The sequence below is a fragment of the Pseudomonas ekonensis genome (assembly GCF_019145435.1).
GTDB classification, from domain to species: domain Bacteria; phylum Pseudomonadota; class Gammaproteobacteria; order Pseudomonadales; family Pseudomonadaceae; genus Aquipseudomonas; species Aquipseudomonas ekonensis.
In genome coordinates, this window is record NZ_JAHSTS010000002.1 from 221,396 (window position 1) to 336,738 (window position 115,343).

A 115,343-nucleotide genomic window follows, 5' to 3' on the forward strand; every position below is an offset into this window, starting at 1 on the left:
GCCGAAGCCCTCGGCGGGAAGATCCTGGAACTGTGCGTGCAGGTCGGCGGCAGCATCACCGGCGAGCACGGGGTCGGTCGCGAGAAAATCAACCAGATGTGCTCGCAGTTCAACAGCGACGAGCTGAGCGCGTTCCATGCCGTCAAAGCGGCGTTCGACCCCCGCGGCCTGCTCAACCCCGGCAAGAACATCCCCACCCTGCACCGCTGCGCGGAATTCGGTGCGATGCACATCCATGCCGGGCAACTGCCGTTTCCCGACCTGGAGCGCTTCTAATGACTGATCTGGATGCGGCCGACGCGCTGCTGGATCAGGTCAACCGGGCCAGGGCCGACGCCACGCCGCTGAAGATCCAGGGCGGCAACAGCAAGGCGTTTCTCGGCCGCGAAGTGGCCGGCGAGGTGCTCGACACCCGCGCCCACCGGGGCATCGTGCGCTACGAACCGTCGGAGCTGGTGGTCAGCGTGCGGGCCGGAACGCCGCTGAATGAACTGCTGGCGACGCTCGACGCCGCCGGGCAGATGCTGCCCTGCGAACCGCCGTCCTTCAGCGAATCCGCCACGGTCGGCGGCATGATCGCCACCGGACTGTCGGGGCCGCGGCGCCCTTGGGCCGGCTCGGTGCGCGACTTCGTCCTCGGCACCCGGGTCATCACCGGCCTCGGCCAGCACCTGCGCTTCGGCGGCGAAGTGATGAAGAACGTCGCCGGTTACGACCTTTCCCGTTTGCTGGCGGGCAGCCACGGCTGCCTTGGCGTGCTGACCGAAGTTTCGCTCAAAGTGCTGCCCAAACCCCGGCAGTGCCTGAGCCTGCGCCTGGAGATCGACTGCACGCGAGCCCTGGCGAACCTCATCGAGTGGGGCCGGCAAGCGCTGCCGATCAGCGGCGCCTGCCATGACGGCGCGGCGCTGTACCTACGCCTTGAAGGCGGTGAAGGTTCGGTGTCCGCCGCCCATCAACGGCTCGGCGGCGAGCCGTTGGACTCAGCGTTCTGGTCGGACCTTAACGAACAGCGCCTGAGCTTTTTCGACGAAGGCCCGCCGCTGTGGCGCCTGTCGCTGCCCCATCACCCCAAACCGCTGGCGTTGCCCGGAACCCAGCTGGTCGATTGGGCCGGCGCCCAGCGCTGGCTGAAATCCGATGCACCCGACGTTCAGCGCATCGCCCATGAGCTCGGCGGCCACGCCACCTGCTTCAGCCACGGCGCCAGCGACACGCCCTTTCAGCCGCTGCCCCCGGCGCTGATGCGCTACCACCGCCAGCTCAAGGCGCAACTCGACCCGCAAGGGCTGTTCAACCCCGGCCGGATGTACGCGGAGCTTTAGCCATGCAGACCAGCCTCAGCGAACAGGCCCGACAACTGCCCAGGGCGGCCGAAGCGGAAAAGATCCTGCGCACCTGTGTGCACTGCGGCTTCTGCAACGCCACCTGCCCGACCTACCAACTGCTGGGCGACGAGCTGGACGGCCCGCGCGGTCGCATCTACCTGATCAAGCAGGTGCTCGAAGGCGCACCGGCCACCGCCCAGACCCAACTGCACCTGGACCGCTGCCTGTCGTGCCGCAATTGCGAGACCACCTGCCCTTCCGGCGTCGATTACCACAACCTGCTGGACATCGGCCGGGCCGTGGTCGACCGCGCCGTGCCGCGCCCGCCGGGCCAGCGCCTGCTGCGCGAAAGCCTGCGGGCCCTGGCGCCCAATAAGGGCCTGTTCAAAGGTTTGCTGAGGATCGGCGCGACGTTTCGCCCGCTGCTGCCGCGCCCTCTGGAGGCCAAACTGCCGGCGCCTTCCTCGGCGAACGGTGCGCGCCCCGTCCCGCGTCACCCGCGGCGGGTGCTGCTGTTGGAAGGTTGCGTGCAGCCTGGGCTGTCGCCCAACACCAACGACGCGACGGCCCGGGTGCTCGACCGGCTCGGCATCAGCGTCACTCCGGTCAGCGAAGCCGGCTGCTGCGGCGCCCTCGACTACCACCTCGATGCCCAGGCCAAGGGGCTGGAGCGTGCCCGCCGCAACATCGACGCCTGGTGGCCGCACCTGGAAAACGGTGCCGAGGCCATCGTCCAGACCGCCAGCGGCTGCGGCGCGTTCATCAAGGATTACGGGCATCTGCTGGCGCACGACCCGGCCTACGCGGACAAGGCCCGACAGGTCAGCGAACGGTCGCTGGATCTGGTGCAGGTCCTGGCGCAGGAGCCCCTCGAACGGGTGTGCAGCGCCGGCCAACGCCGCATCGCCGTGCATTGCCCCTGCACCCTGCAACACGCGCTGAAACTGGGCGGCGCCGTGGAAGCGCTGCTGACCCGCCTGGGCTTCAGCCTCACGGCGGTGCCGGACGGCCATCTGTGCTGCGGCTCGGCCGGCACCTATTCGCTGACCCAGCCGACGCTCGCCCGGCAACTGCGCGACAACCGCCTCAACGCCCTGGAAAGCGGCCGTCCGGATCTGATCGTCACCGCCAATGTCGGCTGCCAAAGCCATCTGGGCAGCGCCGGACGCACACCGGTGCGGCACTGGATCGAGCTGGTGGATCAGTCGTTGGCAGAATGAAGTCCGTAGGATTCTTCGTTTGCCCGCGCAGGAGAAGGCTGCGATCTTTTCCTCCATCCTCTACGTGACCGTGCCAGGAATTTTTTTCATGACCGTGCAGCCTTTCGTCAGCCCCGACCTGATCCGTCAACGCTTCTCCAAGGCGATGTCCGACATGTACCGCGAAGAGGTGCCGCTGTACGGCGCGTTGATGGAACTGGTGGAGCAGACCAACCGCGACGTGCTCGCCCGGGATCCGCACATCGCCCGGCAACTGGCCGACACCGGCGAGATGCAGCGGCTGGACATGGAACGCCACGGCGCGATCCGCGTCGGCACCGCCACGGAACTGGCCACCCTCGCCCGCCTGTTCCAGGTGATGGGCATGCAACCGGTGGGCTACTACGACCTGACCCCGGCGGGAGTGCCGGTGCATTCCACGGCGTTTCGCGCGGTGCACGAAGCGGCGCTGCAGGTCAGTCCGTTCCGGGTGTTCACCTCGCTGTTGCGCCTGGAACTGATCGAGGATCCTGAACTGCGGGCCTTTGCCCAGTCCGTGCTGGATCGGCGCTCGATCTTCACCCCGGCCGCGCTGCGCCTGATCGAACAGGCGGAAACCGCCGGCGGCCTCACCGAAGCCGAAGCCGAGGAATTTGTCCTGCAAGCGCTGGAGACCTTTCGCTGGCACCACAGTGCCACCGTCACCGCCGCGCAGTACCAGACCCTCAGTGCCCAGCACCGCCTGATCGCCGACGTCGTCGCCTTCAAAGGCCCGCACATCAACCACCTCACTCCGCGCACCCTGGACATCGACATCGTGCAGGCGCAGATGCCGCTGCACGGCATCACCCCCAAAGCCGTGGTCGAAGGCCCGCCGCGCCGGCAGTGCCCGATCCTGCTGCGCCAGACCAGCTTCAAGGCCCTCGACGAACCGGTCGCCTTCACTGACCAAGCGCAAACCCATGGCAGCCACAGCGCCCGCTTCGGCGAGATCGAGCAGCGCGGCGCCGCGCTGACGCCCAAGGGCCGCGCCCTCTACGACCGCTTGCTGAACGCCGCCCGGGACGCGCTCGGCGACTTCCCCAACGAAGGCAATGCCGCACGCTACAACGCGCTGATGACCCAGCACTTTGGCGAATTTCCTGACAACCTCGACGGCATGCGGGAGCAGGAACTGGCCTACTTCCGCTATTTCGCCACCGAACAGGGGTTGGCGGCGCGTCCCGGCGAGGCTTCGCTGGCCCAACTGCTGCGCGACGGCCATGTGAAAGCGGAGCCGCTGGTGTACGAAGATTTCCTGCCGGTGAGCGCGGCGGGGATCTTTCAGTCGAACCTGGGGGACGCCGCCCAGGCGCATTACGGCGAACACTCAAACCGACAAGCCTTCGAGCAGGCGCTGGGCCGCACGACCATCGATGAGCTGGCGTTGTACGCCGACACCCAACGGCGCTCGCTGGAGGCCTGCGCCGAAGCATTGGGTCTGAAACGTCTTTGAGGTCGGCTGGCCATGCTGCGCAAGAAGTTGCGCAGTCTTTCCGTGAAATGCCTGGCACAGCACGCTGGAAGCCTTGAACGACGGGGCTTCCAGCCAAGTGCGCAAGAAGTTGCGCAGCACTGCGCAACTTCTTGCGCACTTTCCGAAGGATTTCGCTGGCCTGATCGGCCACTACCCAGATAAACCCATATAAACCACTGATTTATATCGATTTTTTATATCTGGCACGCTCCTTGATAACAGTCAGGCACCCACCGGGCGATTCCGCCTCCCGGGCACCCTAACTCAATCCGCAAGGAGCACCTCCCATGGCAACACCAGCGTACATGTCGGTTACCGGCGAAAAACAAGGCCTGATCACTGCCGGCGCCTTCACCGCCGACTCCGTTGGCAACACCTACCAGGAAGGTCACGAAGACCAGGTCATGGTTCAGGCGTTCAGCCACGACGTGATCATCCCGCGTGACCCGCAATCCGGCCAGCCAACCGGCCAGCGCGTTCACAAGCCAGTGATCATCACCAAGGTCTACGACAAGGCTTCGCCTCTGCTGCAAGCTGCCCTGACCTCCGGCGAGCGCATGAGCGAAATCGTCATCCAGTGGTACCGCACTTCGGCTCAAGGCACCCAAGAGCACTACTACACCACCAAACTGGAAGACGCGATCATCGTCGCCATCAACAACAAAATGCACAACTGCCAGGATCCAGGCAACTCGCACTTCACCCACCTGGAAGAAGTGCAGTTCACCTACCGCAAAATCACCTGGACCCACGAAGTATCCGGTACTTCGGGTTCCGATGACTGGCGTGCTCCAGTCGTTTAATTACGGCTGATCGCTACACGCATCGACCAGCCCTGCTGGTCGATGTTGTTTACGCACCTCCAGAATTTCGCGTGCGCAGGACCGCTTGGCGGCACCGGCGGACGCCGCTGCAGCACGAGGAACAAGGGATGTTCGCGCCGGCCAACGAAACACATTTTGCCCTGACCATCGAAGGCCTTTCCGCCGACTTCCAGGTATTCACCCTGCAAGGCCGCGAAGCCGTCAGCGAGCCGTACGCCTTCCAGGTGGAACTGGTCAGTGAGCAGCCGTCGCTGGGCCTCGAGACCCTGCTGCACAAACCGGCCTTCCTGCAGCTGTCGCCCGACGGCAGCGGCATCCACGGCCTGATCTACCGCGCCGCGCAAGGCGACTCCGGCAAGCGCCTGACCCGCTACTCCGTGACCCTGCGCCCGCAACTGGCCTACCTCGCGCACCGGGTCAACCAGCGCATCTTCCAGAACCTCAGCGTGCCGAAGATCATCGGCAAGGTGCTGGAGGAACACGGCATCCAGGCCAACGCCTACGCCTTCAAGACCGGCTCGGTCTATCCCGAGCGGATCTACTGCGTGCAGTACGACGAGTCGGACCTGCACTTCATCCAGCGCCTGTGCGAAGAGGAAGGCATCCACTTCCACTTCCAGCACAGCGCCACGGCCCACAAGCTGGTGTTCGGCGATGACCAGACGGTGTTCCCGAAACTGGCGCCCGTGGCCTACCAGCAAGACTCCGGCATGGTCGCCAGCGACCCGGTGATCAAGCGCTTCGACCTGCGCCTGGAAACCCGCACCAGCCGCACCACCCGCCGCGACTACGACTTCGAGAAGCCGCGCCTGACCCTCGAGAGCGAGAACCGCGGCGACGCCCTGCCCGACCTCGAGGACTACGACTACCCGGGCCGCTTCATCGACCGCGAGCGCGGCAAGCACCTGGCCAAGCGTGCCCTCGAGCGCCACCGCAGCGACTTCCGCCTCGCCGAAGGCCGCAGCGACCAGCCACGCCTGGTCAGCGGCCACTTCCTGGCCCTGACGGCGCACCCCAAGGCGCAGTGGAACGACCTCTGGCTGCTCACCGAAATCCTCCACGAAGGCAAGCAGCCGCAGGTGCTGGAAGAGTCGGTGACCAGCGACACCACGGCGCTCAAGGACGACTTCCACCAGGGCTACCGCAACCGCTTCCAGGCCACCCCGTGGGACGTGCCCAACCGCCCGCCCCTGCGCCACCCGAAACCGCGCATCCTCGGCAGCCAGAGCGCCGTGGTCACCGGCCCCAAGGGCGAAGAGATCCACTGCGACCAGTACGGCCGCGTCAAGGTGCAGTTCCACTGGGACCGCGAAGGCCAGGCCGACGACAAGACCACCTGCTGGCTGCGCGTCTCCTCGGCCTGGGCCGGCGCCCAGTACGGCGGCATCGCCATCCCGCGCATCGGCATGGAGGTGCTGGTCACCTTCCTTGAAGGCGACCCCGACCAGCCCTTGGTCAGCGGCTGCCTGTACCACAAGGAAAACACCGTCCCCTACGCCCTGCCGGCCAACAAGACCCGCAGCACCTTCAAGACCCTCAGTTCCCTGGGCGGAGGCGGCTTCAACGAGCTGCGCATCGAGGACAAGAAAGGCCAGGAGCAGATCTTCCTGCACGCCCAGCGCGACTGGGACGAGAACGTCGAGCACGACCAGAAGATCCGCGTCGGCAACGAGCGCCACGACACCGTCGAAAAGAACAGCTACAGCGAGTTCAAGGCCGAGGAGCACCACACCGTCTACCAGGACCGCAAGGTCGAGGCCCGGGCCAACGATCACCTGACCGTGGGCGTCAACCAGCACATCAAGATCGGCACCGGCCAGTTCATCGACGCCGGCCAGGAGATCCACCTGAGCAGCGGCCTGAAGGTCGTGCTCGAGGCCGGCAGCGAACTGACCCTGGTCGGCGGCGGCAGCTTCGTCAAGATCGACGGCGGCGGCGTGACCCTGAGCGGCCCGGCGATCAACGTCAACTCCGGCGGCGGCCCGGGCAGCGGCACCGGCGCCGCCCCGCTGATGCCCGGCGCGCTGAAACAGGCCGACGCCGACAAGGCCGGCGCCGTGCTCACCCCGGCGCAGGTCAACACCCTCAAACGCAACGCGCCGTTCTGCGAAGAATGCGAAAAATGCAAGGCAGGTGCCTGTGCCATCTGATCGACTGACACCCCGCGACTGGCTGACCCGCCAGCCCCTGCAGACCGGCGAACGCCTGTACCTGGTCATCAGCGCCGCCAGCAACGCCGACGGCCTGAAAACCCTGTACATGAGCGAACCCGCCACCCAGCTCGTGCCGATCTGGAACGACACCCCCTACGCCAGCTGGAAACCGGTGATGCCCTACGTCACCGAACTCAAGCCCGACTCCGCGTTCCTGCCCTGGATCGCCGACACCGACGCCCTCGACTGGGGCTGGCTGGCCGTCTCCCGCAGCGAACCCGACGAAGTCTTCGAACACCTGCGCAGCCTCACCCAAGTGAAGATGCCGGACGGGACCGAGGTGTTCTTCCGCTTTTGGGACGGCCGGCACATCCACCCGATCCTCAAAGGGCTGGGCGAAGCGGCCGGGGAACTGCTGCCGGTGTTCGAACGCTACCTGATCAACGGGCAAAGCCTGGAGGTCGGGCCGCGGGTGGTGAGGAAGGCGAAGGACTGGCCGTGGTGGGAGGTGCCGAAGGGGTTGTTGGATGGGCTGATGGCCGAGAACCCGTCGACCGTCATCGGCAACATGATGCAGTGGCTGCTGGATGAGCATGCCGACCTGTACTTCTCGTTCCCCGAGTCGAACCTGCAAAAGAAAGTGGCGCGCTTCGTAAAGCGAACGCCGCTCACGGAAGAAAATTTTACTGGGTTGTTGAAGGCCCATTTGGAAAGTGAGGTGGCGGTATGAGCGTGTTGATGGGTGGAATTGTTGGCGGCCTCAACGCAAAACAACCTGATGCTCAAGCCATCATCAATGACTTCAAGAAGTGCCTGAAGGATTACCGCGAGCATGCCGAAGCCTGGTACGGCGGCATTCTGGATGCGGAGCAGCAATTCAAGGTCGGGGACGAAGTCAGCACGGCGGACAAGGACAGCAAAAAGGAAAACACCCTTTATGCCAACTGCCCCGCGAATGGCAAGCTCGTGCTTGTGCACAGTTTCGAATCCGCTCGTTTTGTACCGATCGGCAATACGCCAGTGCGCTTGACCCCTGTGGTCGATGGTCGCTTCATCGGCAAGAATGAAGTCGGGCCGGCGATCAACAAGACCATCGACGCAACCGGAATCCTCGAAGTCTCCGGACTCACGCCCAACCAGCAATACAAAATCACCTTTTTCCCTAATCCTACGCCTGCCCAGATCGACAGCCTGTTCAACTCCTATCAGGGCGTGATCGGCGAACTCGGAGGCTGGCTGCAGACGGAGTGGAGCACCAGTTTCCTGCCGCTCTGGCAGGCGCATACCAATGCATCGATGGGTGGACGTGTCCTGCAAGAGCTGGAGGCTGCGTGGGAGGGTTTCCTGAAAGCGATCATGGGCTTGTGGGGCGATATCACGAGCCTTTACGACCTGGTCGCGCACCCTCGCGAGAACTACGAAAAACTGAAAAACTTCTTCACCGAAGAACAGATCAAGAAAATTTATGATGCCTCTGCCGAGGCTATTCAAACTGCCCTGCTGATCGCCAGCGATGAGCCACTGATGTGGATTTACGTCGCAGCCATCGTGGCCTGGGTGAGAATGCTGCCGCCACAGACCTGCACTGAAGTTCTGGCCCAGATGAGCACAGAGTTCCTGCTGAACATTCTGGTCGGTATCGTCCTGACCGGCGGTCTCGGTCTGGCAGTACGTGTGGGCACAAAAGTCATCAAGGGCGTCCAAAGCAGCGGCAAAGTCGTGAAGTTGATTGAAGACTTCACTGGCATGCTGATGAAGGTGAGCAAGTCCAAAGCGGCACCACATGCCGAGACATCGAAGCCTTTGCTGCTCAATGGCGATTCAAAGTTCAACCCGGCGCGTAAAGCCGACATCAAGATTGCGGATCCCAAACCTGCTGAAACCGCGACACCGCCGAAGCAGTGGCATCCTGTCGAAGGGAAAGTTAAGTCCGATGCGCAGGTGCAGACCCGCAGAAAAAATGAACCAACTTCCCAGATCGAACAAGTAGAACACGTCGACAATGCTCCCCAGCAGTCGAAAAACCCGGCTGATCAACCGTCCAAATGCGTCAATGAGACGTGCGCCAAAGACGACCCTATTTCAATGGTGACGGGTGAGGAATTGCTCACGCTCACCGACGGCGAGCTGGGTGGTCTGCTGCCTCTGGAATGGACGCGCCTGTACCGCAGCAGTGCCGTCGAGATTGACAGTCGACTCGGACATGGCTGGAGCCACTCGCTGTCTCATCGTTTGCAAATCGACGACGAAGGTGTCCTTTGGACAGATAACGAAAACCGTCAGACCCGGTTTCCGATGCCGACCGAACAACGGCCGGCCATCACCAACAGCTTGGCTCAAGCGGCAATTTACCTCGGCGATGCACCTGGCGAATTGATCCTGACACAGGCAGGCCCCAAAGCACGCTTCTACCATTTCCGTGCCGGGCGATTGTCAACTGTAAGTGATGCCTATGAAAACCGCCTGCACCTCAGCTATGACTTTGTCGATCGCATCCAACGCATCGATAACGGTGCTGGGCGATCTTTGCTGCTTCGCTATGACGATCGTCACATTGTGGCCGTGGATCACCAACAGCAGCGCGCCGAATACAACGAGCGCGGTGAACGCCAGGATCCTTGGCTAACCATTCAGACGTTAGTCACCTACCGCTACAACGCTCGCAATCAACTCGTATCGGCGATCAACGCCGTGGGCGAAGCCGAGCATTACCGCTACAACGACCAACACGTCATTGTGGAGCGGCAATTAGCCGGTGGCGCCAGTTTTTATTGGGAATGGGAACGTGAAGGTAAGCTTTCGCGATGCGTCCGTCATTGGGCCAACTATTCACAATTGGAAGCACGCTACGAATGGGACGATAAGGGCTCAGTCACCGCCTACAACTCAGACGGCAGCGAGCAGGTCTATGTGCATGATGAGAATGCACGGCTGCTCAGCGAGACAGCTCCCGATGGCGGTGAAACGCGAAATGCGTACGACGATCATGGACGTCTGATCGCCGTTAAAGATCCGATGGGCGCGATCACTGAATACCAGTACAACGACTCGGGGCGTTTGAAGGCGGTCATCCCGCCGGAAGGTGTTCCTACCCGTTACAACTATTTCAACGGCCAACTCGTTGATGTTCGGCGAGGCAAGGCCCGCTGGAAATACGAACGCAACCGTCAGGGTGATATCACCCAGCAAACCGATCCCGACGGCAATGAAACCCACTACAGCTACAACCACAAGGGTCAACTGACAGAAATTCGCCACCCGGACGGCAGCCGCCATCAGTTGGGCTGGAACAACCTCGGCCAACTGCTGGAAGAGCGCCTGCCCGACGGCGGGCAATGCAAGTACCGCTACGACGCGCTAGGCCGGCAGATCACCCGCCAAGATGAATTTGGCGCTATCACTCAGTATCAGTGGGATGCCGTTGATCGCCTGACCCAAGTCACCTTGCCTGGCGGTGCTACCCGCGCGTTCAGCTATAACCCTTACGGCCGCGTCACCGCAGAACGTGACGAACTCGGTCGCATCACCCGCTACGAGTACGCCGACAACCTTCACCTGGTCAGCCGCCGTATCAACCCGGACGGCAGCCAACTGCGCTACCGCTACGACAATGCCGGTCTGTTGCTCACCGACATCGAAAACGAACGCGGCGAGCACTACCACCTCGACTACTACAGCAACGGCCTGATCCAGCAGGAAACCGGCTTCGACGGCCGCCGCACCGCCTACGAATACGACCTCAACGGCCAACTGCTGAAGAAGACCGAGTTCGGCGACGACGCCAGCGAACTGGTGACCGAGTACCAGCGCGACGCCGCCGGCCGCCTGCTGGTGAAGACCCTGCCCGACGGCGCGGAAGTCCACTACAGCTACGACGCCCTCGGCCGCCTGGTCAACGTCGACGACGGCCACTGGCCCCTCGCGTATGAGTACGACCTGCAGGATCGGCTGACTACCGAGCACCAGGGCTGGGGCACCACGCGCTACGAGTACGACAGCGTCGGCCAACTCAAGCATTGCCGCCTCCCCGACGGCAGCACGCTCGACTACCGCCACCTGCCCGGCGGCCAGCTCAGCGGCATCGACCTCAACGGCTCGCGCCTCACCAGTCACCAGTTCAGCGCCGGCCGCGAACAGCAACGCCAGCAAGGCCTGCTGCTCAGCCAATACCAATACGATGAACAAGGGCGGCTGCAGGCCCACAGCGTCAGCCAGCGCGACAAGAACCTGTTCCAGCGCCGCTACGCCTACGACGCCAACGGCAACCTCGCCGGCATCGACGACAGCCGCAAGGGCAACCGCAGCTTCCACTACGACCCACTCGACCGCCTCATCAGCGTGCGCGGCGCCACCCCGGAAAGCTTCGCCCACGACCCCGCCGGCAACCTCCTCGGCCAGAACGACCTGCCCGTCGCCAACCTGGCCAACGTCAAGGGCAACCGCCTGCTGATGCAGGGCGACCGCCACTACGACTACGACGCCCACGGCAACCTGATCCGCGAACGCCGCGGCGCCGGCCAGAAGCTCGTCACCGAGTACCGCTACGACGCCCAGCACCGCCTGGTCGGCGTCATCCTGCCCGGCGGCGGCACCGCCAGCTACAAATACGACGCCTTCGGCCGCCGCATCGAGAAGACCGTCGACGGCCACACCACCGAGTTCCTCTGGCAAGGCGAACGCCTGATCGCCGAAAGCGCCGACAACCGCTACCGCAGCTACATCTACGAACCGGGCACCTTCCGCCCGCTCGCGATGCTCGACGGCGAAGGCCCGCGCCGGGCCACGCCGTTCTACTACCAGCTCGACCACCTCGGCACCCCGCAGGAACTCACCGACTACAGCGGCGAGATCATGTGGTCGGCCAAGTACCGCGCCTACGGCAACCTCGCCGCCCTCGACGTGGCGGAAATCGACAACCCGCTGCGCTTCCAGGGCCAGTACTTCGACGCGGAGACAGGCCTACACTACAACCGCCATCGCTACTACAATCCGGGGACTGGACGGTTTTTGACACCGGACCCGATCAAGCTGGCGGGTGGGTTGAACAACTACCAGTACGTGCCTAACCCTACGGGGTGGGTGGATCCGTTGGGGTTGAATGGGTGTCCCGGTGCTGGTGATGGAAAACCAACAAAACCTTCGGAACCCCCATCAGCTAAAGCAACTGTAAATGAAGGATCTCCACCACCACCTACTCCCCCCCAAAAGGATAAGTGGAGCCGAGAGCCTAAGAGCATTCAGGATCAGATGACACTCAATGCGGCAAAGGAAGGACATGGCGTAATGATTATTGAGGGGCTCAACGACCCAAATTTCAAAGGAATGGACAAGTGGGAGTTGAAGGTAAAGTCCAAGAACGGAAATGACTCCGTGGTTCACTATGTCCGCGACCCAGAGACCGGCAACCTAATGGACTTCAAATTTAAAAAACACAGCACTGACGATATAAAACCTTGGGGTAACGACCCATCAGTACCACCTGGAGTTTTTGAATAATGAAAGTACTTTGCAAATTCAACAACATAAACCAGACAACATCAGAAACAGCTTTGAGGCTCAAAAAATACGTCTCAATGCCTGATGGAGAGCTAGATCTCGAAACAGGGAAGGAATACATTGTTTACGGTATAGAATTCCGAGACAACTACCCCTGGCTTTACATATGCTCGGAAGAAAGCGACGAGTATCCGAGACTTTTTTCGGCTGAACTTTTCGACATAGTCGATCCGACTTTATCAAGCTACTGGAGCCTTAGTCTCCCAGACACTGATAACAGGCAAAAAAGCAAGTTAGTCTTTAACGAATGGGCCACAAACCCAATCTTCTACGAACACCTTGTTGACGGCGACGAGTGGGCAGCATCAACATTCTCAAAATATAAAGCGCTAATTAACGAAGAGCAGCAGAAAGCACCAAGCAAGCACTAAAACTCGCCAACCAACCAAAAGAATAGTTACTTAGCTATTTCTCTGTCCACCTTTCACTGGCGTCCCCACGAAACAACTCAACGATCTTTCTCCACTTCCCCCGTCATCCAAACAAGCTTCTCTCTGAATCCGGAATCCCTCAAAGGACTGTCTCTTGCCCAACCTGACACGCCCCCTAACCCTCACCCTCGCACTGTTCCTCTCTCTCAACGCCTCCGCACTCTCACTGCACTCCGAACAACGCTCTGACGGCACCACGGCATTGTTGCTCACGAATGCCCCTGCCCCGGCCGGCACACCAAACCTCAACGAGGATCCGGCCATTCGATCGGTGTTGGTCGACTTCCTTGGTTATGCAACCGGCAGCTATACCAATCACAAGACCATGATCGTGCAACAGGTGCTCGAAGCCCTGGATTCGGAGTATTCAGCCATTGAAGAGGGGCTGCCGCCGGGCCGTTCGATGATCACGGCCATGAACGACGGCAACAATGGTCGTGATCGCGCTGCGTTGCTGCTGAATGAAAAGGGGCAACTTATGGCCCTCGGCCTGGTGAACGGCCATTGCACCGTCAAATCCAGTGAGGAACCGGTGACCTGCAACGACCTGCCTGACACCGTGCTGACGGTTTTCCAGCCTAAAGGCGCCAACAAGTCGGACGCTGCACCGCTGATCGCTTGGAGCAAGCAGTTGCCGCGTCTGCTGGCAATCCGGGCCGAAAGCGACGATCCCGAGACGCGTGCCGCTGCGCAGAAGATCGCAACGGTCGAGTATGTTTCCACCGACCCGGAAAAAGGCGCCTGGAGCGCCGCGCAACTGCCCTCCGACTTTCCCAAGGCAATGCTTCCGATGCTTCCGAAGCGCGCTCACTTGATCGGCGCCGGCGCACACGGTGAGTTCACCACACCGGGCATGGAAGGCACGCCGATGGACGGTGACTGGGATAAGATGGCTGGCCGGCCTCGGCATGAGTTTGAGGTGATTCTGCGCACCTATTCCGACTATGCCGATGTCCTGGACTTCTATAAGCAACAGGCCAAAGACGCGCAGATCAGCGGCAACGAGAGGAAAGCCTTGGTCGAAGGCTACATCGGCGGCGGCACTTACAAAGTCGAGATCCGCAATCGAGAAGCGGAAGGAACTGTCATCACCTTGTCTGCCTGGAAACAAGAAGTCTGAATTGAGTACCGATGCAGGGGCGAGAACTGCCTCGCCCCTGCATGCAGGCTTGGCCTCAAAGGTTATTTAACGCCTCTTCAGCCCCCGGTGCCGAGCGCTCATACGCCTTCAGCATCCAGAACTTGGCCTTGGACTTACTCTTGGGTAATCCACCCCGCCCTTGCGCGTACATGCTCCCCAATGCCAATTGCGCTTTGCCGAAGTTGGCATCGGCCGACTTGCGATAGAGCTTGGCTGCTTCACGCTCATTGCGCTTCGTTCCGGTTCCTTGCTCAAGCATTCGCGCCATTTCGTACTGGGCGTACTCGTTTCCTTGTGCGGCAGACTTGCCGTACCACTCAAAGGCACCGGCTTCATCCTTTTCAACACCCCGTCCCGCGGCCAGCACCTCGGCAAAGTCGAACTGCCCAGAGTCATTCCCTGTCTCGGCGTACTTGCGAAGCCACTTGGCAGCGACGACATCATCCTGAGGAACCTCCGTTCCGCTTTGGTAAATCGCCCCCAACAACATGTATGCCGAGGGGTATCCGCTCTCCGCCGCCTGGTGGTAATACGCCAGAGCCTTGTCCATATCCTTGAGGTTCTTTATCGATCGGCCGCCCCGATGGTAAATCTGCGCCAGATTGAATTGGGCTTTCGCATTGCCTTGCTCCGCAGCCTTGAGATACCAGACAACTGCTGCGTCCTCACCTTCCACGCTCCAGTCCGAGCTCAGTTCGCGGCCCAGTTCAACCTGTGCTTGCGCAATGCCTTGTTCGGCGGGTTTACGGAACCACTGCTCGGGCATTCCCGGCGACCACCGTTCAACGACTTCGCATAAGTCTTCCTGAATGGCTTTGCCGAACTCCAGTTGCGCATTCAGATCGCCCTTGACGGCTTGTTCATGCAAACGCTCCGAGTGAGGCAGGCATTCGCCCTTTTTCATTGCATCGTAAAGTTCACGCGGCTCCTGCGCCCACAGACTGGAAGAGACGAACAATGTGAAAAGCGTAGTGCCAACCACACTGAAAGCTTTGAAACTACGGTTCATTGATACTCCCTGTACATCGGTCAAATTCCATCAAACAAAACAACAAATACGGCTAGCTCACCTCAAACACCTCCCCCTCCACCGAATACTTCACCACCACCCGATTCCGATAAAGCCGCTCCCTCTCCACCAACGCCCCCACCTGCCCCTTCTCCCTCACTTCCCGCCAGATCTCGTTCTCACGAAACACCCGCCCCCCCTCGCGCACAAACCGGTGCCCACGCTCAAACACGTGATACCGGTACGCCCGTTCCCGGTCGCACAGCAACTCCCCTTCCAATTGCTGTTCCCCCACGTTCAGCTTCAGCTGAAAGTGCTGGTCCGTGGGGTTGTGCAGCACCAGGTCGATGTAGTTGTAGAAAATGGCGGCGCCGGAGCCGAAGGGCAGGATGCGGCCGTCGTCCGGGAAGGGGTCGAAGCTGTGGTTGGCGCGTTCGGTGACCACCAGGGGTGAATGGATGGCCATCCAGTGGATCAGGTTGCTGAGTTGGCAGATGCCGCCCCCGACGCCTTGGCGGGCTTCGCCGAAGGACAGTTCCATGCCTTCGACGTAGCCACGCCGGCGGGTCGGGCGGCCGACCAGGCGGCAGAAGGAGAAGTGTTCGCCGGGGGCGATGACGGTGCCGTCGATGGACGCGACCGCCAGTTTCAGGTTGATGACTTTGTTGTGCTGCAGGGCAAGGTCCGAGTCGCCGAGTTTGCGGATCAGTTTCGAGGTGTGCTTGAGGTAGCGGAACGGCAGGCGTTCGGCGGTGCGCCGCTGCGCGTAGCGGCGGCTGGAGCAGTGCCAGGCGATGTGGCGGAACAGCCGTTTTTGCCACACCCGCAGCCAGTACAGGACGGGATGGTAGAGGGACAGTGGTTTCATCCGTGACTCAACGGCGCGGGCCGTTTTCTTCCTTGAGTTGAAATGGGGCGGCGCATCTTAACGCACCGCCCTGCCCGGCCGCCAAACGCCGTGACATCTCCGGCACCCGCCCGCGCCGCAAAATTAAGTTTGAACTAAGGTTGCCCCGCTACCTTGCGCTCCAGATAGCGGCGCCCAAGCACGAATCGGCCGTCGCCCACCCTGCCATTGCCTTTCAAATGGGTCGTCATGATGAGCGCGTTGGATTTGCCCGCCGGTCAGCAACCGGACTTCAGCCTTGTACTGGTGAACTACAAGACCCCGGACATCACCCGGATGTGCCTGGAGCTTTTGCGCCAGCACGTCGTTGAACATCGGATTCCGGTGTGGGTGGTCGATAACGATTCGGCGGACGAAAGCCTCGATTACTTGCGCTCGCTCGACTGGATCAACTTGATCGAACGCCCCGCCGTGCCGTCGGAGCCGGGCCATATCGCCCATGGCAAAGCGCTTGATCTCGCCTTGGCGCAAGTGCAGACCGACTATCTGTTCCTGTTGCACACCGACACTTTCGTCTACGACCCCGCCATCTTCCCGTTGATGATGCGCGAGTGCACCAAGTTGCCGGACATGGCGGCGGTGGGTTGCGTCGAGCAGATCGACCGCGGTGCGCTCAGGGATGCGTGGCGCCTATCGTCGCGTTACTTCAAGCATTACTTGCGCCGGGCCAAACAACGCATCGGTTTGCCTTCCAGAGAACCCAAGCCATACCGGGAAACTCACTTGAAGAGTTTCTGCACCTTGTGGAATGCGCGTTTGATCAAAGCCAACGCCTTGCACTTCTCGATGGATGACCGGGTGCCCGGATATACCCTGCAAGACCGCATGGTCGGCTTGGGATACGGCGTGAAGTTTCTGTCGCCGCGCACGGTCTTCCGCTATCTGGATCATATCCAGGCCGGCACGGTGGCGGCTTCGGGCCGCTACGGCAACGGCCACCGGCGCACCAGGATGTATCACAGCGCACTCAGTCGATTTGAGTTGCGGCAAGGCCTGGGAACAGCCAAAAGTTGAGGCCAACAAAAAAGGGCGACTGTTCAGTCGCCCTTTTTTGTATGCAAAATTCCTGACGGTCAATCCCGGTCGAGGTGTTCGCCCAGTGTAATGGCCTGGCAATCCATGCACCGGTAAAGAGCCCTGACACTGGGCGAACGGGAAGGATTTTAATTGAATTTGGCGGATATGTCGTGCTGATTGAACATGAATTTTATGTACGAAAAAGTTAATAGAGTTCAATCGTCGATATTTCCCGGCAAACTTGCCTGACTCACCGGTTGGAACATTTTCATATGACTGTTCTCATACCATTACTTGTACAAGAACAGTCATCTTGTAGAGTCAATACTCAACTTTCATGTTCAGTGGTCACTTTTAATACATCGGTGTAAGTGACCACGACGCTTTGCCCGACTTTGAGGTTCTTAAGTTTGGCCCGGATCTCAGGCTTTTCGACGCTGAGGGTTTTCGACTGGCCGGACGGGTTCTCCAGGGTGACCTGATTTTTCGCCAAATCAATTTTGGTGATTTTCAGCTCCACCTGCACCTGCCGGAACGCCTCGCCGCCGGGGTTGGGGGTGCCCGGTGCGTTGCGCAGTTCGCCGGTGCGCTCGGTGGCGCCAGGCAGACCTTTATCCACGTCGGTGTCCAGATAAGCGGCGACGGAATGGGTGACTTCGAGGTTCACCTGATCGCCGACCTTGAGGTTGCCGAGGTTTTTCGCGTTGTCGCTGAGCTGGATGTGGACCTCGCGGCCTTCGGCGCCTTCCAGGACCACCTGATGCTTGGCCGCATCGACCGCCAGCACTTTGGTGGTGACCTGATCGGCCTCGACCGCAGCGGACAGCGGGATGTCGGCGGCGTGCGCCGTCAGGCCGGCGGTGGACAGGACGGCAGCGAGGGTGATGGCTTGGGTGAGTGCGTGGAGCTTCATAGGCGGTACGTTCCCTGTGATGGATGGCAGCGCCCGGCATCGGGCGTGCGGTTGAGCATAGACGCTGCCCCTGCCGGCGCCATCGCCAGCAGGCTGGCGTCCACAGGTTCCGGGTCGTTCGCCAATGTGGCGTTCTCTCTTGCGCGGCCTCAATACCCGGTCATTTCGAGATAGCCCTGCCCGCCATGGCTGCCGCTCAGGCGCACCGGGCCTTCCCAGTACGGAATGCGCAGATTCATCCAGGCGTTGGGATTGAGGGCGTCGAGTGTGAGGTCGAGGCGCTTGTCGGGAATGGCCACCGACCAACGCACCGGCATCGACCGGCCGGCGACCGTCGCCGTGCCTTTGGGGATCAGGACGATCTGCGCGGCGGACAGCGTCTGCGGCTGGCCGTCGGCGCCGATCCACGTTCCGGTGAGGTACGGCGCGCCGTCCTTCTGGCGCATGCGGTACAGCATCACCTGCTCGCCGCTGTCCAGGTGCAGGGAGAACCAGTCCCAGCCGGTCTGGTCGGCGGTCAGGGGTTGGCTGCTCCATTCGCGGTCGAGCCAGGCCGGGCCGCTGACGGTGTAACGCTGGCCGTCGATCTGCACTGTGCCGTCGGCGTGGAAGAACGGCTGGCTGTAGTAGTACGACGCCTGGCCTTGCTCGGACTTGCGGCTGTAGCCGTGATCGCCCTGCAGCACCAATGGACGATCCGTGGTGAGGTGCAACCGGTAGCTGAAGGATTTGTCCTGGGCGCTGAGCTGCAGGTCGTTGAACGCATTCCCCGCTTGCCCGGCGAAACGCCACTCGTCGATCCACGCCTCGAACGGCGCCAGCCGCACCCCGGCCTGCCCGGTGCCGCCGCGGGCGTAGCGCTCGGCGGCGTGGTGGACGCCGGCGGACGTCACCGCCGCATGGCCCAGCCAGAGGGTCTGATTGGCCCAACCCGGCTGCGGCGCAGCGGCGCTCAGGGCGCTGCGGAACAAGGTCCATTGCACGCCGAATTCGTTGCCCTGCCCATCCTTGAGGTTGGCGGTGACGTACCACCATTCGATGCGGAACCCCTCGTGGGGGCCATGATCCGCCGGGAAACTGAACACTCGCCCCGGCACCACCGGCGTAAAGGCCTGCGCCTGGTTGCCCAGGCCGGCGAAACCCTTTTGCTCCGGCGCAGGCTCGCCGCAGCCGGCGAGCAGCGACAGCACAAGCACCACGGCCGCCAGATCAATTCTCATGGGCGAACGTCCTCAGCAGATCCGCCGGCTGCGTGCGGTACAACGCGTACAGCGGCCACGCCGACGCCAACAGCGTCGCCAGCAGCGCCAGCCCCGTCAATTGCAGCAACTGCAACGGAAACACCCGCAGCGGCAGACGCCAGCCGAACGCCTGCACGTTGATCACCGCATCCAGGCACCACGCCAGCCCGATGCCCAGCGGCAATGCCACCAGCAGCGTCAACACCGCCAGCAGCCAGGTCTGGCCGAGGTTGAGCAGCATCAGCCCGCGCCGTGTCACGCCCAGCGCCCACAGCGGTGCGAGCTGGCCGAGCCGGCTCTGGCTCTGGGTCAGCAGGCTGATGAACAGCGCCACCCCGGCCACCGCCAGCGTCAGGCTGTTGAGCGCCGCCGTCGCGGCGAAGGTGCGCTCGAAGACCTGCACCGACCAGCCCTTGAGCCGCGCCTGATCGACGATGCGGGAATCGTCGAGCCGGAACCGCGCCTGCAAGGCATCGAGCAACGCCGGGATCTTCGCCGGATCGATCCGCAGGTTGAAGCGGTTCGGCGTCAACTGCGGCCAGTTGCGCAGCAAGTGGGCGCTGTTGACCAGCACATGGCCCTTGGGATTGCCGTAATCGGCATAGATGCCCACCACCCTCGGCGACCACGGCCCGCCCGGCGTCGGGATCGTCAGGCGATCCCCCGGGCGCACCTTCAGCCGGCGGGCCAGTTGCTCGCTGAGCATCACCGCATCGTCCGCCGCCAGCGACGCCCAGGGATCGTCGCCCCTGGCCTCCAGCAACGGCCAATGCCGGCGGTAGTGCGGATGGTCGATCACGCCGAACACCTCTGTCGGCCAGCCTTGCAGCGTCACCGCCACCTGCCAGTTGGGCAGCACCGCCGTCACCTCCGCTCGCTGGCGCAGCCAACTGGAGAGCTCCCGGGACTGGGCCGGGTTCGCGGGGTTCAGGTACAGCTCGGCGGTCAGGCGCTGTTCAAGCCAATCGTTGAACGTTTGGCGGAACCCGGCCGTCATGCTGCCGGCGCCGATGTTCGCGGCCATGGCCAACAGCAAGGCCATGAGGGCCAGGCTCAATGCCGGCAACTGCTGCCGGCAATCGGCGACGAACCATTGGCCCAGCACCGAACGGCTGCGCGCGGATAAACCGTTGAGCAGCGCACTGAGCAACACCGGCAATGCCAACGCGGCACCGAGCAACAGACCGGCCAGCACCGCAAAGCCGCTGGCCAGGCTGTCGCCCCACAGCAACGCGCCGAGCGCCACCGCTCCGAGCACGAACGCCACCCGACCCTGACGCCGCAGCCAGCGCGCATGCTGCTGATGCCAGGCCTGGGGATCGGCCACCGCCAGCAACGGCAGACGCGCCGCCCGCAGCAGGCTGCTGGCCCCGGCCAACAGTGCGCCGAGCAGGCTCAAGCCGATCCCGCTGAGCCACCACCCGGGGCTCAGCCGCAACTGCCCGGCCACTTCCGCCCCGTACAATCCGCGCAGGCTGGCCGCTACATCCGGCAGCAACACGCTCGCCAGCCAATAGCCGCTGACCACACCCAATACCCCGCCCGCCAGCGCCAGCGCGCCCAGTTCGATGACCAGGCCGGCGATCAGCAGCCGCGCGCTGACCCCGCAGGCGCGCAGGGTACGCAGCAGCCCGCGGCGCTGCTCCAGCGCCAGGCCGATGGCGGCATGCACGATGAACAGGCCGACGACGAAAGACAGAAACCCCAACGCATCGAGGTTCAGGTGAAAGCTGTCGGTGAGCCGCGCCAGGTTGTTTTCTTCGCCGCTGCCCTTGAGCTGCAGCAGCCCCTTGAAGCCTGCCGGCAGATCGCCCTGGAAACCGGCGGGCAGCCACAGGCGGGACAATTGCTCGGGCTGATCGAGGACGGTTTGCGCGACGCCGATGTCCACCAGCAGCACGCCGGGGGCCATGTCCGTTTGAACCCGCAGCGGCGGCAAGACGCGACCGTTTTGCGCCTGTGGCGTGTCGCCTTCGCGCAGGTTCAGCGCGTGCAGGGTTTCAGGCGCGATCCAGGTACTCCCCGGCGGGCTGAAGAATTCGACGATGCGCCCGATCGGCATCGCCTGCCCCGCCACGGCGCTGTCCGCCGGCAGCGACACCGGCTCGATGCCCATCAATTGCAGGCGCTGGCTGTCGTGGCCCTTGAGGATCAGTCGGCCCTGCAGCACCGGCGACACCGGCCAACCCTGGCGGCGCAGGTCGACGAACCATTGCTGCGCAAAAGGCGCGCCGTTCGGCGAGACGAGGCTGGCCTGGGGCTCGCCGCCGATCAGCCGGCTGGCGCGGGCATAGCTGTCGCGGGCCTGGCTGTTGAGCGCCTCGACGCCGGTCAGCAACCCGGTGGCCAGCCACAGGCCGGTCAGCACGCTGAAGAACTGCACCGGGTGGCGCCGCCAATGGCTGAGCAGCGCGGCCAGCGCGTACCGCAGCACCGTCACGTCAAGCGACCGTTGGACAGCACCGCCCGCTCGGCCAGCCGGGCCGCCACGCGTGTGCTGTGGGTGACCATCAGCAAGGTGGTGGACGTGTCGTCGAGCAGCTCCAGCAGCAGGCGCAGCACTTCGTCGCTGGTGGATTCGTCGAGGCTGCCGGTGGGTTCGTCGGCCAGCAGCAGCTTCGGCTGCGCCGCCAGCGCCCGGCCCAGCGCCACCCGTTGCTGCTGGCCGCCGGACAGTTGCTCGGGATAGCGCTGGAGCAGCCCGCCCAGGCCCAGGCGCTGCACCAGATGGTTCTGCCAGCGCGGATCATGCCGCCCGGCCAGCCGCGCCTGAAACGCCAGGTTGTCTTCGATGCGCAGGCTGCCGATCAGGTTGTATTGCTGAAACACCAGGCCGATTTCCGTGCGCCGCCAGCGGGCCAGTTGCGCCTCGTTCATCTCATCGAGGCGGTGACCGCCGCTGCGGATGCGGCCGCGATCGACCTTGTCGAGGCCAGCGATCAGGTGCAGCAACGTGCTCTTGCCGCTGCCGGACTCCCCCATCAGCGCCAGGCTGGTGCCGGGCCTGAGCGACAGGTCGACGCCTTGCAGCACGGGCAACAGGCCCTGGGGCGTGGGGTAGCTTTTGAAGACGTCTTGAACTTCGAGCATGCCGGCATCCGGGCGATCCGTGTGGGGCAAGGATAGCGGATCAGGGGCTCACCAGTGCTGAAGGGGTCAACTGTGGAGAGGGAGCTTGCTCCCTCTCCACAACAGGGTCGCTGAAAAACCTATTGCCCCGCCGCCACGCTCGCGCCCGCCTCTCCCGGCGTCACGATGCTGCCCAGGTCGATGTGCTTCCACTCGGGCTTGGCCCCCAGCCTCGCGTTGAAGCGGTAATTGAAGGTGAAGTCGTCCTCCGTCGGCACGCTCAACGGTTTGCCGTACACCGCCTCGATGCCCGCCAGGTCGTAGCCCATCAACTGCAGCAGCGTCGGAAAAATGTTGTAGTGGCTGGAGCGATCCTTGTTCGCCGCCAGTTGCGCCGGCCAGTCCAGCGTCTGCAAACGGTCGCCCTGAATCACCACCAGCGGCACCAGCCCTTCTTCCTCCACCGGGTCGCCACCGCAATGGGTGTTGAGACCGGGGTTGCCGCGCTCGTGCAGGTCCTGGCCGTGGTCGGAGGTGTAGATCAGCACCGCGTTGTTCAGGTCGGCCTGGGCGAACACCCGCGAAAAGAACTCGCCGACGTTCCACAGCACGGTGTTCTTGTACGCGTTGCGGTACAGCGCCCAGTCGTCCGGCTGGCCGTTGAAGCCGTCGCGTTTGCCGGTGTCGGCGATTTCGGTGAACTGCCCCCGCGGCAACGCCGGACGGTAGGCCATGAACGCATCGGGGTATTTGTCGTGCACCGGGAAGTGCGCGCCGACCTTGTTGATCACCACCAGCTGCGGCGTGCCGTCGTTGAGCAGCTCGACCAGTTTGGCGGCCGCCGCCATGTCGCGGTCGCGCACGCTGGTCTGGTCGAACTGGACGAACTCGTCGATGTCCTTTTTCTCGGCGCCGTCCATCAGGTTCTGCAGGTTGCCGCCGGTGCGCTGGGCGTCGATGTACACCGTGCGCAGCCCGGCGCCTTTGGCGTACTGCCAGATCGACGGCAGGGTGCTGTTGATCCGCCGGTAGTCGGCGCGGGTGCCGCCGTAGCGCAGGGTGACGTTGGTGTCGGCGCTACAGTTGGCGATGGATGCGGCGTAGCCGTAGTTGAAGACCGCGACGCCGGGATGCGCCTCCTTGAGGTTGCTGTGCACGCCGAACGGCGCGTTGATGTCCAGGTAATTGCCGGAAATGCTCTCGTCGATGATCAGCACGATGTCGTGGCCGACCGACGCCGCGTTGCGCGCCAATGTCACCGGCTCCCGCGGCCCGACCGTGTTGTGCAGCGCCTCGTAGGCAAACAGGTTGAGGTAGGCCAACGGCGTGTACATCACCGGCAACCCCCGCGCACCCTCCCCGGCGCGCACGAACAGCACGGCGCTGAGCAACATCACCCCGCACAGCGGCGCCGCCACCCGCAGCGCATTCGGCAGCGCGAACGCACGCCGTGGCTTGAGGCCGATGCCGAGCAACAACGGCAAGCCGTTCAGCAGGCCGTGCACGATCGCATCCCGGTACTGGTACGCCGCTTCCTGGATGAAGCCGCCGGAGTACACCAGCGACACGAAACCGCTGTAGGTCAGGTAGTCGGCGGTCACCCGCATGTACACGTCGAAGAACACCGCCGAGATGAACATTGCCAATGCGAACAAATGGCGAATGAAAGTCTGACGTATATAGGCCGTAAGTAGTAATGCGAAAGTAAGCGCCAAAAACATCACGCCAAAAAGAACGACTGCAAAACTACCCCCGATAGCATTTAACCGCTCCAGGTAGTAATCGGAATAAAGCAGCAGATAGATAATTAAAAGCAGTTCTTTCAAGTATCTGAACATGGCAGTTCCGAGGGGATATCGGCGGGCACCGGTCAATAGTTTGTCGGTCAATTTCTGACACTAGCAGCAGGCCATCAAAGCGCAAGAAGTGCCGGACTTTTGCGCAAAGCGTCAAAAAAACATTGACTCAAAACTGACACACCCAAGTCGTTACAGGCCTTGAATTTTGTGGCCTACGACCGTTTATCGTTTTCTTTGAAATGTGAAAAACATGTCAAGGACGGGACAAACCCAGATACAGCAAGTACTTGATGGCCATTAGCCCCCAAAACTGGGGGTGTTATACACGTGCAACATGTCATTTTGCTGACATGCTTTTCCAACGCTGCGCTATACCCCTTTTGACAGTTCCAATTCGATCTTCCCCCCAGCGTCTTGCGAGGCACGCCAATATGGACGTGAGCGTATTCGGTACGGGTTATGTCGGCCTGATTCAAGCCGCGGCATTGGCCGATGTCGGACATCGTGTCCTGTGCATCGATATTGACCCGAACAAGATTAAACAACTTCAACAGGCTGTACCGCCCATTAGCGAGCCCGGCCTGTCGGCGACCCTTGAAGAAAACATCAAGGGCGGTCGCCTGCTGTTCAGCACCCAGGCCAGCGATGCGGTGGAACATGCCGAACTGATCTTCATCGCCGTGGGCACCCCGGCCGACGAAGACGGCTCCGCCGACCTCAGCCATGTGCTCAATGTGGCGCGGCAGATCGCCGGCGTGATGGAGGCCGACCGCACGCTGATCATCAAGTCCACGGTGCCGGTCGGCACGGCGGACCAAGTGGCCGCCACCGCCGCCGAAGAGCTGCAGCGGCGCGGCAAGGGCAGCCTCAAGGTGCGGATGGTGTCCAACCCCGAGTTCCTCAAGGAAGGCAGCGCCCTGGCCGACTGCATGCGCCCGGACCGGATCATCATCGGCACCCGCGACGCCCAGGCCCGCGAGCAGATGAGCGAACTGTACGCACCGTTCTGCCGCAACCACGAAAAGCTGATGTTCATGGACAACCGCAGCGCCGAGCTGACCAAGTACGCGGCCAACGCGATGCTCGCCACCCGCATCAGCTTCATGAACGAGCTGGCCAACCTCACCGAACGGTTGGGCGCCGACATCGAAGCGGTGCGCAAGGGCATCGGCTCCGACCCGCGCATCGGCTACCACTTCATCTACCCCGGCTGCGGCTTCGGCGGCTCGTGCTTTCCCAAGGACCTGCGCGCCCTGCTGCACACCGCCGAACACAACGGCATGCCGCTCAAACTGCTGCGCAGCGTCACCGACGTCAACGACCGCCAGCGGCACATCCTGTTCAGCAAGCTCAAGGCGCAGTTCCCCGAAGGCCTGGCCGGCAAGTCCATCGCCGTCTGGGGCCTGGCGTTCAAGCCCAACACCGACGACATGCGCGAAGCGCCCAGCCGCTACCTGATGGAAGCGCTGTGGGCCGAAGGCGCCAGCGTGCAAGCCTACGACCCGGAAGCCATGGCCGAGTGCCGGCGCCTCTACGGTTTCCGCGACGACCTGCACCTGTGCGCCACCCGCGACGACACCCTGGAGGACGCCGATGCCTTGGTGATCTGCACCGAGTGGAAAAACTTCCGCGTGGTGGACTTCGACCTGCTGGCCGAGAAGCTGCGGGCGAAAGTCATCATCGACGGTCGCAACCTCTACAACCCCGAACACGTGGCGGCGGCCGGCCTGCACTACAGCGGCATCGGCCTGCGCCACATCGCCCCCGAAGGGCTGCAGCCATGAAGGTCCTGGTCACCGGCGCGGCCGGTTTCATCGGGGCCCACTGCGTGCTGCGGCTGATCCGCGACGGGCACGACGTGCTCGGCCTGGACAACTTCAACGGCTACTACGACCCGCAGCTCAAGCACGACCGCGTGCGCTGGGTGAGTCACGAGGCCGGGGACTTTCCGCTGGTGACGACTGATCTTGCCGACGCCCCGGCCATCGAGGCGCTGTTCGCCCGCGAACGGCCGCAGGTGGTGGTGCACCTTGCCGCGCAGGCCGGAGTGCGCTACTCGCTGGAGAACCCGCGGGCGTATCTGGACAGCAACCTGGAAGGCTTCCTGAACATTCTGGAAAGTTGCCGGCGCCACCCGGTCGAGCATCTGATCTACGCCTCGTCCAGCTCGGTGTACGGCGCCAACCAGCACACGCCTTACTCGGTGCAGGACGGGGTCAACCACCCGCTTTCGCTGTACGCCGCCACCAAGAAGGCCAACGAACTGATGGCCCACAGCTACAGCCACCTGTTCGGCATCGCCTGCACCGGCCTGCGCTTTTTCACCGTCTACGGGCCTTGGGGCCGGCCGGACATGTCGCCGATCCAGTTCGCCCGGGCGATCAGCGAAGGCCTGCCGCTGAAGCTGTTCAACTACGGCCGGCACCAGCGCGACTTCACCTACATCGACGACATCGTCGAGAGCATCGCACGCCTGATCGACCGCGCGCCCCACGCCAACGGCGCCTGGGACCGCGACCGGCCCGACCCCGCCAGCAGCATGGCGCCCTGGCGCCTGTTCAACATCGGCGGCCAGCACCCGGTGGAACTCAAGACCTACCTGGCGCTGCTGGAAAAACACCTCGGCCAAAAGGCCGTGGTCGAGCTGTTGCCCCTGCAACCGGGCGACGTGCTCAACACCTGCGCCGAGGCCAGCGACCTGGCCCGGGCCACCGGGTTCCAGCCCCGGATAGAGCTGGATGAGGGACTGGGGCGCTTCATCGCCTGGTTCCGCGAGTACTACCCCACAGCCTATCGCCCACGCGCCGCGCGCGGCTGATCATCCGCGGAGGAATCCATGACTGGACATGAGAAAGGTGTACCGATCCAACAGCTCTACCGCGACAAACGCATGGATCCGGAACAGCGAATGCGCCTGGACAGCGCGATCCACCGCCAGGGGCGCGGCTGGGTCACCGGCCGCGAGGGCGGACGGCCCTGGACGCTGTCGCGCACCAACCGGGTGGTCGCCTGCCTCGGCGCCCTGGTCATCCTGCTGCTGATTTCCCCGCTGCTGCTGGGCCTGGCCCTGACCATCAAGCTCACCAGCCCGGGGCCTGTGATGTTCGTGCAAAAGCGCACCGGCTACCGCGGCCGCAAGTTCGGCATGTACAAGTTCCGCACCATGGTGGCCAACGCCGAAGAACTCAAGGAGTCGCTGCGCCACCTGAACAAGCACGGCGCCGACGCCATCGACTTCAAGATCGACAAGGATCCGCGCATCACCGGCATCGGCGGCTTCCTGCGCCGCAGCAGCCTCGACGAGCTGCCCAACCTGTTCAACGTGGTGACCGGCGACATGCGCCTGGTCGGCCCCCGCCCGACCTCCTTCAACGCCTACCGCTACAAGGACAGCCACCTGGCGCGCCTGAGCATCTACCCCGGCATGACCGGCCTGTGGCAGATCTCCGGGCGCAGCGACGTCGACTTCGACCAACGGGTGGAGATGGATCTGAGCTACATCGCCGAGCAGAGCCTTTTGCTTGACCTGAAGATCCTGGTGAAAACCCCCTTCAAAGTATTCAGCGGCCACGGAGCAAGCTAATGGACGGTTCAACCAACAAAAGCCTGAGCATTGCCAGCCCCAGCGAGTCGAACCTGACCTCGACCGTGCTGGACCTGGATCTGCGGATCCTGTTCCTGACCGCCGCCAACCCCGGTGCGGGCACCACCACCAGCGCCCTGGCGCTGGCCAGCCAACTGGCGCAGATGAGCAGCGGCCTGGTGCTGCTGGTGGACGCCAGCCAGTCGGCGACCAACCTCACCCAGCAACTGAACCTGGGCAAGGAGCGCGGCCTGCGCGAACTGCTGTTCAACGAAGAGAACCCGCCGCTGCTGCAGGACTGCGTGGTGCAGGTGTCGAGCCTTCCGTTTCACGTGCTGCCCAACGGCCGGCCGATCCGCACCATGGAGCGCCTGACCCCAGAGCGCCTCGGCCCGCTGCTCGATCAGTTGGGCAGCCAGTACCGCTTCGTGGTGATCGACGGCGACGCGGTGTACTCGGCCGCCGACACCCTGGTGCTCGGCACCCAGGCCGACGGCGTGGTGTTTGTGGTGCGGGCCGAAGACACCCGCTGGGAAGTGGCCCAGGCCGCCGTGCAGCGGCTGACCCAGGCCGGGGCGAAAGTGGTCGGCAGCGTGTTCAACCGCCGCAAGTACTACATGCCCAAATGGCTGTACAAAAACCTGTGAGCCACCGCGAGGGATGACGCCATGAACGCGAAAATGCTTGTGCTGCTGTTGCTCCCGCTCGCCGGCTGCTCCAGCACCTCCGACACCCTGACCATGCCGGTGAACATTCTCACCGCGCCGCCGGCCAACGCCCAGGCCACCGACATGCCCAAGGTCGAGCAGACCCTGCGACCGCAAGATGTGCTGGACGTGATCTTCCACATCAGCACCAGCGGCTCGGACGCCTACCGCATCCAGTCCGGCGACCAGATCGGCCTGAACTTCACCGCCGCCAGCCAGCTCAACGGCAACCAACTGGTGCTGCCCGACGGCACCATCGAACTGCCCGGCGCCAACACTCAGGTGAAAATCGCCGGGCTGACCAGCGACGAGGCCCGCCAGGAAATCCAGCGCGCCTACAACCGCAAGGCGCTGTTCCAGCCCAACCGCAACCAGTTGACGGTGCAGGTCATCAGCCCGCTGACCAACGAGCAGAACCTCAAGAGCGCCCTTAACCATCCGGCCACCGGCATGAGCCGCGAGATCACCGTGGGCACCGACGGTTACGCCAGCTTCCCGGAAATCGGCGCCGTGCCGCTGCAAGGCATGACCGTCAACCAGCTGGAAACCTTCCTCAACCAGAAGTACGCGCAACTGCCGGGCCGGATGACCGTGGACGTGCTGCTCAAGTCCACCGCCGGCAACGAGATCTACGTGCTGGGCGAAGTCGGCCAGCCGGGTTCCTACCCGATCCGCCGGCCGGTCTCGGTGCTTGAGGCCCTGACCCTGGCCCGCGGCACCAACGTCAAGGCGCGCCTGGACTCGGTGATGATCATGCGCCGCAACGGCAACCAGGTGCAGGCGGTGCGCTACGACGTCGAGAAGGCGCTGGCCGGCGACGCGTCGCAGATCGCCTACCTGCAGCCGGACGACATGCTCTACGTGCCGAAGACCAAACTGGCCAGCGCCGGCGAACTCGCCCGGCAACTGGCCGACGTGGTGCTGTTCCAGGGCGTGGGGTTCAGCTTCGGCTACCGCGTCGACAACAAAAACAGCAACAACTGAACCTCGGGTGACCGGCCATGAATCCAAAGGAAAACTACCTGCATGAGTTCTTCAGGATCTTCTTCGCCAACAAGCGGCTGGTGAAGCGTGTCTTCCTGATTTTCGCGGTGATCGCCCTGGCGCTGCCCCTGGTGCTCAAACAGAGCTTCGACATCACGGCCCAGGTGATCGTGCAGTCCAAGAAACTCTCCCAGGGCGATGCCTCCACGTCGCTGACCGTGGACAACGCCACGTTCATCCCGCCGTCGCTGGCGGACATGGAGACCGAAAGCAACATCCTGCGCTCGCCGGCGCTGATCCGTCAGACCATCGGCGAACTGCGGGACAAGGGCGAGTACACCCCGTCGCCGGGGATGTTCAACCGCCTGGTGAGCGAGCCGTTCAAGCGCTACGTCAGCTCGCCGCTGCGCGAACATGTGATCAACCCGCTGCGCGGCCTGCTCGGGCTTGAGACCGATCCGGTGCGCGACACCGCGCTCGACGCGCTCACCCAACAAGCCATCGACAGCCTGAAGATCGAGACCCTGCCCGGCTCCAACGTGATCTCGGTCATCTACAGCTTCCCGGATCCGCACCAAGGCACGACCTTCGTCGCCGCCCTGCTGCAGAACTATCTGGTCAGTCGTCAGGCCTTGCAGTCGATCGACCTGCCGCAATCGTTCTACGAGTCCAAGAAGCACCTGTACCAGGTGCGCCTGGACGGCCTCGAAGGCACCCGCCAGGCGTTGCTGGAAAGCGTCGGCTCGTCGGATCCGAAGGAGGAGATCACCTTCCGCCTCAACGCGATCAACACCGAAGAGCAAGCGCTGAACCTGTACCAGGACCGCCTGCTGCAAAGCCAGCGCTGGCTCGAGTACCTCAAGACCGCCCTGGCCGCCGCCAGCAGCAACAAGCTGGATGACTACTCGTTCCCCTACACCTTCACCACCACCGTGGACAACGTGGCGTTCGAAGACCGCGAGATCAAACAGCTGGGCGAGCAACTGACCACCCAGGTCAGCCGCTACATGAACGACCTGGCGGTGTTCCGCCCCGGCAGCGAACCGATGCTGCTGACCCGCGAGCAGATCGCCCGCACCCGCGCGCAGTTCCTCAAGATCGTCAGCAACCGCATCCAGGAGCGCACCAACGACCTGGCGGTGGTCACTCAGGTGATCAATCAGAAGACCGAGCGCATCGCCCAGTTCAAGGAACGCATCCGCCAGTTGCAGCAAACCCAGAGCAAGCTGCGCCAGATGGACACCGAGATCGACGCCCTGCACGCCGCGTTCTCGACCTACGCCCAGCGCTTCGCCGAAAGCAGCACCACCCGCTCGCTCAACGACGACCTGTCCAACGCCCGGGTGCTCAGCCCGCCGTTCGAACCGACCGAGCCGGCGTTCCCCAAACCGCTGCTGATCATTCCGTTCGGCCTGTTCACCGGGCTGCTGCTGGCGATCGCCCTGGTCTATGTGCGTGAGTTCTTCGACCACCGCTTCAAGCACCCTGCGCAGATCAGCCACGAACTGGGCGTGCCGGTGCTGCTGGTGATCAACGACCAGAACGCGCTGCCGGGCAACCCGCACAAGAACTGGACCGTGCCGAGCTTCCTGCATTGGGTGCGCAATTGAACGGGCCGTCTTCAGCCAACACCGCCCTGCCGATCATTCATTTGCTCAGCAGCGGCGGCTTCTACGGCGCCGAACGGATGCTGCTCGACCACTGCGTGGCCACGCCGGGCCGGCATCAGGTGATGTTCCTCGACGCGCCGCCGGAGCTGATCATGCGCTTTCGCCAGGCCGGGGTCGACGCCCAGGGCTGCACGGGCTTCACCGCCCTGCTGCGGCACCTGCGCCAGCGGCGCGGCGAACACCCGCTGATCAACACCCACAACTTCAAGGGGCTGCTGTTCGGCTGGCTCGCCGCGACCCTGCTGCGCCTGCCGCTGGTGATCACCCAGCACGGCTTCACCCCGCGCAGCCGCAAACAGAAGTTCTACACCTGGCTGAGCCTGCAGCTGTGCCGCACCGCGTCGGTGAACCGGGTGGTGTGCGTGGCCGAAAGCATCGCCGCCCTGCACCGCCAGGCCAGCGTGCGCGCCGAAAAGCTGCAGGTGATCCCCAACGGCCTGCCGGCGGCGGAGGCTGCCCGCAAGGCGCGGGCCGGCCGTCAGCGCCAGCTCGCCGGCTACGTCGGGCGGCTGAGCAGCGAGAAAGGCCCGGACCTGTTTCTCGACGCGCTGATCCCGTTGTGCCTGCACCACCCGCAGCTCGACGCGGTGATGCTCGGCGAAGGCCCGGAACGTGAGTCCCTGCAAGCGCGGATCGACGCCGCCGGCCTGCACCAGCGCATCCGCCTGCCGGGCTATCAGACCGACATGCGCCGCTGGTGGCGGCTGCTCGACGCGCTGGTGATCAGCTCGCGCACCGAAGGCACGCCGATGATCCTGCTGGAGGCGATGCAGACCGGCGTGCCAGTGGTGGCGTTCGGCGTCGGCGGGATCCCCGATGTGCTGGAGCACCGGCACAACGGCCTGATGGCGGCCCCCACCGACACCGCCGCCCTCGCCCGCCAGCTCGACAGCCTGCTGACCGACCCGGTGCTGGCCCGGCACCTGCGCGACAACGCACGGCGCACGCAACAGGACCGCTACGACCTCAAGGCCCTGGCCGAACGCTGGTCGCAGCTGTACATCCGCACGGCACGGGAGGCACGCGCATGATTGTCCCGCTCTCGATCGTCAGCCTGCTCGGCCTGGTCTGCATCGCCCTGCTGGCCAGCCCTTATCCGTACCTGGCGCCGGGGGCGGTGCTCGGCCTGGTGGGGGTGGCGGTGCTGTACCGCAAGCCGGCCTGGGGCCTGCTCGGCATCGCCGCGCTGGTGCCGTTCGAGGGCTTCTTCAAGGACAGTTCGCTGTCGGGCAGCAAGCTGCTCGGCGCGTCCCTGGCCTTGATCCTGATGCTGCAACTGGCGCTGCACCAGCTGCCGTCCGAGCGCCTGCGCAGCAATGTCTGGCGGTTCCTGATCGGTTTCATGGCCCTGTACCTGCTGAGCCTGCTCGACACCGACGACATGGGCATGTCCCTGGGGCACCTGCGCGAGTTGAGCGTCGGCCTGATCCTGTTCGTCATCACCCTGCTGATCGGCCGTGAGCTGAACCTGGACCTGTTCGCCCGGCTGGTCACCCTGAGCGTCAGCGCGACCTGCGCCCTGGCCATGTTCTCCGCGAAGTTCCAGGATCAGGGCCGCGCCGCCGGCCTGCTCGAAGACCCCAACGCCTTCGCCCTGCTGATCGCGTTCGCCGTGCCCCTGGGCCTGCTGCTGGTGATCCGCAGCCCGAACCTGTTGCACCGGCTGTTCTGGGGCGGTTGCTGCCTGCTGTTGCTGGGCGGCATGACCAAGACCGAATCCCGTTCCGGGCTGGTGGTGCTGGCCCTGAGCCTGGTGATCGGCTGCTGGCACTACCGTGCGCAGCTGTCGCGCATCCGGCCGCGTCACCTGGGCTTCGCCATGCTCGGCGCAGCCATCGTGATTCCGCTGGCGATCTACGCGATGCCCGCCGGCTACCTGGCGCGCATCCAGTCCCTGAGCGTGCTCAGCGCCGGGGCCCGCGGCCACGATGACGAATCCCTGGGCCGGCGCGCCTCGTACATCGTGGTCGGCGGCCAGATGATCCGCGAGAACCCCTTGCTCGGCTCCGGCCCCGGCACCTTCCCGCTGCACTACGCCACCACCGGCTACGCCAAGGCGTTTTCCGCCAACCGCAAGATCGGCGACCTCTACCGCCGCGCGCACAACACCTACCTTGAGATATTCAGCGAGCTGGGGATCCCGGCGGGCCTGCTGTTCGTCGGCATGCTCGCCCAGGGCCTGTACAACCTGGTCCGCGCGCGGCGGGCGTGGATGCAGCGGCGCGACTGGGAGCAGGCCGACCTGATGACCCACCTGGGGGTGAGTTTCCTGTCGCTGACCCTGTTCCTCATGTTTCTCAGCGCGCCGAACCAGAAGTACGTGTGGATCATGCTGGCGCTCGCCAGCGTCCTTCGCCTGAAGGCCGAACAGGCGCCGCCAAGGGAGGCCCGCCCATGACCCGGATCAGTATCGTCATCCCGATGTTCAACGAGGCGCGGCACATCGGCCGCACCCTGCTCGCGGCACAGAAGGCCGCACTGGCGGCCGGCGTCGAGTGCGAGCTGATCGTGGTCGACAACGGCTCCACCGACGACGGCCCGCAGATCGCCCGCCGGTTCGGCGCCCAGCTGCTGGTGCTGCCGGGGCTGATGATCGGCGCCCTGCGCAACCGCGGCACCGCCCGCGCCACCGGCGAATGGCTGGCGTTCATCGACGCCGACATCGAGATGCCCGAAGACTGGCTCGGCCCGCTGTTCGCCACCGAAGCCGTGGGCACCGCCGACGTGTTCGGGCTGGACCTGCACACCCCCGCCGCCGCCCCGTGGTACGCCGTGGCCTGGCAGCGCCGCACCCTGCGTCCGCAGACCCACGTCGCCCACGCGGTGGACTGGCTGCCCAGCGCCAACCTGCTGATGCGCCGGCGCTGGTTCGACCAGGTCGGCGGGTTCGACGAAAACCTGCGCACCGGCGAAGACAAGGAGTTCACCCTGCGCCTGCACGAACAGGGTGCGCGGCTGCTGTCGGTCAACGAAAGCGTGGCCCTGCACTGGGGCTACGAAATGAACTGGCGCGAATGGATGGGCAAGGAAATGTGGCGCCAGGGCAGCCACCTGCAGTTGCTGCGCACCCACGGCGTGAGCCTGCGCCTGCTGCGCTTCCCGTTGCTGTCGCTGGCCGCGTGGCTGCTGGACCTGTTGGCGGTGTCGGCCCTGCTCAATGGCTTTCCCCATCACGCGGCGATCATGGTGCTGCTGACCACCCTGCCGGCGCTGGCGCTCAGCGTGCGCCAGAGCAGCCGCCACCGCCACCTCGGCCTGACCCTGCAACTGTGGGGGCTGCACTGGGTGCGCCTGCACCTGGCCGGGGCCGCGTTCATTCTCAGTCTGTGTCATTGGACCGCCAGGAGGCCTGCCCGTGGCTGAATTCATTTTCTGGATGTGCCTGCTGCTGCCGGTGTACGCCTATGTCGGCTATCCGCTGCTGCTGACCCTGCTCGCGCCGCTGTTCCCGGCCTGGCGCCACACCCCGGCGCCGCCGCTGAACGTCAGCGTGGTGATCGCCGCCCACAACGAGGCGCGGCACATCGAGCACAAGCTGCGCACCCTGCTGGCCCAGGACTACCGGCCGGCCACGCTGCAGATCATCCTGGCCAGCGACGGCTCCACCGACGACACCGTGGCCCGCGCCCGCACGGTCGACGACCCGCGCATCACCGTGCTCGACCTGCCGCGCCAGGGCAAGGCCGCCACCCTCAACGCCGGCGTGGCGCAGAGCAGCGGCGACATCCTGGTGTTCACCGACGCCGACAACCAATGGTCGCTCGACACCCTCGGCCACCTGCTGGCCCCCCTGAACGATCCGCAGGTCGGCGCCTGCGCAGGGCACATGGTGATCCCGGTCACCGGCGGCGGCCTGAGCGTCGGCGACAGCCTCTACCGGCATTACGAAGGCTGGCTGCGCCGGGTCGAGAACCGCACCGGCTGCATGGTCTCGGCCGACGGCGCGCTGCTGGCCCTGCGCCGCGAACTGTTTGAGAACGTGCCGGCGGAAGTCAACGACGACTTCTTCCTCAGCACCTGCGCACCGGCGAAGTTCAAGCGCATCGTCTACGTGCCCGAAGCCCAGGTGATCGACCACGGCGTGGACGATGCGGACAAACAGTTCCGCCGCCGCCAGCGCGTCACCGTCGGCGGCCTGCAAAGCCTGGCCCAGCGCCGTGAGCTGCTCAACCCGCTCAAGCACGGCCTGTACGCCCTGGCCCTGATCAGCCACAAGCTGATCCGCCGCCTGGCGCCGGTCCTGCTGCTGCCGTTGCTGCTGAGCAACTTCTGGCTGTGGGACGACCACGGTTTCTATCGCCTGAGCCTGCTGGCGCAGCTGCTCGGCTATGCCGCCGCCGTCGCCGGCCTGCTGGATTCGCAACACCGCCTCCCCAAACCGTTCCGCCTCGCGGCGTTCCTGCTGGTGACCCTGGCAGGCATGAGCATCGGCCTGTGGCAGTTCTTGCGCGGCCAACGCTACGCCCAGTGGAACCCTGAACAAAACCGATAAGAGAGAGGGCACAGCCATGGCGATCAAACAACTGATAAAACGCACCAGTGGCTGGCTGTACCTCAATTCGTCCGTGGGGCGAAACCAACTGCACGGCGCCGGGGTGATCCTGATGCTCCACCGGGTGCTGGCCAACGACCGCGCCGCCGACCTGCCGCACCGCAACGAACTGTGCGTGGGATCCAAGGCGTTCGAGCACCTGCTGGTGTGGCTTCGGCGCCATTTCGATTGCGTGCCGCTGATGGAGATCCTGCAGCCCAACGCGCTGCGCACCGAGCGCCCGCAGGTGGCGCTGACCTTCGACGACGGCTGGCGCGACAACGCGGTCAACGCCTTCGCGCTGCTGCAAAAGCATCAGGTGCCGGCAAGCGTGTTCCTGTCCACCGACTTCATCGGCAGCCGCCAGCGCTTCTGGTGGGAAAGCGTCGGCGAGACCCTGTGGGGCAGTCACGGCGAGAAGCCGCGCCAGCACCTGATCGAATGCCTGCATGCCATCGGCCATCCGCTGCCGGTGCTGGTGGACGACATCGACGTCAACCGGCGCAGCCTGTCGTTGCTGCATTACCTGCAAGGCCTCAAGACCCTCGACCCGGCCATGCTCGAACGCCTGACCGACGAGTGCCCGCAAGAGGCGCTGCCCCAGGCGCTGGACTGGCACCAGGTGCGCGCGATGGAGGCGTCCGGGCTGGTGCGCTTCGGCCCCCACGGCGCCAGCCACGCGATCCTCACCGGCCTGGACGACGTGCGCCTGAACGAAGAGATCAGCCGCAGCCGCACCGCCCTGCACAACGGCTGCAACCGGCCGCTGCCGGTGTACTGCTACCCCAACGGCGACAACGATGCGCGAGTGCGCGAACACGTCGCCAACCATGACTTCCCGTTCGCCCTGGGCACCGGCACCGGCATCTACCGCGGCGCGGGCGATCCGCTGAACCTGCCGCGCTTGGGCGTCAGCCAGCGCACCGCGCGCAACCCGGAGCTGCTGTCGTGGCGGATCTTCCGCGGGGCGCGGCCATGAGCCGAGGCAACTACCTGCGCCACCTGGCCCTGAGCATGGGCACCAAACTGGCGATGATCGGCCTGCGCCTTTTGCGCAACGTGCTGCTGGCGCGGATCCTGGGCCCCAGCGAGCGCGGGCTGTTCGCCCTGCTCAGCACCCTGCCGGACCTGATCAGCGCGGCCACCAGCGGCGGGCTCAATTCGGCGGTGGGCTATCAGGCGGCCAAACAGCGGCCGATGGGCCTTTTGCTCAGCCAGGTGCTGGTGTTCGGCTGTCTGCTGGCGGGGCTGATGACCTTGCTGGTGGTGGCGCTGGTGCGTGAATTCGGCGCTGAGCTGGATGTGACGGTGCAACTGGGCCTGCTGGCCTGGCTGTTGCTGCTGGCGGTGCCGCTGACGGTGCTCAAGAGCGGCCTGCTGACCCTGCACAACGCCTCCGGCGGCGTGGTGGCGTTCAACGCCTTGCGGCTGGTGGAGTCTTTGGCGCCGCTGCTGCTGTTCCTGGCGCTGTTCTGGATGTGGAAGGAGTCGGCGCTGGAGGCGGCGCTGATCAGTTGGCTGACCGGCATAAGCCTGGTGGTGCTGGCCGGCTGGGTGTGGCTGCGGCGCGCGCAGCCCGTGCGCCTGCAATGGGACCGCGCCAGCCAGAACGAACTGCTGCGCTACAGCGCCCGCAGCCATCCGGACCTGTTGTTCCAGCAGGTGATCCTGCGCTCGGATTACCTGTTCATCGGCGCCCTGCTCGGCAGCGCCGCGCTGGGCCATTACGCCATGGCCAGCGCCGCCGCCGAACTGTTGCTGATCGTCCCGGAAGCGGTGACCACGCCGCTGATGAAACGCCTGCTACAGCAGGACGAAGGCATGGACCGGCTCACCCCGCTGGCCCTGCGCCTGACCGCCACGGTGATGCTCGGCGCTTGCCTGACGATGGCGCTGATCGGCCAATGGCTGATCGTCACCTTGTTCGGCGCCGCCTACCAGCCGGCCTACCCGGCCCTCCTGGCGTTGCTGCCGGGCCTGCTGGGGCTGTGCTACGCGAGCATCCTGCGCCTGGACCTGCTGGGCAAGAACCGCCCCGGCACGGTGTCGCTGCTGATGGGCCTGGGCGCGCTGCTCAACCTGGCGCTGAACCTGCTGCTGATCCCCGCCTACGGCATCGTCGGCGCGGCGGCGGCCTCGTCCATCGCCTACCTGGCGGTGACGGTGGCGATGCTGGTGCTGTATTGCCGGCTGAGCGGCGTGCCGTTCTGGAAGACCCTGATCATCCTGCCCGGCGACGTCGCGCCGATGTGGCTGATGCTGCACAGGAAAACCGCATGAGAAGCCTGGCCCTGCTGCTCGGCCTCGGCCTGTCGCTGGACGCCTTCGCGGCAGCGATGCGCTGGGGCGACATCCGCGACGGCAGCCTGTACCTGCAGGCGGACCGCCCGGACACGCTGACCGTGCGCTGGGCGCCGGCCTGGCAGGCCGACGCCAACGAAGAGCACCTGTACCTGCTCGACGGCCAGGGCAAGCTGCAAGGCGAGCGGCTGATCGCCGCCAGCGAGACCCGCGGCAGCCAGAGCTGGCCCCTGGCGCCGGGCGCGGCCAGTTACCGGCTGGAGATCCCCGGCTACAGTTTCCGCAATTACCGGGTCGAGCACGACGAACGCACCGTCGCCCTGTTCGCCCCGGCCAAGGTGCATTTCTGCGCCGAGACCCGGGACGGCGACACCCTTTACTTCAAAGTCGCGCCGGGGGAACGTGCGATCCTCGCGGGCAAGTTCCACGGCGGCGTCGACGCCCTGCAAGCGCAGCGGGTCGGCGACGGGCAGGTCCTGACGCTGAAACTGTTGCCGTACCCGGCCTATTGGCAGTTCGATCAGGTGAGCTTGCCGGTCAGCGACCGCGAACAGCTCTGGCGCCTGCGCCTGCAAGGCAGCGGCAAGGCGGCGTTCTGGCTCGACGGCACGGCCAACCTGTTCGCGCAGGCTCCCGGGCAGCTCAAACCGCTGCGCGAAGACGACGGCCAGACCCGCCTCACCCTGCACGACAAAGTCCTGGGCCGCACGCCGGACCTGGGCGTCGCCCTGCCCTACGTGCTGCCGCCGCCCGCCAGCCATGCCGTGCTCGATGCGCTGAAGCCGGCGGCGGCCAGTTACTACAGCTTCGTCGACGTGACGGCGAAGAACCCGCATTTCGAAGACGTCTTCCGCCAGGCCTATCAGGAACGCTTCGGCATCCGCCAGGACATCACCCTGCTCGCCGGCAGCCAGCGCCAGGCCGACCTGCGCGCCGACACGCAAAGCAACGGCGGCCTCGACGCCTGGCTCGCCGGCACCCGTGCGCTGGGCGGCAAGGGCACCCACTACATCGGCTTCGCCGACGAACCGAACCTCAACTACGCCAGCTACGAGCAGTACCGGGCGATCTTCGCCAGCATGGCCCGCCAGGTGCGCAGCGATCCGGCCAACGCCGCAGCCGGCGTGCGCATCGCGATGCCGGCCAGCTCACGGCTGGTCAACGGACCGTTCGCCGACCACGCGGCGGACAAGCGCGGCCTCGACTGGGCGCGCCGGCTGCTGGACGAATCCGCCGCCCAGGTCGATGCCCTGGCCTGGCACGAATGGATGATCCGCGACCTGCTCGCCACCCGCACCTACCGCGACAGCGTGCAGCGCGCCGCGCAACTGGTCGGGCTGGATGCCCACGGCGCGCCGCGCAAGGCGCTGCTGCTGGACCAGACCAACCTGTCCAGCGGCTCCAGCCTGAGCCCCTACGATCAGGACACCCACTACGCTTCGCTGTGGTGGGCGTCGGTGGTGATCAACGCCTCCCAGGACGGCCTGCTGACGATGCTCAACTGGTTTCAGGCCGCCGATGAGCCGCAGTACCCCAAAGGCATGATCCGGGTGCCGGGCGACGACCGCTTCGAACTCAAGCCGGTGGGCCTGGCTCAGCAGTTCATCCGCCAGCACTGGCTGCACCAGGTGCTGTGGCTGGACAACGACGCCTTCGAGGTCGATGCGCTGGCGATGGCCGGCGACGACCAACGCTCGCTGCTGGGCGTGAACAAAGGCACACGCCTGCAACGGGTGGACCTGAGCGGCGCCAAGTGCCCGCTGAACAACGGTGCCCTGCGCTACTTCGGCGCCGACAACCGCAGCCGCGACGCACCCTTTCGCTGCCAGGACGGCCGCGTGCGCTTCGACCTGCCGGGACAGACCCTGTTCGCCCTGCGCTGGAGCGCTTCATGACCGCCCTTGTGATGTTCTGCCGCGCAGGCCTTCGGCCGCGCCCTGCACCGTCATCAGGAGTGAACACCATGAATGCCCTGAAAAAACTCAGCGAGCGGATCCACCAGAAAGGCCTCAAGGCCACCTTCAAGACCCTGTGGAAACGCTACGTGTTCTTCCACTGGGAACTGCTGTGGATGGAGCGCGACCTGGTCAGCCCGGTGCCGCCCCACAGCCTCAAGCCCTACCCGGCGCTGCGGGTGGTGAAGATCACCCCGACCAACACCGGCGCCTTCGCCCGCTACTTCGGCGACCGTGTCGGCACCATGGCGGAACTGGCCGCCGAGGGCCACACCGGGCACATGCACCTGGACGACCAGGGCGATGCCGTGGCGTTCATCTGGGGCTGCGCGCACAACTACTACGACCGGCATTACTACGGCTGCGAATTCCCGGTCAAACCCGGCGAGTTCTTCGAGTTCGGCGGCGAACTGACCCGCGCCTACTGGGGCACCGAGCTGTCGGTGGACCTGCAGCTGGAGCTGTGGAAAGCCATGGCCGCCCAGGGCTGCGACAAGGTGGTGGACGTCTGCGAGTTCCACAACATCCCGGCGCTCAAGCTGCACCTGCGCATGGGCTACACCGAGCAGGGCCGGATCATGAACGTCTACGGCCTGTTCGGCCGCTGGCGCTTCTACCGCGAAACCCGCTACAGCGGCTCGCGCCTGGATGCGCTGCGCAAGCCTTCCCGTCCACCTGTCACCGCACCGGCGACCTGACCCTATGGCGCAATTCGAATGGCGCACCTCGCTGTGCGCACCCGACTTCCCGGCCGCGCAATACGAAGCGCTGCGCCTGCGGGTGACGGACCACACGCCGTTCAACAGCCTGGCTTGGCTGTGCGCGGCCGAACAGGCGCTGGGCGAGGACGAATGCCTGCACATTCTGCTGGGCTGGGAAGCGGACGAGTTGCGCCTGTGCCTGCCCCTGGTGGCCGGGCGCGAACGCTTCGGCGGCTGGCCCTTTCGGGTCGTGCATCACCTGGGCCATCCGCTGGCCGACCGCCTCGCGCTGCTTACGCAACTGGACGGCGCCGGCATGCGCCGGGCGCTGGCGCTGATCCGCCGGCGGATGCCCCACGCGCTGCTGCAACTCAACGAACTCACGGAGCCGGTGGGCGAACCGAGCGCCCTCACCCACTGGATGGTCGTCAGCTCCACGGGCGAACGGCGGCTGAGCTGCCGGGTGCCGGTGCACCTGATCAGCGACGCCGACCGCCAGGAGGTCTCCGGCGATCCGCGCTACAAGCTGCGCCGGGCGCGCAAACGGATCGCCGCCTGCGGCGCGGTGGTGCGGCGCATCGTGCCGGACGCCGACAGCATGGGCCCGCTGCTGCAAGCCATCGGCGAAGTCGAAGCGGTGAGCTGGAAAGGCGACGAAGGCGTCGGCATCTTCGCCACCGAGCGCAGCCGCCGCTGGATGCACAACGCCTTCACCGCCCTCGCCGCCCAGGGCCGGGTGCGGGTGGTGACGCTGGAGCTGGACGGGCGCTGCCTCAGCTACCGCCTGGGCCTGCTCGAACAGGGCCGGCTCTACGACTACAACCTCGCGTTCCTGCCGCAGCATGCGGACCTGGGCAGCGGCCGGGTGCTGCTGGAGGAGTGGATCCGCTGGGGGCTGGACGAGCATTGGCACTGGATCGACGCTTCACGGGTGAGCCTGGAGAACTCCAGCCACCAACTGCACGAACGCATGACCGGGCAACTGGAGCACTGGCGCTGGAGCTTCTACTCCTGGCGCCCCAGCGGCCTGCTGCTGGGCCTGGCGCTGCGGCTCTGGCAGCGGCTCAAGCCGGCGCTGCAGCGATGGCGGGCGCAGCGGGCGACGCCTGACGCCAAGCCAGCGCCCCACACCACCCCAACGACCACGGAGGGCGAACATGCCACGCCAAGTCATAGTCAACGCTGACGATTTCGGCCTCAGCCCGAACGAAAACACGGTGATCTTCGGCGCCTTCAAGGCCGGGGTCATCAGCTCCGCCACCGCCATGGCCAACATGCCGGCCTTCGAAGCGGCCTGTGCCCTGGCCCGGCATCCGTTGCTCGAAGGACGGGTCGGCCTGCACTTCAACCTGACCTACGGACGGCCCCTGAGCCAGGCGATCCTGGCCCGCCGCACCTTCTGCGACAGCCACGGCGTGTTCGACCTCAACCTGCCGCGCCACAGCCTGTGGCTCGGCCGTGAGGACCGCGAAGCGGTGCAGCAGGAATTGCAGGCGCAATGGCAGCGCTGCGTCGATCACGGCCTGCGCCCCAGCCATCTGGATTCCCACCAGCACGTGCACAACATCTGGCCGATCGGCGAGATCGTCGCCCGCTTCGCCGCCCGCCAAGGCGTGCCGGTGCGCCTGGCGCGCAACCTGGGGCAGAACCTCAACCTGCCCAAGCGCCTGTTCAAGGGCCTGCTCAACCGCCGTCTGCAAAACCTGGCCGGCGCCACAGCGGATTACGTCTGCACCCCGGTGGACCTGCGCGAGGCGCCCGCGCCGACCGACGGTGTGCTGGAGATCGTCGCCCACCCGACGCAACTGACCGGTGATTTCGGCGATGCCTACCTGCAACCGGGCGAGTCCCTGAGCCGCGTGCTAGAGCGCCGGCTGACGGGGGTCGCACGGATCTCCTACGCCGACCTGAACAAGGAACTGCTGCGCGGCACCGCTGTGCCCGAATGACTTACATACCTTGCAATACATTCGAAGATGGCACTTCGCAATGACCTTGCAAGCGTGATCTATACCCACAAAAAGCGTCATCCACCGCACCGGGCCCAGGCCACGGAGGGCAACATGAGCGTCATCGAAAAGCTGCGCGAGCGCATCAAGCAAAAAGGCCTGGGCCGCACCTTCGCCACCCTGTGGAAGCGCTACGTGTTCTTCCACTGGGAACTGCTGTGGATGGAGCGCGACCTGGTCAGCCCGGTGCCGCCGCACACGCTGCGCCCCTACGAAGGACTGCGCCGGGCGGACATCACGCCAGAGAACGCCACGGCGTTCGCCAAGCATTTCGGCGACCGCGTGCAGACCATGGCCGAACTGGCCGCCGAGGGCCACACCGGGCACATGTACCTCGATGCCGACGGCCACGCGGTGGCGTTCATCTGGGGCAGCGTGCGCGACTACCATGACCGCCACTACTACGGCTGCGAATTTCCGGTCAAACCCGGCGAGTTCTTCGAGTTCGGCGGCGAAATGACCCGGGCGTACTTCGGCAGCAGCCTGTCGGTGGATGTCCAGGTCGCACTCTGGGAAGCCATGGCCGCCCAGGGCTGCGACAAGGTGGTGGACGTCTGCGAGACCCACAACATCCCGGCGCTCAAGCTGCACATCCGCATGGGCTACCACGAACAGGGCCGCGTGACCCACGTCTACGGCCTGTTCGGCCGCTGGCGCCTGTTCCGCGAGACCCGCTACCAAGGCTCACGGCTGGAGCCCCTGCGCAAGCCGGGCCGGCCGGTGGTGACGGCGGCGGCGCGGGCTTGACCGAGGCCTCCTGCGGATCAAAGAAGCGTTGCCTACATGAATACCGCATTGTGGCGAGTGGACTGACAGGGTGCGCTGAATGTCACTCAGCGCTTGTCCGCCACCAGGGTGAAGCACATCGGCACCTGCGCCGTCTGCCCTTCGTAGCGGTCGTACAGTTCTTCGCGGTTGGAGTGCGGGTATTCCTTGAAGTGCGCGATGGTCAGCCCCGCGCCGATGGCGCCGCTGAAGATCGCGCCCAGGGTGTGCACGAACCAGTAGGACGGCGCGGTCTTCTGTTCGACCTTGCCGGCGTAGACGATGGGTTCTTCCTGCACGAACGGCTCCTGGCGGAAATACGACGTGGCCACGCGAAACGGATCCTCGGCCTCAGGGTCGAGCATTTCCAGGAACGGGTGGGTTTCGTAGATCACCAGATGTCCGCCGGGCCTCAACACCCGGGCGACATGACGCAAGAACACGCCGATGTCGGGCATCCAGTTGAGGACGCCGATGGTGATCAGTGCCACGTCGAAGCGGCCGTCCAGTTCGGCCGGCAAGCGGTGGATATCGGCTTCGATGAATTGCGCATCAAAGGGCGAACGCGCGTTCAGCACCCGGGCCTGCTCCAGGAACGCCGCCGACTGATCGACCCCGGTCACCCGTCTCGCCCCCAGCGCGAACAGCGACAGGCTCTCCCGGCCGTTGTTGCAGCCCAGTTGCACCACGTCCTTGCCCTCGACCCCGACCTGCTCCAGCAGGGCGCGCAGGGTGTCGTCCAGGCAGGAGAAATCCGTTTGGGCGACGCTGGCCAGCAAGGCTTGCCATTCGGGCGTGTCGCGGTGATGGCGGGCGGAATCGTTCCAGGCCTGACGGTTGCTGTCGACGGCGTCTTGAGGGTTCGGCACTTCCATGGCGCTCTCCGGGTGGGGCTCGTGATTGAGCGGCCCGAGTCTAGATCAGCCTGGCGCCGCCAGTTGTTGGGAACATGTAACCGGCGGCGCGGCTATAGTTAACAGCCTTGGGGAAAACCGTTTCCGCAGGTGCCGCCATGCGAACGCTCACTTGGTCGCTGTTGCCGGGCTGTCTGCTCGCCGCCGCTCAGGCCCAGGCGCTGGACAGCAACTTCAATTACTACGGGGCGGACCAGCCCTTCGCCCACCCCGCGCCGCCGTCGCTGTCAGCTCCGCCGCCGCGCAGCTTCGATGACACGTCGCCGCAGGACTTCATCGTCATCCCGGACCGTCACGTGTTCCACGACTCGCAATTGCCGACGGTGGCCGACGCCACGGTGCGGGTCTTCGTGCGCACCTACGATGCCGAGCGCGGCATCTACGTCAACGACGAGGTGCTGGATCCCACCTGCCTGCTGGAGTGCCTGAGCCCTCAGACACAGTGATGGCCTCTGTGGGTGGCGGAGGGTCAGGCAACAGAGATGTCGGCAGTGCCGGCCCCATCGCTGGCAAGCCAGCTCCCACAGGTTTTGGCGGTGCACATGAATCTTGCGCACACCCGGGACACCTGTAGGAGCCAGCCTGCTGGCGATGGCGTCAGGTCAGGCAACAGAGATGTCGGCTGTGCCGGCCTCATCGCTTGCAGGCAAGCTCCTACAGGTTTTGGCGGTGCACATGAATCTTGCGAACACCCGGGACACCTGTAGGAGCCAGCCTGCTGGCGATGGCGTCAGGTCAGGCAACAGAGATGTCGGCTGTGCCGGCCTCATCGCTTGCAGGCAAGCTCCTACAGGTTTTGGCGGTGCACATGAATCTTGCGGACACCCGGGACACCTGTAGGAGCCAGCCTGCTGGCGATGGCGTCAGGTCAGGCAACAGAGATGTCGGCTGTGCCGGCCTCATCGCTTGCAGGCAAGCTCCTACAGGTTTTGGCGGTGCACATGAATCTTGCGGACACCCGGGACACCTGTAGGAGCCAGCCTGCTGGCGATGGCGTCAGGTCAGGCAACAGAGATGTCGGCTGTGCCGGCCTCATCGCTTGCAGGCAAGCTCCTACAGGTTTTGGCGGTGCACATGAATCTTGCGGACACCCGGGACACCTGTAGGAGCCAGCCTGCTGGCGATGGCGTCAGGTCAGGCAACAGAGATGTCGGCTGTGCCGGCCTCATCGCTGGCAAGCCAGCTCCCACAGGTTTTGGCGGTGCACATGAATCTTGCGCACACCCGGGACACCTGTAGGAGCCAGCCTGCTGGCGATGGCGTCAGGTCAGGCAACAGAGATGTCGGCTGTGCCGGCCTCATCGCTTGCAGGCAAGCTCCTACAGGTTTTGGCGGTGCACATGGATCTTGCGGACACCCGGGACACCTGTAGGAGCCAGCCTGCTGGCGATGGCGTCAGGTCAGGCAACAGAGATGTCAGCAGTGCCGGCCTCATCGCTTGCAGGCAAGCTCCTACAGGTTTTGGCGGTGCACATGGATCTTGCGGACACCGCGGTACCTGTGGGAGCTGGCTTGCCAGCGATGGCGTCAGGTCAGGCACCGGGGGTGTCGGCAGTGCTGGCCCCATCGCTTGCAGGCAAGCTCCTACAGGTTTTGGCGGTGCACATGGATCTTGCGGACACCGCGGTACCTGTGGGAGCTGGCTTGCCAGCGATGGCGTCAGGTCAGGCACCGGGGGTGTCGGCAGTGCTGGCCCCATCGCTGGCAAGCCAGCTCCCACAGGGGTTTGGGGTGGCCGCCGATGTCGTGTACACCCGCGATACCTGTAGGAGCCAGCCTGCTGGCGATGATGGCGACACGGAGCCTGCGTTCACCACTGGCGCTTGTCCGGCCGGGCCAGGCCGAGCTTTTCGATGCGGTAGCGCAGCATGTCGCGGCTCAGGCCCAGCAGGCGGGCGGACTTGGTGACGTTCCAGTCGGTCTTGTCGAGCATCTTGCGCACCATGTCGCGCTCGACCTCCGGCAGGTTCATCGATTCGGTGTTGCTCGCCGGGCGCGGCTCGAAGTGCGGCATCTCGTGCTGGTGCAGCGCCGGCTCGTCCACCAGGCTCATGCACACGTTCAACTGGTGGGCGGCGATGGTGTCGGCCGGCGCCAGCAGCACGGTCTGCTCCAGCATGTTGCGCAACTCGCGCACGTTGCCGGGCCAGGTGTAGCCGAGCAGCAGCTCCTCGGCCTGCTGGCTGAAATGCAGGTTCGGCTTGCCGTAGCGCTTGCCGTGGCTGGCGAGGAAATGCCGGGCCAGCAACAGGACATCGTCGCCCCGGGCATACAGGCGCGGCACCTTGATCGAGATGATCCGCAGGCGGAAGAACAGGTCCCGGCGGAACTTGCCCTGCTGCACCATCTGCTCGAGGTTGCAGTTGGTGGCGCTGATCACCCGCAGGTTGACCTTGCGTTCCTTGACCGAGCCGACCCGACGGATGGTGCGGTCTTCCAGCAGCTTGAGCAGCTTGGCCTGGAGCACCAGGTCCATTTCGCCGATCTCGTCGAGAAACAGCGTGCCGCCGTCCGCCGCTTCCACCAGCCCGACCCGGCGGTCCTTGGCGTCGGTGAACGCGCCTTTTTCGTGACCGAACAGCTCCGACTCCACCAGGTTGGAGGGAATCGACGCACAGTTGAATTCGATGAACGGCCCCTTGCTGCGCGAACCGTCGAAATGCAGCGCGCGGGCCACCAATTCCTTGCCGGTGCCGGTCTCGCCTTCCACCAGCACCGGCGGCAGGTCGCCGCCGGTCATGCGTCGCTCGGCTTCGAGCAACTGGCCGAGGGTGTTCTTGAGGTGCTGCATCGGCGCCGATTCGCCGATCAGCGCCTGCACCCCGGACTTCTGCGCCTCGCGCTCCTGGTAGAACGACAGCGTGCGCTCCATCCGTTCGGTGGCCAGGGCCTTGTCCAGCAGCAGCTTGAGCTCCGGCAACGCGACCGGTTTGGTGACGTAATGAAAGGCGCCCTCCTTCATCGCCACCACCGCATCCTCGACGTTGCCGTAGCCGGTCATCATGATCACTTTCAGGTCCGGTGCGCTGATGCGCAGCTTCTGGATCAGATCGTGGCCGCTCATCCCCGGCAGCGAGTTGTCGGTCAGCACGACGTCCGGCATGAAGCTGCCCAATTGCTCCAGCGCGTCTTCGGCCGAATGGCAGACAGTCACCTCGAAGTCCTTGCGCTCCAGGTAGGTCTGAATATTCTCGGCCAACAGTTCGTCATCCTCGACCAGCAGAATGCTGTGTTCCATATTCCCCTCCCGATGCCACTTTGAAGTTGAGACTGACGCGGGTTCCCTCCTGCTCTCGGCTGGTCAGGACGACCGAACCCTGAAAACGCTCCATGATTCTCTTGACCAGCGCCAGGCCGACCCCGAGGCCGCCCTGCTTGGTGGTGAAAAACGGCTTGAACACCAGCAACTGCTGCTGGGTGCTCATGCCTTTGCCGGTGTCGCCCAGGGTCACGCGCACGCAGTCGGCCTGGGGCGCCTCGATGTCGATGCTCAGCACGCCGCCCTTGGGCATCGCCTCCAGGGCATTGGCGAACAGGCTATTGAGGATTTGCGTCAGCAGCACCCTTTGGCTGACGACCGGCGGGCACCCGTTGGGCGTGAACCGCACCTCGACCCCGTTGCGCCGGATCAGCGCCTCGAACGCGCCGAGGGTGTCCTCGACCGCCGGCAGCAGATCCACCGCTTCGCCGTCGTCGTGCATCGGCCGCAGCGACACCAGCAATTCGCGCACCCAGCGCGACATCCGGTCGACCTGGCTGATGATGTCGCCGATGTTGCGCTGCGCCCCTTGGCTGGCGACCTCCTGAGCGAGTTCGGCGCTGGAGCGGATGGTCGCCAGCGGATTGCGCAGGCTGTGGGCCACCGCCGAGGACATCTCGCCCAGGGCGACAAAGGTCTCGTTGCTGATCAACTGCTGTTGCTGGGTCTGCAGCAGCGCCGCGGCCCGGCGCACGATCCAGAACAACCCCAGGTAAATCGCCGCCCCGCCCAGCAGGGTCGCGGCCCAGATCGAGGCGAAACCGCGGTCGATGCGCTCCACCAGGTCCGCCGGCTCCTTGTAGATCTCGACCATGGCGACGACCTTGCTTCTGTCGGCGTTGAACATCGGGATGTAGTTCTCGATGAACAGGTACTTGGGTTCGCGGGACAGCTTCTGCTCGGGCTTCTCGTCGTCGATCTTGTGGTAGCTGGACGACACGGGCACCTGCATCTCGAAGGACTCGTCCAGTTCGTCGTCATCTTCGAACTTCACCCCGATCAGGTCCGGGTTGGTCGACCAGATCACCGTGCGGTCCAAGGCGTAGACCGTGGCCAGCAGGCCGTCCGGCAGGTGTTCGACGTGGTCGAGGAACTCGGCCCGGGCGGCGACGTGGGCCACCGGGTCGACGTCCGGATAGTTCTCGTCCTGGCGCGGGTCGAGCATCTCGCCCATGGTGCGTTGCGCGTTGATGCCGGCATGGCGCATCTCGGCGTCGCCGATGGCCTGGACGAACTGCGCGGTGAGCAGCGCGTCGCGCTCCACGCTTTCGGTGACCACGAAACGCGTCGAGATATAGCCCAGGCCCAGCGCCACCGCCGCGATGATGAAAAAACTGGCCAGCGAAAACCAGCGCAGCAGATTGAACGGTCCGCCCCAGAACTTGCCGGCGGAGGCCGTTTCCTTCGGCGCCGATGTTGTCTGTTCTTCCAGTCGCTGCATGGGGGTGCCCTGTGGTTGTATCAGGCCGGTTACAGCCGCCGTCACGACTGAGTGTAGGTGGCAATGGCTGCGGTACACGGTTCGTTGATGCTATTTGGCCGCTATTGCATCCGGCTCACCGCTTCGCTGGCGGGCCCCGTGCCTGCCGGCGTCACGGCGCCGTCGGCCAGCGGTTGCGCAGAAGGATGCTGACGCTCGGTCTCGTCGCGCAAAAAATCGATGACCGATTGCGCCGACGCCTCGTCCAGGCGCAGGTTGGGCATCGGGATGCGTTCGTACTGTTCGAACAGCTGCACCGCGATCGGATCCTTTTCCGCCAGCATGCGGTCCGGTTCGCGGATCCAGCGGTTGAGCCATGCGGCGTCGCGCTGGCGGGTCACGCCGATCAGGTCCGGGCCGATGCTGCGCATGCCGATGCCCTGGCCGTCCAGCGGGCCGAGGCTGTGGCACGAGGCGCAGCGGGTGCGGAACAGCTCCTCGCCGTTGCTCGGCGGACGAATCCGGGGGGCTTCGGCGTAGCTTTGCTCGGCGCTGGGCTCTTTCCAGTTGTGCAGGGTGTTGGCCAGTTGATCGGCGAGGATCCACGGGTTCTCGAACGGCGAGGCCTTCATCCAGCGCCCGGTGCTCTGGTTGCCGACGATCAGGCTCAGGTTGTGGTCCTTGTTGCGGCCGTTGTCGACGCCTTCGATGAACAGCCCCAGTTTTTTGCGCAGGTTCGTCACGTCTTCGAATTCGCCGGTGAGGAATTGCCAGCCCGGCCCCACCTTGAACCGCTGGGAATAAGCCTTGAGCACCGCAGGCGTGTCGCTCAGAGGGTCGATGCTGATCGAGTAGAAGAAGATGTCCTGCCCGACCCGGTCCCCCAGCAGTTTCTGCACCTGGCGCAGGCGTGCGGTCTCCAGCGGGCAGGAATCGCTGCACGAGGTGAAGATGAAGTTGATCACCACCACCTTGCCTTTGATCAGGTCATCGAAAAACCGCACCTGCCGACCGTCCTGGTCGGTCAGCAGGGTGTTGGGGAAGTAGTCGCCGCCCCACGGGGTGGCGGCTTCGCTGGCCGGGGCCGGCGGCGCGGCGCCGGCTCCGGTGTCCGCCTGGTGCGCCACCAGCGCCTGCGCGCCGAGCAGGCAGGCCACCAGGGCCAGCACCCGATGCATGCCCCAGGCCTGGGAGCGCAGTGTCGACCGTTTCATCTTCGCTCCCTCCCGGTTCATGGTTTGACCACCACTTGCGGACCGAAGCCGTCGCCGCTGCGGAAGGTCGGCAGCGCGGCGGAGTTGACGTAGCGCACCCCGTCCCAGCTCGGCAGCGGCGTCGGCATCAGCTGCAGTTGCCCCGGTTTCTCAAGGTCCCAGCGCAGCAGCATCGAGTTGTCCTCGTGCTGGGTGTTGTGGCAGTGCTCCATGTAGGTGCCGGCGAACTCGCGGAAGTTGATCGCCATCTCTACGTTGTCCAGCCCGTCGGCCTCGGAGCCGATGCGGTAGACGTCCTTGCGCGCCCATTTTTCCCACTCAGGCGGGGCCTTGCCGCCGCGGCTGAGGATGATCCCCTCCTCGAAGTGCACGTGCACCGGATGGCTCCAGCCCTTGCCGCCGGCCTTGATGTTCCACACCTCCAGGGTGCCGATGCCGCTGACGCCGGCGTCGGTCGGGCCACTGGCCAGTTTGGTGGACGCGTTGAGGCGACGCGGATCCATGTGGAAGCCGAAGCCGCCGTCGGTCTTGATCGTCCATGGCGCCTCGTCGGTGCCGTCGGAGCGCCCGAAGGTGAAGGTGCGGTGCAGGGCCTTGGCCAGCAGGGCCTTGTCGGCGGCGTTGTCGCGGTGGATCTTCAGCGGGATCATCGTCAGCCCTTCGGCCTTGCCCGGTTTGGCCGGCTCATAGGCCGCCGGATCCATGGCCAGATCCTGGCCGCTGTAGGACTTGACGTTGAGCTGCAGAACCTTGCCCACCGCCGGGTCGCCCCGATCCCACTGCGGCCCCTTGCTGGTCTGCTTGATCACCGCCAGGTATTTCTCCGACAGCACGTCGGCCAGCGGGATGACCTCTTTGGGCCCCTTGCCGTCGTCCTGGGCCTGCAGGTTGACCACGAACAGCTTGTCGCCGGGCTTGATGCCGTTCTTGGCGAAGTTGACGATGATGTCGAACCGCTCGGCGATGCCCTGGGTCGGCAGGATCGCGTTGTGGTTCTGCCTGTCGCCGTCGGCGTCCAGGTCCATGGAGCCGTCGAACGGCACGCTGTGCTCCATGATGTTGCCGTCGTTGGCGATCATGTGGAACGGCACGCGGCTGTAGGACACGCCCGAGTTCTTCGGCCCCTGGAATTCGCCGCCGGAGCCTTTGACCTCCCGCACGATGGCCAGCTTGAAATAGCGCGACACCGAACCGTTGAGGATGCGGAACCGGTAGCTGCGCGCCCGCACGTCGAGGGCCGGCCGCCACTGCCAGTTGACCAGCACCTGATCGCCGATGAAGCCGTCGGTGTTGAAGGGGTTGAACCACAACTGGCCTTCCTGGTCCCAGGCCTTGTCGGCGAACACCAGGTTGATGTCGTAGTCGCGGTTGCCCCAGGGCAAGGCGCTGCCGCTGGGCAGGCGCAGGTTGACGCCGTCGTTCACCGACTCGTTGCCCCGGTCGATGGCGCTGTAGTAGTTCATCATCGCCGCGTTGCCCTTGTAGACGTTCTGCGCGGTGAAATCGAGCATGTGGTCGTGGAACCAGTGGGTGCTCATGGTTTCCCGGTAGTCGCCGCGGATCTTGATGGTGCCGTGGTCGCAAGTCTTGAGGCCCGGCGTCAGGTCGTTGACCCACAGGGTTTCCCCCGGGGCGCAGGGGAACGCGGCGCGCGGATCCTGGGCCTTGGTGTTGATGCTGTCGTAGCCGGCGAGCTGGATCGGCCAGCGGTAGTCGTAGAACTGGCCGGGGAAGAAGAAGGCGTTGGCGTAGCCGTCGCTTTCGGCCGGCGCATGGCCGTTGTGTTCGTGGGTGGTGATGGTGTGCAGGCCGAAGCCGCGGTTGGCCGACGGGTCGATCGGCAGGCCGTTGTAGTGGCGCATCAGCACCGGCTGACCGTAGCGCACCATCAGCAGTTTGGGCGGCAGGGTGCCATCGAAGGTCCACACCGCGTTGTGGTTCTGCGCCGGCATGGCCGGGTGGAACCGCGGATCGACGCCCTTGGCGGTGCCGTCGGTCGCCGGCACGCCGGCCACGTTGTGGTACAGCCCGCCCGGCCCGAACTCGCCGACCGCGTAGCCGTGCATCTGCCGGCTGTCACGCAGGCCGCCGTTCAGGCGCGCGCCGGTCTGCACGGTCTTGTAGGCCACTTGCGGGTAGAACTCGTTCCAGCGCTGATGGGCCCAGCCTTTTCCCGGCGGACGGCCCTCGGCGGAAGAGCCGATGTGGCGGTTGAGGAACAGCTCGATCTGCGCTTGCCACGGGTTGCGGTCCACCACGTTGGCGAACTGGCTGGGGAACGGCGTCAGCCCCGGCTGGCGCAAGAACGCATCCAGCGCGGTGCCGGGCGGTGCGCTGCGGGCGACGCTGTTCGGATCCTGCGCCGGCGCAGGCCCGATGGCCGCCGGCGGGAAGCCCAGCGGCGCCGCCGGGGTGGTCGGGTCAAGCCTTTCCGGGCCGAACTCCTCGAACAGCGTCAGTTGCTGGGTGAACGGCTGGGCGCCGTACAGCGGGCTCGGCTTGCCGTTGGTGGGGTAGTTGAAACTGGTCTGCACCTGCGGCGGCAGGACGTTCTCGGTGCGGGTCGAGTCGCGCGTGCCTTTGACGCCGTTGGGCAGGTCGAAGGAATCGACGTTGGCCTCGGGCATGGTCAGGATGGCGTTCAGCGCCGCCGGCTCGTCCGCCGGTTCGTCGTAGTAGGCGGAAGGGTCGGAGGTCTCCGGCTGGCTTTCGTCGTCGATGGGGCTGGCCCGGACGGCCATGGTGCCGAGGGTCAATGCCAGAAAGACGCTCAGCGGCGTCAGCAGGAATTGCTTGCAGGGGTAACGCGTTGTTCTGTCCATCACCAGCCGCCTCGTCAAAAGGAAGGGGTGATGGTGTTTTGCAATTACCTCGCCAAAGTATTAATGCCTTCTTAAACAACAGGTTAGGCGCACTGATGAATTCCCCACTCCCCGGTGACCGGGGCCTGACACCCAGTGGTGGGGAACGTTCAGATTTTTTTTGCGCTCACTGGATGAGCTGGAACGCCAGGCGGACGGTGGTGCCCTCGCCTTCGCGGCTGTCCAGGGTCACGCCGCCGCCGAAACGCTCCATGATCCGCTTCACCAGCACCAGGCCCACGCCGAGGCCGCCCTGCTTGGTGGTGAAGAACGGCCGGAACGCCATGCTGCGCTGCTCCTCGTTCATGCCCTTGCCGGTGTCGCTGAGCATCACCGTCACGCCGCGGCCGTCGCCGGCCTCCAGGCTGACGGTCAGCGTGCCGCCCTTGTCCATCGCCTCCAGGGCGTTGGCCAGCAAGCTGTTGAGGATCTGCGTCAGCTGCACCGGCTGACTGAGCACCATCGGCGTCTCCTGCGGGTGGAACACCACATGGACGCCGGCCTTGGCGATCTGCTGCTCGAACGCCGTAAGGCTGTCGTGCAGCGCCGCCACCAGGTTCACCGGTTCCGGCTCATCGTTGAGCGGGCGCAGCGATTGCAGCAGCTCGCGCACCCATTTGGACATGCGGTCGACCTGGCCGATGATGTCCTTGATGTTCTTGTGCGCCGGCCCCGCATCGAACTCCAGCGCCAGCTCGGCGCTGGAGCGGATGGTCGCCAGCGGGTTGCGCAGGCTGTGGGCCACCGCCGAGGACATCTCCCCCAGCGCGACGAAGGTTTCGTTGGCGATCAGTTGCTTTTGCTGCGCCGCCAGCAGGATCGCCGCCCGCCGCACGATCCAGAACAGCCCCAGGTAGATCAGCCCGCCGCCGAGCGCGGTGGCCAGCCAGATCAGCACCAGCCCGCGCTCCATGCGGCTGATCAGGTCCTTGGGTTCCTTGTAGATCTCCACCATTGCCGTGACATGCTCGCCCTCGGCGTCGAACAGCGGGATGTAGTTCTCGATGAAGATGTACTCCGGCGGCACGACGAACTTCTGCTCTTCACGGCCCTTGTCCACATTGTGGTAGCTGGCGGACACCGGGATCTTCTCGTCGAAGGCACGGTCCAGGTCTTCGTCGGCGTGGATGCGCGTGCCGATCAGGGCCGGGTTGGTCGACCAGATCACCTGTCGGTCGGGGGCGTAGATGTTGGCCAGGATCACGTCCGGCAAGTGCGCGATGTGGTCGAGGAACTCGTCGCGGGCATTGGCCCGGGCGGCGGGATCGACGTCGGGAAAATCGTTGTCGTGGCGCGGGTCGAGCAAATCGCCCATGGTGCGGATGTTGGGGATCGAGACATGCCGCACTTCCGCCGAGGCGATGGCCTGGATGAACTGCGCGGTCAGCAGCGCATCGCGCTGTACGCTTTCGTCGATCACGAAGCGCGTCGACACCGCCCCGAGCGACACGGCCACCGTGCCGATCACGGCCATGCTGATCAGCGAAAACCACCGCAACAGGTTGAACGGCTGCTTGCGCGAGCTCAGGCGAAGGCTGCCCTCCCCGGTTGGAAGCGATGGTGACTGCATGTTCATGGCGGCGACTTCCCGATACGTCCCTATAGGTTTATAGCCCACGGCTGGGGGATTGCCCGAAAGCGGGTGCCCACCGCAAACCGGAACCACTGGGGCATTCACCGACAGTCGGCCTTGCGCCATTCACTGTGGGAGCCGGCCTGCTGGCGATGGGGCCGGCACACCCGACATCCTCATTGCCTGACCCACCGCCATCGCTGGCAAGCCAGCTCCCACAGGGTTCGGCGGTGTTCGCGGAACTGGCAGACCGACGCAAATCCTGTAGGAGCCAGCCTGCTGGCGATGAGGCCGGCACAGCCAATATCTTCATCGCCTGACCCACCGCCATCGCTGGCAAGCCAGCTCCCACAGGGTTCGGCGGTGTTCGCGGAAATGGCAGACCGACGCAAATCCTGTAGGAGCCAGCCTGCTGGCGATGAGGCCGGCACAGCCAATATCTTCATCGCCTGACCCACCGCCATCGCTGGCAAGCCAGCTCCCACAGGGTTCGGCGGTGTTCGCGGAAATGGCAGACCGACGCAAATCCTGTAGGAGCCAGCCTGCTGGCGATGAGGCCGGCACAGCCAATATCTTCATCGCCTGACCCACCGCCATCGCCGGCAAGCCAGCTCCCACAGGGTTCGGCGGTGTTCGCGGAAATGGCAGACCGACGCAAATCCTGTAGGAGCCAGCCTGCTGGCGATGAGGCCGGCACAGCCCACACCTACATCGCCTGCCCCACCTCCCCCAATCCTGGGGACTGTCGCCCTGCCCGGCATGCCCCGCCACCGTCCCCCTTCCACCCCCAAAGACCCGTGGCACGGGGCTTTACGCCCTCTTGAGCCTGCATTGGTATGGAAGTTGTAGAGGCCCCTGCAACTGACCCACCCCACGGGGCAGGCACTTCGATAGAGGGATTAACTCATGCACCCTTTACTGTCCAAAACCGCGACCGTGCTGGTCGTGAGCGCATTGGCCCAGGGCATCGCCCAGGCCGCTCTGTTCGCTGTCGACCCCGGCCCCTACGCACCGGCCAACGGTAATTTCGCCGCCTGGTACCAGGACACCCACGGCCGCACCCTGGATCTGTGCCTGTCCAAAGCGCTCAGCTCCCGCGTGCCGAGCGTGCCCGGCACGCCGTCGTACATGTGCTCGCTGCTGCCGGCGCCGGGCATCTTCGACGATGCGCAGCCCCTGTCCTTCCCCACCAACTTCCCTGACGAAGCGTTCTGGTTCACCGCCGACGGCGCCATCACCGATGCCGCGCGGGGCATCGACCTGACCTACGTCTCGGCCATCGAGGCCGCCTTCAGCGGCGGCGATCCGGTGGAAGGCGACCAGATCAGCTTCGCCCGCATCCGCATCCGGGTCGACGTGCCCACCGCCGGCACCTACGTGATCACCCACCCCTACGGCGTGGACGTGTTCAACGTCGACACCCCCGGCCGGCGGGCGATCAACATGACCCGCGACATCGGCATCGGCTCGCCGAAGACCTACGACGGCGCACTCAAGGGCGATGTCGGGCCGTTCCTGCGCAGCGTCAACGGGCCCTACACCGAGACCAACCCGGTGACCGGAGCCGCCGAGCAGTTCATCGGCGACCCGAACCTGGAAGAGGCCGTCACCGGCAGCCCGTTCAACACCAATTTCATCCGCATCGAGGGGCCCGGCGGGATCGACCTGCGCACCACCACGTTCGCCATTTCCGGCAAGCTGTCCACGGTGGTCCGTCCGACGCCGCTGATCACCCAGCGCAGCACCTACTCGCGTACCCCCGGCGCCAGCGCCCCGGTGGCCCAGCAGGACGTGTTCGTCCAGGCCCCGCCCGCGCCCGCCACCGTCGCCGTCACCAGCAGCACCCCGGTGCTCAATCTCAAGGAGGCCGACAGCACCGGCAGCTGGTATGCGCAGTCACCGGCCAACCCGACCTTGCCGACCACCCTGCAAGTGACCGCCGACAACCACCTGGCCATCGCCAGCAGCACCCCGACCACCCTGCCCATGGCCCTGACGGACCTGGTGGTGATCCAGCGCGCCGAATACAGCCTGAGCTCCGGGCAACTGACCCTCGTGGCCTCGACCAGCGACGAAACCTCGCCGCCGGTGCTCACCGCCAGCACCGCCGGCGGCGCCGCCATCGGCGCCCTGGGCGGCGACGGCGCGGTGAAATCCCTGACCACCGGGATCTCGCCGATTCCGCCGGCCAAGGTTCGGGTGACGTCGTCCAACGGCGGCAGCGACACCGAAGAAGTGGTCATCGTGCAATGAACGCTCACATGCCCAGATCCGCATCAGGAGGCATCATGAACAAGTGGCCACGCTTCGCGCTCAACGCGCTCGGGCTGACAATCTCGCTGTCGGGCAGTGCGTTCGCGCAACTCGCCGCCGTCGATCCCGGCCCCTACACCTTCGCCACCGGGAAATTCCCGATGTGGTACCAGGACAACAACCTGCTGTCGATGGAACTGTGCCAGTCCCGGGCCGCCAGCTCGCGGGTGCCGGCCAGCGTGCCGCCGGCCTACATGTGCACCCTGCTGCCGGAGCCGGGCATCTTCGACGACACCCAGCCGATGGTGTTCCCCGACAACTGGCCGCCGGAAGCCTTCTGGTTCCTGGCCGAGACCAACATCGCCAACAACGGCGCCGGCTACGGCATGGACGCCTACGTGGCCGGGATCGAGGCGGCGTTCGCCTCGGAAAACCCGGTCGACGGCGATCAGCAAAGCTTCGCGCGGATCCGCATCCGGGTGAACGTGCCCGTCGCCGGCACCTACACCATCACCCACCCCTACGGCGTGGAGACGGTCAACGTCACCGCACCGGGACGGCGGGCGATCAACATCACCAAAGACGTCGGCATCGGCGCGCCGGGCGACTTCAGCGGTGCGCTCAACGGCGCCATCGGCCCGTTCCTGCGCAGCGTCAACGGCCCGTACACCGAAGTGAACCCGGACACCGGCAGCATCGAGACCTTCGTCGGCGACCCGAACCTCACCGAAGCGGTGACCGGCAGCCCGTTCAACACCAACTTCGTGCGCATCACGGGACCGGCCGGAACCATCCAGACCAACCTGTTCACCGTGGCGGGCAAGGTGCTGGACAACCGTCAGCAGACCCACGTCGCCATCGACCGCGCCACCTACCGCCGCACCTCGGCGGGCACGCGCGCCGAAGTGTTCGCCAAGGCCGACGCCAGCTCGACCCTGTGCTTTCGCGAAAGCGTGGCGCTGGTGCCGGGCACCCCGCCGTCGCCGTGCCAGACCAACCTGCTGGGCGACAACAACGGGCTGTTCTTCGGCCAGCGCCTGGGCACCGGCACCCTGCCGTCGGTAGTCGTCGTGACCGCCACCAACCCGACCGGCACCACCCGGCCGACGGCGGTGTCGAGCAAGCTCACCGACGTGGTGAAGATCCAGACCGCGCGCTACAGCTGGGCCAACCACAGCCTGCTGATCGAAGCCACGTCATCCGATGAGGTGGCCGTGCCGGACATGGTCGCCCAAGGCTACGGCCGCCTGTCCAAGACCGGCACCCTGCAACGCATCACCGTGGCCGACCTGACCCAGCCGCCCGCCGCCGTGACGGTGAAATCCGCCGCCGGCGGCAGCGACACCGAGCCGGTCGTGGTGGTCGGCAGCGCGCCGGACACCGGTGAAAACCAGGCGCCGCTGTCGGTCGCCGACACCGGCAGCACCAGCTTCGGCGTGCCCATCACCCTCAGCCTGCTGACCAACGACAACGACCCGGACGGCAACGTGCCGCTGACCATCACCGCGCTGACCCAACCGGCCGCCGGCCAAGGCACCGTCGCCCTGAACGGCACCACCTCGGTGGTCTACACGCCGCCTGCGGTGGTCAACGCGCCGCTGACCGCCACCTTCACCTACAAGGCCCAGGACAGCAAAGGCCTGGCCTCGGTGAACCCGGCCACCGTGACCGTCAGCGTGGCGCCGAACCGGCCGCCGACCGCCGTCGCCGACAGCGTCGCCACCCTGGGCGTGGCGATCCCGATCAACGTGCTGGCCAACGACACCGATCCGGAAGGCAACGTGCCGCTGGGCGTCGCCAGCCTGACCCAGCCACCGGCCGGGCGCGGCACCGTCAGCACCGACGGCACCGTGATCACCTACACCCCGCCGGCCACCGTGACCACGGCCTTCACCACGACCTTCACCTACATCGCCCGGGACAGCTTCGGCGCCCAGTCGACGCCGGCGACGGTCACCGTGCAAGTGTCGCCACGGCCGGCGGCGGAGACCTTCACCATCACCACCTCGACGGTGCAGGCGCGCTCCGGCAACCGCTTCAACTGGGACTTCGCCGGCACCTCGTCGGTGACCACCGGCAACACCATCACCGTGCAGGTCACCACCCCGACCGGGCTGGTCACCCTCGGCACGACGACGGTGCCGGTCACCGGTCGCTGGCGGCTGACGCTCAACAACACGAACGTGGTGCCGTCGGCCAACCCGACCGCCACCATCCGCTCGTCCCAGGGCACCGTGCGCACGGTGTCGGTGACCACGCTGTAGGCCTTCGCCCCATCCGCCTGCGGGTGGATGGGGCAAGCCCCCGGACCGCCTGAACGACACAGGACAACGCCATGAACACGCCGACCGCCGCCCTGCTGTGCCTGCTCGCCCTGTGCGGCGGTGCGGGCGCGCGCGCCGACGACCTGATGGACAACGATGACCTGGCCCCCTCGGCCGACCTCGGCGAACTGCCCCCACCTGTGGGCCAGCAAGCGCTGATCGATCAGAACGGCCAGGCCAACATCGCCCTGCTCTCGCAGAACGGTCAGTCGCTGCTGGGGCGGATCGTGCAGTCGGGCAGTAACCAGGAGGCGTACATCCTGCAACAGGGCAGCGACCTGATGGCGCAGATCACCCAGAACGGTTCCGGCAACGCCGCCTCGATCACCCAGACCGGCAGCCATAACCGCGCGCAGATTTCGCAGAACGGCAACAACAACGACGCCAGCATCGAGCAGGCCGGCACGGGGCTGCAAAGCGCCGTGACCCAGTCGGGCAACGGCATGAGCGTCTCGGTCAGGCAATACCGCTAAAGCACTGCAATCATCGGAGAGTTCATCATGTTCAAATTGACGCCCCTCACCGCCGCCATCCTGGTCATGATCAGTGCCCAGGCCATGGCCGACGACAGCCTTTCCACCCAAAGCCAGGCCGGCACCGCCAACATCGCCGATGTGAAGCAGACCCAGGCGCCGTTCAGCACCGCCACCCAGACCCAGCTCGGCGAAGGCAACAACGCCGCCGCCGTGCAGGACCACGCCACCAGCACCATCACCCAGGACGCGGTCGGCGACTACAACGCCGGCTACGCCGAACAGCTCTACGAAGACAACGGCACCATCACCCAACAACAGGTCGGCGCCTTCAACACCGCCCACGCCAGCCAGTCCCTGGGCTTCGGTTCGCCCAACACGGCGCTGCAGCAACAGCAAGGCAGCGGCAACTTCTCGTTCATCTACCAGGACTCGCAGAACGGCAGCGAAGGCAAGACCTTCCAGTACGGCGACAGCAACGAAGCCAACATCGAGCAACTGTATGAAGGCAGCGGCAACAGCTCGGTGATCACTCAGTACGGCACCGCCAACTACGGCACCGCCGAGCAGGTCACCCACAACGGCGGCACGATCGGCATCAACCAGGCCGGCGACTCCAACTACGCCTACGGCGACCAGCGCAACGGCACCGGCGGCACCATCACCATCAACCAGTTCGGCACCCTCAACGGCACCGAAATCTGGCAGGACTCGCAACTGGCGAGCCAGGCCACCGTCAACCAGTACGGCGACGGCAACGAAACCGTGGTGGACCAGAGCTACGGCGAAAACAACACCGCCGCCGTCACCCAGGTCGGCAACCTCAACGCCATCTACGCCGACCAGTTCGAGTCGGTCAATTCGACGCTGGCGCTTTACCAGGTGGGCAACGGCAACGTCCACTTCACCTACCAGAACGGCGACGGCCATGTGCTCAACGCCACATCAGCGGGCAACGACAACAAGGTCTACGCCAGCGACTGGAAAGGCCCGCAACGCGGCGGCCAGTTCGGCAGCAACCAGCGCGCCACGGTCACCCAGGCCGGCAACGGCAACATCGCCAGCTTCAAGCAGGACGGCGTCGGCCACACCATGACCACGAACCAGACGGGCACCGGCAACAAGACCACCGTCAGCCAGGCCGAGTCCTACAACGAGCTGTACTTCGACCAGAACGGCAGCGACAACATCCTCATCGCCGACCAGCGCGGCACCACCAACCTGATCCAGGGCTCGTCGAACGGCTCGGGCAACAGCGCCGAATTCGACCAGTCCGGCTCCGGCAACCAGGCCTACACCACGCAGCTCTACGGCAGCGACAACCAGATCAGCGTGAAACAGGCCGACACTATGAACGTGGCGTACGTGACCCAGGGCGGCACCGGGAACATCGCCACCGTGGACCAGAGCGGGATGACCCAGACGGCGAACATTCAGCAGTTCGGGTCGGCGAACCAGGCGACGGTGTTGCAGCAGTAAGGGTTGGGCGTAATAACAGCCGCGATTGCGTTGAGCGATCGCGGCTTTTCCATGCCCGAAACACCTGTGGAAACGAGCCTGCTCGCGATGAACGAAAACACGGAGTGACTGACACCCATCTGTTTCAGGTCGGCTCCTACAGAAGAATGCGAGATTCGCGAACAATGCGGATTTTTCCGACCGAATTTGCAGGTTGCCCCTCGGAAGTGCGCCGTCCAGGATCGTCAGGCATCCATCTCAACCTCACGGAGCGTCTCCCCATGCAACTCATCCCGTCAGCGACGACAGCGTGCCCGTTACCGAATAGACTGCCGGGCATTGCGCCCGGAGGCCCTATGACCGACCCGAACCTCATCGACCCGCTGTGCCCAGTCGTTTCAGACCTTGAGCCTGAAGAGCAGGCGGCCAGTTATGACCGGTGGTTCAGGGCCGAGGTGCAGGCGTCCATCGACGATCCGCGCCCGAACATTCCGCATGACGAAGTAATGGCCGAGTTGCATGCCTTGGTCAATGCGAACAGCAATGGCTTCGAAGCCGATTGAATGGAGGCCCGAAGCGCGGGCCAAACTGGTGCGAATTCTTGAGTACATCACCGAAAGGCATAGAGGAGCAGCCATAGAGCTCACCAGAGCCATTGGCTCGGCTGCCTCAAAACTGCCTGATCATCCCCATCTCTATCGCCCAGGCAGGATCACCGGCACCCGAGAAATCGTTGTTCATCCTAGTTATCTCGTCGTTTACCGAGTGACGGACCGAATCGAGATACTGAACGTCCTGCATGCCCGGCAGGAATATCCACGGCGACATACCCTTTAACCATTTGACCTGCCCCTGTGGCGAAGGAGCTTTTCGAATCGCCACAGGGGATCCTGCTCGCCTTGCCGTCAGGTCAACGCATTCAGGTCTTAGGCTCGACGTTGTCCAGCGCCTGACCCACCGCCACCTCACTCAACATCACCAGCTGCGCGATGCCCAACGCGGTGCGGCGGTGACCGTTGTCCAGGGTGGCGGCGAAGTTGTTGAGCATCTCCGAGGCCGAGCCCAGGTTCTCGCTGGCGTTGGCCAGCAGGGATTCGGTGTCGTAGACCGGGTTGGGCAGGTACATGGGATCCGCATCGCTGGGGGTGGCCATGATCCGGGCGGCCGGGTTGAGGTAGTGGTCGAGGGCGCGTTCCGCGGCTTCGTTGAGCTTGCGGGAGTCGATGGATTCGTAGGGGGATGCGGGGTCGGTGGTGGGGGTTACGGGAGGGTTGGGTGTGGGTTTGAACATGGTGTCTTACTCTGTTTGATGAGTCGGAGCTGGCCCATTCGGTTTCCGGACGAAGGGGAGGCAGCTGTACGCAGGTTGGAAACCCGGGAAACAGAGAAACCCGGACGACCCGAAGGCCCCCCACGCACAGCCGCCATAACAGAGTGCACACCCAAAAGGTGCGCAAGCATACGTCATGAAGGGCGACTGCTGCGTTCTGTTTTACCCGGGGTTTCCAATCCCGATCGCTTAACTCAGCGACAGACACAGGCTAGGGCCCGGCCTTCCGAGGGACAACCTGAAAACCTTGTGGGAAGGATCCGCGAATCAGCAACATCCATTAAACAATCCAGAACTGAAATGCAGTCTGACGGTGGATGTCTCGGCCGAGGACTGGTTGGCTGTCAGGCCGCCATCGCCAGCAGACTGGCCCCCACAAGGAATCGGGTGCAGTCAGGTAGAAGTTGGTCGGCTGTCAGGCCGCCATCGCGGGCAAGCCCGCTCCCACAGTGTTCCGGGGTGTGCACACCTATCCCTGTAGGAGCCAGCCTGAACTGGTCAAGTAATCCTGGACACCGATTACGGTTTACGCCGTCAGTTTCTCCATCGCGACCGGCGACCAATAGTTGTTGTAACTGTGAGGCCTGGTGGTGTTGTAGCGCGTGACATAGCGCTGTACATCCGCTCGGGCCTCATGCTCCGAGCCATAGCCTGTTTCGGGCACCCACTCCGATTTCAAACTGCCAAAGAAACGCTCCATCGGGGCGTTATCCCAGCACTCGCCCTTACGACTCATGCTTTGCCGGTGACCATGTTTCAGCAGCTCACTTCTAAACTTATGGCTGGTGTACTGGCAGCCTTGGTCGGAGTGAAACAGCACATCTTTGGGGTGTCCCCGTAGCTCGACGGCCATCCGCAAGGCTTCGCAGGTCAACGTGGCATCAGAGATCATCGAAAACGACCAGCCCACAATCCGGCGGGCGAACAGATCCAGCACCGCGGCAAAATACAGCCAGCGCTTGCCGACCTTGATGTACGTGACATCGCCGCACCACACCTGGTTGATCGCCGTGACCTCAAACTGGCGCTTGAGTACATGCGGCGCCACCAGCGCTTCCACACCCGAAGACTTGTACTTGTGACGCCGACGCTGCCGACTGGCGATGCCGGCTTCTCGCATCAGGCTGCGCGCCATGTACCGTCCGACACGATGCCCATTGGCTTGCAGCACCTTGGCCAAGGTGCGCGAACCGGCAGAGGCCCTGGAGGCCTTGTGGTGCTTGACCAGCAAGGCTTTGAGCTTTTCTCGTTCGGGACGCACCCGGCCTTGGCGCTGACGCCAGGCGTAAAAGCTGCTGCGGCCGATTCCCAGCACGCGGCAGCATTCGTTAACGCCGTACAGCTCACCCAGCTCATCGATCAGCGAGAGTGATCTTTGGCGTCCAATAGCAGGAGAGCACTGGCCTTTTTTAGGATTTCGATATCCCGGTCTTTTTGCCTGAGCAAGGCTTTGAGTTGTTGGATTTCTCGCTGATCAGCAGTAATCGCTTTGGCCCCGACCGGAGTCGATCCCTGGCGCTCCTGACGAACCTGTTCAACCCAGCGACGCAGAGCCGTAGGGCCAACACTCAAACTGGAGCAGACCTCGGGAACCGATAGCCCCTCGTCCAATACCATGCCGGCCGCCTTGAGTTTGAACTCACTGGAATAAGAATTACGCATATCCAAACACCTCAGATTTGGGCGCCATCATAGCGCCCGATTGAGGTGTCCAGAATTATTAGGCCAGTTCAGCCTGCTGGCGATGGCGTCGGTCCGGACACCGCAGGCCCTGGTCAAGACAGTTGCTCCCACAGAGGATGGGGTGGTTCGGTAGCGGTCAGGCAGGCCCTCACGGTCGAGCGGTCGAGCCGAGAGCCGAGAGCCGAGAGCCGCCAAGCCCAAGCTCATTCGGCCTGCGGATCCACCTTGTTCTGCGTCAGGTACCGGTTCAGCGTCTCGTCCTGCGAAGGCACCGAGTTGTCTCCCGCCACCTGCCACAACCGCCGCTCGATGCCCTGCGCCAGCAAATGCCCCACCGCCGCCTCGATCGCCGACAGCACGCAGAGCTGAGCCGGTTCGTTGGTGGTGTAGCCGACCTCGGCTTCCAGCAGCTTCTTGAACTCGATGAACTTGAACACTCCGGCGCTGCGGCCCACGGAGTAGATGGTCTTGCTGGTCATCACGTTGGCCAGCACCTGACCGCTGCGAACGTCCACCGCCCGCAGGTTGACGGTCACCTGGTCGACCCGGTACTCGCGGGACAGGTCGATCCCCAGGTAACGCGCCCCTTCCCCGCCGCTGCGCACGTTGGTGTCGTAGGCGATGATCCCGCCTTCGAGCATCATGTTCGCCGCCTGCAACGGCGGCAGCTCGCCCTGGATGTTCACCGGGGTGTTGGGCTTTTTCTGCGAGGCGCGGATGATCTTGCGCTCGGTCAGCAGGTTCTGCAGCCCTTCGCGTTCCAGCACCACGAACCAGCCGCTGGCCTGCAAGGCGTCCATCAACATGCTCGCCGCACCCTGGGTGACGCTGGTGGAGAACGAGCTGGCCGGGGTCGGCTTGTACTGTCCGGTCTGGTCACGGAAGCCGTACACCACCGCCATCAGGCGGCCCTTGGGCCGCGGCATCTTCAGCAGGTCGTAGTAGGTCGAGGCCCTGGGGGTCAGGGTCGGGGTTTCGGTGTCCTGCTCGGCCGGCACCGGCTCGCGCAGACCACACCCTTGCAATGCCGCCAACATCAGCCCTAGCGCAATTATTTTTTTCATGTCCTGCACTCCCCGGAACGCTCATCCCGTCATGGGTTGAGGCCGTTAACCTGAATTTCCGAAACCTCACCGGTCGCTCGGTCGGTCACTTCAATGCTCAGTGCCCCGGAGTCGTCGATGACGTTGACGATGAATGCGTCGGTGGACAGGCTCCCCGTGTTGCCGGTGGAGATGTTGTCCAGCAGCTGCCCCAGCAACCGTGACTGCAATTGGCTGGTGAAGCGCTCCAGCGCCGAGGTGCCGGCCACGGTCGTGCGGCGCTTGAGGTCCGGATCGTCGTGGTCGTTCTGGGCCTGGGCGTTGTTGAGCAGCCAGGTGCCGTTGAGCGGGTTGCCGCCGAACGACGGGTTGACCGGCGTGTAGACCAGTTCGGTGGCCTGGACGGCGGCGCAGCCGGCCAGCCCGATCAGCCATCCCGCGATCCAGGGTGCGCGGCGCCGTGAGAACGTTGTCGTGTTCATAGTTCGTCCTTCTCAAGGTCGGTGGTGTCCTGCAACAAGGCCTCCAGCTTGCGCTGGACAACCTGGCGTCGAACCCAGTCGGCGGCCTCGTAGGCCTCGTCCTTCAGTTCCACGGTGTTCGGCGGCAGGAAGCGCCGATAGACCAGGCGTTGCTGATATTCCACGGTCACCAGGCTGCCCCAGCGCGCGTCGGGCCGCTCGCGCACCACCAGGTTGAAGTCCATGGGGCTGGTGTCGCGCAGGCGTTCGCTGAACAGGTAGTAGAAGTCGTGGCCGATGTGCGAGATCGTGTCGTCGACGATGAATCCCATCATTTCGTCTTCTTCGCCGGCCTGGGCGCAGCACGCCGCCAGGGCAAGGATCAGCGCGCAACAGAACCGGCCGTTCATGGCTGCAGCGCCTGCGGCAGGGCCGACGGGTTCCTGGCCGGGCCGTTGGTGCCGTCGAGGAAGGCCTTTTCGGCGACGAACTGCCAGTCCGAGTAGCGGGTCATGCCTTCGAAGTCCGACCACTGCGCCGGGAAGTCCGCCTGCTTGAGCGGCGTCTCGGTGGAGGGGCTGTTGATTCCGGTGATGCGCCCGTCGAAACCCCGTTGCAGCGCCCATTCGCCGCCGCCCACCGGGTCCGGGTACAACCGGCGCAGGTGGTGCCGGGGCTCGGGAAAACGCTCGTCCTGCAACAGGTCCGCCAGCTCCTTGGGGTACTGCGCCAGCCCCGGCGAACTGCGGTAGTAGCTGCGCAGGGCCTGGGCGTACTGGCTGCCCACCCACAGCAATTGCTTCTCGCGGTCGCGCCGCGACACCGTCGACCACAGCTCGCCGGCGCTGGCCAGGCCCATGCCCATCAGCACGATCAGGAACAGCACGCCCAGGTAGGTGAACCCGCCCTGCCCCGCGCGCTCACCACTCCGAATACTGGCTGCCATCACGCGCCCTCCCGGTGGCTCCGCTCTTGATGTCGGCCACGCCGCCCGCCACGCCGTCCGGCGGCGCGACCAGCACCCATTGATCCTTGCGCTCGGTGATCGGGTCGAGCGGCGCGTTGCGCAGGTAACGCAGCTCCACCAATTGGTCGATCGAGTCGGGGTAGCGCCCGGTGTCGCCGTAGTAGTGGTCCAGCGCCTCGCGCATGGCCGACAGGCTCTGGCGCAGGGTGGTTTCCTTCGAGGCCTCGAGGCTGTTGAAGTAGCGCGGCAAGGCGATGGTCATCAGGGTCGCGATGATCGCCATCACCACCATCAGTTCCAGCAAGGTAAAGCCCTGTTCCCGGCGCATGAGGTTCACCACTCGCGGTAGGCGATGCCGTTGAGGCCCTTGCCCCGCGCCTTGGAGTAGACGTCGAACACGTCTTCGCCGTCGCGCGGGTTCTGGGCCGAACTGTTGTAGGCGCGCAGCCCCCAACCCCCTTCGTCGTCACGTTTGGCCGGCACCAGCGGGTCACGCGGGATGCGGCGCAGGAAGTAGAACTTGGCGCCCTTGGCGCTGCGCACGTCGCGCACGCCGTCCACCAGCACCTTGAGGTTCGGCGGGTAGCCGCTGCTGTTGAGCGACTTCTCGATGTAGCCGGCGTCGAAGGCCCGCTTGTAGGCATCGATGCCGTCGCGGATCTGGTACAGCGCCGTGCGCAGTTCCTGCTCCTTGCCCCGGCGCACCAGGGTCTCGGTCAGCGGCGCGGCCATGCCCGCCAGCAGGCCGATCAGGGCCAGCGTCACCACGACTTCGATCAGGGTGAAACCGCGCTCGGTGTTCATGATCAAGGCTTCTCGACGGTGACGCGGGTGGTGGCGACCGCCGCCCCGCCCAGCGCACGAGGCTGTGCGGAAGGCGCCGGGGTGGCCGCCTGCATCGAGCGGTCCGGTGCCTGGATGTGCATGCTGGTTTCGGTGCCGGTGGGGAACTCCATGTCCGAGGGGCTCTGGTACGGCAGGTTGCGCACGATGCGCGGGGTGATGGAGAGCACCAGTTCCGACTTGCCGACGGTGTCCTTGTTGCTGCCGAACAGCCGGCCCAAGCCGGGAATGTCGCCCAGGCCCGGGATCTTGTTGCCGGTGGCGCCGTGGTCGTTGCGCACCAGCCCGGCGAGGATCTGGGTCTCGCCGTCGTGCAGACGCAGCGACGTCTGGGCGTTGCGGGTGTCGACCTGCACCGGGATCGTGCCCTGGCGGGTCGGCTCCAGCGGCGTGGCGTTGCTGACTTCCAGCGCGATCTTGATCGCCACTTCGTTGTTCAGGTGCACGGTGGGCTGCACCTCGAGCTTCAGGCCGACGTCGAGGTAGGTGACGCTTTCGGTGATCACCGGCCCCTGGGTCGAGGGCACCGAGGTGGCGCTGATGATCGGCACCCGCTGGCCGATGTGGATGCGCGCCTGCTCACGGTTGCTGACTCGGATCACGGGGCTGGCCAGGGTGTTGATGTCGTTGTCCTGGGCGTTGATCTTGGCCTGGGGCGACGGCGCGATGGAGATGCGGTCGGAGTTGATGCCCTTGAGCTGGCCCAGCAGGGTCACCGGCGAGCCGTCGCTGTTGACCACGCCGAAGGTGCTCGGCCATTGCAGGCCCAGGTCGAGGATGCGCTGGCGGGCGACTTCCATCACCTCCACCTCCAGCACCACTTCGGGGTTGGACTGGTCCTGGGACTGCAGGAGTTTCTCGGCCATGCGCACCGCGTCTTCGGTGTCGCGCATGGTCAGGGTGTTGAGGCGCTCGTCGACGAACACGTCGCGGGTCTTGAGCATGGTCTTGATCATGTTCAGCGCGGTGTTGGCGTCGATGCTGGTCAGGTAGAACGTGCGCATCACCAGCTCCTGGTAATCCTTGAGCTTCTGCGGCGAGTCCGGGTAGATCAGCAGGGTGTTTTCGTTCACCACTTTCTGGTGCAGCTGGTTCTGTTGCAGCAGCAGTTGCACGGCGTCTTCGATGCGCACGTCGCGCACGAAGATCGTGGCCTTGAGGTCCGGGCGCAGGTCCTTGTCGAAGATGAAGTTCAGGCCGGCGACCTGCGACAGCACCTCGAACACGGTCTTGAGGTTGGCCTCACGGAATTCCAGGGTCACCGGCCGGTCGAGCCGGGTGCGCAGCTGCGGGTACTGCACGACGTTGCGGCTCTGCACCAGGCGGATGTTGCCTTGCAGCTCCAGCGCGCCCTCGTTGGTGGGGTCGAGCTCGAGGATCTGCTTGACCTGGCGGTCGGCGCCGTAGATGTCGCCCCGGCGCAGGTCGCCGCGGGCCAGTTCGAGCTTCTCGTCCATGCTGCGCAGGTAGTCGAGCTGGCGCAGGGCGTCCTGGGCGCGGCGGTTGTTCGGCTCGATGGTCAGCACCCGGTTGTAGGCGGTGCGGGCCGAGGCGAAGTCCCGCCGCGAACGGTCGGTGTCGCCGGAGGTCAGCAACGCGGTGATGGCCTTGGCCCGGCCGCTGTTGAGCGCCAGGTGCAGCTCGGTGTCGCGGGGGTTCTCCCGCAGGCCTTCCTCGATCCGGGCCAGGCCCGCCTCGTACTGGCCCTGGTCGATGAGGTCGGCGGCCTCCTTGTTGGCCACCTGGGCCGAGCTGCACGCGGCCAGCCCGGCGCACAGGCCCAGGCTCATCAGCAAACGGGATCTGTTCATTGCGTACTCCCCACAGACAAGGTCTGCGACAAATGCAAAGGCAGGTAGACCAGGCTCAGCTCCAGGTCGGAAATGCCGGTGATCTTCCAGGTGTCGTCGATCACATCGCCGTTGCGCACGACGTAGATCTTCTCGCCGTCCTGCAGGAACACCTGCAAGTCGCTGCGGTCATGCAGCCGGCCGACGAACTGGAACGGCACCGGCGGCAAGCTCGGGGCTTGCACCGCCGTGGCCGGGTTGACAGGTTGCTCGGTGACCGTGGCCAGGGTCGGCGCGGGCTTCCAGGACTGGGCGGCGAACAGGTCGCCGGCCGGCCCCAGGTCCTTGATCGGCGCGGCGTCGGCCTTCCCGCCAGCGGCGGGCGACGCGCCGCGGCCAGCGGTCTTGGCCGGGGTGGCCACCGCGAGGTCGGCCGATTCGCCGTCTTCGCTCGGCGTGAAGTGTTCCGGCAACCAGGCCAGCGCCGCCGCCACGCCGAAGAACGCCACCCACCCGACGATGCGTTTGGTGTCCATCACGACCTCGACAGGTAAAGGGTCAAACGGATCCGGCCGGTGAGGTCGGTGTCGGCGATCTTCTTGCGCTGGAACTCGACGTCCTCCACCACCACCGCCGGCAACTGGCCGAGCAAGGCATGCAGGAAGCGGCGCAGTTGCGGATAGCTGCCGCGCACCGGCAGCAGGATCTGGTAGCGCGCCAGATGGGTCTTGGGATCGACGCCCAGGGCGTATTCGCCGCGGGCCAGGGTGATGCGTTCCTGGGCCGCCAGGGCGTAGATGCGGTCGATGGCGACGGTGGCCTGGGGCTGGGCCGGCAGCTTGTTGCGAAAGTCGTCGAGCTGGCGCTGCGGCACCACCGGCGGCGCGATGCTGCCGTCCTCGACCTTGGCCAGGTACTCGGTGGCTTCCTCGGTCTGGCGGCTCAACTGTTGCAGCGACTGCCAGCCCGGCAGCAGGCCGCCCAGGGCCCAGGCCAGCGCCACCAGCAGCAGGGCCGCTCCGGCCAGGCCCGGCACGCCGAGGCCTTGCAGGTATTCGTGGACGATCAGTCTAGGGATTCGCATCGCCCATCTCCCAGGTCGCCGACAGGTTGAACTGCACCGGGTGTTCCGGCGATTTCACGACGATTTCGTGGCTCAGCAGCGACACGTCCGACAGCTCGTCGCTGGCCTCCAGACGCTTATGGAAATCGAGCATCGCCTGCAGGTCCCGGGCCTCGGCGCTGATGCGCACCTGGCCCTTGCGTGCGTCGGGGGTCAGGCTGAGCAAGGCGATGTCGTCCCGGGGCATGGCTTCGAGCATGGCGAACAGGCGCTCCCACGGGCGGCGCAGCTGCTGCGACACCTTGCGCATCTCGGCCAGGTTCTGCGCCTGCTCGCGGGTCTCGGCCGGCGTGAGGCTGGCCTTCACGCCGCTGTCGCCGGTGAGCCTGCGCTGGGTGTGCTGCAAATGGCCTTGCTGTTGTTCGGCCTGGGCGCCGAGGTGCTGCTGCACGCCGAAGCACACCAGCGCCAGCAGCGCACCGCCGCCCAGCAGGCTCCAACCCAACGGGCCGGAGCGCGGACGGGGCTGGAAATCCAGGTTCAGGGCGCGCATGTCAGGCCACCGCCCGGGACATGACGTACAAGCCGTCACGCACGGTCATCGAGTCGTCTTCGAGGGTGCGCACCTGCACCCCGTCGATCTCCGGCTGCGCATCGAGGCGCGCCGGGGCGTGCAGGTAGACGTTGAACGGACGCTCGCTGGCGCTGGCCTGCAATTGCCGTTCGCGGCCCACCAGCGCGGCCAGCGCCGCATCGCTGTCGCTGCCGCCCACCGAACGCACCGCCGCCCAGCGCCCTTCCCGGGCCAGCAGCAACACACTGCGCAGCGGCTCGGCGACCACGAACAGGAAATCGCCGGCGTCGAGGCTGCGGTCGAAACGGTTGAACGCCGTCATCAGGTACGGCTGCACCGAACGCAGGCGCAAGCCACGCCCCGCGACTAGTGTACGCAGACGTTCCAGCAGATCCTGCGGCAAGGCACTGGCGATGCGGTCGTGGCCCGCAGGCTCGGCGGACAGCACCAGGCTCCACGGCTGGGTCGGCGCACCGAACAGGTCTTCGAAGCACAGCCGGGCGAAGCCGCGCAGTTCCTCAGGGGTGCTGATCTGCTCGCTCCACGGCACCAGGCAGAAACGGCTGAAGTGCCCGGAGACCACCACGCACAGTTCGGCACCGGCCCTGGCGTGCTCGCCGAGCAGGCGGTCGAGGGTGTCCAGCGCCACCGCGTAGCTCTGGAAGCCTTCGTCGATGTAGCCGACGCTGCCCAGCCACAGGGTCTCGCTGCCCCGCCGCTGCCCCAGGCCCACACCGCTGGCGCCGAGCACGGCGACAAAACGCTCACGCGATAAAAGTGACACGATTGATCTCCTCCAACGTGGTGCGGCCGTGTTCCACCAGTTCCAGCGCCGACTCGCGCAGCAGGCGCAGACCGCGCTCGCAGGCCAGGGCCTTGATCCGGGTGATGGGTTGGCGTTCGACGATCATCTGCCGCAGCTCGTCGTCCAGGTGCAGCAGTTCGGCGATCGCCGTGCGCCCGCGGTAGCCGCTGCCCCGGCAATGACCGCAGCCCTTGCCGTGGACGAAGCGGTAATGGCCGACCTTGAGCGGATCGAGGCCGGAGGCGCGCAGCTCTTCTTCGCTGGGGGTCACCGGTGCGCCGCAACCGGTGCACACCAGGCGGATCAGCCGCTGGGCCAGCACTGCGTTGAGCGCCGAGACCAGGCTGTAGGGATCGATCTCCATCTGGGTGAAACGGCCGATCACGTCGAACACGTTGTTGGCGTGGATGGTGGTGAACACCAGGTGCCCGGTGAGCGCCGACTGCACGGCGATCTGCGCGGTGTCCGGGTCGCGGATCTCGCCGACCATGATCTTGTCCGGGTCGTGGCGCAGGATCGACCGCAGGCCGCGGGCGAAGGTCAGGCCCTTCTTCTCGTTGACCGGGATCTGCAGCACCCCCGGCAACTGGTATTCCACCGGGTCTTCGATGGTGATGATCTTGTCCACCCCGTGGTTGATCTCGGTGATCATCGCGTAGAGGGTGGTGGTCTTGCCGCTGCCGGTGGGGCCGGTCACCAGCACCATGCCGTAGGGCTCGGCGGCCAGCCGGCGCAGCTGGCGCAGGGTCTCGTCCTCGAAGCCCAGGGCCTGCAACTGCACGCCGCAGACCTTGTCGGCCAGGTCCTGCTTGTCGAGCACCCGCAGCACGGCGTCTTCGCCGAAGATGCTCGGCATGATCGACACCCGGAAGTCGATCTGCCGGCCGCTGATGCCGATCTTGAAGCGGCCGTCCTGGGGCACGCGCTTCTCGCCGATGTCCAGCTCGGCCATGACCTTGACCCGGGAAATCACTTGCTCGGCGAACTCGGTGCCCTGGATCTTGCTGATGTTGTTGAGCACCCCGTCGATCCGGTACTTGATCACCAGCCCGTTGCCGGTGGTGCCGAGGTGGATGTCGCTGGCGTGCATTTTCAGCGCGTCGTAGAGGGTCGAGTTGACCAGTTTCACCACCACGCTGGCGTCTTCGCTGATGCTGGTCAGGGACAGGCTCTGCAGGGTGTCGGTCTGGGTGCCGGCGTCGGCCTGGGCGTTGAGCGACTCCACGGCATGGAAGCTTTCTTCGTGGCGGGCCAGGTAGGCGCTCAGGTCGTCGGCGTGCACCAGGTACAGCGGCGCGCCGTGCAGGCATTCGTCGATCCAGGCCAGGCGCGCGCCGTCGAAGGGGTCGGCGAACACGCCGATGACCTCGTCGCGGTGGCGCAGCAGGATGAATTCACGTTTGAGGCATTGCGCGAGGGTGACCCGGTCGAACACCGGAACGGCCTGGAACAGACTGTCGGTGTCGAGCACCGGGTAATGCAGGGTGGCGCCCAGGCTGGCGATGAACGGCATGGGCGCCAGTTCGCTGAGGCCGGCCAGCGCATCGAGCATCCGTTCCCCGGAGCCGGCGGCCCGTGCCCGGGCCTGGGCCAGTTGCTCGGCGGTGAAGCGCGCCGGGGCCTGCGCTTGCGGCAACGGCTCGGCCAACGGCGGTTCGACGACAACGGACAGACGATCCATGGCTTGCTCTCCAACGCCCGGGGCCGGGGGCCCAGTCGGCGCGGCAGGCCATTGCGGCGGGTGCCGGAACGTCTGATCGCGCCACTACTCCCCGGTGAGCATTTGGTCGTCATCCGGTGCCAGGGCGTCCGACTTGCTTCGTCGGCGATCCGCCAGCACCCAACTGCCATCGAACAACTGCAACGGGAAGCTCTCGGTCTTGCTCTGGCGTCGTTCGACGAACCCTTGCGAAGGGCTCGCACCGGGTCTCGCGCTACGCTCGATCCCCAGCAGGTCACAGATCGCCCGCGCCAGTTCCGCCAACGGGAACGGCTTGAACAGGATGTGGCTGACTCCCAGTTGCCGCGCCCGCTCACAGACTTCAGCGGTCGGGTGACCCGTTATCAGCACGAAATGACACGTCCTGTTCCGGCGGACGGCGTCGAGCACCTCAAAGCCTTCCATATCGGGCAAGCGGTAATCGAACACCATCACATCGGGGGCGAAGGTCTCGGCCTGGCCGATCCCGTCCGCGCCGTCATGTGCAATCCGGACGTCCAGCCCCTGCGTCGACAGGTAAACCTGAAGGTTCTCCGCCAACTGCTGTTCGTCTTCGACAACCAGTACTTTGTTAACCAAGGTGGACTCCTTGAAACCGCAGGTCCGGCAGTGGAAACCCAAGGCCGGGCCTGGTGGAGTGCGCCTCGCCAGAGGTAACGCACACTTCATGCCAGGCCGGGTGCCGGTGATTGTCTGTCTTCATGTCCTTGAATTGAATGGAAATGCCCGCTCGTCCCGGTACCCCGTTCCCCAGAAACGGGGAAGCACCTGAATGGGCATCGAAGCCATTCCCCACTATTGGGGGGGAACCTTCAGTCGTCGTCAATTCGTTCGATCCTGTTCTGCGCCCGCAATTGCGCGAGCGCCTGACGGCGAGCCTGGGTCTGTCGCTGTCGGGCGAGGTATGCCCTGACCGTTTCCAGCCCTTGCTCCTCTGGGACATCGGCCGCCTCCTTGTGGTTCTCGACGATGATCAAATGCCAGCCGAACGGTGAGCGCACCGCCTGGCTGAGTTCCCCGGGCCGCAAGGCAAACGCCGCCGCCTCGAACGCCGGCGCCATCTGTCCGCGGGCGAAGTAGCCCAACTGCCCGCCCTGGCTGGCCGTGGCATCTTGCGAGCCCTTTTGCGCCACGCCGGCGAAGCTTTCGCCCCGCTCCACCGCCTCGCGCATCTGCATCAAGCGTAGACGCGCCGCCTCGACCGTGGCGGAATCGGCCTCCCGCGCCACCTTCACCAGAATGTGCCGGGCCTGCACCTGTTCCGGCGTGCCCATCTCGGCGCGGTGTTCCTCGAAGAACGCGCGCACCTCTTGCTCGGCCGGGTCGTCGGTGCGGGTCAGTTCGGCGAACATCCGTTGGGCCGCCAGTTCGCGGCGGGTGTACTCGGTGAACGAGGCCTCGTCGAAGCCGGCCTCTTGCAGACGCCGGGTGAACTTCTCCGTGCCGCCGATGGCCTGGCGGGTCTGCTCGACCTGCTGGCGCACCGCTTGCTCATCGACCTGCACCCCGCGCTTGCGCGACTCCTGCCACAGCAGTTCCTTGTCGATCAGCATCTGCAACGCCGCTTGCCGCAACTGCCTGTACGCCTTGGGGTTGCGGATGCTCGCCACGGCGCGGCCCTGGTCTTCCAGGTATTCGGTGAAGTAGCGCTCCAGGCGAAACTCGGAAATGGCCTCGCCGTTGACCCGCGCCGCCACCGGTTCTTGAGCGGCGAACGCCACCGGGAACCCGCTTGCGAACAGCAACAGCATCGTCTTGAGCTTCATGGCGCGACGCTCCGGTCAGGGGATTTCGACAACGGGTTTGTAGGGGGCCACCAGATAGAAGCGCAGGTCCGGCAAGTCGATCGTCACCACATGGGCCCCGCTCAGCCCCAGCCGACGTCCGGGGCCGAAGCTGATGCGCGGGGTCAGGCCGGTGTCGAAGTCGTGCAGCCCCTCCAGCGCCGCCACCAGTTTTTCGCGGCTGGCGTCGCGCCCGGCCTGCTTCATGCCTTCGCAGAACAGCAGCATCGAGGCGTAGGCGCCCACTTGCAGCACCGCATGCTGGGCGCCGAGGCCCTGATGCTCGCGCAGCAAGGTCAGCGCCAGGCGACCGGCCTGGGTCCAGTCGCTGGGCACAAACGGATAGGCCAGGAATACCCGTCGGGAGAAGCCGTCCGGCACCTGCAACAGATCCCCGGCCACCTGGCTCGACGCGGCGAACAGGTACGGCACCTGCCCGGCCTTTTGCAAGCCGTTCGCCAAGCGGCTGAACCCGCCGCCGCTGCCCAGGTAGAACACCGAGCGCGAGCCCAGCGGCACCGTGCCGGCGGCCGCGTCGTAGGGTTGCACCTGCACCTTCTGCCAGCCGTGGTTTTGCAGGTAGCGGCCCAGGGCCTGGGCCGCCTGCGCCTGGCCCGGGTCGGCGGGATAGGCGATCAGCGTCGGCCCCTGCAGCACCCGCAGGCTGGCCGTGGCGTAGTCGGCCAGCGCGATCAGTTGCTCGCGCAGCCCCGGCAACGGTTCGAAGATCTGCGGGCTGGACGGCATCGGGCCTTGCAGCGAGAGCGGTCCGATCAGCGGCAGGCCGGCCTGCTCCAGGCGCGGCGCCAGTTCGCTGTCCAGCGCCGGGGCCAGCGGTGCGATCAGGGCGAACACGTGCTCGTCGTCGATCAGCCGTTGCAGGGCCTGTTCGGCGCTGGCCCGGTCGGGGCCGGGGTCGGCCACGGTCAGGCGCAATTGCCGGCCATGGATGCCGCCCGCCTCGTTGATCCGCGCCACGCTGCCGTTGAGCACCGCCGCCACCGTCGCGCCCTCTTCGGCCAGCGGGCCCTGGCTGGGCAACAGGGTGCCCAGGTGCAGGGTGTCCGCCTCCAGCCCCGGATCGCGCTCGTCGGCCAGGCGCTTGAGGTACGCGGTGAGGTTGCGCAGGTCCCTCATCGACAGCAGGAAGCGCGGCATGCTCGCATCCAGCCGATGGTTGGCGGGGTCGCGGCCCTGCTGGATCGCCCGCGCCAGGCTGCCGTCGTCGTAGGCCGGATAGCGGCGACCGTTGACCTGCTGGCCGTGGGCGCTGGTCAGCCGAGCCCAGTTCAGTTCCGGCGGACGCACCCCGCCCTCGGGCCGGCCGAGGCCGTCGGCGCCGTGGCAGTTGGCGCACGGCAGGCTGGTGGCCGGCAGCAGCACATCCGCCGCGCCGACCCTCGCCATGATCGGCTCGCCGCTGGCCGACAGGCCTTCGCGGTACAGGCGCTTGCCGGCGCTTTCCTCGTCGGTCAGCGACAGCGCGCCCGCGACCAGGCTGAAGCCGGCGAGCAGGATCAGGACAAGCAGGCGGAGGATCGCGACCGGGAATCCTGCGGGAGCGGTTTTCATGGCCTGGCCTCAGCGTCCGGCCACGGGCATCGTCAGCAGCTGCAAGCGCTGCGCGATGGCCGCTGCGGGGGCGTCGGGGCGGATCTTGCTCCAGCGCTTGTTGGCCACATCACCGACGATCAGCTGGGTGGAGTGCTGCTCCGGAGTCGGCACGATCTGGCCGATGCGGCCGAGCACGAGGTCCATCTGCGCTTTGTCACCGGTAAGAAAAAGCCAGTGAGGGTCATCGGCGCCCTGCTTCAAGGTGTAAGCCTTGAGCACCGCCGGCGTATCGCGCAGCGGGTCACTGGTAAGGGAAATGAAGGTGACGCCGTCGGCCTTGTCGCCCAGCAGTTCGCGCACTTCCTTGAGCTTGCGGGTGATCAGCGGGCAGGCGTCGTTGCAGCTGGTGAAGATGACGTTGAGCAACACCACGCGGTTGTGCAGGGCATCGCTGTAGAAACGCAGGGTCTGGCCGTGCTGATCCGTCAGCGGGGTGTCGGTGAACCAGGTCTTCGCGTCGTGGGTGCCTTTGGCCGGGGCGGCGCTGGCCGAGGCGGGGACTGACTGCACGTGGCCCTCGTGGGCGAACGCGACGAGGCTGAAAATCCAGAAGCACATGGTCAGGGTGATCCAGTCGAGGGTTCTCATGGCTGTTGCTCCATGGCGATGGCCGTGTGTTTGGCGTGGGTGCGCAAGCCGCTGAGCTTCTCCACTTCCTTGGCCAGCAGGGCCGGGTCGGTGAAGCCGTAGTAGCGCATCCAGTGGCGGCTGTTGCCGTCGCCGACGAGGATCAGCGGCTGATGGTTCTTGAAGTCACCGCTGAAACTGCCCAGGCCCTTGAGGGTGGCCTCGATGGACCGGGGCGAGCCGGTGAGCCAGCTCCAGCCCGGCCCCCGCTGGAAGGTGCGGGCGTATTCCTGCAGGCGCTTGGGGTCGTCGCGCTGCGGATCGATGCTGATCGACACCAGTTGCACCTCGCCGCCGACCCGTGCGCCGAGCTGCTTCTGCACCTTGCCCATGATCGACGAGACCACCGGGCAGACCGTGGTGCAGCTGGTGTAGATGAAGCTCATGACCACGATCTTGTTGTGCACCAGATCCTGCTCCAGGTGCACGGTCTTGCCGTTCTGGTCCACCAGGGGCACGTCGGCGAACTTGACCTGGGCGTGTTCCTGAGCGCTGGCGGCGGGCGCCTTGTGGCCGGCGTGCTCGTCCGCCGAATGGGCGCAGGCCTGGTGGATGCCGACGCTCAGCAGGCACAGGGTGAGCAGGCTGCGGGATGCGAATCGCTTCATGGTGGCGTCCTCGTCACTGAGTCTTGCCGGGCTGCACCCGGACACTGGCAAAGGTCTTGTCGTCGAAGCCGGCGCCCAGCGAGGCGGCGCGCACGTGCAGGTACCACGCGCCGCTGCGGTCGAGGGTCACGGGGGCTTCATAGATCCCGTCGGCGACTTCCAGCGCCGCCACCGTGCGGGGGCGCGAGGTGGGCGCGAGGAAGTAGCGCAACTGCACGTCCTTCACCCCGGCGCGTGCGGCGTCCTGCTTGCCCTGCACGATGCGAAAGCGCACCACGTAGGGGTCGTTGAGCGTCACGGCGGTCTTGTCCAGCAGGAACTCGACCTTGGGCGTTCCGGCGTGCCGGGGCTGGGCGCTGTCCGGCTCCACCTGCGCGGTGAAGCAATGGATGAGGTTCGGCTGGTTGAGCAGGAACGCCACGTCGAAGCGCCCGGCCGCCGGCAGCTTGACCCGCGCGCTGTACAGCCCGGGCTCCACCTCGCGCAGGCTGCGGTCGACGACCAGCGCGGCCCGGGCCGACTGGCCCCGGTTGGGGTAGCCGGACATCGGCGCGTTCATGCCTTCGGCGTAGAAATAGGTGGTGTTGTCCACGGGGTTGACCACGAACACCGCGTTGTCGTCCCGCGCCACCGCCAGGCTCGACGCCAGCGGCAAGTCCCCGGCCAGCCGCGGCGGCTGGGGCCCGGCCTCGAACCCTTGGCTGATCGGCCGGCGCCCCTCGCCCAGGGACGCGAGGTTGATCATCGTGACCTTCGGCGACGCCAGGCCGCGCACGTAGGCGTAGGCCCGGGTGAACACCACTTGATAGGGCTCGGCGGACACCTCCAGGTCATGGATGGCCGCGTCGTTGGCGGCGTCGATCACCGTGGCGCGGTTTTCCACGGTGTTGAGCACCACGCCGAAGCGGCCGTCGGCGCCGAAGCCCATCGGCCCCAGGCCCTGCTGCAGCTTGATCACCCGCCGCACCGCGTGGCTGACGCTGTCGATCACGGTCACGGTGCCGTCCTTGCCGTCGGCCACGTACACCGCGCCGGACAGCGGCGAGTACGCCACCGACAGCGGACTGGCGCCGGTCTTGACCTGTTTGAGCAGGCTGAGGCCGGCGACGTCGATGACGCTCAAGGTGCCGTCGTCGCGGTTGCTGACGAACGCGAAGCGGCTGTCCTTGCTGAAGGCGATTTCGTGGTGGCCGCGGCCGGTGGCCAGGTGCTTGAGCGGCTTGAGGCTTTGGGTGTCGATCACCGTGACGCCGGACTCGTCGGCCTTGGCCGCGTTGTTGCCGACCCACAGCAAACGCTCGTCCGGCTGCAGCGCCACCCGCACCGGCTGGCTGCCGGCGGCGACGGAACCGCTGACCTTGAACCGTTCGCTGTCGATCACCGCCACCTGCCCCGCCGCCGGCATCGACACGAACACCTGTTTGTTGTCCTTCGGCGTGACCCAGTCCATCGGCGGCCCGGCCAGTTCGATCCGTGCCAGGGTGCTGGTGATGCCGCCCACCGACACCGACGGGTCGACCACCGAAAGGCTCGCGTCGCGGTTCATCACCAGCACGAAGTAACTGTTGAGGTCGAGCAGCGGACGCGCGCCGATGTTCGACTTGAGGAACACCCCGACCCGCGCCTTGCAGCTACGGTCGCGGCCCTGGGCCTGGTCGGCGGCGACGGCCTGCGGATCGATCCACGCCCCCGGCGCCACGCCGGACAGCGGTTGGCCGGAGGCGGCGTCAGCGATGCGGAACTGCACGTCGGCGAACCCGCCTTCGCGCAGGGTGCCGTCCTCGGCGAGCGGCCGCAGCGCGAAGTCCACCTTCACCCCGTCCCGGGCCAGGGTCTGCACCTCGTCGGCCTGCGCCAGCGCACCGGTGACCGCCAACATCCACGCACTGATTCTGATGATCCAGCTCATACCGCACTCCCTCCGACTCATGGCCAAACCCGACCGCCCGCAGCCCCTGTAGGAGCGAGCCACCGGCCCATCGCCGCCCCCTGTGGGAGCGGGCTTGCCCGCGATGGCGCCAGTTGCCGCACCACCCAGATCCGCGTCGTGCCCTTCGCGAGCAGGCTCGCTCCTACAGAAAAGCCACCTGTGCACCGCCGCTATTGCCCCGCCGGCGCCGGCTCGGGCTCGTTGGTCACCCGCAGCAGGCCCCACAGCCCGGCGGTGTTGCCGAACGAGGCGTTGTCGCGGAACAGGTAATCCCCCGGTATCGCGTTGCTGCCCCCGGCGCTCGGCAGCATGAAGCTGAAGTGCGCCGCCGGCAGCACGCTCTCGCGGGCGCCGATGTACATCGACATCGGGTTGTAGCCGAACTTCACCGAACCCACGCCGGGCGCGTTCATCGGGTAGCCGCCGACGTCGCTCTTCTCCGACAGGAACGGGTTGACCGACCACAGGTGCCCGTCGAGCTGGAAGGTCGAGCCGCGGCTGCCGCCGGTAGGCATCAGGATGTGGGTGCGCAACGGCTGCCCCGGTTTGGCGTAGAACACCGGCGTCTGCGGATCGCCGCCCACCAGCGCGTTGCTGTAGGCCATGTGCGCGTTCGGCACGTCGCCGTAGCCGTGGCCGTCGGCGCGGCCGAACGGTGCGTCCGGCGCCAGCCCGAAGCGGTACCACATCGGTTCGGCCTTGTAGTTGATGGCCATGCCGGCGTTGTCCTTCGGATCGTTCGGCACGCCCAGGCCTTCGGAGGCGATGCCTTCCACCGGCCGGCCGTTGGCCCAGCGCAGGTTGAGGGCGCGCTGCCAGACCATGGCGAAGTCGCGGTAGGCCGACTGCCCCGCCACCGTCACCGTGGCCGCCACTTTGCGGGCGTCATCGACCCAGGTGGCGCCCATCGGCAGCACGCTCATCGCCCCGCCCAAGCCTTTCTGCGGCTGCTTGATCACATCCGCCGGGGTGAAGTTGAGACCGCCGAACTCCACCGCCGTGGCGTTGATGTTGTCGACGTTGCGCCCCAGTTGCGTCACCGGTTTGCCTTCGCGCTCCAGGTGCCCGGCGTAGTACTGATAGGTACGGGTCGGGTAGGCACCGCTGTTGCCGATGCGCGGCGGCACGGTCTGGATCGGGTTGGCGCCGACGTTCACGCCGTCCGACTTGGTGATGTCGTAGGCCAGCAGTTGCGCATGCAGGCCCACATGGCTGGACGGCCGCAGCAGGTTGTTGTTGAACGTGGTCGAGCCGTCGCCGCCGTTGCGGTCACGCTTGGCCAGGCCTTGCAGGATGGCGGTCTGGGCCAGGTCGGGCATCACGCTCGGCAGGCGGTTCTCCAGGGTGACGTTGATGCAGTCGCCGGCCGCCGCCCGCAGCACCAGCGGCTCCACAGGCACGCCGGGCTTGAGCTTGCCGGTGGCCGGGTCGAGGTCGGACTTGCGCACGTAGAGGATCGCGGTCGGGTCATGGATCGGCCCGCTCTGGCCGCCGAGGGTGATCGTCTGGCCGTCCTCAGGATCGGTCACCGTCACTTGCGGGATGCTCACCGGCCGCGAGTTGAACACCAGCGTGCCGCCGGCCGGGTTCAGCGGCCCGCCGACGTGCTGGCCGAGCCCGGCCGGATCGCCGATGGCCAGCGCCAGCGGGTTGCGCAGGATGTCGTTGGCCAGCGCCGCGACCACTTCATAGTTGCGCTGCACGGTGGGCCGGGTGCCGATGCCGTTGGGGTTGGCGCTGATCCGCGGGCAGGTGCCGTCGAACGCCACGGTGTTGCGCATGCCGGTGGGCTTGGGGTTGTTCGGCAGCGCGAACAGGTCGTTGCGCTGGGCGGTGTAGTTGCGCATCACGCCCCAGATGCCGTTCCAGTAGCCTTCGATCGAGGCGTCCATCGAGTACAGGTAATCCCCGGTGGCGGCGGCGGAACTGGAGAGCATCGACACCGGCGCGATGAAGCCCATCTGCTCGGAGATCCCGACCATCTGCGAGGCGCGCCAGCCGGAGTTCGAGCTGTTGCCGAACCCGGACCCGCTCTGCAGCCACTTCACGCCGTGCAGGGTGACGTTGTGCTCTTCCTCATGGCCGCCGGCGTGCACCCGCAGCCGCACGTTGTCGCCGGTGTAGGTGCGCAGCATCGGCGTGAACGGATCGCCGGGCTCGGCGCCGCCTTTGTTGATGTGCGGCGGGAACAGCGTGGTGCCGCCGGTGGGCCCGGTGGCGGAGTTGATCAGGTTCGGGGCCAGGTTCATCGCCGGGATCGCCCGGTCGGTGCGGCTCTGCATGGCGTAGGCGAGGTCGCCGCCCAGGCCGTCGGCCTGCATGCCGCGCTTGCCGTCGGGGCCGACCTTGTTCGGGTCGAACACCCGCAGGGCCAGCGGCTCGTTGCGGTAGTTGACGACGAACATGCCGGGGTCATCCACCGAGATCGCCTGCGGGCACGGCCGGCTCGGGCAGCCGGGCTTGATCCCGCCGCGGGCCTCGACCACCGCTTCGAGCAGGTTGCCGGCGTTGTTGCGCACCGGCGGGTTGATCGCGAAGCGGAAGCTGTCGGCGGTGGCCGGGAACGCCTGCGCATCGGGAATCCCGTTGGGGCCGGCGCCCACGTACACGCCGGCTTCATAGGCGTGCTGGAAGTCGCTGTACTCCAGGAAGAACTCGCGGAAGCTGTCGTTGAGGCCGTCGCCGTCGAGGTCGCCGGTGTTGATCACCGCTTGCCACGAGGTCGGCCCGCCGTCCTGCCGCGCCCCGCTGTAGAGCGGCTCGCCGGTCTCGGCGTGGAACCAGGTGGAACCGGCGGGCTCGGCCAGCACCGTGGCGTACAGGCCGATCTGCTGGTGGGTCGACGGGCCGAGGTGGTCGTGGGTGAAGATCGTGCCCAGGCCGCGGTCCACGCCTTTGGTGTTCACCACCGGGTCGACGAACCAGCGCTGCATCGCCGTGCGCGCGCCCAGCCAGTCGCTGCGCCCGTACTGGCCGAAGAACGGATGCGCACGGGCCTTCGGACAGGCCGGCGTGCCGTCGCGCGGGTCGCTGCCTTCGCAGCCGTTGAAGGCGCGGATGGCATGCACGCGCTCCTGCACGGCGCCGGGGGAAAGCACACCGTCCTCATAGTTCCAGCCGTTGGAGGAACCGTCGGCGGCGGTCAGGTCCCACTTGGGCAGGTGAATGTGCTGGCCGATCACGTCGGTCGGAGTGCGCACCTGATAGTCGTCCATCTCGTAGACGGCCGGCACCAGGTTGGTCTGCTGGTACTGCACGCAGTCGAAGGTGTTCATGCGCATCACCAGCGGCTCCGGCGGACGCTGCTTGGTGATCACCGGCCAGGCGTCCTCCCACAGCGCCAGGATGCGCGCCTGCGGGAAGTGGTAGCCGACCTTGTTGTACACCGCGTCGAACTGGATGTTGGCGGCCTTGTAGACCCGCGGGCGGTCGGCGGTGAAGCTCGACGAACCGACGAACGACAATCCGTCGAGGCGCTCGCCGCTGGCGAACTCACCGCTGCCGGCGCTGCCGGTCAGGCGCTTCTGGCGGTCGTCCATGCACGGCTCGTAGTACGGCGCACCGGCCACCGGCAAAGCGCCGTTGGTGCGGAAGGCCTTGGCCACCACCTGGTTGCCGGGCAGCAAGGCAAAGCTTGGGTGATCCTTTTTCGCGTGGAAAGCCATGGCGGCCTGTTCGACCTCGGTGCCCTCCTCCGGCAGATAGATCGGCCTGGCCCGCACCACTTCCTTGGAGAAGTCCAGCGAGGTGGTCACGGTGTGCGCCTCGCCGCCTGCGGACTTGCCGTCCAGCGCATGGCGCGGCAGGCCGCCGTCCCAGCCACCGGACTGGTTCGGGTCAAGGTTGGCCCACAGCGCCTTGCCGCTGGCCTTGAGCGCCTGCGCGGCAGTGGCGTCGAGCATGTCCAGCGGCGGAGTCGGCGGACGTTGGCCCACCGAGCTTTCCATGCCGCCGATCCAGAACGGATAGCCGGGGTTCTTCAGGCTGCCGTCGGCGTTGCGGTTGGCCTCGCTGCGGTCCACCAGGGCCAGCGATCCGATCGCCTGGCCTGCGTCGTCGCCGCCGTGGTGCCCGTCATCGTCTGCGTCTTCCTCGTCGTCATCCTCGTCGTGGCCGGCGACCAGGGTCTCGCCGACCTTCGGCACCACCACGACCTTGCCGGGCATCGGTGCCATGGCCTTGCCGGGCAGCGGCACCACCGCCGGGATCGGCGTGCCGGCGATGATCTCTCCGTCGGGCAAGGCCCGCGCCCCGGCCGCCGGCTTGCCGCTGCGCAGCGCATAGGGTTCGCTGTGGAAGCCGTCGGCGCCCTGCTGCGACACCTCAAGCCGGGTGCCTTCCTCGAACACGTCGTGCACCCGCCACATGGCCCACATGCCCTGGGCGAAGTGCGGATAGAAATGGCAGTGGAAGATCGCATCCCCGGCCACCCGGTTGCGGTTGCCCGAGCCGCCGTTGGCGATTTCGTAGGTGTAGCCGGCGCCCGGGCCGATGCCTTGGGCATCGACGTAGTCGGAGTTGTCGTCGTTGGGGTTGAACAGCCACTGGTGGCCGTGCAGGTGGAAGATGTGGTGCTCGTAGCCGTTGTGGGTGTTGCGGAACTTGACGAAGTCACCGATGTAGCTGTGGTTGACGTTGGAAGGCTCCGACGGGTACAGCGCCATGGTCGCCTTCACGCCCACCTGATCGGCGCGCGGGGTCTGGCCCGGAGCGATGTTCTCAAGGCCAGCGTTGGCCGGCACGTCCACCAGCATCGCCACGTCGCCCACGGTGTGCGAGCTCAGGAAGAACTCCTCATAGGCGCACGACAGGCAATCGTGCATCGGCCCCACGCCCAAGCGGTTGGCGATGACTTCCGCGCCCATGCCTCCGGCCCCGTAGTTGATCATGAACGAGTCGCGGGTCGGCTCCAGCACATGGCCCATCACCGGGTCCGCGAAGTACGCCGGGAAGGCCTGGGTGACGGCGGTCTCGTCCTGGAACTGCGCGGCGAAATCGCGGAACGGCTCCAGCCGGTTGGGCAACGCCGGGTTGCGCTTGCCCACCGATTCCAGCGGATAGGTGACCGGCGGGAAGCTGCCGTCGGGGTTGCTGCCCATGACGATGGCGTCGCTTTCGCTGGAGATGATTTCGCTGCCGTCGACCATGGCGATGATCGGCGATCCGGCCTTGCCTTCGCGCAGCCAGGGTTCGCGCTGCGGGTAGCGGGCCTGGTAGTCGACGACGGGGTGGCCGGCCGGCGTGCGGCCGGTGCTGGCCAGGCGCATTTCTTCTTCGGTGACGGTGTTGCGGTAGGTGCGGCCGCCCTTGGGCACGACCACCACTTGGGCGAACAGGCCGTTGGCGTTGTTGCCGGCCGCCCCCTCGCCGCCGAAGGTCGCGCCGCGGCTGCTGACGTCGAAGGCCCCTTCGCGCTCGGCGAACAGGGTGTAGGAACGGCTCGCGCCGGGGGCGGCCAGGCTGTTGCCGTTGCGGCCGGTGAACGAGGCGATGTCGTCGATGCCGTTCACCGCCTGCAAACCGTTGACCTGGAACCCGACATGCCGGTCGGCCACTTGCTCATCGGCCTTGAAGGCCTCGCCGGCGTTGACGTTCTCCAACGCGTCTTCGCCCTCTTCTTCACCGCCCTCGGCCCAGTGGTGGTTCGGGTTGGCCTGGTAGGCCAGCAGGTTCTGCAGGTTGACGGTCAGGCAGTCCCCCGCCGCCACCCGCAGCACCAGCGGCCGCGGACGCTTGTCGGGACGCAGCGAGACCTTGCCCGGCACCGCCGCGCCGCCCTGGGCCAGGGACACATTGCGGTCATCGACCACGTCCCGGCGCAGGGCGAACATCATGCCGTTGACGTTCTGCGCGCCCAGGCGGTTGAACATCAGCGGCTGATCGAACGCCACCACGTTGGCCACCAGGTTGCGCTCGCAGCGCACCGCCGCGCTGGCCAGTTCGACGCTGAGCATCGAGGCCAGCAACAGCATCCAGTTCAACAGGGACGGAGCGTGGTGGATGCCTACCATGATCACAGACCTCGCAGTGGGTGCTCACAGGGAATGATTCTCGACAAAGCCTTGGGAGCAATCCGCGTGCCACAAAAAATTCGGTTATTTCTCAAACACTTGCCGCGACGACTTGAAGAACCGGGGAATATTCCCCACCCGTTTCCCCGGTTTTCCGGGCCTCGCCCGTTGCCCCGAAGTTGGGGAACGACCGGTGCGCCGGCCTACAGCGGCGCATCGTCCGCCAGCCCCTGAAGACGCCGGTACTGGCGCAGGACGCTGGGCACGTAACGCTGGGTTTCGGCGAACGGCGGGATCACCCGGCCGCGGCTGAGCACCGCGTCGGGACCTGCGTTGTAGGCGGCCACGGCGAGGGCGATGTCGTTGTCGAACAGGGTCATCAGGCGCTTGAGGTAACGGGCGCCGCCCTGGATGTTGGCCTTGGGGTCGTAGACGTCCTTCACCCCCAGCTCCCGCGCAGTGTCGGGCATCAACTGCATCAGCCCACCCGCGCCCTTGGGCGAGGTGGCGCCGGGGTTGTAGTTCGATTCGGCGTTGATCACCGCGTGCAGCAGCGCTTCGGGCAGGTGATTGGCCGTGGCCGCCGCCGACACCAGTTCCGCGTAGGGCTGGGCGGCGATCATCTGCGGCTGCCGGTCGGCGCCGGCCAGCGTGTTGCCGGGTTCGTGGATCACCCGCTCGTAGGTGCGTCCGGGACGGTGGACGTTGGACAGCACATAGCTGCCCTTGGCGTCCACGGAGACGAACACATCGGCTTGGGCGACAGCGGTCAGGAACAGGCCGCCGAGCAGTCCTGCGGCGAGCAATCCGGTGGCGAACGGTTTCATGGTGGGCCTCCCCGGAACGGCGCTGAAAATTGGGGGAAATGCCCCACTCACCGGTCCTGGAACCCTCTTACGCAAGCACTGTGCCGACTTGCGCAAGGCCCGTGGCGCAAGGGCCCCGGCCCAAGTGCAAGGCCTGAGCACGGCTATTGCATGAGCCGTCGGGCAAGCCCTCGCAGCGACCCGGCTGCCCGCCCACGGAGGTCATCATGAAACGGTGTTTGCGTTCGTCACCGCGTGCCCAGCACGGCTTCACCCTGCTCGAACTGCTGGTGGTGCTGGTGGTGCTCGGCCTGCTGGCCGGGATCGTCGCGCCCAAGTACTTCGCCCAGTTGGGCCGCTCCGAAGTGAAGGTCGCCAAGGCGCAGATCGAGGGCCTGAGCAAGGCCCTGGACCTGTACCGGCTGGAGGTCGGCCACTACCCCTCCACCGAACAGGGATTGCAGGCGCTGGTGACCGCCCCGAGCGACGAAGCGAAGTGGACCGGCCCGTACATTCAGAAAAAACTGCCGCTGGATCCGTGGGGCCGCGCCTACAGCTATCGCTACCCCGGCGAAAACGCCGAGTATGACCTGCTGTCCATGGGCAAGGACGGCCAGCCCGGCGGCGACGGCGAAAACGCCGAAGTCACCAACTGGCAATGAGCGGAGCGCCGAGCATGCGTTTTCATCTGAAGGCGGTGGGCAAGGCCGGGGTGGTGTCGCTGAGCGTCGAGGCGCCCGGCCAGAGCGAGGCGCGGCGCATCGCCGAGGAGCAGGGCCTGCGCGTGGTCAGCCTGCACGCCGAGCGGCACTGGCGTTCGTTGCGCCTGCGCCAGCGCGAGACGTTCAACCTGGTGCTGTTCAGCCAGGAGCTGACCACCCTGCTCAACGCCGGCCTGCCGCTGATCGACGCGCTGGAAAGCCTGGCGGAAAAAGAGACCGCCCCCGCCGCCCGCAAGACCCTCAGTGAGCTGGTGCGCCTGCTGTACGAAGGCAAATCCTTCTCCCAGGCGCTGGGGCAACTGTCGGCGGTGTTCCCGCCGCTGTACGTGGCGCTGGTGCAGTCCAGCGAGAAGACCGGCGCGGTGGGCGATGCGCTGGGCCGCTACGTCAGCTACCGCCAGCGCATGGACGAGGTGCGGCAGAAGATCGTCAGCGCCTCGATCTACCCGTTGCTGTTGCTGGTGGTGGGCGGCGGCGTGGTGCTGTTCCTGATGGGCTACGTGGTGCCGCGCTTCAGCCTGGTGTTCGAAGGGCTGGGCTCGAACCTGCCGTGGCTGTCGCAGATCCTGATGGGCAGCGGGATGTTCCTGCATGCGCACCAGGGCGAATTCTTCGGCGCCCTGGCGGCGCTGGTCGTGACGCTTGCGCTGCTGCAGAAGCAGCCGGCGTTTCGCCGGGCGCTGGATCGGCTGGTGGAACGGCTGCCTGCCGTGCACCAGCGGATCTTCATGTATGAACTGGCGCGGTTCTACCGCTCGCTGGGGATCCTGCTGCAAGGCGGGATCCCGCTGGTGACCGCCATGGGCATGGTGCGCGGCCTGCTCACCGTGGCCTCGCGCACGCGGCTGGACCAGGCCTGCGAGCGGGTGCGCGAAGGGCAGTCGCTGTCCGCCGCGCTGGAGCTCAATCGGCTGGTGACGCCTGTGTCCCTGCGCCTGCTGCGTGCCGGGGAGCAGTCCGGCAACCTGGGCCAGATGATGGAGCGCAGCGCCGATTTCTACGACGAGGAGATCAGCCGCTGGATCGAATGGTTCGTGCGCCTGTTCGAACCGCTGCTCATGACGTTCATCGGCCTGCTGATCGGCGTGATCGTGATCCTGATGTACATCCCGATCTTCGAACTGGCCTCAAGCATTCACTGACCCCGGGAACGGGTCGGACTGACGCGACAACGCACATCCACGTTCCCAACCCAGACCCACAAGACGGAGAACGATATGCACATTCAAAAGCTCATGCTCGCAATGGCCATCGGCGCGGTTCTGTCGGCTTCCACCGTATTGATCCCGGACAACGTGTCCGGGGTGTCCAGCGTTCAGGCCAAGGAAGGGGGAAGTGGCGGCGGAGGCGGTGGTGGTGGCGGAGGTAGTGGCGGTGGCGGTGGAAACGGCGGTGGCGGTAATGGCGGCGGGAACGGTGGTGGCCATGGCGGCAGCGGCGGCGGTGGCAGCGGAGGAAGCGGCGGCAGCGGCAACGGCGGCAACGGCGGCAGTCATGGCGGTAGCGGCAGTGGCGGCAACAGTGGCCACAGCGGCAGCGATCACGGCTCCGGCCACTCGGGCGACTCGGCCTCCTCCGGCCGCAGCGGCACCCATGCCGAACCCGGCGACGATCACGGCGTTCACCGCGCCGGCGAAGTGGGCGATGACCATGGCGTGCACCGCGCCGGCGAGGTCGGTGATGACCGGGGCGTGCACCGCGCCGGCGAGGTCGGCGACGACCGCGGTGTGCATGTCGGCGGCGAGCCCGGCGACGACAAGCGCGCCAACTGAGCCGGCCTGACCCGCCGCCATCGCCAGCAGGCTGGCTCCTACAAAGTACGCGGGGCGCACGCAGGATCTGCGGCCTGCGCAAATACCTGTGGGAGCTGGCTTGCCGGCGATGAGGCCAGCCCAGCCAGCATCACCGCTCGCTCACAACACGCAATGCGCCGGATCCAGCCGCTCGCGCAGGAACTCGATCAGCGCCTGCACCGGGCGCGACGTCTGGCGGTGCTGCGGGTACACCGCCGACAGCGTCAGCGGCTCGGGCCGGAACTCGTCCAGCACCGGCACCAACCGCCCGTCCTTCAGCGCCGAACCGACGATGAACGTCGGCAGATACGTGATCCCCATCCCCGCCACCGCCGCGTCCCGCAGCAGTTCACCGTTGTTGACCCGCATCCGCCCCGCCACATTCACCAGCAGCGGCTTGCCCGGTCCGGCGTTGAACCGCCACTGCACCGAACGGCCATGGCCGTACGGCAGGCAGTCGTGGCCATGCAGGTCTTCAGGCTTGAGCGGCGTGCCGCGCTCGGCCAGGTACGCGGGGCTGGCGCAATACACGCGCTCGATGGCGGCGATGCGCCGGGCGATCAGGGTGGAGTCCTCCAGCACGCCGATGCGCAGCGCCAGGTCGTAGCCCTCACCCAGCAGGTCCACCGGCCGGTCGCTCAGGTCCACTTCCACCGTGACCTCCCGGTAGCGCTGCAGGAACTGCGGCAGCAGGCACCCCAGATGGGCCACGGCAAACGACAGCGGCGCACTGAGGCGAAGGGTGCCGCGCGGTTCGGCGGTCTGCCCGGCGATGCCCTGCTCGACCTGCTCCACTTCGCCGAGCAGGCGCAGCGCCGATTCGTAGTAGCTCTGGCCCAGCGGCGTGACGTCCAGGCGCCGGGTCGAGCGGTTGAGCAAGCGCACGCCCAGGCGCTCTTCCAACTGCATCAGCCGGCGGCTGACGAACTGCTTGGACAGGCCCAATTGATCGGCCGCCGCCGTGAAGCTGCCGGAGTCCATGACCTGGCAAAAGATACGCATGTCTTCAAAGGGGTTCATTGTCACTCCATGGTGGACAGTCAAACGCTTTATAGCCGCTTTTTCACTTCCTGGCACTTCAATAATCTGTGTCCACAGTGTTGCTGAGGCCGGAACCCAGTGCCGCAGCAGCCCGATCCCAATACAGAAAACGCCAACGATTGAAAAAGGAATTGACCATGAGCCTCAAGCACACCCTCACCGCCTCCCTCCTCGCCCTGTCCATCGGCAACGCATTCGCCGCCGGCAGCCCCGGTGTCGAGCACAACACCCAAGCGTTCCTCGACGCCCTCGCCGCCGGCGGCGGCAAGCCGCTGGAGCAACTGAGCCCCAAAGACGCCCGCGCGGTGCTGACCGGCGCCCAGGCGTCGGTGAAGGTCGACCTGTCCGGCGTTGAAGTCAGCGACAAGGCAATCAAGGCCGACGGCCAGACGATCAACTTGAAGGTGGTGCGCCCGGCCCAGGTCAAAGGCGATTTGCCGGTGTTCATGTTCTTCCACGGCGGCGGCTGGGTGCTGGGCGACTTCCCGACCCACCAGCGCCTGATCCGCGACCTGGTGGTCGGCTCCGGCGCCGTCGCGGTGTACGTCGACTACACGCCGTCGCCGGAAGCCCGTTACCCGACCGCGATCAACCAGGCCTACGCCGCCACGAAATGGGTGGCCGAGCACGGGCAGGAGATCGGCGTGGACGGCAAGCGTCTGGCGGTGGCCGGCAACAGCGTAGGCGGCAACATGGCGGCGGTGGTCGCTTTGAAGGCCAAGGAACAGAACACCCCGGCCCTGCGTTTCCAGTTGCTGATGTGGCCGGTGACCGACGCCGGGTTCGATAACGGCTCGTACCGCCAGTTCGCCGAAGGCCACTTCCTGACCAAGGGCATGATGCAGTGGTTCTGGGACAACTACACCACCAACCCGGCCGAGCGTGCGCAGATCCATGCCTCGCCGCTCAACGCCAGCGCCGACCAGCTCAAGGGCCTGCCCGCCGCGCTGGTGCAGACCGCCGAATTCGACGTGCTGCGCGACGAAGGCGAAGGCTACGCCCGTCACCTGGATGCGGCCGGTGTGCCAGTGACGTCGGTGCGCTACAACGGGATGATCCACGACTTCGGCCTGCTCAACCCGCTGAGCCAGATCCCGGAGGTCAAGGCAGCGGTGCGCCAGGCGGCGGCGGAACTCAAGACCCATCTCAACTGAGCGAGGTGAGGGAGCTTGCTCCCTCGCCACACCGCTTTTCCTGTTTCAACGACACAAAAAAATGCCCGCCATCGGCGGGCATTTTTCGTTGCCGCTTACTTCGAGGTGAACTTGGTGTAGCTGTTGATCAGGTTGCGGTAGTTGGGCAGGCGCTCGGACAGCAGGTTGGCCAGGCCTTCCATGTCGTTGCGCCAGTCGCCCTGCAGCTCGCAGGCCACGGCGAACCAGTTCAGCAGGTGCGCACCGGCGGCCGACATGCGTGCCCAGGCAGCCTGTTGCACGGTGGTGTTGAAGGTGCCGGAAGCGTCGGTCACCACGAACACTTCGAAGCCTTCAGCGATGGCCGACAGGGTCGGGAACGCCACGCACACGTCGGTCACCACGCCGGCGATGATCAGTTGCTTGCGGCCGGTGGCCTTGATCGCCTTGACGAAGTCTTCGTTGTCCCAGGCGTTGATCTGGCCAGGACGGGCGATGAACGGCGCGTCCGGGAACTGCGCCTTGAGTTCCGGCACGATCGGGCCGTTCGGGCCGCTGTCGAAGCTGGTGGTGAGGATGGTCGGCAGCTTGAAGAACTTGGCGATGTCGCCCAGGGCCAGCACGTTGTTCTTGAACTCGTTGGGCGAGAAATCCTGCACCAGCGAGATCAGGCCGGTCTGGTGGTCGACCAGCAGCACAACGGCATCGTCTTTGTTCAGGCGTTTGTAGGGAACGTTGCTCATGTGAAACTCCTCGGTGGATGGTTGTTGCGGGCAGCGCCGGCCCTGCGGGCCGACGCCTGGTTGTCAGGGTCAGAACGCGAAGCACGAACAGCCGAACGCGCCCCAGAAGCCGGCGAAGTCACTGACCGGCACATTGGACATCCGCGCCTTCTCATGGCTGTGGGTGTGCACGGCGCACGGGCCGCTGCACTGGTGCACCTGCGCCTGCAACGGCGCGTTCGGGCGCCAGTGGCCGGGCACTTTCGCCACCGGCGACCAGTCCGGCAGCACCGGCAGGCCGGCCGGGCCGAGCTTGTCGAAATCGCCGGCGCCGTAGACGATCTTGCCGCCGACCACGGTCAGCACCGATTCGATCCACTTGATGGCCTCTTCCTCGACACTGAAGAAATCCGCGCTGAGGGCCGCCAGGTCCGCCAGTTGCCCGACCTTGATCCGGCCCTTCTTGCCTTGCTCGGACGAGAACCAGGCACTGCCGTGGGTGAACAGCTCCAGCGCGGTCTCGCGGGGCAAGCCCTCTTCGTACAGCGCCAGCCCGCCGACGGTGCGGCCGCTGACCATCCAGTACAGCGAGGTCCACGGGTTGTAGCTCGACACTCGCGTGGCGTCGGTGCCGGCGCCCACCGGCACGCCCTCGGCCAGCATGCGCTTGATCGGCGGCGTGGACTCGGCGGCCTGCTTGCCGTAGCGGTCGACGAAGTATTCGCCCTGGAACGCCATGCGGTCCTGGATCGCGATGCCGCCGCCCAGCGCCCTCACCCGCTCGATGTTCTGCGGGGTGATGGTTTCGGCGTGGTCGAAGAACCACGGCAGGCCGTTGAACGGGATGTCGCGGTTGACCTTCTCGAACACGTCCAGCATGCGGCTGATGGATTCGTTGTAGGTGGCGTGCAGGCGGAACGGCCAGCGCTGCTCGACCAGGTGACGCACCACCGGCTCCAGTTCCTGCTCCATGGTCTGCGCAAGGTCCGGGCGCGGCTCGAGGAAGTCTTCGAAGTCCGCCGCCGAGAACACCAGCATCTCGCCGGCGCCGTTGTGCCGCAGGAAGTCATCGCCCTGGTGCAGCTTGACGCTGCCGGTCCAGTTCTTGAAGTCGGCCAGCTCTTCTTTCGGCTTCTGGGTGAACAGGTTGTAGGCGATGCGCACGGTCAGTTGACCGTCCTTGGCCAGTTGTTCGATCACCTGATAGTCGTCGGGGTAGTTCTGGAAACCGCCGCCGGCGTCGATGGCGCTGGTCAGGCCCAGGCGGTTGAGTTCGCGCATGAACTGGCGGGTCGAGTTGACCTGGTACTCCAGCGGCAGCTTCGGCCCCTTGGCCAGGGTCGAGTACAGGATCATCGCGTTGGGACGGGCCACCAGCATGCCGGTCGGGTTGCCGTTGGCGTCGCGCACGATCTCGCCGCCCGGCGGGTTCGGCGTGTCGCGGGTGTAGCCGGCCACACGCAACGCGGCGCGGTTGAGCAGCGCGCGGTCGTACAGGTGCAGCACGAACACCGGGGTGTCCGGGGCGGCCTGGTTGAGTTCTTCAAGGGTCGGCATGCGCTTTTCGGCGAACTGGAACTCGTTCCAGCCGCCCACCACCCGCACCCATTGCGGGGTCGGCGTGCGGTCGGCCTGCTCCTTGAGCATGCGCAGCGCATCGGCCAGGGACGGCACGCCTTCCCAGCGCAGTTCGAGGTTGTAGTTCAGCCCGCCGCGGATCAAGTGCAGGTGCGAGTCGTTGAGGCCGGGAATCACGCAGCGCCCTTTCAGGTCCACCACTTGGGTGCCCGCGCCTTTGTGCGCCATGGCTTCGGCATCGGTGCCGACGGCGACGAAGCGCCCTTCCTTGATCGCCACGGCGCTGGCCAGCGGCTTTTCGCGGTCTACGGTATGAAATTGGCCATTGAACAGAATCAGATCGGCGTTCATCGCAGTTCCTTCGACAAAAGTGAAATGGAGCGGAACCCGCCCGGCTCAGCGCGGCGGATTGGCGTTGGATTCGTGGTGCCCGTGGGCCCGGCCGGCTTCCAGCCAAGGCGCGAACAGGCGAGTGGCGCGGGGCATGCACACGTACACCACCGACAGCACGATGGTCAGGGTGATCAGGAAGGTCGCCACCACGTAGTTGGACAAAAAGGCGTTGAGCTTGAGCAACGGCCCCCAGATCAGCGGCACCAGCAACGTGTGCGGCAAAATCACCAGCAGCGTCACCACCGCCTGCTTCCAGCGCGGCGGCGGCGAGGCGGCGTCGGCCAGCGGCGCGAACCAGAATTCGTTGACCGGGTTGACCTCGGTCTGGTCGCCGTCGGCCAGCATCGGCGCGGCCTCCTCCACCAGCGCCTGGCGCTGCGGCGAGTCGAGCCAGCGTTGCATCGCCTCGGTGGAGCAGTAACGCAGCACGCAGGTGAACAGCGCCAGCCCGCCTTGGCGGCTGCGCATCACATCCACGCCCAGGTGGCCTTCCTCGCGGCCCGCCACACTGACGATGTTGCGCAGCCAGGCCTCGTAGGGCTGTTCGAAGCCGGCCTTGACCCGATGCTTGATGATCAGGGTCACCACTTCATCGGTGCCCGGTTTCTTGGCGGATTGGGTTTCAGGCATAACGGAGCACTCCGGGCAAACGGGCACCGAACGCCAGCCGCCCTGGACCTGCGATCAATACCGTGGAAAAGAGGATCAGCAGCAGCCAGCCGAACTGCCCCTCGGCCACACTCCATTGCGGGTGCACCAGCAGCAGCGCCACCAGCAGCACAAACAGAATAGGCAAGCAGGCCAATCGCGCCAGGACACCGGCGACGATCAGCAGCGGACAGAGGACTTCGGCGAAAATCGCCAGCAGCAGCGTGAGGTGGGGGCCGAGCCGGAACGGGTCTTCGATCAACTGCAGCTGCTCGCTGAAGTGCAACAACTTGGGCAAGCCGTGCACCCACAGCAGGAACAGCCCGCCGGCCACCCGCAGGAACAGCAAGCCGAGGTTTTGCGCCTGTTCATCCCGTTGCGAAGCGTTCATGGCACAGCCCTTGATCAATCATTGGGCTGGATGATGAACCGGCGCGATGAAGAAAAATTGAATGGACGTGCTCTCTTGCCCCGCCGCGTCTGTGTTGCGCACATAGCCGCGCAGGCGCCGGCCTGCTGGCGATGGCGTCGGGTCAGGCACCGGTGATGCCGGCAGTGCCGGCCCCATCGCTTGCAGGCAAGCTCCCACAGGTCTTTGCGGTGGCCACAGTTCCTGCATGTACCCCGCGCACTGTGTGGGAGCCAGCCTGCTGGCGATGGCGTCGGTCACTGCACAGCCGGCCTGCGCTACCTACACCGCCGGAATATCCAGCTCCTTCGACATGAACTGACTGATCCGCGACCGCAGCCATTTCTCCGCCGGATCGTTGTCATGCACCCCGCTCCACGCCATCGACAGTTGCGCCGCATCAATGGGGAACGGCGGATCCTCGGCCCGCAGCGCGCAGCCTTCCACCAGCGCACACGCCGCGTAGTCGGGCACGGTGGCGATCATTTCGGTGCCGGCCAGCAAGGCACGCAGGCCGCTGAACTGCGGCACGCCCAGCACCACCCGGCGGGTGCGGCCGACCTTGGCCAGGTCCAGGTCGATGTTGCCGCTCAGGTCCCCGGAGAACGACACCATCGCATGGGGCCGCGCGCAGTATTCGTCCAGGGTCAGCGGCCCCGGACGGTCGTCGCCGCGCAGCACCTTGCAGGGAATGTCGCGCAGTTTCTTGCGCTTGGCGTTGGCCGGCAGGTCCGTGGTGTAGCTCACGCCCACGGAGATTTCCCCGGACGCCAGCAGCGTCGGCATCAACAGGTAGTTGGCGCGGCGTACCACCACCACGATCCCCGGCGCCTCCTCCTGCAACTGACGCAGCAGCGGCGGAAACAGGCCGAACTCGGCATCGTCCGACATGCCGATGCGGAACACGTCGCAACTGGTGGCCGGGTCGAAGGCCTTGGCCCGGCTGACCGCGCCGGAAATCACGTCCATCGCCGGCTGCAGCTCGTCAAGGATCGCCAGGGCCCGGGCGGTCGGCTCCATGCCGCGGCCGTTGCGCAGCAGCAACGGGTCGTCGAACAGATCCCGCAGGCGCCCCAGCGCGGCGCTCACCGCCGGTTGGCCCATGAACAGTTTTTCGGCGACGCGGGTCAGGTTCCTTTCGAACATCAGCGCTTCGAAGATCACCAGCAGGTTCATGTCGACGCGGCGCAGATCGTTACGGTTCATGGACGTTTTTTTCCTTATGGGGTCAGGCGCAAGTGCTGCGCACTTTACCCGAACGGCGGTGACGGGCCATGCGCGTTTGCGGCGGAATTAACAACGTTTAACTCGCAAGCCTTCATCCCCCCGCCGAACAATGAATCCCTCTGCGCAGCGTTGTTTTTTCGACCTGAGGGAAGGCGCTGACCGTGCGTTCCCCCCGACACGGACTCTGGCCATGGCTCACCTACAGCAAACGCTCGCCCGCACGCCTGCCGGCGATGCGCCCAAACCTCAGACCGGCGGCCTCAGCCCGCAGCGGGAACGCTTGGTCAAACAGCTGATTCTCGAACGCCTGGACCAAAGCCTCGAAGTCACTGAGCTGGCCCGCGCCTGCGCGCTGTCGCGCAGCCACTTTTCCCGTGCCTTCAAATGCAGCACCGGGCTTTCGCCCCAGGACTGGATCCGCGCCCAGCGCATCGCCCGGGCCAAGCTGCTGATCCAGCACACCGACCTGAGCCTGACCCAGATCAGCCTCGAATGCGGCTTTTGCGATCAGGCGCATTTCTGCCACATCTTCACCCGCAGCGAAGGGATCAATCCGTTCGCCTGGCGCTGCCGGGTGGTCAAAGGGCTCTGATCCCGGCTCAACGCAGCGCCATGCGCTGCGCCAGGCGCGCCACCCGCTCGCCCAGATGGGCGGCGGTGCGACGATCCTCGACCGGCGGCACTTGCTCGGGCGGCCGTTCGACGCACGACTGGGACATGGCGCCCAACGAACTGCCGAGCCGGTTCAACTGTCCGTCGAACGATCCTTGGCAAGAGCGCGCCGGCAACAGGTCCAGGCCGACCCAGATCATCGAGTGCTGCGCAGCGAACACGGCCATTTGCTGGAGGGTGCCGTGCTTGTCGCCGCACAGGCTGCCGGAGTTGGTGAAGCCCGCCGCCAGCTTGTCGCGCCAGGGCCTGGCCAGATAGAACGCGGCCGTGGCCTCCATGAACTGCCTGAACGCCGCCGACGCGCCGCCCATGTAGGTCGGCGCGCCGAAAACGATCGCGTCGGCGCGGTGCAGCCATTCCCAATGCGCGTCCACGTCCTCCACGGCGATCAGCCGGCAAGTGCTGCCCGAGTGGCGCGCGACCCCCGAGGCCACCGCTTCGGCCATGACCCGGGTGTGCCCGTAGCCACTGTGATAGACCACCACCACTTCGCTCATCGCAGCGTCCTCCGGACGTATGCATTCCTTTGCCCGCAGTGTTGGGGCGAGGCCGGCCCGGGACGAGTTAATCGTTGTTAATTTTTTCCGGTCGTCGGGCGGGCCGGTGCAGGTTTCGGCCTTTAAATACAGTGGGTGCGCCCCCGATCGCTGCCGGAGCCCTTCGCCAGCACATTGCGCTCGCGGGCAATCATGGGGAATATGCCCGGAAACAGCGGACTAGACGCCCGGCACGCCCTGCCGGCTGCCGTCCGCCCTGGCCGTCGCCCCGTGAGCACGTGCGGCCGGGATCACAAGAAAGCGGTACAGGAGTGAGCGGTTGAGTCTTTCCCCGGATCAGGCCATCGGTTTCGGCCCCTATCGGATCCATCCAGGCCAGCGGCTGGTGCTCGAAGGCGACCAGCCGTTGCGCCTGGGCCGGCGTGCGCTGGACATCCTGCTGATCCTGCTGGCCCACGCCGGCGAAGTGGTGAGCAAGCAGCGGCTGATCGCCGGGGTCTGGCCCGACAGCGTGGTGGAAGACATCAACCTGCGGGTGCACATGGCCGCCTTGCGCAAGGCGCTGGGCGACGGCCAGGCCGGGCAGCGCTACATCGTCACGGTGGCCCAGCGCGGCTACAGCTTCGTCGCGCCGGTCATCCGGCAGGCCATCGGGCACACGCCATCACCCAGCGCGACCGGCCGGCACAACCTGCCGTTGCGCAGAACGCGGATGATCGGCCGCCAGGCGCTGGTCGACAACCTGATGGCCCAACTGCCGCGCCAGCGCTGCATCACCCTGGTGGGGCCCGGCGGCATCGGCAAGACCACCGTCGCCCTGCGCGTGGCCGAGCAATTGATCGGGCGCTACCGGGACGGCATCCGCCTGCTGGATCTGGCGCCGGTCAACGATCCGCAACTGATCGGCTCGCACCTGGCCAACCTGCTGGATCTGTCGCTGCACGACAACGACCCGCTGGGTTGCCTGACCGCCAGCCTGCGCGACCGGCACATGCTGCTGGTGATCGACAACTGCGAGCACCTGATCGACGCCGTGGCCCTGCTCAGCGAAGGCATTCTGCGCGGTGCGCCCCAGGTGCACATCCTGGCCACCAGCCGCGAAAGCCTGAGGATCGAAGGCGAGTTCGTGCAGCGTCTGGAGTCCCTCGACTGCCCGCCGCCGATCGCCGTGCCTGACCTTGCCCAGGCGATGAACTTCTCTGCGCTGCAACTGTTCGCCGAACGGGCGATGGCCGGCCATGACAGCTTCGAACTGGGCGACGTCGAGCTGCCGCTGGCCATCGAGATCTGCCGGCGGCTGGACGGCATTCCGCTGGCGCTGGAGCTGGCCGCCGCGCAGGTCGCGACCCTGGGCCTGGAAGGCCTGCTGATGCAACTGCAAGGCCGTTTGCCCGCCGGCGACCGGATCGGCCAGGACCGGCACCAGACGCTGCGGGCCACGCTGGACTGGAGCTTCAACCTGCTCAGTGCCTGCGAACAGGCCTGCCTGCGCCGCCTCAGCGTGTTCCGCGGCGGCTTTACCCTGGAGTCGGCAGCGGCCGTGATCGTCGGCCGGCACCTCGAACCGCACAACGTGTTCGGGTCGGTCACGCAACTGGTGGCCAAGTCGCTGCTCAGCGTCGAGGTCGGCGATGAAGAGGTGTTCTACCGCCTGCTCGACACCACCCGCCGCTATGCGCTGGAGAAGCTCGACCACGCCCGGGAACTCGACCAGACCCGCGAGCGCCACGCCGAACGCTGCCTGGCGCTGATGCACCAGGCCCAGAGCGATTGGGAAATGACCCCCACCGTGCTGTGGATCGAACGCTACGCCCGTGGCCTTGAGGATCTGCGCGCGGCGCTGGGCTGGGCGCTGAACGGGGACGGCCCGCAGGACCTGGGCATACGCCTGACCGCGACCTCGGCGCCGCTGTGGCAAGAACTCTCGCTGCTCAAGGAATACGGCGGCCATGTGCGCCGGGCCCTTGAGCTGCTGGAGTCTGCCGCCTCGCCCTGCCCTCGCCTGGAAATCGCCCTGAAGCTGGCGCTCGGCAGTGCCTGCTACCACACCTTCGGCGGCACGCCGGAGACCATCGACGCCTTCGTCGGCGCCCATGTGCTGGCCCGACAGTACGACGACATCGCCGGACAACTGCGCGCCGTGTCCGGGCACATGGCGGTCAACCTCAGTTGCGGCCATTACCGGATGGCGCTGGAGCAGAGCGAGCAATTCGAGAGCCTTGGCCTGCACGGCGATCCGCAGTTGTCGTTGAGCACCCACCGCTTGCGGGTGCTGGCGCTGCACTACGCAGGGGATCAGCCGCAGGCCCGGATCCATGCCGAGCAGGTGATCCAGCGCATGGCCCAGAGCGGCCACCGCAACCGTTTCACCCATGGTTTCGGCGTGCAGTACGACCAGAGCGTCGCCTCGCTGACGGTGCTCGCCCGGGTGCTGTGGCTGCAGGGCTTTCCCGAACAGGCGTGGCGCACGGCCCGGCAGGCGCTGGACATCGCCGTGCAGATCGACCACGGCACGTCGATCTGCTACACCCTGGCCCTCGCCACCTGCCTGATCGCCCATTACAACGGCGACCGGCAGAACGCCCGCACCCTGCTGCGCCTGCTGCACGAGCAGGCACAGAAGCATTCGGTGCTGCTGTTCTACACCTGGGCCCGGCAGTATGCGCAAGTGATCGACGCCGACAACGCCGTCGCCGTGCCGCCGACCGACAGCGGACTGGTCCGCGAGATCATGGTGACGCTCGACAGCGGCTTCATTGACGATGCCCTGCTGGAGCGCGCGCAGAGCGGCGCGGCGGGATGGAGCACGGCGGAGATCCTGCGGGCCAGGGCCGAGCAACTGTTGCCTGCAGCGCCGCTGCGGCCGGACGGGCGCCATGGCTCGCTTTCAGCCCGACACTGTGAGAACCAGCCTGCTGGCGAAAACGCCGAGACTGACACGACACGGATGGAAGCCGCCGAAGCCATTCTGCTGCAAGCGCTGGACATCGCCCGAAGCCAGGGCGCGCTGGCCTGGGAACTGCGCAGCGCCACGTCGCTGGCCCGGCTGTGGCAGCGTCAGGCGCGCCACCGCGAGGCGCTGGCGCTTCTCGCGCCGATCTACCGGCGCTTCACCGAAGGTTACGCGACGCCGGACCTGCGCAAGGTGCGCCTACTGCTGGACGAGCTGCTCAGCCAGGCGGACGTCTGAGCCGTCGTGCGTGCGCCCCATGTAGCGGGCATGGCGCCGCTCGAGTTCAGCGGAGCCGCCGCTGTCCGCCGGCAGTTCACCGAGGTAGCGCCGGGTGGTGTTGAGCAGGCGGTAGCGCACCACCCCGCTGCCCCGCTCCACCGTCAGCAACGATTTGGCCGCCAGCCGCTCAACCGCCGCCGCCAGCATCGACGGTGGCATTTGCGCACAGCTGATCACAGCCATCGCCGCGTCCAGGGTAAAGGCTGTCTTGAACACCGCCAGGCGTTGCAGCACGCGCCGCTCCTGATCGCTCAGGTGCCGGCAGCCCCAGTCCAGCGCGGCACTCATGGATTGATGGCGCGGCACCGCCGTGCGCCTGCCGAAACTCAGCCATTGCAGACCGTTGTCCAGCTGGGCATGCAACCCGACCAGCGCCAGCGCATCGATCTGCGCAGCCGCCAGTTCGATCGCCAGCGGCAGGCCGTCGAGCCGCCGACAGATCTCGCGCACCGCCGGCAGATCCTGTTCGCGCAGCGTAAAGCCGTGCTGCCGTGCCCGGGCCCGGCTGACCAGCAACTGCACCGCCGAAAACGCCATGGCCTCTTCGACACGGCAGCAGGCCGACACACCGGGCACGGCCAGCGGCGGCACGTGCTGCACGGATTCGAGGCTGACCTGCAACGCTTCGCGGCTGGTGACCAGGACCGCCAGGCGCGGGGCCGCCGCCAACAGCGTCTCCAGCACCTCGCGGCAGGCTTCACGCCAGTGGTCGGCGTTGTCCAGCACCAGCAGGGCATGACGGGCCGCCAGGGCGGGAAAGTCGGTATTGAGGGCATGCAGCAGCGCGTCGGGCAAGGATGCGGTGCCGTCGATCAGCGCGAGATCCACCCGCCACACCCCGTCGCGAAAGTGCTGCAGCAGCAGCTCGGCCGCGCGCAAGGCCACGGTGGATTTGCCGACGCCGGCGGGGCCCGTCACGGTCATCAGCCGGCACAACGGCAATTGCCGGACCAGGCCGCCCACCAGCGAGTCCCGGCCGGTCACCGGGGTCAGCCGTGCCGGCAGATTGTGCTGGGGGGGCTGCAGGCTTTCGAACACCACTTGCGCCACGCTGTCGCCCTGCACCGGGGCGACGAAGCTGTAACCGCACTGCGGCACGTTGACGATGTAGCGCTGGCCGTTCTCACCGTCGCCCAGCGCCCGACGCAAGGCAGCGATGTGCACCCGCAGGTTGATGTCTTCGACCACTGACGTCGGCCACACCAGCGCGATCAGTTGCTCCTTGCTGACGACGCGGCCAGCGCGTTCGACCAGCACCTGCAGGATGTCCAGCGCACGGCCGCCCATGCGCAATTGCCGATCCCCTTCGAGGATCAGCCGCTGGCGCAGGTGAAAGGCAAACGGGCCGAACCGCAGGACCGATGCCGTGCTCAAATCAACGAGGCTGTTCATGCCCGCTATCTTGGCAGGCCCCGGTGACGGCACAACCGCCGCACGGGGCGCAGCACGGACATCCGGGTGCCCGGGACGGACAGAAACGCTCTAGCTGAACTGTTCGCGGTACTGCAGCGGCGTCAGGCCCAGCTTTTCGCCAAACAGAAAGCGCATGTGGCGCACGCTGCCGAAGCCGCTTTTGAACGCCACGGTCTTGAGCGGCAGGTCGCTGGTTTCCAGCAGATTGCGCGCACGGTCGATGCGTGCGTTCTGCAGGAACTCCATGGGCGTCATGCCGACCTCCCGGGCGAACACCCGCGCAAAGTGCCGCGGACTCATGTTCGCGATTCCGGCCATCCGCTCGACGCTGAAGGCCTCCTCCAGATGTTCCAGCACATGGTTCTGCACCCGCGTGACCGGCGTCTCCTGAGGGGCCACCGCCGCCATCAGCGGACTGAACTGAGCCTGCCCGCCCTGGCGCTTCATCACCACCAGCAGCACTTTGGCCACGTCCTGGGCGAGTTTCTTGCCGTGGTCACGGGCAACCACCGCCAGGGCCAGATCGATGCCGGCGGTGACCCCGCCGGAGGTGATGAGGTTGCGATCCTCGACGTAGATCCGGTCAGTCGCGACGATGGCCCTGGGAAAGCCCTTGATCAGCCGCTCGGTGTAGTTCCAGTGGGTGGTGACGCGATAACCGTCGATCAGCCCGGCATGCCCCAGCACGAATACCCCGGTGCAGATGGAGCCGTAACACCCCGCCCGCCCGACCGCCCCCGGCAGCCAGGCCTGCAGCGACGGCAGCTTTTCGTTGTAGGCGCCTGGTCCGCCGGGCACCAGCAGCAAGTCATAACGCTCGTTGTCATCCTCGATGCACCGGTCGGTGTGCATCAAGACGCCATTGGATGCACGCAACGGCCCGCGCTCGGTGCCCAAGGTGGTCAACCGATAATGGTCCTGGGGCTTCAGGAAGCGGTTGGCCACCGAAAACACTTCGAGGGGGCCTGCCATGTCCAGCAGGAGAAACTCGGGAAACAGCACCATTGCCACGCTTTTCATGGGAGACACATCACTGAAATCTATGATTCGGCATAAGTTGCCGCATTTTGCCGCAGTACACCACGAGAGCCCCGAAAGAAGCCGTGAAGCGCAGCACAAAACTGTCAACTTGAGCGGGACAGTATTTCAATTTCCACCTACTTATTGCTCATGACGGTAAACATTAATCTTCTCCTCAAGCGGACGAATCAACGTCCCGACAGGAGATTCCATCATGCTGACCCTTCGCAAAGCTTCCGACCGCGGGCTCGCCAACCATGGCTGGTTGAAGTCGTTCCATACCTTTTCCTTCGCCAGTTACCGTGACCCGCGCGAGCAGGGTTTCTCGGACCTGCTGGTGATCAACGACGACCGCGTCGCCGCCGGCAAAGGCTTTGGCCAGCACCCGCACCGTGACATGGAGATCTTCTCCTATGTGCTCGAAGGCGCACTTGAACACAAGGACACCCTCGGCACCGGCTCGGTGATCCGCCCCGGCGACGTGCAACTGATGAGCGCCGGCAGCGGCGTGGCCCACAGCGAGTTCAACCACTCGACGAGCAAGCCCGTGCACTTTCTGCAGATCTGGATCGTGCCCGACGTGAGCGGCGCCAAGCCTCGGTATCAGCAGGAACATTTCAGCCCGCAGAAAAAACGCGGCCGGCTGCAACTGATCATCTCGCCGGACGGCACCGACGGCTCGCTGAAGGTTCGCCAGGATGCACGGGTGTTTGCCGGGCTGTTCGACGGCCGCGAAAGCGCCACGCTGGAACTGCCGGCCAATCGCTACGCCTACGTGCATGTCGCTCGCGGCAGCATTGAGCTGAACGGCGTGCAGTTGCAGGAAGGCGACGGCGTGCGGGTTCGTGAGGAACAGGCGCTGACCTTGAGCAACGGTGTTGATGCCGAAGTGCTGGTGTTTGACTTGAGGCCCCAAGAGTTGCCAGAAATGCCTTGAGACAAACGTGCAACACAAAAACGGCCTTCATTTGAAGGCCGTTTTCATTGCTCCAGGGTGACCGGCGTGGCAACAGGCACCCGTGCGCTGGCCTCCTTGACCGACTGAACCGCCGCCAGGGTCGTCTGTATCGCAACCATCACGTTGGCCTGGTTGGTGTAGATGGCCCCCACCAGAATGGCCACCCCCGCCAGAAACTGAACGGCAACACCTGCCCAATAGCTGGTTCTGAAATTGATCACTTGCCTTGCCGCTTCCTGGGCCCCTTCGGCTGCCCTGAGCGTTTGCTCCGCGATCAGCTCCAGGCGCTTGTACCGCTCCTCTTGAGCCTTTTCACGCTCCAGCTGCGTTTTGTCCCGTTCCAACTGTGCCTTGTCTCGCTCCCGCTGTGCGACCTCCCGCGCTTTCTCCCGATCCTGCCGGGCCCGCTCCTGCGCTGCATCTCGCTCCAGTCGGGCTCCTTCCTGTGCGGCTTCCCGTTCCTGCCTGGCTCTTTCCTGCGTTTCGTCCCGTTCCTGCCTGGCTCTTTCCTGCGTTTCGTCCCGTTCCTGCCTGGCTCGTTCCTGAGCGGCTTCCCATTCTTGTCGTGCTCTTTCTTGCGCTTCGTCCCACTTCTGCCTGGCTCTTTCCTGAGCAGCTTCCCGTTCCTGCCTGACTCGCTCCTGCGCTTCGTCCCGTTCCTGCCTGGCTCGCTCCTGCGCTTCGTCCCGTTCCTGCCTGGCTCGCTCCTGCGCTTCGTCCCGTTCCTGCCTGGCTCTTTCCTGAGCGGCTTCCCATTCCTGCCGCGCCCTTTCCCTTGCTGCGCCTTGCTCCTGCCGAGCCCTTTCCTGGGATCGCTCCCACCTCAGCCGTGCTCGCTCCCAGGACCGTTCCCGCTCCAACCGGGCCTTTTCCTGAAGCCGCTCGCGTTCCAGACGGGTTTCTTCCCGGACTCTTTCGCGCTCCAGAAAGGCCTTGTCCCGCTCCGCCTGAACCGCGACGAACTCATCCAGTTTCGCGGACATGGATTCGATCCGTGCATCCATCCTGACTTCGATGGTCTCGATCCTGGCGTTGAATTCTTCCCGGCTGACGTGGTTCATGGATTCGGTCTTGTCGGTGGCTCTGGGCATGTCGCATTCCTGAAACGGGCTGATTTCCCTTGCAATCAATTCCACACCTCTGCGGCTATCAATTCGTCCCTGATTGATCACTTCAGAACGAGGGGGTTGTCTCGTCCGAGGTCTGGAAAACGATAGAACCCGGCCCGAAAACCCACAAGCCGGCGAATTCCGTCCTTAATGTAGGCAATGTCGCCACCCGACGTAGCCTTGCCAAGTCCATGTAAACAGCGCGTTCGGCCTAGCCGTTCTCCGGCGCAAAGGCGTCCACGATCTGCTCGATCACCGCCCTGACCCGCGCCGTGTGCCGCAGGTCCGCATGGGTCACCAGCCACACTTCATAGGCTTGGGCACGCGTGCGCTCCGGCCAGAGCCGGATCAACCCGTCCCGTTCCCCCATGTAAACGGGAATTTCCCCTACACCGATGCCGGCGGCAATCGAACGCCGCACCAACAGGCTGGAACTCAGGCCTGCGACGATCCGACCGCGCCCCACCGGTTCGGACGCCAGCGTCACCTCCTTTCCAGCCTTCACATAGGGTTGATACACCACCAGGTCATGCCCCTCGAATGCAGTGCCCGGCGACGGCACGCCTCGGGCGTCGACATAGGCCTGCGAAGCGAACAGCCCCACCGGCCAGTGCGCGATGCGCCGCGCGATGAGGTCGGGATCGTCTGGCCGGGCGTTGCGCACCGCAATGTCCGCTTCGCGTTTGGTCAGACTCGAGAATTGTGTGGTGGCGTCCAGTTGCACGCGCACGTCCGGATGCGATTCATGCAAACGCGCGATGGCCGGGATCAGAAAGTCGATGGCCAGGGAGTCGGTGGTGCTGACCCGAACGTTTCCGCTCAGCCGGTCGTCCATGCCCTGAATCCGACGCTCCAGCTCCAGCGCCGAATGCTCCATTTTCTCCACGGACAGGAGCGCAGCCTCGCCCACCGTCGTCAGCGCATAGCCATCGGAGGTGCGCAGGAACAGCTTGGCGCCCAACGCCTGCTCGAGCGCCGTGACGCGCCGCCCCACCGTGGCTTGATCGACCCCCAGGATCCGCGCCGCACCGCGCAAGGTCGACTCACGGCAAACCGCCAGAAACACCTTGGCATCGTCCCAATTCATATTGCTTCCCTCATTGATGCACCAATGCATCATCAATCAGCAAAATCGCTGCATATGTGCAGCAACCATAGTCGATATGCTGGGCGCCATAAACCTTCTTCAGGAACACCGCAATGCCCCCTTCGACCTCACGGGCCGACGCCCGCGACAACAGCCTGCACCGGCCGGTCCTTGCCGGACTTTGCGCCAGCCTTGTCGGCATCGGCCTGGCGCGTTTCGCCTACACGCCGCTGATCCCTGAACTGATTCAGGCGCAGTGGTTTTCAGCCAACGACGCGATGTACCTCGGTGCGGCCAATCTCGTCGGTTACCTGATCGGCGCGTTGGCGGGACGCCCCCTGGCAAGGCGCCTGGGCAACGGCAACGCGCTGCGGCTGATGATGCTGGCGGCGAGCCTGGCGTTCTTTGCCTGTGCGTTTCCGTTGTCGGTGTCCTGGTACTTCGGCTGGCGCCTGCTGTCGGGAATCGCCGGCGGCGCGATCATGGTCCTGGTGGCCGCCACGGTTCTGCCCCACATACCCGCATCGCGCAAAGGGCTGGCCAGCGGCGCGATCTTTCTCGGCATCGGCCTTGGCATCGCCGGATCGGGAACGGTCGTGCCTCCCCTTCTGAACCTGGGCCTGCAAGCAACCTGGCTGGGGCTTGGCGCATTGTCGCTGCTGCTCACGGCCTTGAGCTGGTTCGGCTGGCCGGCCGGACATCCCTCCTCCATCGCGGAGACGGTCAAGGCGGCGCCGGCCGAACCCTTGCCCAAAGGGGTCTACCTGCTGTTTGCCCAATACGCGTTCATGGCCGCCGGACTGGTGCCGGCCATGGTGTTCCTGGTGGACTACGTCGCCCGCGGGCTCGGCGCCGGGGCCTCTGCAGGAGCGTTCGTCTGGATCCTGTACGGCCTGGGCGCCGTCATCGGTCCGGTGAGCCACGGGTTCCTGGCCGACCGTCTCGGCGCCCGCACCGGCATTCGCCTGGTGTTGACGGTTCAGGCCATCACCCTCGGTTTGCTGGCTGCCTGCCATTCGGTCAGCGGCCTGGCGCTGCTGGCCGTGCTCCTCGGTTCGTTTCCCCCCGGCATCGTGCCGCTGGCGCTCGCACGGGTGCATGAACTGGTGCCGGGGCACGACCGCCAGCAGACCGCCTGGAGCCGCGCGACCGTTTCGTTCGCCACGTTTCAGGCACTGGCCGGATTCGCGTCATCGGCGTTGTTCAAGGCCAGCGACGGCAATCATGTACTGCTGTTCTTGACGGCTGCCGGCTCATTGGCGGTGGCGCTACTGCTGGAACTGGTCGCAAAAGGATTGCCGTCCCCCCTTGGGCGAGACCGCTGCCTGAGTTGACCGACCTGTCTTCATCACCTGACCACCCCTTGCGAGGCACCGAACATGACCCTGCCCACCGAAATGACCCGAATCGAGATAACCCGCCCCGGAGGCCCGGACGTCCTGCAGCCCCGGCGCGTACCGTTGCCGACTGTACCGGAAGGCGAAGTGCTGATCCGGGTGCGCGCCGCCGGCATCAACCGCCCCGATGCCCTGCAACGGGCCGGCCTGTATCCGATGCGGCCCGGGATGAACCCCATTCCCGGGCTGGAAGTGGCCGGAGAGATCGTCGCCCTCGGCGCCGGGGTGGATACGTTCGCCATCGGCGACAGGGTCTGCGCCTTGACCAATGGCGGAGGCTACGCCGAATACTGCAGCGTGCCGGCCGGCCAGACACTGGCGGTGCCTGCGGGGCTGGACTGGGTGCAGGCGGCAGCGCTTCCCGAAACCTTCTTCACGGTGTGGGCCAACCTGTTCGGCCTCGGCGGCGTCCGGCCAGGCCAACGGGTTCTGATCCACGGCGGCACCAGCGGCATCGGCACCACCGCGCTGATGCTCTGCCGCGAATTCGGCATCGAGGCCTTCGCCACCGCCGGCAGTGCCGACAAATGCCAGGCCATCCGTGATCTGGGCGGTGAGCCGATCAATTACCGCGAACAGGATTTCTCCGCGGTCATCGCCCAAAGAACCGCTGGCCAGGGCGTCAACGTGATCCTCGACATCATGGGCGGCTCTTACCTCAACGCCAACCTCCAGGCGCTGGCGATGGACGGACGCCTGGTGATGCTCGGCTTCCTCGGCGGCGCCCGGGCCAACGACGTCGATCTGCTGGCGATCCTCGCCAAACGTGCGGTGGTCACCGGCTCGCTGCTGCGCGCCCGCACCGGCGACGAGAAAGCGGCCATCGCCGCGCAACTGCGTGAGCACGTGTGGCCGACACTGGGGGCCGGACGCTGCCTGCCGATCATCGACAAGGTCTGCCCGCTCACCGAGGCAGCCTTGGCCCATGCCCACATGGAAGCAGGGAACCACATCGGCAAAATCGTGTTGACGGTGGACTGAGCCGCCGCAGCATCTTGCAATCATTGCCGGCGCACGGCGGTCGAAAATCTCGCGCGCGGACGAAGGCTTCTGGTACAAAGCGTTCTTTGTCCGCGCTCCGGTGAAACGTTTAATGCCCCCCGCCTTCATGACCCGCTTGCGACGCCGTCGGCTGGCGTTCGCCTGCATGGCTGCCCTGATCATCGGCCTGCCGGCGAGCTGCGCCGTGCTGGAGCACGCCGAGCGCAAGCTGCTGTTCCGCATCGAGCCCGGCACCGCCGGCTGGTATCACGGCTTGCCCGACAGCGTGCAGGAGCTCGACCTGCAGCCGAAGCGCTTCAGGGCCGGGCAAAGCATCCATGCCTGGTGGTGGCCGGCGGAGCGGGCCAACGCTCCGGCCATCCTCTATCTGCACGGCGTTCGCTGGAACCTGACGGGCCAACTGTTCCGCATCGAACAATTGCGGGCGGCGGGCTATTCGGTGCTCGCCATCGACTACCGGGGCTTCGGCAAAAGCCAGGGCGACCTGCCATCGGAAAGCAGCGTCTATGAAGACGCCCGAGTGGCTTGGGAGCGCTTTCAACAACTGCAGCCCGACCCGGACAAGCGCCTGATCTACGGCCACTCGCTGGGAGGCGCGGTGGCCATCGACCTGGCCGCCGAACTGGGCCGCAACGCCGCCCGGGACCACACCCCCTTGCCGGTTCGCGGGCTGGTCATCGAGTCCACCTTCACCTCCCTGGCGGATGTGGCTGCCGCCGTGGCCGACACCTCATTGCCGGTGCGCTGGCTGCTGTCGCAGAAATTCGACTCCATCGACAAGATCGCCGACATCCACATGCCGCTGCTGGTGGTGCATGGCCAGGCGGATGCGTTCGTGCCGCCCCGGTTCAGCGAGCAGCTGTTCGCCGCCGCACGGCAGCCCAAACGGCTGTTGCTGGTGCCCGGCGGGACGCACAACAACAGCATGGCCCTGGGCGGGCAGAACTATCGCAAGGCCATCGATGCCCTGATGCGTGCGCCCCGGGTGGCCGGTTCGGCGTCGGGGCAAATCGCCCGGGACTCCTGACGTCCGACCGGGCATACTGCCGCCCCCGAACGTCACGAAAAGGATCGCGTGTGTTGCCCCGCCCCAATGCCCTTTGGTTTTACTACCCCGTCTGCTGGCTCGCCCTGCTTGCCTTGATGGCGCACATCGCCTTTTATGACTGGAGCCTGCTCACGCCCGTCGACGTCACCGGCACCTTCATGGGCGGCCTGGGTGGCCAACTGTTCGCCACCGGCTGGCTGATCGCAACATCCGGGTTGCTGCTGACGGTGCTGCTGCGACTGCCCGGCTCGGCCGCCGCCTGCATCGGCGCCGGACTCCTGCCCCTGTCCATCGGCGCCTGGTGGCTGGCGAACTACCCTGAAGATTCCGACAACCTCATCTACAGCACCAGCCCGCAGGAAATCAAAATCGCCATGCTCATCGGCGTGGGATTCTTGCTGCTGGGCGCGTTCCAGCGCTCACGCCGGGCCCCATCACTTTCCCGCTTCAAAGTGATTGTCCGCAGCGGAGTAGCGATTGTGCTGTCGCTCCTCTTCATCAGCGTGCCGTTGATGATCGCCAAGCAACGCTCGCTGCCGTATTGCGCATTCGACAAGGACGGCCAGCAACTGACCGTGTGCCTGGGCGACGACGATGAACGGGTGATCGTGGACTGAGCGCTTCAGGGATAAGCCTGGCGCCAACCCTGCGCAAAACATCTGGAAAAATACTGCCGCTCCCGATGTCCAAGGCTTTGCTATGGTTCATGCGTCGAACGCGCTGCCGGGTGAACAATCACCGCCGCCCGCGTTTCAACTTCCGGGAGCACCACCATGAAAATCAACCCTTACCTGATCTTCAACGGCGACTGCCGCGCCGCCTTCACGTTTTACGAGCAATGCCTGCAAGGCAAGCTTGAAGCGATGATGTCCTTCGGCGAAACGCCTGCCGCCGAACACGTACCGAAAGAACATCACCACCTGATCATCCATACCTGCCTGAAAGTCGGCGACCAGATGCTCATGGCCTCGGACACCACCCCCGATCGCCCGACCCCGGGCATGAGCGGCTGCTCGGTGTCCCTGAACGTCGACAGCGTTGCCGAAGCGGAACGGGTCTTCAACGCACTGGCCAAGGACGGGCGCATCGACATGCCGCTGGAGGCGACCTTCTGGGCCGCTCGTTTCGGCATGCTGGCGGATCGTTTCGGCGTGTCCTGGATGGTCAACTGCGAAAGCGACAAGTAACGCAGCACGGGCGTCAGGCATGAAAAGGCCCGCTCCTGAGGGCGGGCCTTGTGTTCAGCGCTGCGCCAGCTCATGCCGCACGCATTGCTCGTAGTAGGTCTGCTTGACCGCCGCCGGCTTGAGCCGGGAGGTGCTGTTGTAGGTCTGCTCGGTAATGCCCATGGCCGTCATGCGCATCCATGGCTGCTGGAACTTGCGAACCTGCAAGCGCTTGCGCGCGCCATATAGGGAGATCCCCGACAGTTTCGATTGCTGTGCGCCCGCGGCGATGTCCGAGCCCCAAGCGCATGCAAAACGATGGCTCTTGCTCAGTTCTTTCGCTTGAGCCCCCAGCGCGAAGGCAGCCAGGGAAAGCGTTGCAACGGTGATGACAATCGTCCGCATATAGCCCACCTAACCTTTTGAAAAAAGGCGAGTTTGCCGATACGGACATCATCCGGGGGCCAGCAGTTTGCCGTCTGCTGGCACTTTGCAGGTAAGGGGGCGGTCAGCCTATCCCTTGACGCACACCACCTGACGCAAGGTATGCAGCACTTCCACCAGCTCACGCTGAGCGTGCATCACCTTCTCGATGTCCTTGTAGGCCATCGGGATCTCGTCGATCACGTCCGCATCCTTACGGCACTCGACATGAGCGGTGGCGCGAACCTGATCCGCGACGGTGAAGGTGTGTTTGGCCTTGGTGCGGCTCATGGTGCGGCCCGCGCCGTGGCTGCAGGAACAGAACGATTCTTCGTTGCCCAGACCGCGCACGATGAAGCTCTTGGCCCCCATCGACCCAGGGATGATGCCCAGTTCGCCCTTCTTCGCCGACACCGCTCCCTTGCGGGTGATCAGTACGTCTTCACCGAAATGCCGTTCCTTCTGCACATAGTTGTGGTGGCAGTTCACCGCTTCCAGGGCCACCTCGAACGGTTTGCGGATGATCGTCCGGGTCGCGCGGATCACCGCGTCCATCATCATGACCCGATTCTGCCGGGCGAAGTCCTGCGCCCACCCGACCGCCTCCACGTAGTCGTCAAAGTGCCGGTTGCCCTCTTCGAAGTACGCCAGATCGCGGTCCGGCAAGTTGGCGATGTGCTGCCGCATGTCCTTCTGGGCCATCTGGATGAACAGGTTGCCGATGGCGTTGCCCACGCCACGGGAGCCGCTGTGCAGCATGAACCAGACCCGGTCGGCCTCATCCAGGCACACCTCGATGAAGTGGTTGCCGCTGCCGAGCGTGCCGAGATGATTGCGGTTGTTCGTGTCGGCGAGCTTGGGGTATTTGTCGGTGATGGCCTTGAACCGCGGAAACAGCGCCGCCCAGGCCTGATCCGCCTGTGGCGGGATCTGATCCCATGCCCCTTTGTCGCGCCTTGAACGGGTCAGGGTTCTGCCGTGGGGGACGGTCTGCTCGATGGCGCTGCGCAGGCCGTGCAGGTTGTCCGGCAGATCGGCAGCCGTCAGCGAGGTGCGCGCGGCGATCATGCCGCAGCCGATATCCACCCCGACCGCCGCCGGAATGATCGCCCCGACCGTGGGAATCACGCTGCCGATGGTCGAGCCCTTACCCAGATGCACATCCGGCATCACGGCGAGGTGTTTGAAAATGAACGGCATCTTGGCGGTATTCAACAATTGCCGCCGGGCTTCCTCTTCCACCGGGACGCCCTCGGTCCACAGTTTGATCGGCTTGCCATCGGCGACTTCCAGCAACTGGTAGGTAGGTTCTTTCATCATCTTGATTCTTCGTTTCGTCACCCGGCCGGGCCCAAGCTTCATACGCCCCCAGGCACAGCAGTCTCCCTCCAGCTTGGGGCTGAGATAGACTGCTCCCGACACCTTCATGCATACAGAGTCGATCAATGCCTAAGAAACACCCGGAAAGCAAAGCGGCAACCGCTGCAGAGATTGAACGCTCGATCCAGGCCTTGAACAAGATGGCTGAGCGTCTCTGGGGGGACGGCCGGGAAGCCGAGGCGAAAGCCCTTCTGGATGCCTTGGATGCGCTGAACCGTGCCTTGGATCGAATCAGGATCGGAGAGAGCCGCAGGGTGGTGACGTTGCACTGAAATGAATGATTGTCGGGGGACAGTGACATTTTGCGCGGGGTTTGCGCAGGCACAAAAAAGCCGATCTAGCTGATCGGCTTAAGTGTCTGATTTTACTCAGGAATAATGGTCGGGACGGAGTGATTCGAACACTCGACCCCTAGCACCCCATGCTGGGGCCTCTGTAGATCTAACCCATTGAAAAGCAAGGCATATATCCATTTCAGAAGACGGCAAAACATCCACCTTTTTGTGCTTTTGCAAACGAAAACACGCGGCCTCCAGAGGAGGTTTTGCGCACCCATCCCAGGCGTTCTGCCGACCGAATAAATCCCCTGCTACGCTGGTTTCTTCTGCCGAGGAAATCCCATGTCAAACGCCGATCTGCTCCCCTCCCTGCTCTTCAAGATTAACGAGAACCAGCTCGCTCTGGAGGCCGCCATCCTGGAGCTCTCGAACTGGGTTGAACAGCGAGGATCCGCCGAAGTCGCCGACAACGTGCGCGGCGCGCTCTGGGCGATCGACAAGAACGAGGAGTTCATCAAGATGACCCTGGCTTTGCTGATGACGCCAGACTGACTGCTTTCGGCCAAAAGCTGCCGATGTGAGGGAGTAATGGAGTAAGTAGCTATGATTGAAGGACTCATTCAGTGCTCAGAAAAATCTTCCTCCTTTGGGCGCTGCTATACAAAATATTGGAAAATTGTTTATGAGAGAGTGATCGGAAATTTGCTGCTAAAGCTGTGGCTACCATGGAAACGTCGGACGCCAACGCTCAAGGAATCACAGACGCAATCATGCGACTAACTTAACTGTTATGCCTCAAGGAAACTCAAACCATGAATGTAGTTTCTACAAGCACCTTTGCTCTCTTTTCTGCATCAGCACTAGTAGCTCTCATTTTGTTATCGGTCGTTTGGCTACCAAGATCCTTTTTCGCAAATACCGTCTCTGGCGGAACGAAAGAGACCGCGAAAGAAGCTTTGGGGATTATGAAAGATTGGGCGGTATGGATGGCCGGCATTCAGACTGCAACAATTGCCGCACTAGGCTTGATGACCAAAGATGGTATAGCCAACCGAGGATTGAGTACTTTGCAAATTGACTTGGCGATTCTGGTGGCCCTGTTCAATACGCTGGCGCTATTTTTCAGCGCGTGGCTACTTACATCGCTTTCTTCATTAATGCTACGAGTGTACCAAGATAATTTGCCAAACTACGACTTTTACAATTTTCCTCTGTACGCATATATGGAGAACTCGACCAGTATGCGGCGCTTCACCGTAGGCTTTTTCGCGTTTTGGAATCACTGGCTGTGGGGTGTTGGCATTCTCCTGTTCGGCACATTGTCAGTGTCTTTTTTAGTGCCTACTGGTGGTGGATGCTTAATCAGTTCTTCGAGGGCCAATTGCGCTGGAGCAGAAGCGGTTTGCGCACAAATGCAGTGTGACAACAAAGCGGAAACACCAAGCATGATGAAAGAAGCCAAACCCTCAATCGGTAATCGATAAGGAACCTTCCGTCGGCCTACCATCAAGAGGTGGCATAGGATCAGCCTGAACTCTGGTAATAAGACGCGTCCACTCTTCAATGGCGAGTTTTTGACAAGATACGGCTTCATCCCACCGGGAGCCTGACACGTCATCTGCGACGACCAGCATCATCAGATGAGTCGTAGTCGCGTCAAGCTCAAGCAAGCGCTGGTGAGCATCGAAACGAAATTTTAAGAGCCACCAACCGCGAAGAATATCAGCTGACCCATGAGTGGAGGGCCGCTATTGACCGGAAGCGAACCCCAACGGGCAATACAAGAAGTAGCCATCGCCTAGATCTTGTCCCCTTGCCAACCGGGCACCGTGCAGATACTGTCCCACTTATGAATCAGCTACATATTGCCTCGACCACCACTACCACGACCGCCCGAGGCGGGTCGTGAGAGGTGTCGTGAGCCAATAATGCACGATCTTCAAAGGCCCGCCAGTGATGGATAGGGCCTTTTCTTTTGCCCTTGTGTCGCTGGCCCAAACGCAAGGAAAAGCACTATGCATGCACTGTTGATTCTCGATATGCAGGTTGGATTGTTTCATGGTCCGGATAAGCCATGGGCTGGTGAGGCACTGCTAAGCACGTTGAATAGTCTGTTGGATAAAGCCCGCACCGCCGGCGCGCCCATTTTTCTTGCTCGCCACGTGGGGCCGTCCGGCTCACCTATCGAACCAGGAAGCCCGTTGACGCAACTGGTGGAGGAACTGTTGCTGAGGGGCGACGAAGTGATTTTCGAAAAAGCCGGCCTAACGCTTTCGCC

Annotated in this window: 99 protein-coding genes and 1 pseudogene (2 of these 100 running past the window's edge); 51 read left to right on the forward strand and 49 right to left on the reverse strand. The window is 65.3% G+C overall.

Going from position 1 to position 115,343, the window contains the following annotated elements; genetic code table 11:
• The 10 genes from glcD to KVG96_RS14015 form a co-directional block, all read left to right on the forward strand.
• Positions 1-276 carry the 3' portion of a glycolate oxidase subunit GlcD gene (gene glcD, locus KVG96_RS13970; protein WP_217892676.1) on the forward strand. The gene continues 1,224 nt to the left of window position 1, outside the view, so only the last 276 of its 1,500 coding nucleotides appear in the window; the start codon falls outside the window, past its left edge; it ends in the stop codon at positions 274-276.
• Positions 276-1,325 (forward strand): glycolate oxidase subunit GlcE, encoded by a 1,050-nt coding sequence (glcE, locus tag KVG96_RS13975; RefSeq protein WP_217892677.1) that lies wholly within the window; start codon positions 276-278, stop codon positions 1,323-1,325. Before glcD ends, glcE begins: the two co-directional genes overlap by 1 nt.
• A gap of 2 nt (positions 1,326-1,327) precedes the next feature.
• Positions 1,328-2,548: a glycolate oxidase subunit GlcF gene (gene glcF, locus KVG96_RS13980; RefSeq protein ID WP_217892678.1), complete on the forward strand. Its 1,221-nt coding sequence runs from the start codon at positions 1,328-1,330 to the stop codon at positions 2,546-2,548.
• An 88-nt stretch (positions 2,549-2,636) separates the two neighbouring features.
• On the forward strand, positions 2,637-4,022 hold the full coding sequence (gene hglS, locus KVG96_RS13985; RefSeq protein WP_217892679.1) for a 2-oxoadipate dioxygenase/decarboxylase HglS: 1,386 nt from the start codon (positions 2,637-2,639) through the stop codon (positions 4,020-4,022).
• Between the two features lie 308 nt (positions 4,023-4,330).
• Entirely contained in the window at positions 4,331-4,846 is a 516-nt protein-coding gene (locus tag KVG96_RS13990; protein WP_003226246.1) for an Hcp family type VI secretion system effector, read from the forward strand.
• Between the two features lie 128 nt (positions 4,847-4,974).
• Positions 4,975-7,017, forward strand: coding sequence for a type VI secretion system Vgr family protein (locus tag KVG96_RS13995; RefSeq protein WP_217892680.1), 2,043 nt, complete (start codon positions 4,975-4,977; stop codon positions 7,015-7,017).
• A complete protein-coding gene (locus KVG96_RS14000) occupies positions 7,007-7,750 on the forward strand; it encodes a DUF4123 domain-containing protein (RefSeq protein ID WP_217892681.1) in 744 nt (247 codons plus the stop codon). The genes KVG96_RS13995 and KVG96_RS14000 overlap by 11 nt, the downstream gene beginning before the upstream one ends.
• Positions 7,747-12,516, forward strand: a complete 4,770-nt coding sequence (locus tag KVG96_RS14005; RefSeq protein WP_225927407.1) for an RHS repeat-associated core domain-containing protein — start codon at positions 7,747-7,749, stop codon at positions 12,514-12,516. The genes KVG96_RS14000 and KVG96_RS14005 overlap by 4 nt, the downstream gene beginning before the upstream one ends.
• A complete protein-coding gene (locus KVG96_RS14010) occupies positions 12,516-12,947 on the forward strand; it encodes a hypothetical protein (RefSeq protein ID WP_217892682.1) in 432 nt (143 codons plus the stop codon). The genes KVG96_RS14005 and KVG96_RS14010 overlap by 1 nt, the downstream gene beginning before the upstream one ends.
• A 154-nt stretch (positions 12,948-13,101) precedes the next feature.
• Positions 13,102-14,127, forward strand: coding sequence for a hypothetical protein (locus KVG96_RS14015; protein WP_217892683.1), 1,026 nt, complete (start codon positions 13,102-13,104; stop codon positions 14,125-14,127).
• Positions 14,128-14,182: 55 nt separating this feature from the next.
• Here KVG96_RS14015 and KVG96_RS14020 read toward each other — a convergent pair whose 3' ends face one another.
• Both KVG96_RS14020 and KVG96_RS14025 read right to left on the reverse strand, forming a co-directional pair.
• Positions 14,183-15,157: a tetratricopeptide repeat protein gene (locus tag KVG96_RS14020; RefSeq protein WP_217892684.1), complete on the reverse strand. Its 975-nt coding sequence runs from the start codon at positions 15,155-15,157 to the stop codon at positions 14,183-14,185.
• A 52-nt stretch (positions 15,158-15,209) separates the two neighbouring features.
• Positions 15,210-16,025: a VanW family protein gene (locus KVG96_RS14025; RefSeq protein WP_217892685.1), complete on the reverse strand. Its 816-nt coding sequence runs from the start codon at positions 16,023-16,025 to the stop codon at positions 15,210-15,212.
• A 231-nt stretch (positions 16,026-16,256) separates the two neighbouring features.
• Between KVG96_RS14025 and KVG96_RS14030 the strand changes: the two genes are divergently transcribed.
• Complete coding sequence (locus KVG96_RS14030; RefSeq protein WP_217892686.1) at positions 16,257-17,078, forward strand: glycosyltransferase; 822 nt, start codon at positions 16,257-16,259, stop codon at positions 17,076-17,078.
• Between the two features lie 331 nt (positions 17,079-17,409).
• Here KVG96_RS14030 and KVG96_RS14035 read toward each other — a convergent pair whose 3' ends face one another.
• The 5 genes from KVG96_RS14035 to KVG96_RS14055 form a co-directional block, all read right to left on the reverse strand.
• A complete protein-coding gene (locus tag KVG96_RS14035) occupies positions 17,410-17,994 on the reverse strand; it encodes a hypothetical protein (RefSeq protein WP_217892687.1) in 585 nt (194 codons plus the stop codon).
• A gap of 149 nt (positions 17,995-18,143) precedes the next feature.
• Complete coding sequence (locus tag KVG96_RS14040) at positions 18,144-19,214, reverse strand: lipocalin-like domain-containing protein (protein ID WP_217892688.1); 1,071 nt, start codon at positions 19,212-19,214, stop codon at positions 18,144-18,146.
• A complete protein-coding gene (locus KVG96_RS14045; RefSeq protein ID WP_217892689.1) occupies positions 19,204-21,675 on the reverse strand; it encodes an FtsX-like permease family protein in 2,472 nt (823 codons plus the stop codon). The genes KVG96_RS14040 and KVG96_RS14045 overlap by 11 nt, the downstream gene beginning before the upstream one ends.
• Positions 21,672-22,325 (reverse strand): ABC transporter ATP-binding protein, encoded by a 654-nt coding sequence (locus KVG96_RS14050; RefSeq protein ID WP_217892690.1) that lies wholly within the window; start codon positions 22,323-22,325, stop codon positions 21,672-21,674. The genes KVG96_RS14045 and KVG96_RS14050 overlap by 4 nt, the downstream gene beginning before the upstream one ends.
• A 119-nt stretch (positions 22,326-22,444) precedes the next feature.
• Positions 22,445-24,142 (reverse strand): sulfatase-like hydrolase/transferase, encoded by a 1,698-nt coding sequence (locus KVG96_RS14055; RefSeq protein ID WP_217892691.1) that lies wholly within the window; start codon positions 24,140-24,142, stop codon positions 22,445-22,447.
• Positions 24,143-24,534: 392 nt separating this feature from the next.
• Between KVG96_RS14055 and KVG96_RS14060 the strand changes: the two genes are divergently transcribed.
• The 17 genes from KVG96_RS14060 (at position 24,535) to KVG96_RS14140 (ending at position 43,291) form a co-directional block, all read left to right on the forward strand.
• Complete coding sequence (locus KVG96_RS14060) at positions 24,535-25,887, forward strand: UDP-glucose dehydrogenase family protein (protein ID WP_217892692.1); 1,353 nt, start codon at positions 24,535-24,537, stop codon at positions 25,885-25,887.
• Positions 25,884-26,921: an NAD-dependent epimerase gene (locus KVG96_RS14065; RefSeq protein WP_217892693.1), complete on the forward strand. Its 1,038-nt coding sequence runs from the start codon at positions 25,884-25,886 to the stop codon at positions 26,919-26,921. The genes KVG96_RS14060 and KVG96_RS14065 overlap by 4 nt, the downstream gene beginning before the upstream one ends.
• A gap of 18 nt (positions 26,922-26,939) precedes the next feature.
• Positions 26,940-27,686, forward strand: coding sequence for a sugar transferase (locus KVG96_RS14070; RefSeq protein WP_085586749.1), 747 nt, complete (start codon positions 26,940-26,942; stop codon positions 27,684-27,686).
• A complete protein-coding gene (locus KVG96_RS14075) occupies positions 27,686-28,333 on the forward strand; it encodes a CpsD/CapB family tyrosine-protein kinase (RefSeq protein WP_085586748.1) in 648 nt (215 codons plus the stop codon). Before KVG96_RS14070 ends, KVG96_RS14075 begins: the two co-directional genes overlap by 1 nt.
• Positions 28,334-28,354: 21 nt before the next feature.
• Positions 28,355-29,377, forward strand: coding sequence for a polysaccharide biosynthesis/export family protein (locus KVG96_RS14080; protein ID WP_085586747.1), 1,023 nt, complete (start codon positions 28,355-28,357; stop codon positions 29,375-29,377).
• A 17-nt stretch (positions 29,378-29,394) separates the two neighbouring features.
• Complete coding sequence (locus tag KVG96_RS14085; RefSeq protein ID WP_085586746.1) at positions 29,395-30,987, forward strand: GumC family protein; 1,593 nt, start codon at positions 29,395-29,397, stop codon at positions 30,985-30,987.
• Entirely contained in the window at positions 30,984-32,078 is a 1,095-nt protein-coding gene (locus KVG96_RS14090; RefSeq protein ID WP_217892694.1) for a glycosyltransferase family 4 protein, read from the forward strand. The genes KVG96_RS14085 and KVG96_RS14090 overlap by 4 nt, the downstream gene beginning before the upstream one ends.
• Complete coding sequence (locus KVG96_RS14095) at positions 32,075-33,445, forward strand: O-antigen ligase family protein (protein ID WP_217892695.1); 1,371 nt, start codon at positions 32,075-32,077, stop codon at positions 33,443-33,445. The genes KVG96_RS14090 and KVG96_RS14095 overlap by 4 nt, the downstream gene beginning before the upstream one ends.
• Complete coding sequence (locus tag KVG96_RS14100) at positions 33,442-34,410, forward strand: glycosyltransferase (RefSeq protein WP_217892696.1); 969 nt, start codon at positions 33,442-33,444, stop codon at positions 34,408-34,410. The genes KVG96_RS14095 and KVG96_RS14100 overlap by 4 nt, the downstream gene beginning before the upstream one ends.
• Entirely contained in the window at positions 34,403-35,539 is a 1,137-nt protein-coding gene (locus tag KVG96_RS14105; protein WP_217892697.1) for a glycosyltransferase, read from the forward strand. The genes KVG96_RS14100 and KVG96_RS14105 overlap by 8 nt, the downstream gene beginning before the upstream one ends.
• Positions 35,540-35,555: 16 nt before the next feature.
• Entirely contained in the window at positions 35,556-36,557 is a 1,002-nt protein-coding gene (locus KVG96_RS14110; protein WP_217892698.1) for a polysaccharide deacetylase family protein, read from the forward strand.
• Entirely contained in the window at positions 36,554-37,858 is a 1,305-nt protein-coding gene (locus KVG96_RS14115) for a lipopolysaccharide biosynthesis protein (RefSeq protein WP_217892699.1), read from the forward strand. The genes KVG96_RS14110 and KVG96_RS14115 overlap by 4 nt, the downstream gene beginning before the upstream one ends.
• Entirely contained in the window at positions 37,855-39,774 is a 1,920-nt protein-coding gene (locus tag KVG96_RS14120) for a hypothetical protein (protein WP_217892700.1), read from the forward strand. The genes KVG96_RS14115 and KVG96_RS14120 overlap by 4 nt, the downstream gene beginning before the upstream one ends.
• A 68-nt stretch (positions 39,775-39,842) precedes the next feature.
• Positions 39,843-40,532 carry a GNAT family N-acetyltransferase gene (locus KVG96_RS14125; protein ID WP_085586739.1) on the forward strand — a complete coding sequence of 230 codons (690 nt, stop codon included), beginning with the start codon at positions 39,843-39,845 and terminating at the stop codon, positions 40,530-40,532.
• Positions 40,533-40,536: 4 nt separating this feature from the next.
• Positions 40,537-41,721, forward strand: a complete 1,185-nt coding sequence (locus KVG96_RS14130) for a GNAT family N-acetyltransferase (protein WP_217892701.1) — start codon at positions 40,537-40,539, stop codon at positions 41,719-41,721.
• On the forward strand, positions 41,693-42,484 hold the full coding sequence (locus KVG96_RS14135) for a ChbG/HpnK family deacetylase (RefSeq protein ID WP_217892702.1): 792 nt from the start codon (positions 41,693-41,695) through the stop codon (positions 42,482-42,484). Before KVG96_RS14130 ends, KVG96_RS14135 begins: the two co-directional genes overlap by 29 nt.
• A gap of 114 nt (positions 42,485-42,598) precedes the next feature.
• On the forward strand, positions 42,599-43,291 hold the full coding sequence (locus tag KVG96_RS14140) for a GNAT family N-acetyltransferase (RefSeq protein ID WP_217892703.1): 693 nt from the start codon (positions 42,599-42,601) through the stop codon (positions 43,289-43,291).
• Positions 43,292-43,377: 86 nt separating this feature from the next.
• Here KVG96_RS14140 and KVG96_RS14145 read toward each other — a convergent pair whose 3' ends face one another.
• Positions 43,378-44,184, reverse strand: a complete 807-nt coding sequence (locus tag KVG96_RS14145; protein ID WP_217892704.1) for a class I SAM-dependent methyltransferase — start codon at positions 44,182-44,184, stop codon at positions 43,378-43,380.
• Positions 44,185-44,321: 137 nt separating this feature from the next.
• On the opposite strand from KVG96_RS14145, the gene KVG96_RS14150 reads away from it, so the two are divergent.
• Positions 44,322-44,669: a hypothetical protein gene (locus KVG96_RS14150; protein ID WP_217892705.1), complete on the forward strand. Its 348-nt coding sequence runs from the start codon at positions 44,322-44,324 to the stop codon at positions 44,667-44,669.
• Between the two features lie 1,364 nt (positions 44,670-46,033).
• Here the strand turns inward: KVG96_RS14150 and KVG96_RS14155 are convergent.
• The 5 genes from KVG96_RS14155 to KVG96_RS14175 form a co-directional block, all read right to left on the reverse strand.
• On the reverse strand, positions 46,034-47,461 hold the full coding sequence (locus KVG96_RS14155) for a sigma-54-dependent transcriptional regulator (protein ID WP_217892706.1): 1,428 nt from the start codon (positions 47,459-47,461) through the stop codon (positions 46,034-46,036).
• Positions 47,430-48,923, reverse strand: coding sequence for a sensor histidine kinase (locus KVG96_RS14160; RefSeq protein ID WP_217892707.1), 1,494 nt, complete (start codon positions 48,921-48,923; stop codon positions 47,430-47,432). The genes KVG96_RS14155 and KVG96_RS14160 overlap by 32 nt, the downstream gene beginning before the upstream one ends.
• Before the next feature lie 101 nt (positions 48,924-49,024).
• A complete protein-coding gene (locus tag KVG96_RS14165) occupies positions 49,025-50,116 on the reverse strand; it encodes an SCO family protein (protein ID WP_225927408.1) in 1,092 nt (363 codons plus the stop codon).
• 17 nt (positions 50,117-50,133) lie between these two features.
• The gene (locus tag KVG96_RS14170) at positions 50,134-52,938 is read right to left on the reverse strand and encodes a multicopper oxidase domain-containing protein (protein WP_217892709.1); all 2,805 of its coding nucleotides are present in this window, start codon (positions 52,936-52,938) and stop codon (positions 50,134-50,136) included.
• Positions 52,939-53,104: 166 nt separating this feature from the next.
• Positions 53,105-54,553 carry a sensor histidine kinase gene (locus KVG96_RS14175; RefSeq protein ID WP_217892710.1) on the reverse strand — a complete coding sequence of 483 codons (1,449 nt, stop codon included), beginning with the start codon at positions 54,551-54,553 and terminating at the stop codon, positions 53,105-53,107.
• A 903-nt stretch (positions 54,554-55,456) separates the two neighbouring features.
• On the opposite strand from KVG96_RS14175, the gene KVG96_RS14180 reads away from it, so the two are divergent.
• The 6 genes from KVG96_RS14180 to KVG96_RS14205 all read left to right on the forward strand — a co-directional run bounded on the left by KVG96_RS14180 (position 55,457) and on the right by KVG96_RS14205 (position 61,895).
• Positions 55,457-56,803, forward strand: coding sequence for a hypothetical protein (locus tag KVG96_RS14180; RefSeq protein ID WP_217892711.1), 1,347 nt, complete (start codon positions 55,457-55,459; stop codon positions 56,801-56,803).
• A gap of 35 nt (positions 56,804-56,838) precedes the next feature.
• On the forward strand, positions 56,839-59,067 hold the full coding sequence (locus tag KVG96_RS14185; RefSeq protein ID WP_217892712.1) for a cadherin-like domain-containing protein: 2,229 nt from the start codon (positions 56,839-56,841) through the stop codon (positions 59,065-59,067).
• Between the two features lie 71 nt (positions 59,068-59,138).
• Positions 59,139-59,600 (forward strand): curlin, encoded by a 462-nt coding sequence (locus tag KVG96_RS14190; RefSeq protein WP_217892713.1) that lies wholly within the window; start codon positions 59,139-59,141, stop codon positions 59,598-59,600.
• Positions 59,601-59,627: 27 nt separating this feature from the next.
• Positions 59,628-61,079, forward strand: coding sequence for a curlin (locus KVG96_RS14195; protein WP_217892714.1), 1,452 nt, complete (start codon positions 59,628-59,630; stop codon positions 61,077-61,079).
• A gap of 335 nt (positions 61,080-61,414) precedes the next feature.
• Positions 61,415-61,621: a type II toxin-antitoxin system RelB family antitoxin gene (gene relB, locus KVG96_RS14200; RefSeq protein WP_217892715.1), complete on the forward strand. Its 207-nt coding sequence runs from the start codon at positions 61,415-61,417 to the stop codon at positions 61,619-61,621.
• Complete coding sequence (locus tag KVG96_RS14205; RefSeq protein WP_217892716.1) at positions 61,602-61,895, forward strand: type II toxin-antitoxin system RelE/ParE family toxin; 294 nt, start codon at positions 61,602-61,604, stop codon at positions 61,893-61,895. Before relB ends, KVG96_RS14205 begins: the two co-directional genes overlap by 20 nt.
• 82 nt (positions 61,896-61,977) lie before the next feature.
• On the opposite strand, the gene KVG96_RS14210 is transcribed toward KVG96_RS14205, so the two are convergent.
• The 23 genes from KVG96_RS14210 to KVG96_RS14315 form a co-directional block, all read right to left on the reverse strand.
• Positions 61,978-62,349 (reverse strand): DUF6124 family protein, encoded by a 372-nt coding sequence (locus tag KVG96_RS14210; protein ID WP_217892717.1) that lies wholly within the window; start codon positions 62,347-62,349, stop codon positions 61,978-61,980.
• Between the two features lie 565 nt (positions 62,350-62,914).
• Positions 62,915-63,775: an IS3 family transposase gene (locus KVG96_RS14215; protein WP_367617499.1), complete on the reverse strand. Its 861-nt coding sequence runs from the start codon at positions 63,773-63,775 to the stop codon at positions 62,915-62,917.
• On the reverse strand, positions 63,748-64,050 hold the full coding sequence (locus tag KVG96_RS27540; protein ID WP_225927222.1) for a transposase: 303 nt from the start codon (positions 64,048-64,050) through the stop codon (positions 63,748-63,750). Before KVG96_RS27540 ends, KVG96_RS14215 begins: the two co-directional genes overlap by 28 nt.
• A gap of 224 nt (positions 64,051-64,274) precedes the next feature.
• Positions 64,275-65,135, reverse strand: coding sequence for a CsgG/HfaB family protein (locus tag KVG96_RS14220; RefSeq protein WP_217892718.1), 861 nt, complete (start codon positions 65,133-65,135; stop codon positions 64,275-64,277).
• A gap of 29 nt (positions 65,136-65,164) precedes the next feature.
• On the reverse strand, positions 65,165-65,596 hold the full coding sequence (locus tag KVG96_RS14225; RefSeq protein WP_085586869.1) for a curli assembly protein CsgF: 432 nt from the start codon (positions 65,594-65,596) through the stop codon (positions 65,165-65,167).
• Entirely contained in the window at positions 65,593-65,985 is a 393-nt protein-coding gene (csgE, locus tag KVG96_RS14230; protein ID WP_217892719.1) for a curli production assembly/transport protein CsgE, read from the reverse strand. The genes KVG96_RS14225 and csgE overlap by 4 nt, the downstream gene beginning before the upstream one ends.
• Positions 65,982-66,521 (reverse strand): type II secretion system GspH family protein, encoded by a 540-nt coding sequence (locus KVG96_RS14235; RefSeq protein ID WP_217892720.1) that lies wholly within the window; start codon positions 66,519-66,521, stop codon positions 65,982-65,984. The genes csgE and KVG96_RS14235 overlap by 4 nt, the downstream gene beginning before the upstream one ends.
• The gene (locus KVG96_RS14240) at positions 66,496-66,870 is read right to left on the reverse strand and encodes a type II secretion system protein (protein ID WP_085586882.1); all 375 of its coding nucleotides are present in this window, start codon (positions 66,868-66,870) and stop codon (positions 66,496-66,498) included. Before KVG96_RS14240 ends, KVG96_RS14235 begins: the two co-directional genes overlap by 26 nt.
• A gap of 5 nt (positions 66,871-66,875) precedes the next feature.
• A complete protein-coding gene (locus tag KVG96_RS14245; RefSeq protein ID WP_085586866.1) occupies positions 66,876-67,346 on the reverse strand; it encodes a type II secretion system protein in 471 nt (156 codons plus the stop codon).
• A 2-nt stretch (positions 67,347-67,348) separates the two neighbouring features.
• Positions 67,349-69,196: a secretin GspD/PilQ domain-containing protein gene (locus KVG96_RS14250; RefSeq protein WP_217892721.1), complete on the reverse strand. Its 1,848-nt coding sequence runs from the start codon at positions 69,194-69,196 to the stop codon at positions 67,349-67,351.
• Positions 69,193-69,711, reverse strand: coding sequence for a hypothetical protein (locus KVG96_RS14255; RefSeq protein ID WP_217892722.1), 519 nt, complete (start codon positions 69,709-69,711; stop codon positions 69,193-69,195). Before KVG96_RS14255 ends, KVG96_RS14250 begins: the two co-directional genes overlap by 4 nt.
• Entirely contained in the window at positions 69,711-70,259 is a 549-nt protein-coding gene (locus KVG96_RS14260) for a GspMb/PilO family protein (protein ID WP_217892723.1), read from the reverse strand. The genes KVG96_RS14255 and KVG96_RS14260 overlap by 1 nt, the downstream gene beginning before the upstream one ends.
• Entirely contained in the window at positions 70,246-70,791 is a 546-nt protein-coding gene (locus tag KVG96_RS14265; protein ID WP_217892724.1) for a PilN domain-containing protein, read from the reverse strand. The genes KVG96_RS14260 and KVG96_RS14265 overlap by 14 nt, the downstream gene beginning before the upstream one ends.
• A gap of 1 nt (position 70,792) precedes the next feature.
• On the reverse strand, positions 70,793-71,596 hold the full coding sequence (locus KVG96_RS14270; RefSeq protein WP_217892725.1) for a hypothetical protein: 804 nt from the start codon (positions 71,594-71,596) through the stop codon (positions 70,793-70,795).
• Complete coding sequence (locus KVG96_RS14275) at positions 71,577-73,298, reverse strand: GspE/PulE family protein (RefSeq protein WP_217892726.1); 1,722 nt, start codon at positions 73,296-73,298, stop codon at positions 71,577-71,579. The genes KVG96_RS14270 and KVG96_RS14275 overlap by 20 nt, the downstream gene beginning before the upstream one ends.
• Before the next feature lie 84 nt (positions 73,299-73,382).
• Positions 73,383-73,916, reverse strand: a complete 534-nt coding sequence (locus KVG96_RS14280) for a response regulator (RefSeq protein ID WP_085586859.1) — start codon at positions 73,914-73,916, stop codon at positions 73,383-73,385.
• A gap of 233 nt (positions 73,917-74,149) precedes the next feature.
• On the reverse strand, positions 74,150-75,103 hold the full coding sequence (locus KVG96_RS14285) for a peptidylprolyl isomerase (protein ID WP_217892727.1): 954 nt from the start codon (positions 75,101-75,103) through the stop codon (positions 74,150-74,152).
• A 15-nt stretch (positions 75,104-75,118) separates the two neighbouring features.
• The gene (locus KVG96_RS14290; RefSeq protein WP_217892728.1) at positions 75,119-76,693 is read right to left on the reverse strand and encodes a cytochrome c/ABC transporter substrate-binding protein; all 1,575 of its coding nucleotides are present in this window, start codon (positions 76,691-76,693) and stop codon (positions 75,119-75,121) included.
• A gap of 9 nt (positions 76,694-76,702) precedes the next feature.
• Complete coding sequence (locus KVG96_RS14295; RefSeq protein ID WP_217892729.1) at positions 76,703-77,323, reverse strand: SCO family protein; 621 nt, start codon at positions 77,321-77,323, stop codon at positions 76,703-76,705.
• Positions 77,320-77,970: an SCO family protein gene (locus KVG96_RS14300; protein ID WP_217892730.1), complete on the reverse strand. Its 651-nt coding sequence runs from the start codon at positions 77,968-77,970 to the stop codon at positions 77,320-77,322. Before KVG96_RS14300 ends, KVG96_RS14295 begins: the two co-directional genes overlap by 4 nt.
• 13 nt (positions 77,971-77,983) lie before the next feature.
• Positions 77,984-79,849: a YncE family protein gene (locus KVG96_RS14305; RefSeq protein ID WP_225927461.1), complete on the reverse strand. Its 1,866-nt coding sequence runs from the start codon at positions 79,847-79,849 to the stop codon at positions 77,984-77,986.
• 221 nt (positions 79,850-80,070) lie between these two features.
• A complete protein-coding gene (gene mnxG, locus KVG96_RS14310; protein ID WP_217892732.1) occupies positions 80,071-85,911 on the reverse strand; it encodes a manganese-oxidizing multicopper oxidase MnxG in 5,841 nt (1,946 codons plus the stop codon).
• Positions 85,912-86,114: 203 nt separating this feature from the next.
• Positions 86,115-86,738, reverse strand: a complete 624-nt coding sequence (locus KVG96_RS14315) for a lytic transglycosylase domain-containing protein (RefSeq protein WP_217892733.1) — start codon at positions 86,736-86,738, stop codon at positions 86,115-86,117.
• Positions 86,739-86,944: 206 nt separating this feature from the next.
• On the opposite strand from KVG96_RS14315, the gene gspG reads away from it, so the two are divergent.
• The 3 genes from gspG to KVG96_RS14330 all read left to right on the forward strand — a co-directional run bounded on the left by gspG (position 86,945) and on the right by KVG96_RS14330 (position 89,211).
• Positions 86,945-87,379 (forward strand): type II secretion system major pseudopilin GspG, encoded by a 435-nt coding sequence (gspG, locus tag KVG96_RS14320; protein WP_217892734.1) that lies wholly within the window; start codon positions 86,945-86,947, stop codon positions 87,377-87,379.
• Between the two features lie 14 nt (positions 87,380-87,393).
• A complete protein-coding gene (locus KVG96_RS14325; RefSeq protein WP_217892735.1) occupies positions 87,394-88,581 on the forward strand; it encodes a type II secretion system F family protein in 1,188 nt (395 codons plus the stop codon).
• A gap of 75 nt (positions 88,582-88,656) precedes the next feature.
• Entirely contained in the window at positions 88,657-89,211 is a 555-nt protein-coding gene (locus KVG96_RS14330; protein WP_217892736.1) for a hypothetical protein, read from the forward strand.
• A 141-nt stretch (positions 89,212-89,352) separates the two neighbouring features.
• Here the strand turns inward: KVG96_RS14330 and KVG96_RS14335 are convergent, their stop codons facing one another.
• Positions 89,353-90,252: a LysR family transcriptional regulator gene (locus KVG96_RS14335; protein ID WP_085707406.1), complete on the reverse strand. Its 900-nt coding sequence runs from the start codon at positions 90,250-90,252 to the stop codon at positions 89,353-89,355.
• 158 nt (positions 90,253-90,410) lie between these two features.
• Here KVG96_RS14335 and KVG96_RS14340 point away from each other — a divergent pair, with 158 nt between their 5' ends.
• The gene (locus KVG96_RS14340; protein WP_217892737.1) at positions 90,411-91,427 is read left to right on the forward strand and encodes an alpha/beta hydrolase; all 1,017 of its coding nucleotides are present in this window, start codon (positions 90,411-90,413) and stop codon (positions 91,425-91,427) included.
• Between the two features lie 95 nt (positions 91,428-91,522).
• Here KVG96_RS14340 and ycaC read toward each other — a convergent pair whose 3' ends face one another.
• From ycaC to KVG96_RS14365, 5 genes are all read right to left on the reverse strand, one after another.
• On the reverse strand, positions 91,523-92,149 hold the full coding sequence (ycaC, locus tag KVG96_RS14345; RefSeq protein ID WP_217892738.1) for an isochorismate family cysteine hydrolase YcaC: 627 nt from the start codon (positions 92,147-92,149) through the stop codon (positions 91,523-91,525).
• Between the two features lie 69 nt (positions 92,150-92,218).
• The gene (locus KVG96_RS14350; protein ID WP_217892739.1) at positions 92,219-94,057 is read right to left on the reverse strand and encodes an amidohydrolase; all 1,839 of its coding nucleotides are present in this window, start codon (positions 94,055-94,057) and stop codon (positions 92,219-92,221) included.
• 45 nt (positions 94,058-94,102) lie between these two features.
• Positions 94,103-94,729, reverse strand: coding sequence for an antibiotic biosynthesis monooxygenase (locus KVG96_RS14355; protein WP_085633792.1), 627 nt, complete (start codon positions 94,727-94,729; stop codon positions 94,103-94,105).
• Positions 94,722-95,138, reverse strand: a complete 417-nt coding sequence (locus tag KVG96_RS14360; protein ID WP_217892740.1) for a DoxX family protein — start codon at positions 95,136-95,138, stop codon at positions 94,722-94,724. The genes KVG96_RS14355 and KVG96_RS14360 overlap by 8 nt, the downstream gene beginning before the upstream one ends.
• A gap of 300 nt (positions 95,139-95,438) precedes the next feature.
• Positions 95,439-96,362 carry a LysR family transcriptional regulator gene (locus tag KVG96_RS14365; protein WP_217892741.1) on the reverse strand — a complete coding sequence of 308 codons (924 nt, stop codon included), beginning with the start codon at positions 96,360-96,362 and terminating at the stop codon, positions 95,439-95,441.
• Between the two features lie 211 nt (positions 96,363-96,573).
• On the opposite strand from KVG96_RS14365, the gene KVG96_RS14370 reads away from it, so the two are divergent.
• Positions 96,574-96,975 (forward strand): helix-turn-helix domain-containing protein, encoded by a 402-nt coding sequence (locus KVG96_RS14370; protein ID WP_217892742.1) that lies wholly within the window; start codon positions 96,574-96,576, stop codon positions 96,973-96,975.
• A 7-nt stretch (positions 96,976-96,982) separates the two neighbouring features.
• Here the strand turns inward: KVG96_RS14370 and KVG96_RS14375 are convergent, their stop codons facing one another.
• Positions 96,983-97,552, reverse strand: coding sequence for a flavodoxin family protein (locus KVG96_RS14375; RefSeq protein WP_217892743.1), 570 nt, complete (start codon positions 97,550-97,552; stop codon positions 96,983-96,985).
• Between the two features lie 319 nt (positions 97,553-97,871).
• Here KVG96_RS14375 and KVG96_RS14380 point away from each other — a divergent pair, with 319 nt between their 5' ends.
• Positions 97,872-100,742: an ATP-binding protein gene (locus KVG96_RS14380; protein ID WP_217892744.1), complete on the forward strand. Its 2,871-nt coding sequence runs from the start codon at positions 97,872-97,874 to the stop codon at positions 100,740-100,742.
• Here KVG96_RS14380 and KVG96_RS14385 read toward each other — a convergent pair.
• Positions 100,704-102,176, reverse strand: coding sequence for an ATP-binding protein (locus KVG96_RS14385; RefSeq protein ID WP_217892745.1), 1,473 nt, complete (start codon positions 102,174-102,176; stop codon positions 100,704-100,706). The genes KVG96_RS14380 and KVG96_RS14385 overlap by 39 nt on opposite strands.
• A gap of 90 nt (positions 102,177-102,266) precedes the next feature.
• Positions 102,267-103,217 carry a GlxA family transcriptional regulator gene (locus KVG96_RS14390; RefSeq protein WP_217892746.1) on the reverse strand — a complete coding sequence of 317 codons (951 nt, stop codon included), beginning with the start codon at positions 103,215-103,217 and terminating at the stop codon, positions 102,267-102,269.
• A 214-nt stretch (positions 103,218-103,431) separates the two neighbouring features.
• On the opposite strand from KVG96_RS14390, the gene KVG96_RS14395 reads away from it, so the two are divergent.
• Positions 103,432-104,154 carry a pirin family protein gene (locus KVG96_RS14395; protein WP_217892747.1) on the forward strand — a complete coding sequence of 241 codons (723 nt, stop codon included), beginning with the start codon at positions 103,432-103,434 and terminating at the stop codon, positions 104,152-104,154.
• A 44-nt stretch (positions 104,155-104,198) separates the two neighbouring features.
• On the opposite strand, the gene KVG96_RS27545 is transcribed toward KVG96_RS14395, so the two are convergent.
• Positions 104,199-105,266 carry a coiled-coil domain-containing protein gene (locus KVG96_RS27545; protein WP_225927409.1) on the reverse strand — a complete coding sequence of 356 codons (1,068 nt, stop codon included), beginning with the start codon at positions 105,264-105,266 and terminating at the stop codon, positions 104,199-104,201.
• A 229-nt stretch (positions 105,267-105,495) separates the two neighbouring features.
• Positions 105,496-106,371, reverse strand: a complete 876-nt coding sequence (locus KVG96_RS14405) for a LysR family transcriptional regulator (protein WP_217892748.1) — start codon at positions 106,369-106,371, stop codon at positions 105,496-105,498.
• Positions 106,372-106,484: 113 nt separating this feature from the next.
• Here KVG96_RS14405 and KVG96_RS14410 point away from each other — a divergent pair, with 113 nt between their 5' ends.
• The 5 genes from KVG96_RS14410 to KVG96_RS14430 all read left to right on the forward strand — a co-directional run bounded on the left by KVG96_RS14410 (position 106,485) and on the right by KVG96_RS14430 (position 111,005).
• A complete protein-coding gene (locus tag KVG96_RS14410) occupies positions 106,485-107,705 on the forward strand; it encodes a YbfB/YjiJ family MFS transporter (protein ID WP_217892749.1) in 1,221 nt (406 codons plus the stop codon).
• A 45-nt stretch (positions 107,706-107,750) separates the two neighbouring features.
• Positions 107,751-108,749, forward strand: a complete 999-nt coding sequence (locus tag KVG96_RS14415) for an NAD(P)H-quinone oxidoreductase (protein WP_217892750.1) — start codon at positions 107,751-107,753, stop codon at positions 108,747-108,749.
• 112 nt (positions 108,750-108,861) lie between these two features.
• Positions 108,862-109,797 carry an alpha/beta hydrolase gene (locus tag KVG96_RS14420; RefSeq protein ID WP_217892751.1) on the forward strand — a complete coding sequence of 312 codons (936 nt, stop codon included), beginning with the start codon at positions 108,862-108,864 and terminating at the stop codon, positions 109,795-109,797.
• 50 nt (positions 109,798-109,847) lie between these two features.
• Positions 109,848-110,435: a hypothetical protein gene (locus KVG96_RS14425; RefSeq protein ID WP_367617491.1), complete on the forward strand. Its 588-nt coding sequence runs from the start codon at positions 109,848-109,850 to the stop codon at positions 110,433-110,435.
• A gap of 156 nt (positions 110,436-110,591) precedes the next feature.
• Positions 110,592-111,005 carry a VOC family protein gene (locus KVG96_RS14430; protein ID WP_217892752.1) on the forward strand — a complete coding sequence of 138 codons (414 nt, stop codon included), beginning with the start codon at positions 110,592-110,594 and terminating at the stop codon, positions 111,003-111,005.
• Between the two features lie 54 nt (positions 111,006-111,059).
• On the opposite strand, the gene KVG96_RS14435 is transcribed toward KVG96_RS14430, so the two are convergent.
• Entirely contained in the window at positions 111,060-111,389 is a 330-nt protein-coding gene (locus KVG96_RS14435) for a hypothetical protein (protein ID WP_217892753.1), read from the reverse strand.
• 108 nt (positions 111,390-111,497) lie between these two features.
• Positions 111,498-112,724, reverse strand: coding sequence for an RtcB family protein (locus tag KVG96_RS14440; protein ID WP_217892754.1), 1,227 nt, complete (start codon positions 112,722-112,724; stop codon positions 111,498-111,500).
• Between the two features lie 128 nt (positions 112,725-112,852).
• On the opposite strand from KVG96_RS14440, the gene KVG96_RS14445 reads away from it, so the two are divergent.
• From KVG96_RS14445 to KVG96_RS14460, 4 genes and pseudogenes are all read left to right on the forward strand, one after another.
• Positions 112,853-113,059, forward strand: a complete 207-nt coding sequence (locus KVG96_RS14445; RefSeq protein WP_217892755.1) for a hypothetical protein — start codon at positions 112,853-112,855, stop codon at positions 113,057-113,059.
• 348 nt (positions 113,060-113,407) lie between these two features.
• Entirely contained in the window at positions 113,408-113,617 is a 210-nt protein-coding gene (locus KVG96_RS14450) for a hypothetical protein (protein ID WP_217892756.1), read from the forward strand.
• 260 nt (positions 113,618-113,877) lie between these two features.
• Positions 113,878-114,549: a hypothetical protein gene (locus KVG96_RS14455; protein ID WP_217892757.1), complete on the forward strand. Its 672-nt coding sequence runs from the start codon at positions 113,878-113,880 to the stop codon at positions 114,547-114,549.
• 531 nt (positions 114,550-115,080) lie between these two features.
• A pseudogene (locus tag KVG96_RS14460) lies at positions 115,081-115,343 on the forward strand (cysteine hydrolase family protein) (it continues 255 nt past the right edge of the window).

Excerpts from the sequence above, each read along its gene's own strand:
- KVG96_RS14235 (WP_217892720.1), bottom strand. The coding sequence starts at position 66,521 with ATGGCAGCCAGTATTCGGAGTGGTGAGCGCGCGGGGCAGGGCGGGTTC.
- mnxG (WP_217892732.1), bottom strand. The coding sequence starts at position 85,911 with ATGGTAGGCATCCACCACGCTCCGTCCCTGTTGAACTGGATGCTGTTG.
- KVG96_RS14225 (WP_085586869.1), bottom strand. The coding sequence starts at position 65,596 with ATGAACACGACAACGTTCTCACGGCGCCGCGCACCCTGGATCGCGGGA.
- KVG96_RS14155 (WP_217892706.1), bottom strand. The coding sequence starts at position 47,461 with ATGGAACACAGCATTCTGCTGGTCGAGGATGACGAACTGTTGGCCGAG.
- KVG96_RS14385 (WP_217892745.1), bottom strand. The coding sequence starts at position 102,176 with ATGAACAGCCTCGTTGATTTGAGCACGGCATCGGTCCTGCGGTTCGGC.
- KVG96_RS14435 (WP_217892753.1), bottom strand. The coding sequence starts at position 111,389 with ATGCGGACGATTGTCATCACCGTTGCAACGCTTTCCCTGGCTGCCTTC.
- KVG96_RS14405 (WP_217892748.1), bottom strand. The coding sequence starts at position 106,371 with ATGAATTGGGACGATGCCAAGGTGTTTCTGGCGGTTTGCCGTGAGTCG.
- KVG96_RS14115 (WP_217892699.1), top strand. The coding sequence starts at position 36,554 with ATGAGCCGAGGCAACTACCTGCGCCACCTGGCCCTGAGCATGGGCACC.
- KVG96_RS14350 (WP_217892739.1), bottom strand. The coding sequence starts at position 94,057 with ATGAACGCCGATCTGATTCTGTTCAATGGCCAATTTCATACCGTAGAC.
- KVG96_RS14455 (WP_217892757.1), top strand. The coding sequence starts at position 113,878 with ATGAATGTAGTTTCTACAAGCACCTTTGCTCTCTTTTCTGCATCAGCA.
- KVG96_RS14330 (WP_217892736.1), top strand. The coding sequence starts at position 88,657 with ATGCACATTCAAAAGCTCATGCTCGCAATGGCCATCGGCGCGGTTCTG.
- KVG96_RS14175 (WP_217892710.1), bottom strand. The coding sequence starts at position 54,553 with ATGAACATGCAGTCACCATCGCTTCCAACCGGGGAGGGCAGCCTTCGC.
- KVG96_RS14110 (WP_217892698.1), top strand. The coding sequence starts at position 35,556 with ATGGCGATCAAACAACTGATAAAACGCACCAGTGGCTGGCTGTACCTC.
- KVG96_RS14220 (WP_217892718.1), bottom strand. The coding sequence starts at position 65,135 with ATGAAAAAAATAATTGCGCTAGGGCTGATGTTGGCGGCATTGCAAGGG.
- KVG96_RS14335 (WP_085707406.1), bottom strand. The coding sequence starts at position 90,252 with ATGAACCCCTTTGAAGACATGCGTATCTTTTGCCAGGTCATGGACTCC.
- KVG96_RS14145 (WP_217892704.1), bottom strand. The coding sequence starts at position 44,184 with ATGGAAGTGCCGAACCCTCAAGACGCCGTCGACAGCAACCGTCAGGCC.
- ycaC (WP_217892738.1), bottom strand. The coding sequence starts at position 92,149 with ATGAGCAACGTTCCCTACAAACGCCTGAACAAAGACGATGCCGTTGTG.
- KVG96_RS14140 (WP_217892703.1), top strand. The coding sequence starts at position 42,599 with ATGAGCGTCATCGAAAAGCTGCGCGAGCGCATCAAGCAAAAAGGCCTG.
- KVG96_RS14095 (WP_217892695.1), top strand. The coding sequence starts at position 32,075 with ATGATTGTCCCGCTCTCGATCGTCAGCCTGCTCGGCCTGGTCTGCATC.
- glcF (WP_217892678.1), top strand. The coding sequence starts at position 1,328 with ATGCAGACCAGCCTCAGCGAACAGGCCCGACAACTGCCCAGGGCGGCC.
- KVG96_RS14205 (WP_217892716.1), top strand. The coding sequence starts at position 61,602 with ATGGCTTCGAAGCCGATTGAATGGAGGCCCGAAGCGCGGGCCAAACTG.
- KVG96_RS14295 (WP_217892729.1), bottom strand. The coding sequence starts at position 77,323 with ATGAGAACCCTCGACTGGATCACCCTGACCATGTGCTTCTGGATTTTC.
- KVG96_RS14085 (WP_085586746.1), top strand. The coding sequence starts at position 29,395 with ATGAATCCAAAGGAAAACTACCTGCATGAGTTCTTCAGGATCTTCTTC.
- KVG96_RS14040 (WP_217892688.1), bottom strand. The coding sequence starts at position 19,214 with ATGAGAATTGATCTGGCGGCCGTGGTGCTTGTGCTGTCGCTGCTCGCC.
- KVG96_RS14075 (WP_085586748.1), top strand. The coding sequence starts at position 27,686 with ATGGACGGTTCAACCAACAAAAGCCTGAGCATTGCCAGCCCCAGCGAG.
- KVG96_RS14315 (WP_217892733.1), bottom strand. The coding sequence starts at position 86,738 with ATGAAACCGTTCGCCACCGGATTGCTCGCCGCAGGACTGCTCGGCGGC.
- KVG96_RS27540 (WP_225927222.1), bottom strand. The coding sequence starts at position 64,050 with ATGCGTAATTCTTATTCCAGTGAGTTCAAACTCAAGGCGGCCGGCATG.
- KVG96_RS14410 (WP_217892749.1), top strand. The coding sequence starts at position 106,485 with ATGCCCCCTTCGACCTCACGGGCCGACGCCCGCGACAACAGCCTGCAC.
- KVG96_RS14395 (WP_217892747.1), top strand. The coding sequence starts at position 103,432 with ATGCTGACCCTTCGCAAAGCTTCCGACCGCGGGCTCGCCAACCATGGC.
- KVG96_RS14430 (WP_217892752.1), top strand. The coding sequence starts at position 110,592 with ATGAAAATCAACCCTTACCTGATCTTCAACGGCGACTGCCGCGCCGCC.
- KVG96_RS14170 (WP_217892709.1), bottom strand. The coding sequence starts at position 52,938 with ATGGACAGAACAACGCGTTACCCCTGCAAGCAATTCCTGCTGACGCCG.
- KVG96_RS14450 (WP_217892756.1), top strand. The coding sequence starts at position 113,408 with ATGTCAAACGCCGATCTGCTCCCCTCCCTGCTCTTCAAGATTAACGAG.
- hglS (WP_217892679.1), top strand. The coding sequence starts at position 2,637 with ATGACCGTGCAGCCTTTCGTCAGCCCCGACCTGATCCGTCAACGCTTC.
- KVG96_RS14070 (WP_085586749.1), top strand. The coding sequence starts at position 26,940 with ATGACTGGACATGAGAAAGGTGTACCGATCCAACAGCTCTACCGCGAC.
- KVG96_RS14020 (WP_217892684.1), bottom strand. The coding sequence starts at position 15,157 with ATGAACCGTAGTTTCAAAGCTTTCAGTGTGGTTGGCACTACGCTTTTC.
- KVG96_RS14365 (WP_217892741.1), bottom strand. The coding sequence starts at position 96,362 with ATGAACCGTAACGATCTGCGCCGCGTCGACATGAACCTGCTGGTGATC.
- KVG96_RS14285 (WP_217892727.1), bottom strand. The coding sequence starts at position 75,103 with ATGAAGCTCAAGACGATGCTGTTGCTGTTCGCAAGCGGGTTCCCGGTG.
- KVG96_RS14065 (WP_217892693.1), top strand. The coding sequence starts at position 25,884 with ATGAAGGTCCTGGTCACCGGCGCGGCCGGTTTCATCGGGGCCCACTGC.
- KVG96_RS13990 (WP_003226246.1), top strand. The coding sequence starts at position 4,331 with ATGGCAACACCAGCGTACATGTCGGTTACCGGCGAAAAACAAGGCCTG.
- KVG96_RS14005 (WP_225927407.1), top strand. The coding sequence starts at position 7,747 with ATGAGCGTGTTGATGGGTGGAATTGTTGGCGGCCTCAACGCAAAACAA.
- KVG96_RS14300 (WP_217892730.1), bottom strand. The coding sequence starts at position 77,970 with ATGAAGCGATTCGCATCCCGCAGCCTGCTCACCCTGTGCCTGCTGAGC.
- KVG96_RS14305 (WP_225927461.1), bottom strand. The coding sequence starts at position 79,849 with ATGTTGGCGGTCACCGGTGCGCTGGCGCAGGCCGACGAGGTGCAGACC.
- KVG96_RS14030 (WP_217892686.1), top strand. The coding sequence starts at position 16,257 with ATGAGCGCGTTGGATTTGCCCGCCGGTCAGCAACCGGACTTCAGCCTT.
- KVG96_RS14165 (WP_225927408.1), bottom strand. The coding sequence starts at position 50,116 with ATGAAACGGTCGACACTGCGCTCCCAGGCCTGGGGCATGCATCGGGTG.
- relB (WP_217892715.1), top strand. The coding sequence starts at position 61,415 with ATGACCGACCCGAACCTCATCGACCCGCTGTGCCCAGTCGTTTCAGAC.
- KVG96_RS14290 (WP_217892728.1), bottom strand. The coding sequence starts at position 76,693 with ATGAAAACCGCTCCCGCAGGATTCCCGGTCGCGATCCTCCGCCTGCTT.
- KVG96_RS14160 (WP_217892707.1), bottom strand. The coding sequence starts at position 48,923 with ATGCAGCGACTGGAAGAACAGACAACATCGGCGCCGAAGGAAACGGCC.
- KVG96_RS14135 (WP_217892702.1), top strand. The coding sequence starts at position 41,693 with ATGCCACGCCAAGTCATAGTCAACGCTGACGATTTCGGCCTCAGCCCG.
- KVG96_RS14260 (WP_217892723.1), bottom strand. The coding sequence starts at position 70,259 with ATGCGAATCCCTAGACTGATCGTCCACGAATACCTGCAAGGCCTCGGC.
- KVG96_RS14125 (WP_085586739.1), top strand. The coding sequence starts at position 39,843 with ATGAATGCCCTGAAAAAACTCAGCGAGCGGATCCACCAGAAAGGCCTC.
- KVG96_RS14210 (WP_217892717.1), bottom strand. The coding sequence starts at position 62,349 with ATGTTCAAACCCACACCCAACCCTCCCGTAACCCCCACCACCGACCCC.
- KVG96_RS14255 (WP_217892722.1), bottom strand. The coding sequence starts at position 69,711 with ATGGACACCAAACGCATCGTCGGGTGGGTGGCGTTCTTCGGCGTGGCG.
- KVG96_RS14010 (WP_217892682.1), top strand. The coding sequence starts at position 12,516 with ATGAAAGTACTTTGCAAATTCAACAACATAAACCAGACAACATCAGAA.
- KVG96_RS14440 (WP_217892754.1), bottom strand. The coding sequence starts at position 112,724 with ATGAAAGAACCTACCTACCAGTTGCTGGAAGTCGCCGATGGCAAGCCG.
- KVG96_RS14250 (WP_217892721.1), bottom strand. The coding sequence starts at position 69,196 with ATGAACAGATCCCGTTTGCTGATGAGCCTGGGCCTGTGCGCCGGGCTG.
- KVG96_RS14180 (WP_217892711.1), top strand. The coding sequence starts at position 55,457 with ATGCACCCTTTACTGTCCAAAACCGCGACCGTGCTGGTCGTGAGCGCA.
- KVG96_RS14275 (WP_217892726.1), bottom strand. The coding sequence starts at position 73,298 with ATGGATCGTCTGTCCGTTGTCGTCGAACCGCCGTTGGCCGAGCCGTTG.
- KVG96_RS14080 (WP_085586747.1), top strand. The coding sequence starts at position 28,355 with ATGAACGCGAAAATGCTTGTGCTGCTGTTGCTCCCGCTCGCCGGCTGC.
- glcE (WP_217892677.1), top strand. The coding sequence starts at position 276 with ATGACTGATCTGGATGCGGCCGACGCGCTGCTGGATCAGGTCAACCGG.
- KVG96_RS14360 (WP_217892740.1), bottom strand. The coding sequence starts at position 95,138 with ATGAACGCTTCGCAACGGGATGAACAGGCGCAAAACCTCGGCTTGCTG.
- KVG96_RS14150 (WP_217892705.1), top strand. The coding sequence starts at position 44,322 with ATGCGAACGCTCACTTGGTCGCTGTTGCCGGGCTGTCTGCTCGCCGCC.
- csgE (WP_217892719.1), bottom strand. The coding sequence starts at position 65,985 with ATGAACGGCCGGTTCTGTTGCGCGCTGATCCTTGCCCTGGCGGCGTGC.
- KVG96_RS14025 (WP_217892685.1), bottom strand. The coding sequence starts at position 16,025 with ATGAAACCACTGTCCCTCTACCATCCCGTCCTGTACTGGCTGCGGGTG.
- KVG96_RS14130 (WP_217892701.1), top strand. The coding sequence starts at position 40,537 with ATGGCGCAATTCGAATGGCGCACCTCGCTGTGCGCACCCGACTTCCCG.
- KVG96_RS14390 (WP_217892746.1), bottom strand. The coding sequence starts at position 103,217 with ATGAAAAGCGTGGCAATGGTGCTGTTTCCCGAGTTTCTCCTGCTGGAC.
- KVG96_RS14370 (WP_217892742.1), top strand. The coding sequence starts at position 96,574 with ATGGCTCACCTACAGCAAACGCTCGCCCGCACGCCTGCCGGCGATGCG.
- KVG96_RS14325 (WP_217892735.1), top strand. The coding sequence starts at position 87,394 with ATGCGTTTTCATCTGAAGGCGGTGGGCAAGGCCGGGGTGGTGTCGCTG.
- KVG96_RS14055 (WP_217892691.1), bottom strand. The coding sequence starts at position 24,142 with ATGTTCAGATACTTGAAAGAACTGCTTTTAATTATCTATCTGCTGCTT.
- KVG96_RS14120 (WP_217892700.1), top strand. The coding sequence starts at position 37,855 with ATGAGAAGCCTGGCCCTGCTGCTCGGCCTCGGCCTGTCGCTGGACGCC.
- KVG96_RS14190 (WP_217892713.1), top strand. The coding sequence starts at position 59,139 with ATGAACACGCCGACCGCCGCCCTGCTGTGCCTGCTCGCCCTGTGCGGC.
- KVG96_RS14265 (WP_217892724.1), bottom strand. The coding sequence starts at position 70,791 with ATGCGCGCCCTGAACCTGGATTTCCAGCCCCGTCCGCGCTCCGGCCCG.
- KVG96_RS14445 (WP_217892755.1), top strand. The coding sequence starts at position 112,853 with ATGCCTAAGAAACACCCGGAAAGCAAAGCGGCAACCGCTGCAGAGATT.
- KVG96_RS14240 (WP_085586882.1), bottom strand. The coding sequence starts at position 66,870 with ATGCGCCGGGAACAGGGCTTTACCTTGCTGGAACTGATGGTGGTGATG.
- KVG96_RS14415 (WP_217892750.1), top strand. The coding sequence starts at position 107,751 with ATGACCCTGCCCACCGAAATGACCCGAATCGAGATAACCCGCCCCGGA.
- KVG96_RS14375 (WP_217892743.1), bottom strand. The coding sequence starts at position 97,552 with ATGAGCGAAGTGGTGGTGGTCTATCACAGTGGCTACGGGCACACCCGG.
- KVG96_RS14355 (WP_085633792.1), bottom strand. The coding sequence starts at position 94,729 with ATGCCTGAAACCCAATCCGCCAAGAAACCGGGCACCGATGAAGTGGTG.
- KVG96_RS13995 (WP_217892680.1), top strand. The coding sequence starts at position 4,975 with ATGTTCGCGCCGGCCAACGAAACACATTTTGCCCTGACCATCGAAGGC.
- KVG96_RS14340 (WP_217892737.1), top strand. The coding sequence starts at position 90,411 with ATGAGCCTCAAGCACACCCTCACCGCCTCCCTCCTCGCCCTGTCCATC.
- KVG96_RS14195 (WP_217892714.1), top strand. The coding sequence starts at position 59,628 with ATGTTCAAATTGACGCCCCTCACCGCCGCCATCCTGGTCATGATCAGT.
- KVG96_RS14245 (WP_085586866.1), bottom strand. The coding sequence starts at position 67,346 with ATGAACACCGAGCGCGGTTTCACCCTGATCGAAGTCGTGGTGACGCTG.
- gspG (WP_217892734.1), top strand. The coding sequence starts at position 86,945 with ATGAAACGGTGTTTGCGTTCGTCACCGCGTGCCCAGCACGGCTTCACC.
- KVG96_RS14050 (WP_217892690.1), bottom strand. The coding sequence starts at position 22,325 with ATGCTCGAAGTTCAAGACGTCTTCAAAAGCTACCCCACGCCCCAGGGC.
- KVG96_RS14420 (WP_217892751.1), top strand. The coding sequence starts at position 108,862 with ATGCCCCCCGCCTTCATGACCCGCTTGCGACGCCGTCGGCTGGCGTTC.
- KVG96_RS27545 (WP_225927409.1), bottom strand. The coding sequence starts at position 105,266 with ATGCCCAGAGCCACCGACAAGACCGAATCCATGAACCACGTCAGCCGG.
- KVG96_RS14035 (WP_217892687.1), bottom strand. The coding sequence starts at position 17,994 with ATGAAGCTCCACGCACTCACCCAAGCCATCACCCTCGCTGCCGTCCTG.
- KVG96_RS14060 (WP_217892692.1), top strand. The coding sequence starts at position 24,535 with ATGGACGTGAGCGTATTCGGTACGGGTTATGTCGGCCTGATTCAAGCC.
- KVG96_RS14185 (WP_217892712.1), top strand. The coding sequence starts at position 56,839 with ATGAACAAGTGGCCACGCTTCGCGCTCAACGCGCTCGGGCTGACAATC.
- KVG96_RS14100 (WP_217892696.1), top strand. The coding sequence starts at position 33,442 with ATGACCCGGATCAGTATCGTCATCCCGATGTTCAACGAGGCGCGGCAC.